The 109712-nt window shown below is 68.7% G+C and carries 111 protein-coding genes, 1 tRNA gene and 1 riboswitch (1 of these 113 running past the window's edge); of the genes, 61 read left to right on the top strand and 51 right to left on the bottom strand.

What is annotated here, in order from left to right:
- Positions 1–674, bottom strand: partial view of a nucleoside recognition domain-containing protein gene (locus O7R11_RS09395; RefSeq protein WP_337997249.1) — the 5' portion only. 604 nt of this gene lie to the left of the window's left edge; 674 of the gene's 1278 nt are visible here — the first part of the coding sequence; its start codon is at positions 672–674; the stop codon falls past the left edge of the window.
- A 243-nt stretch (positions 675–917) separates the two neighbouring features.
- Positions 918–1385 (bottom strand): Holliday junction resolvase RuvX, encoded by a 468-nt coding sequence (gene ruvX / locus O7R11_RS09390; protein ID WP_337997248.1) that lies wholly within the window; start codon positions 1383–1385, stop codon positions 918–920.
- A gap of 111 nt (positions 1386–1496) precedes the next feature.
- Here ruvX and gatC point away from each other — a divergent pair, with 111 nt between their 5' ends.
- From gatC to gatB, 3 genes are read left to right on the top strand one after another with little or no spacing between them, the layout of a single operon-like run.
- Positions 1497–1784, top strand: a complete 288-nt coding sequence (gene gatC / locus O7R11_RS09385; protein ID WP_337997247.1) for an Asp-tRNA(Asn)/Glu-tRNA(Gln) amidotransferase subunit GatC — start codon at positions 1497–1499, stop codon at positions 1782–1784.
- Between the two features lie 6 nt (positions 1785–1790).
- Positions 1791–3281 carry an Asp-tRNA(Asn)/Glu-tRNA(Gln) amidotransferase subunit GatA gene (gene gatA / locus O7R11_RS09380; RefSeq protein WP_337997246.1) on the top strand — a complete coding sequence of 497 codons (1491 nt, stop codon included), beginning with the start codon at positions 1791–1793 and terminating at the stop codon, positions 3279–3281.
- 1 nt (position 3282) lies between these two features.
- On the top strand, positions 3283–4740 hold the full coding sequence (gene gatB / locus O7R11_RS09375) for an Asp-tRNA(Asn)/Glu-tRNA(Gln) amidotransferase subunit GatB (protein ID WP_337997245.1): 1458 nt from the start codon (positions 3283–3285) through the stop codon (positions 4738–4740).
- Between the two features lie 251 nt (positions 4741–4991).
- Here the strand turns inward: gatB and O7R11_RS09370 are convergent, their stop codons facing one another.
- Positions 4992–5480 (bottom strand): hypothetical protein, encoded by a 489-nt coding sequence (locus O7R11_RS09370; RefSeq protein WP_337997244.1) that lies wholly within the window; start codon positions 5478–5480, stop codon positions 4992–4994.
- 187 nt (positions 5481–5667) lie between these two features.
- Positions 5668–5756: riboswitch (glycine riboswitch) on the top strand.
- A gap of 179 nt (positions 5757–5935) precedes the next feature.
- On the opposite strand from O7R11_RS09370, the gene O7R11_RS09365 reads away from it, so the two are divergent.
- Positions 5936–7291, top strand: a complete 1356-nt coding sequence (locus O7R11_RS09365; protein ID WP_337997243.1) for an L-serine ammonia-lyase — start codon at positions 5936–5938, stop codon at positions 7289–7291.
- Here the strand turns inward: O7R11_RS09365 and O7R11_RS09360 are convergent, their stop codons facing one another.
- The 4 genes from O7R11_RS09360 to O7R11_RS09345 form a co-directional block, all read right to left on the bottom strand.
- A complete protein-coding gene (locus tag O7R11_RS09360; RefSeq protein WP_337997242.1) occupies positions 7292–7708 on the bottom strand; it encodes a hypothetical protein in 417 nt (138 codons plus the stop codon). It lies immediately after the preceding gene.
- Positions 7702–8238, bottom strand: coding sequence for a lipocalin family protein (locus tag O7R11_RS09355; RefSeq protein WP_337997241.1), 537 nt, complete (start codon positions 8236–8238; stop codon positions 7702–7704). Before O7R11_RS09355 ends, O7R11_RS09360 begins: the two co-directional genes overlap by 7 nt.
- Positions 8235–8573 carry a DMT family transporter gene (locus O7R11_RS09350; protein ID WP_337997240.1) on the bottom strand — a complete coding sequence of 113 codons (339 nt, stop codon included), beginning with the start codon at positions 8571–8573 and terminating at the stop codon, positions 8235–8237. Before O7R11_RS09350 ends, O7R11_RS09355 begins: the two co-directional genes overlap by 4 nt.
- A gap of 115 nt (positions 8574–8688) precedes the next feature.
- Complete coding sequence (locus O7R11_RS09345) at positions 8689–11385, bottom strand: Rne/Rng family ribonuclease (protein ID WP_420792982.1); 2697 nt, start codon at positions 11383–11385, stop codon at positions 8689–8691.
- Positions 11386–12054: 669 nt separating this feature from the next.
- Here O7R11_RS09345 and O7R11_RS09340 point away from each other — a divergent pair.
- The 3 genes from O7R11_RS09340 to prfB all read left to right on the top strand — a co-directional run bounded on the left by O7R11_RS09340 (position 12055) and on the right by prfB (position 16989).
- Entirely contained in the window at positions 12055–13326 is a 1272-nt protein-coding gene (locus O7R11_RS09340) for an N-acetylmuramoyl-L-alanine amidase (RefSeq protein WP_337997238.1), read from the top strand.
- Between the two features lie 98 nt (positions 13327–13424).
- A complete protein-coding gene (locus tag O7R11_RS09335; RefSeq protein ID WP_337997237.1) occupies positions 13425–15830 on the top strand; it encodes a penicillin-binding protein 1A in 2406 nt (801 codons plus the stop codon).
- 36 nt (positions 15831–15866) lie between these two features.
- Positions 15867–16989, top strand: a protein-coding gene (gene prfB / locus O7R11_RS09330) for a peptide chain release factor 2 (RefSeq protein ID WP_337997236.1) whose coding sequence is annotated in 2 segments (ribosomal slippage) — positions 15867–15935 and positions 15937–16989 — 1122 coding nt in all. Because the reading frame shifts where the segments join, the coding sequence is not laid out codon by codon here.
- A gap of 4 nt (positions 16990–16993) precedes the next feature.
- Here prfB and O7R11_RS09325 read toward each other — a convergent pair.
- A complete protein-coding gene (locus O7R11_RS09325) occupies positions 16994–20128 on the bottom strand; it encodes a YhdP family protein (RefSeq protein WP_337997235.1) in 3135 nt (1044 codons plus the stop codon).
- Between the two features lie 111 nt (positions 20129–20239).
- On the opposite strand from O7R11_RS09325, the gene O7R11_RS09320 reads away from it, so the two are divergent.
- Both O7R11_RS09320 and O7R11_RS09315 read left to right on the top strand, forming a co-directional pair.
- Positions 20240–23203 carry a bifunctional [glutamine synthetase] adenylyltransferase/[glutamine synthetase]-adenylyl-L-tyrosine phosphorylase gene (locus O7R11_RS09320; protein WP_337997234.1) on the top strand — a complete coding sequence of 988 codons (2964 nt, stop codon included), beginning with the start codon at positions 20240–20242 and terminating at the stop codon, positions 23201–23203.
- The gene (locus O7R11_RS09315; RefSeq protein ID WP_337997233.1) at positions 23200–23667 is read left to right on the top strand and encodes a peroxiredoxin; all 468 of its coding nucleotides are present in this window, start codon (positions 23200–23202) and stop codon (positions 23665–23667) included. Before O7R11_RS09320 ends, O7R11_RS09315 begins: the two co-directional genes overlap by 4 nt.
- Before the next feature lie 157 nt (positions 23668–23824).
- Here the strand turns inward: O7R11_RS09315 and tyrS are convergent, their stop codons facing one another.
- Positions 23825–25072, bottom strand: a complete 1248-nt coding sequence (gene tyrS, locus O7R11_RS09310) for a tyrosine--tRNA ligase (RefSeq protein WP_337997232.1) — start codon at positions 25070–25072, stop codon at positions 23825–23827.
- Positions 25073–25150: 78 nt separating this feature from the next.
- Here tyrS and O7R11_RS09305 point away from each other — a divergent pair, with 78 nt between their 5' ends.
- Positions 25151–26248 carry an anhydro-N-acetylmuramic acid kinase gene (locus O7R11_RS09305; protein WP_337997231.1) on the top strand — a complete coding sequence of 366 codons (1098 nt, stop codon included), beginning with the start codon at positions 25151–25153 and terminating at the stop codon, positions 26246–26248.
- Between the two features lie 7 nt (positions 26249–26255).
- Here O7R11_RS09305 and O7R11_RS09300 read toward each other — a convergent pair whose 3' ends face one another.
- Positions 26256–26903, bottom strand: coding sequence for an alpha/beta hydrolase (locus tag O7R11_RS09300; protein ID WP_337997230.1), 648 nt, complete (start codon positions 26901–26903; stop codon positions 26256–26258).
- 193 nt (positions 26904–27096) lie between these two features.
- On the opposite strand from O7R11_RS09300, the gene cysE reads away from it, so the two are divergent.
- From cysE to mnmA, 4 genes are all read left to right on the top strand, one after another.
- Positions 27097–27846 (top strand): serine O-acetyltransferase, encoded by a 750-nt coding sequence (cysE, locus tag O7R11_RS09295; RefSeq protein WP_337997229.1) that lies wholly within the window; start codon positions 27097–27099, stop codon positions 27844–27846.
- Between the two features lie 12 nt (positions 27847–27858).
- Complete coding sequence (locus O7R11_RS09290; protein ID WP_337997228.1) at positions 27859–28320, top strand: Rrf2 family transcriptional regulator; 462 nt, start codon at positions 27859–27861, stop codon at positions 28318–28320.
- A gap of 122 nt (positions 28321–28442) precedes the next feature.
- Positions 28443–28763: a 2Fe-2S iron-sulfur cluster-binding protein gene (locus O7R11_RS09285; protein WP_337997227.1), complete on the top strand. Its 321-nt coding sequence runs from the start codon at positions 28443–28445 to the stop codon at positions 28761–28763.
- 13 nt (positions 28764–28776) lie between these two features.
- Positions 28777–29856, top strand: a complete 1080-nt coding sequence (gene mnmA, locus O7R11_RS09280; protein ID WP_337997333.1) for a tRNA 2-thiouridine(34) synthase MnmA — start codon at positions 28777–28779, stop codon at positions 29854–29856.
- A gap of 161 nt (positions 29857–30017) precedes the next feature.
- Here the strand turns inward: mnmA and msrA are convergent, their stop codons facing one another.
- The 4 genes from msrA to dtd form a co-directional block, all read right to left on the bottom strand.
- Positions 30018–30752, bottom strand: a complete 735-nt coding sequence (gene msrA, locus O7R11_RS09275; protein WP_337997226.1) for a peptide-methionine (S)-S-oxide reductase MsrA — start codon at positions 30750–30752, stop codon at positions 30018–30020.
- An 11-nt stretch (positions 30753–30763) separates the two neighbouring features.
- Positions 30764–32461 carry a cytochrome c biogenesis protein DipZ gene (locus O7R11_RS09270; RefSeq protein WP_337997225.1) on the bottom strand — a complete coding sequence of 566 codons (1698 nt, stop codon included), beginning with the start codon at positions 32459–32461 and terminating at the stop codon, positions 30764–30766.
- Positions 32462–32473: 12 nt separating this feature from the next.
- Positions 32474–32965 carry a peptide-methionine (R)-S-oxide reductase MsrB gene (msrB, locus tag O7R11_RS09265; protein WP_420792981.1) on the bottom strand — a complete coding sequence of 164 codons (492 nt, stop codon included), beginning with the start codon at positions 32963–32965 and terminating at the stop codon, positions 32474–32476.
- Between the two features lie 166 nt (positions 32966–33131).
- The gene (dtd, locus tag O7R11_RS09260) at positions 33132–33581 is read right to left on the bottom strand and encodes a D-aminoacyl-tRNA deacylase (protein ID WP_337997224.1); all 450 of its coding nucleotides are present in this window, start codon (positions 33579–33581) and stop codon (positions 33132–33134) included.
- A 147-nt stretch (positions 33582–33728) separates the two neighbouring features.
- Between dtd and O7R11_RS09255 the strand changes: the two genes are divergently transcribed.
- Together O7R11_RS09255 and bfr are read left to right on the top strand one after the other, a co-directional pair.
- Positions 33729–33805 (top strand) — tRNA-Met (locus tag O7R11_RS09255).
- A gap of 141 nt (positions 33806–33946) precedes the next feature.
- Positions 33947–34435: a bacterioferritin gene (gene bfr, locus O7R11_RS09250; RefSeq protein WP_337997223.1), complete on the top strand. Its 489-nt coding sequence runs from the start codon at positions 33947–33949 to the stop codon at positions 34433–34435.
- Positions 34436–34444: 9 nt separating this feature from the next.
- Here the strand turns inward: bfr and O7R11_RS09245 are convergent, their stop codons facing one another.
- Positions 34445–34675 (bottom strand): (2Fe-2S)-binding protein, encoded by a 231-nt coding sequence (locus tag O7R11_RS09245; RefSeq protein ID WP_337997222.1) that lies wholly within the window; start codon positions 34673–34675, stop codon positions 34445–34447.
- 216 nt (positions 34676–34891) lie between these two features.
- Here O7R11_RS09245 and O7R11_RS09240 point away from each other — a divergent pair, with 216 nt between their 5' ends.
- On the top strand, positions 34892–35485 hold the full coding sequence (locus O7R11_RS09240; protein ID WP_337997221.1) for a biotin transporter BioY: 594 nt from the start codon (positions 34892–34894) through the stop codon (positions 35483–35485).
- On the opposite strand, the gene O7R11_RS09235 is transcribed toward O7R11_RS09240, so the two are convergent.
- Positions 35460–36092, bottom strand: a complete 633-nt coding sequence (locus tag O7R11_RS09235) for a LysE family translocator (protein ID WP_337997220.1) — start codon at positions 36090–36092, stop codon at positions 35460–35462. The two genes, O7R11_RS09240 and O7R11_RS09235, sit on opposite strands and share 26 nt — an antisense overlap.
- A gap of 342 nt (positions 36093–36434) precedes the next feature.
- On the opposite strand from O7R11_RS09235, the gene O7R11_RS09230 reads away from it, so the two are divergent.
- The 10 genes from O7R11_RS09230 to ykgO all read left to right on the top strand — a co-directional run bounded on the left by O7R11_RS09230 (position 36435) and on the right by ykgO (position 46580).
- The gene (locus tag O7R11_RS09230) at positions 36435–37412 is read left to right on the top strand and encodes a TRAP transporter substrate-binding protein (RefSeq protein WP_337997219.1); all 978 of its coding nucleotides are present in this window, start codon (positions 36435–36437) and stop codon (positions 37410–37412) included.
- Positions 37413–37521: 109 nt separating this feature from the next.
- On the top strand, positions 37522–38064 hold the full coding sequence (locus O7R11_RS09225) for a TRAP transporter small permease (RefSeq protein WP_337997218.1): 543 nt from the start codon (positions 37522–37524) through the stop codon (positions 38062–38064).
- A gap of 1 nt (position 38065) precedes the next feature.
- Positions 38066–39364 carry a TRAP transporter large permease gene (locus O7R11_RS09220; protein ID WP_337997217.1) on the top strand — a complete coding sequence of 433 codons (1299 nt, stop codon included), beginning with the start codon at positions 38066–38068 and terminating at the stop codon, positions 39362–39364.
- Between the two features lie 129 nt (positions 39365–39493).
- Positions 39494–41347: a dihydroxy-acid dehydratase gene (ilvD, locus tag O7R11_RS09215; RefSeq protein WP_337997216.1), complete on the top strand. Its 1854-nt coding sequence runs from the start codon at positions 39494–39496 to the stop codon at positions 41345–41347.
- A 99-nt stretch (positions 41348–41446) separates the two neighbouring features.
- Positions 41447–42865 (top strand): hypothetical protein, encoded by a 1419-nt coding sequence (locus O7R11_RS09210; protein ID WP_337997215.1) that lies wholly within the window; start codon positions 41447–41449, stop codon positions 42863–42865.
- Positions 42866–42874: 9 nt separating this feature from the next.
- A complete protein-coding gene (locus O7R11_RS09205) occupies positions 42875–43747 on the top strand; it encodes a dienelactone hydrolase family protein (protein ID WP_337997214.1) in 873 nt (290 codons plus the stop codon).
- Between the two features lie 79 nt (positions 43748–43826).
- Positions 43827–44675 (top strand): 5'-nucleotidase, lipoprotein e(P4) family, encoded by an 849-nt coding sequence (locus O7R11_RS09200; protein WP_337997213.1) that lies wholly within the window; start codon positions 43827–43829, stop codon positions 44673–44675.
- A 7-nt stretch (positions 44676–44682) separates the two neighbouring features.
- Positions 44683–45357, top strand: coding sequence for an ATP-binding protein (locus O7R11_RS09195; protein ID WP_337997212.1), 675 nt, complete (start codon positions 44683–44685; stop codon positions 45355–45357).
- 85 nt (positions 45358–45442) lie between these two features.
- Entirely contained in the window at positions 45443–46387 is a 945-nt protein-coding gene (locus O7R11_RS09190) for a class I SAM-dependent methyltransferase (RefSeq protein WP_337997211.1), read from the top strand.
- Between the two features lie 67 nt (positions 46388–46454).
- Positions 46455–46580 (top strand): type B 50S ribosomal protein L36, encoded by a 126-nt coding sequence (gene ykgO, locus O7R11_RS09185; protein WP_337997210.1) that lies wholly within the window; start codon positions 46455–46457, stop codon positions 46578–46580.
- 66 nt (positions 46581–46646) lie between these two features.
- Here ykgO and pyk read toward each other — a convergent pair whose 3' ends face one another.
- Both pyk and O7R11_RS09175 read right to left on the bottom strand, forming a co-directional pair.
- Positions 46647–48068: a pyruvate kinase gene (pyk, locus tag O7R11_RS09180; protein ID WP_337997209.1), complete on the bottom strand. Its 1422-nt coding sequence runs from the start codon at positions 48066–48068 to the stop codon at positions 46647–46649.
- A 56-nt stretch (positions 48069–48124) separates the two neighbouring features.
- Positions 48125–49201: a response regulator gene (locus O7R11_RS09175; protein ID WP_337997208.1), complete on the bottom strand. Its 1077-nt coding sequence runs from the start codon at positions 49199–49201 to the stop codon at positions 48125–48127.
- Positions 49202–49378: 177 nt separating this feature from the next.
- On the opposite strand from O7R11_RS09175, the gene O7R11_RS09170 reads away from it, so the two are divergent.
- Complete coding sequence (locus tag O7R11_RS09170) at positions 49379–49627, top strand: DUF2312 domain-containing protein (protein WP_337997207.1); 249 nt, start codon at positions 49379–49381, stop codon at positions 49625–49627.
- Between the two features lie 90 nt (positions 49628–49717).
- On the opposite strand, the gene O7R11_RS09165 is transcribed toward O7R11_RS09170, so the two are convergent.
- Positions 49718–51517, bottom strand: coding sequence for an AMP-dependent synthetase/ligase (locus O7R11_RS09165; protein ID WP_337997206.1), 1800 nt, complete (start codon positions 51515–51517; stop codon positions 49718–49720).
- 165 nt (positions 51518–51682) lie between these two features.
- Here O7R11_RS09165 and O7R11_RS09160 point away from each other — a divergent pair, with 165 nt between their 5' ends.
- The 4 genes from O7R11_RS09160 (at position 51683) to O7R11_RS09145 (ending at position 56710) form a co-directional block, all read left to right on the top strand.
- Entirely contained in the window at positions 51683–53476 is a 1794-nt protein-coding gene (locus O7R11_RS09160) for a M3 family oligoendopeptidase (RefSeq protein WP_337997205.1), read from the top strand.
- A gap of 238 nt (positions 53477–53714) precedes the next feature.
- On the top strand, positions 53715–54872 hold the full coding sequence (locus tag O7R11_RS09155) for a Re/Si-specific NAD(P)(+) transhydrogenase subunit alpha (protein WP_337997204.1): 1158 nt from the start codon (positions 53715–53717) through the stop codon (positions 54870–54872).
- A complete protein-coding gene (locus O7R11_RS09150; RefSeq protein WP_337997203.1) occupies positions 54872–55300 on the top strand; it encodes an NAD(P) transhydrogenase subunit alpha part 2 in 429 nt (142 codons plus the stop codon). The genes O7R11_RS09155 and O7R11_RS09150 overlap by 1 nt, the downstream gene beginning before the upstream one ends.
- A gap of 12 nt (positions 55301–55312) precedes the next feature.
- The gene (locus O7R11_RS09145; RefSeq protein WP_337997202.1) at positions 55313–56710 is read left to right on the top strand and encodes an NAD(P)(+) transhydrogenase (Re/Si-specific) subunit beta; all 1398 of its coding nucleotides are present in this window, start codon (positions 55313–55315) and stop codon (positions 56708–56710) included.
- A 264-nt stretch (positions 56711–56974) separates the two neighbouring features.
- Here the strand turns inward: O7R11_RS09145 and rpsU are convergent, their stop codons facing one another.
- The 5 genes from rpsU to O7R11_RS09120 form a co-directional block, all read right to left on the bottom strand.
- Positions 56975–57181: a 30S ribosomal protein S21 gene (gene rpsU, locus O7R11_RS09140; protein WP_337997331.1), complete on the bottom strand. Its 207-nt coding sequence runs from the start codon at positions 57179–57181 to the stop codon at positions 56975–56977.
- Between the two features lie 200 nt (positions 57182–57381).
- A complete protein-coding gene (locus O7R11_RS09135) occupies positions 57382–58050 on the bottom strand; it encodes a DedA family protein (protein ID WP_337997201.1) in 669 nt (222 codons plus the stop codon).
- A gap of 78 nt (positions 58051–58128) precedes the next feature.
- Positions 58129–59232, bottom strand: coding sequence for a 5-(carboxyamino)imidazole ribonucleotide synthase (locus tag O7R11_RS09130; RefSeq protein WP_337997200.1), 1104 nt, complete (start codon positions 59230–59232; stop codon positions 58129–58131).
- Positions 59233–59252: 20 nt separating this feature from the next.
- On the bottom strand, positions 59253–59747 hold the full coding sequence (purE, locus tag O7R11_RS09125; RefSeq protein ID WP_337997199.1) for a 5-(carboxyamino)imidazole ribonucleotide mutase: 495 nt from the start codon (positions 59745–59747) through the stop codon (positions 59253–59255).
- 194 nt (positions 59748–59941) lie between these two features.
- Entirely contained in the window at positions 59942–60145 is a 204-nt protein-coding gene (locus tag O7R11_RS09120) for a YdcH family protein (RefSeq protein ID WP_337997198.1), read from the bottom strand.
- 131 nt (positions 60146–60276) lie between these two features.
- On the opposite strand from O7R11_RS09120, the gene O7R11_RS09115 reads away from it, so the two are divergent.
- Positions 60277–61374, top strand: a complete 1098-nt coding sequence (locus O7R11_RS09115) for an ATP-dependent 6-phosphofructokinase (RefSeq protein ID WP_337997197.1) — start codon at positions 60277–60279, stop codon at positions 61372–61374.
- A 185-nt stretch (positions 61375–61559) separates the two neighbouring features.
- On the opposite strand, the gene O7R11_RS09110 is transcribed toward O7R11_RS09115, so the two are convergent.
- Positions 61560–62138, bottom strand: a complete 579-nt coding sequence (locus O7R11_RS09110) for a UbiX family flavin prenyltransferase (protein ID WP_337997196.1) — start codon at positions 62136–62138, stop codon at positions 61560–61562.
- A gap of 149 nt (positions 62139–62287) precedes the next feature.
- On the opposite strand from O7R11_RS09110, the gene O7R11_RS09105 reads away from it, so the two are divergent.
- A complete protein-coding gene (locus tag O7R11_RS09105; protein ID WP_337997195.1) occupies positions 62288–62455 on the top strand; it encodes a YdcH family protein in 168 nt (55 codons plus the stop codon).
- Between the two features lie 86 nt (positions 62456–62541).
- Here the strand turns inward: O7R11_RS09105 and O7R11_RS09100 are convergent, their stop codons facing one another.
- The 3 genes from O7R11_RS09100 to O7R11_RS09090 form a co-directional block, all read right to left on the bottom strand.
- A complete protein-coding gene (locus tag O7R11_RS09100) occupies positions 62542–63177 on the bottom strand; it encodes a DJ-1/PfpI family protein (protein WP_337997194.1) in 636 nt (211 codons plus the stop codon).
- Positions 63170–63733, bottom strand: a complete 564-nt coding sequence (locus O7R11_RS09095; protein ID WP_337997193.1) for a DUF1013 domain-containing protein — start codon at positions 63731–63733, stop codon at positions 63170–63172. Before O7R11_RS09095 ends, O7R11_RS09100 begins: the two co-directional genes overlap by 8 nt.
- Before the next feature lie 105 nt (positions 63734–63838).
- A complete protein-coding gene (locus tag O7R11_RS09090) occupies positions 63839–64840 on the bottom strand; it encodes an NAD(P)H-quinone oxidoreductase (RefSeq protein WP_337997192.1) in 1002 nt (333 codons plus the stop codon).
- Between the two features lie 134 nt (positions 64841–64974).
- Between O7R11_RS09090 and O7R11_RS09085 the strand changes: the two genes are divergently transcribed.
- The 3 genes from O7R11_RS09085 (at position 64975) to O7R11_RS09075 (ending at position 66339) form a co-directional block, all read left to right on the top strand.
- Complete coding sequence (locus O7R11_RS09085) at positions 64975–65178, top strand: DUF1192 family protein (RefSeq protein WP_337997191.1); 204 nt, start codon at positions 64975–64977, stop codon at positions 65176–65178.
- The gene (locus tag O7R11_RS09080) at positions 65175–65726 is read left to right on the top strand and encodes an acyl-CoA thioesterase (RefSeq protein WP_337997190.1); all 552 of its coding nucleotides are present in this window, start codon (positions 65175–65177) and stop codon (positions 65724–65726) included. The genes O7R11_RS09085 and O7R11_RS09080 overlap by 4 nt, the downstream gene beginning before the upstream one ends.
- Positions 65727–65943: 217 nt before the next feature.
- Positions 65944–66339 carry a YybH family protein gene (locus O7R11_RS09075; RefSeq protein ID WP_337997189.1) on the top strand — a complete coding sequence of 132 codons (396 nt, stop codon included), beginning with the start codon at positions 65944–65946 and terminating at the stop codon, positions 66337–66339.
- A gap of 53 nt (positions 66340–66392) precedes the next feature.
- Here O7R11_RS09075 and O7R11_RS09070 read toward each other — a convergent pair whose 3' ends face one another.
- The 9 genes from O7R11_RS09070 to O7R11_RS09030 all read right to left on the bottom strand — a co-directional run bounded on the left by O7R11_RS09070 (position 66393) and on the right by O7R11_RS09030 (position 75394).
- Positions 66393–66866 carry an Hsp20 family protein gene (locus tag O7R11_RS09070; protein WP_337997188.1) on the bottom strand — a complete coding sequence of 158 codons (474 nt, stop codon included), beginning with the start codon at positions 66864–66866 and terminating at the stop codon, positions 66393–66395.
- 119 nt (positions 66867–66985) lie between these two features.
- Positions 66986–68902: an adenylate/guanylate cyclase domain-containing protein gene (locus O7R11_RS09065; protein ID WP_337997187.1), complete on the bottom strand. Its 1917-nt coding sequence runs from the start codon at positions 68900–68902 to the stop codon at positions 66986–66988.
- A gap of 169 nt (positions 68903–69071) precedes the next feature.
- Positions 69072–69296, bottom strand: coding sequence for a 50S ribosomal protein L31 (rpmE, locus tag O7R11_RS09060; RefSeq protein WP_337997186.1), 225 nt, complete (start codon positions 69294–69296; stop codon positions 69072–69074).
- Between the two features lie 61 nt (positions 69297–69357).
- Positions 69358–70431, bottom strand: coding sequence for a peptidoglycan -binding protein (locus O7R11_RS09055; RefSeq protein ID WP_337997185.1), 1074 nt, complete (start codon positions 70429–70431; stop codon positions 69358–69360).
- Positions 70428–71591, bottom strand: coding sequence for a flagellar motor protein MotA (locus O7R11_RS09050; protein WP_337997184.1), 1164 nt, complete (start codon positions 71589–71591; stop codon positions 70428–70430). Before O7R11_RS09050 ends, O7R11_RS09055 begins: the two co-directional genes overlap by 4 nt.
- 41 nt (positions 71592–71632) lie before the next feature.
- Positions 71633–72829, bottom strand: coding sequence for an OmpA family protein (locus O7R11_RS09045; RefSeq protein WP_337997183.1), 1197 nt, complete (start codon positions 72827–72829; stop codon positions 71633–71635).
- A gap of 102 nt (positions 72830–72931) precedes the next feature.
- Entirely contained in the window at positions 72932–73735 is an 804-nt protein-coding gene (locus O7R11_RS09040; protein WP_337997182.1) for an inositol monophosphatase family protein, read from the bottom strand.
- A 40-nt stretch (positions 73736–73775) separates the two neighbouring features.
- Positions 73776–74342 (bottom strand): elongation factor P, encoded by a 567-nt coding sequence (gene efp, locus O7R11_RS09035; protein ID WP_337997181.1) that lies wholly within the window; start codon positions 74340–74342, stop codon positions 73776–73778.
- Between the two features lie 65 nt (positions 74343–74407).
- A complete protein-coding gene (locus O7R11_RS09030) occupies positions 74408–75394 on the bottom strand; it encodes a KamA family radical SAM protein (RefSeq protein WP_337997180.1) in 987 nt (328 codons plus the stop codon).
- A 242-nt stretch (positions 75395–75636) separates the two neighbouring features.
- On the opposite strand from O7R11_RS09030, the gene epmA reads away from it, so the two are divergent.
- Entirely contained in the window at positions 75637–76683 is a 1047-nt protein-coding gene (gene epmA, locus O7R11_RS09025; RefSeq protein ID WP_337997179.1) for an EF-P lysine aminoacylase EpmA, read from the top strand.
- Between the two features lie 170 nt (positions 76684–76853).
- Here epmA and O7R11_RS09020 read toward each other — a convergent pair whose 3' ends face one another.
- On the bottom strand, positions 76854–77660 hold the full coding sequence (locus tag O7R11_RS09020; protein ID WP_337997178.1) for an AraC family transcriptional regulator: 807 nt from the start codon (positions 77658–77660) through the stop codon (positions 76854–76856).
- A 93-nt stretch (positions 77661–77753) separates the two neighbouring features.
- Between O7R11_RS09020 and O7R11_RS09015 the strand changes: the two genes are divergently transcribed.
- Positions 77754–78728 (top strand): threonine dehydratase, encoded by a 975-nt coding sequence (locus O7R11_RS09015; protein WP_337997177.1) that lies wholly within the window; start codon positions 77754–77756, stop codon positions 78726–78728.
- Here O7R11_RS09015 and O7R11_RS09010 read toward each other — a convergent pair.
- The 4 genes from O7R11_RS09010 to O7R11_RS08995 all read right to left on the bottom strand — a co-directional run bounded on the left by O7R11_RS09010 (position 78725) and on the right by O7R11_RS08995 (position 81697).
- A complete protein-coding gene (locus tag O7R11_RS09010; RefSeq protein WP_337997176.1) occupies positions 78725–79162 on the bottom strand; it encodes a secondary thiamine-phosphate synthase enzyme YjbQ in 438 nt (145 codons plus the stop codon). The genes O7R11_RS09015 and O7R11_RS09010 overlap by 4 nt on opposite strands.
- Positions 79163–79221: 59 nt before the next feature.
- Entirely contained in the window at positions 79222–79965 is a 744-nt protein-coding gene (locus tag O7R11_RS09005; RefSeq protein WP_337997175.1) for a PhoH family protein, read from the bottom strand.
- Positions 79966–80366: 401 nt separating this feature from the next.
- Positions 80367–80579 (bottom strand): cold-shock protein, encoded by a 213-nt coding sequence (locus tag O7R11_RS09000; RefSeq protein ID WP_337997174.1) that lies wholly within the window; start codon positions 80577–80579, stop codon positions 80367–80369.
- A gap of 212 nt (positions 80580–80791) precedes the next feature.
- The gene (locus tag O7R11_RS08995) at positions 80792–81697 is read right to left on the bottom strand and encodes an ArgP/LysG family DNA-binding transcriptional regulator (RefSeq protein ID WP_337997173.1); all 906 of its coding nucleotides are present in this window, start codon (positions 81695–81697) and stop codon (positions 80792–80794) included.
- Between the two features lie 123 nt (positions 81698–81820).
- Between O7R11_RS08995 and O7R11_RS08990 the strand changes: the two genes are divergently transcribed.
- The gene (locus O7R11_RS08990) at positions 81821–82435 is read left to right on the top strand and encodes a LysE/ArgO family amino acid transporter (RefSeq protein ID WP_337997172.1); all 615 of its coding nucleotides are present in this window, start codon (positions 81821–81823) and stop codon (positions 82433–82435) included.
- Here the strand turns inward: O7R11_RS08990 and O7R11_RS08985 are convergent, their stop codons facing one another.
- Together O7R11_RS08985 and O7R11_RS08980 are read right to left on the bottom strand one after the other, a co-directional pair.
- A complete protein-coding gene (locus O7R11_RS08985; RefSeq protein WP_337997171.1) occupies positions 82436–82726 on the bottom strand; it encodes a hypothetical protein in 291 nt (96 codons plus the stop codon).
- A gap of 73 nt (positions 82727–82799) precedes the next feature.
- Positions 82800–84845, bottom strand: a complete 2046-nt coding sequence (locus O7R11_RS08980; protein ID WP_337997170.1) for a methyl-accepting chemotaxis protein — start codon at positions 84843–84845, stop codon at positions 82800–82802.
- Positions 84846–85045: 200 nt separating this feature from the next.
- Here O7R11_RS08980 and O7R11_RS08975 point away from each other — a divergent pair, with 200 nt between their 5' ends.
- Complete coding sequence (locus tag O7R11_RS08975) at positions 85046–85438, top strand: hypothetical protein (protein ID WP_337997169.1); 393 nt, start codon at positions 85046–85048, stop codon at positions 85436–85438.
- 10 nt (positions 85439–85448) lie between these two features.
- Here O7R11_RS08975 and O7R11_RS08970 read toward each other — a convergent pair whose 3' ends face one another.
- Positions 85449–85790 carry a helix-turn-helix transcriptional regulator gene (locus tag O7R11_RS08970; RefSeq protein ID WP_337997168.1) on the bottom strand — a complete coding sequence of 114 codons (342 nt, stop codon included), beginning with the start codon at positions 85788–85790 and terminating at the stop codon, positions 85449–85451.
- Between the two features lie 129 nt (positions 85791–85919).
- Between O7R11_RS08970 and O7R11_RS08965 the strand changes: the two genes are divergently transcribed.
- The 6 genes from O7R11_RS08965 (at position 85920) to O7R11_RS08940 (ending at position 91301) form a co-directional block, all read left to right on the top strand.
- The gene (locus O7R11_RS08965; RefSeq protein WP_337997167.1) at positions 85920–86351 is read left to right on the top strand and encodes a carph-isopro domain-containing protein; all 432 of its coding nucleotides are present in this window, start codon (positions 85920–85922) and stop codon (positions 86349–86351) included.
- A complete protein-coding gene (locus O7R11_RS08960; RefSeq protein ID WP_337997166.1) occupies positions 86348–86995 on the top strand; it encodes a hypothetical protein in 648 nt (215 codons plus the stop codon). The genes O7R11_RS08965 and O7R11_RS08960 overlap by 4 nt, the downstream gene beginning before the upstream one ends.
- A 1-nt stretch (position 86996) precedes the next feature.
- Positions 86997–88631 (top strand): portal protein, encoded by a 1635-nt coding sequence (locus O7R11_RS08955; RefSeq protein ID WP_337997165.1) that lies wholly within the window; start codon positions 86997–86999, stop codon positions 88629–88631.
- Positions 88628–88861: a Bbp19 family protein gene (locus tag O7R11_RS08950; protein ID WP_337997164.1), complete on the top strand. Its 234-nt coding sequence runs from the start codon at positions 88628–88630 to the stop codon at positions 88859–88861. The genes O7R11_RS08955 and O7R11_RS08950 overlap by 4 nt, the downstream gene beginning before the upstream one ends.
- Positions 88862–88907: 46 nt before the next feature.
- On the top strand, positions 88908–89633 hold the full coding sequence (locus O7R11_RS08945) for a hypothetical protein (RefSeq protein ID WP_337997163.1): 726 nt from the start codon (positions 88908–88910) through the stop codon (positions 89631–89633).
- A gap of 429 nt (positions 89634–90062) precedes the next feature.
- Positions 90063–91301, top strand: a complete 1239-nt coding sequence (locus O7R11_RS08940) for a hypothetical protein (protein WP_337997162.1) — start codon at positions 90063–90065, stop codon at positions 91299–91301.
- On the opposite strand, the gene O7R11_RS08935 is transcribed toward O7R11_RS08940, so the two are convergent.
- Entirely contained in the window at positions 91293–92198 is a 906-nt protein-coding gene (locus O7R11_RS08935) for a hypothetical protein (RefSeq protein ID WP_337997161.1), read from the bottom strand. The genes O7R11_RS08940 and O7R11_RS08935 overlap by 9 nt on opposite strands.
- Before the next feature lie 382 nt (positions 92199–92580).
- Between O7R11_RS08935 and O7R11_RS08930 the strand changes: the two genes are divergently transcribed.
- The 11 genes from O7R11_RS08930 (at position 92581) to O7R11_RS08880 (ending at position 102259) form a co-directional block, all read left to right on the top strand.
- Complete coding sequence (locus tag O7R11_RS08930; protein ID WP_337997160.1) at positions 92581–93411, top strand: phage capsid protein; 831 nt, start codon at positions 92581–92583, stop codon at positions 93409–93411.
- 26 nt (positions 93412–93437) lie between these two features.
- Complete coding sequence (locus O7R11_RS08925; RefSeq protein ID WP_337997159.1) at positions 93438–93701, top strand: hypothetical protein; 264 nt, start codon at positions 93438–93440, stop codon at positions 93699–93701.
- A 63-nt stretch (positions 93702–93764) separates the two neighbouring features.
- Positions 93765–94340 carry a phage connector family protein gene (locus tag O7R11_RS08920; protein WP_337997158.1) on the top strand — a complete coding sequence of 192 codons (576 nt, stop codon included), beginning with the start codon at positions 93765–93767 and terminating at the stop codon, positions 94338–94340.
- Complete coding sequence (locus tag O7R11_RS08915) at positions 94337–96058, top strand: phage tail protein (RefSeq protein ID WP_337997157.1); 1722 nt, start codon at positions 94337–94339, stop codon at positions 96056–96058. The genes O7R11_RS08920 and O7R11_RS08915 overlap by 4 nt, the downstream gene beginning before the upstream one ends.
- 22 nt (positions 96059–96080) lie before the next feature.
- On the top strand, positions 96081–96533 hold the full coding sequence (locus tag O7R11_RS08910; RefSeq protein ID WP_337997156.1) for a hypothetical protein: 453 nt from the start codon (positions 96081–96083) through the stop codon (positions 96531–96533).
- Between the two features lie 11 nt (positions 96534–96544).
- On the top strand, positions 96545–97753 hold the full coding sequence (locus O7R11_RS08905; RefSeq protein WP_337997155.1) for a hypothetical protein: 1209 nt from the start codon (positions 96545–96547) through the stop codon (positions 97751–97753).
- 226 nt (positions 97754–97979) lie between these two features.
- Positions 97980–99887: a hypothetical protein gene (locus tag O7R11_RS08900; RefSeq protein ID WP_337997154.1), complete on the top strand. Its 1908-nt coding sequence runs from the start codon at positions 97980–97982 to the stop codon at positions 99885–99887.
- Between the two features lie 49 nt (positions 99888–99936).
- Positions 99937–101265 (top strand): phage baseplate protein, encoded by a 1329-nt coding sequence (locus O7R11_RS08895; RefSeq protein WP_337997153.1) that lies wholly within the window; start codon positions 99937–99939, stop codon positions 101263–101265.
- Positions 101262–101468, top strand: coding sequence for a hypothetical protein (locus O7R11_RS08890; protein WP_337997152.1), 207 nt, complete (start codon positions 101262–101264; stop codon positions 101466–101468). Before O7R11_RS08895 ends, O7R11_RS08890 begins: the two co-directional genes overlap by 4 nt.
- Positions 101459–101863 (top strand): glycoside hydrolase family protein, encoded by a 405-nt coding sequence (locus O7R11_RS08885; protein ID WP_337997330.1) that lies wholly within the window; start codon positions 101459–101461, stop codon positions 101861–101863. The genes O7R11_RS08890 and O7R11_RS08885 overlap by 10 nt, the downstream gene beginning before the upstream one ends.
- Before the next feature lie 3 nt (positions 101864–101866).
- Positions 101867–102259, top strand: a complete 393-nt coding sequence (locus O7R11_RS08880; protein WP_337997151.1) for a 3TM-type holin — start codon at positions 101867–101869, stop codon at positions 102257–102259.
- A gap of 1 nt (position 102260) precedes the next feature.
- Here the strand turns inward: O7R11_RS08880 and O7R11_RS08875 are convergent, their stop codons facing one another.
- The 5 genes from O7R11_RS08875 to O7R11_RS08855 form a co-directional block, all read right to left on the bottom strand.
- On the bottom strand, positions 102261–102692 hold the full coding sequence (locus O7R11_RS08875; protein ID WP_337997150.1) for a hypothetical protein: 432 nt from the start codon (positions 102690–102692) through the stop codon (positions 102261–102263).
- A gap of 158 nt (positions 102693–102850) precedes the next feature.
- A complete protein-coding gene (locus O7R11_RS08870; RefSeq protein WP_337997149.1) occupies positions 102851–103243 on the bottom strand; it encodes a hypothetical protein in 393 nt (130 codons plus the stop codon).
- A gap of 172 nt (positions 103244–103415) precedes the next feature.
- Positions 103416–104822 (bottom strand): type I glutamate--ammonia ligase, encoded by a 1407-nt coding sequence (gene glnA, locus O7R11_RS08865; protein WP_337997148.1) that lies wholly within the window; start codon positions 104820–104822, stop codon positions 103416–103418.
- Positions 104823–104979: 157 nt separating this feature from the next.
- Positions 104980–105318, bottom strand: a complete 339-nt coding sequence (locus tag O7R11_RS08860) for a P-II family nitrogen regulator (RefSeq protein ID WP_337997147.1) — start codon at positions 105316–105318, stop codon at positions 104980–104982.
- A gap of 264 nt (positions 105319–105582) precedes the next feature.
- Positions 105583–105915 (bottom strand): ArsR/SmtB family transcription factor, encoded by a 333-nt coding sequence (locus O7R11_RS08855; protein ID WP_337997146.1) that lies wholly within the window; start codon positions 105913–105915, stop codon positions 105583–105585.
- A 478-nt stretch (positions 105916–106393) separates the two neighbouring features.
- On the opposite strand from O7R11_RS08855, the gene O7R11_RS08850 reads away from it, so the two are divergent.
- The 3 genes from O7R11_RS08850 (at position 106394) to O7R11_RS08840 (ending at position 109649) form a co-directional block, all read left to right on the top strand.
- Positions 106394–107404 (top strand): ABC transporter substrate-binding protein, encoded by a 1011-nt coding sequence (locus O7R11_RS08850; RefSeq protein WP_337997145.1) that lies wholly within the window; start codon positions 106394–106396, stop codon positions 107402–107404.
- Positions 107405–107488: 84 nt separating this feature from the next.
- Positions 107489–108346 carry an ABC transporter permease gene (locus O7R11_RS08845; RefSeq protein WP_337997144.1) on the top strand — a complete coding sequence of 286 codons (858 nt, stop codon included), beginning with the start codon at positions 107489–107491 and terminating at the stop codon, positions 108344–108346.
- A gap of 43 nt (positions 108347–108389) precedes the next feature.
- The gene (locus O7R11_RS08840) at positions 108390–109649 is read left to right on the top strand and encodes a quaternary amine ABC transporter ATP-binding protein (protein WP_337997143.1); all 1260 of its coding nucleotides are present in this window, start codon (positions 108390–108392) and stop codon (positions 109647–109649) included.
- Positions 109650–109712 lie beyond the last annotated feature (63 nt).

Below are 109712 nucleotides of genomic sequence, written 5' to 3'. Positions count from 1 at the left end.
CTCTCCTCGTTTGCCGAGGCTTCGCCCGCTGCGTCGTCCGGCAGGCCGGGCACCGACCGACCGCCCGCGAAGAAGCGGGCGTAAAGCTTTGCACCCAAAATCGCGACGGTGGTGGAGCAGATGGTGGCGAACAGCGTGGTCGGCACGATCCCCGCCGGGTCGGCGGAGCCCGCCGCGGCGCGCAGGGCGATCACCCCGGTGGGCAGCAGGGTGACGGAAGAGGTGTTGATCGCCAGAAACAGCGCCATCGCGTTGGTGGCGGTGCCCTTTTCCGGATTCAGCCGGTCGAGCTGCTGCATCGCGCGGATGCCGAAGGGCGTCGCCGCGTTGCCCAGGCCGAGCGCGTTGGCCGACAAATTCATGATCATCGCGCCCATCGCCGGGTGGTCGGCGGGCACGTCGGGGAACAGGCGCACCATCAGCGGACGCAGGGTCTTGGCCACCACGGCGAGCAGGCCGCCCGCCTCCGCCACCTTCATCAGCCCGAGGAACAGCGCCATCACGCCGATCAGGCCGATCGCCAGAGTCACCGCGCCCGCCGCGCCCTCGATCATGCCGGACCCCAGAACCTCCATCGGCGAGGAGCCGGACGCCATGCCCGCAGGCGCCATCACCTGGCGCACCCCCGCCACCGCGAAGGAAAGAGCGATAATCGTGAAAAAGATGCCGTTCACGGGATGTCTCCCAGGGATTCAGGGCTCATCCGTTTCTAGCAGAAACCGACAGTCCCTGGAAAAACAAAAACTTTCCGGAGGGACTCGGTCCCTCCGCGCCTCCCGTAACTTTGGTTTTTGCGCGAAGCGCCATAAGACCGTGCGTGTGGCCGGTACGGGCTTATCCCGCTTCGCGGAAAACCAGTTATGGGGTCAAGGGGCCTTCCGGCCCCTTGCGGGTCCGGGCAGCGCCCGGCCTGGTTTTTACAACGCCCGCAGCCGGTCGAGCGCGCCCTGGAGGATGAAGGCGGCGGCGGATTTGTCCACCACCTGTTTGCGGCGGGCGCGGGAGAGGTCGGCCTCGCCGATGAGGATGCGTTCCACCGCCACGGTGGAGAGGCGTTCGTCCCAGAAGGCGGTGGGCACGTCCCAGGTTTCGGCGATGCGCGCGGCGAAGGCGCGGGTGAGGCGGACGCGTTCGCCCTCCTGTCCGTCCATTTGCAGGGGCAGGCCGTAGACCACGCCCACCGCCTCGCGCGAGCGGGCGGCGGCGAGCAGGGCGGCGAGGTCCTTTTCCCGCGATTTGCGTTGGATCAGGAGGAGGGGGGAGGCGATGGCGCGGGTGACGTCGGAGGCGGCGACGCCGATGGTCTTTTCCCCCAGGTCGATGCCGAGGACCGCGCCGAAGGCGGGCAGCGCGGCGGCGAAATCCTCGATGCGGGCGCAGATCACGGCAAATTCCTCTCGGTCATGGGCGCACGGGATTGCGCGGGGGCGTTGCGTTTGGTAAGCCAGTGCCGGGCGCATCGTGCGCTCACGACCACCATTGGAGACAGATATCCCATGTCGCTGGACAAGGCCACTGTCAGAAAAATCGGATTTCTGGCGCGATTGGAGATTCCCGAGGAAGACCTGGAGGGTCTCGCCCATGAACTGAACGGCATTCTGGGCTGGGTGGAACAATTGCAACAGGTGAATACCGAGGGTGTCGCGCCCCTGGCTTCGGTCTCCGAGACCAGGCTCTACTGGCGCGACGACGTGGTGACCGACGGCGCCATGCCGGAGAAGGTTCTCGCCAACGCGCCGGATGGCCTGGACGGCTATTTCCTGGTGCCGAAGGTGGTGGAGTAAGCCGAGATGACCGATTTGACTTCCCTGACCCTGGCCGAGGCCCGCGACGGACTGGCCAAGGGCGAATTCACCTCCGTCGAGTTGACCGGGGCGTGCCTCGCCGCGATGGAGGCGAGGAAGGATCTCAACGCCTTCATCGTCACCTGCCCGGAGATCGCGCTGGACCGCGCCGAGGCGTCGGACGCGCGCCGCGCCAAGGGCGAGGCGCTGGGGCCGATGGACGGCGCGCCGGTGGCGATCAAGGACCTGTTCTGCACCGAGGGGGTGCAGACCACCGCCGCCTCGAAGATTTTGCAGGGCTTCAAGCCGCAGTACGAATCCACCGTCTCCGCCAGGCTGAAGGCGGGCGGCGCGGTGATGCTGGGCAAGACCAACCTGGACGAGTTCGCCATGGGCTCGGCCAACATCACCTCCGCCTACGGCAACGTGGTAAGCCCCTGGCAGGCGGAAGACGACGCCGCGCCGCTGGTGCCCGGCGGCTCCTCCGGCGGGTCCGCCGCGGCGGTGGCGGCGCGGATGTGCCTCGCCGCCACCGGCACCGATACCGGCGGCTCGATCCGCCAGCCCGCGGCCTTCACCGGCATCGTCGGGCTGAAGCCCACCTACGGGCGCTGCTCGCGCTGGGGCATCGTCGCCTTCGCCTCGTCGCTCGACCAGGCCGGGCCGATGACCCGCAGCGTGCGCGACGCGGCGATCATGCTCGGCCAGATGGCGGGCTTCGACGCAAAGGACAGCACCTCCGCCAACGTGGCGCTGCCCGATTTCGAAAAGGCGCTCACCGGCGACATCCGGGGCCTCAAGGTCGGCGTGCCGAAGGAGTACCGGCCGATCGGCCTCGCCACCGAGATCGCCGCGCTGTGGGACCAGGGCATCACCTGGCTCAAGGACGCGGGGGCCGAGGTGGTGGAGATTTCCCTGCCGCACACCGACAAGGCGCTGGCCACCTATTACATCATCGCCCCGGCGGAGGCCTCCTCCAACCTCGCGCGGTACGACGGCGTGCGCTACGGCCTGCGGGTGGAGAACGGCGGCAACCTCGACGAGATGTACATGAAGACCCGCGCCGCGGGCTTCGGCAAGGAGGTGAAGCGCCGCATCCTGATCGGCACCTACGTGCTCTCCGCCGGGTACTACGACGCCTATTACCTCAAGGCGCAGAAGGTGCGCGCGCTGATCGCCAACGACTTCCGCGAGGCGTTCAAGCAGGTGGACGTGATCCTCACCCCCACCGCGCCGTCGGACCCCTTCCCCATCGAAGGGGGGGCGAAGGTGGACCCGATCACCATGTACCTCAACGACGTGTTCACCGTGCCCGCGTCTCTGGCCGGTTTGCCCGCGCTGTCGCTGCCGGGCGGGCTGTCGCAGCGGGGGCTGCCGCTCGGCCTGCAGCTGATCGGCCGTCCGTTCGATGAGGAGACCGTGCTGCGCGCCGCGCAGGCGATGGAAGCCGCGGCAGGTTTTACCGCCGTGCCGACACTGCTGCGGGAGGGCAAGTGAGATGAGCAGCTATATCATCGAAGGCGAAACCGGCCCGTGGGAAGTGGTGATCGGCCTGGAGGTGCATGCCCAGGTGATCTCCGCGGCGAAGCTCTTCTCCGGCGCGTCCGCCACCTTCGGCGGCGACCCCAACACCCATGTCGCGTTTCTCGACTGCGGCATGCCCGGCATGCTGCCGGTGATCAACGCGGAATGCGTCCGCCAGGCGGTGAAGACCGGCCTCGGCCTCAATGCGCAGATCAACCGCCGCTCGGTGTTCGACCGTAAGAACTACTTCTATGCCGACCTGCCGCTCGGCTACCAGATCAGCCAGTTCGCCCACCCCATCGTCGGCGAGGGCACGGTCATCCTCGACATGAAGGACGGCACCAGCAGGGAAGTCGGCATCGAGCGCCTGCACCTGGAGATCGACGCGGGCAAGTCGCTGCACGACCAGCACCCCAGCAAGTCGTTCATCGACCTCAACCGCGCGGGCGTGGCGCTGATGGAGATCGTCTCCAAGCCCGACATGCGCAGCCCGGAGGAAGCGGGGGCCTACCTCAAGAAGCTGCGCGCCATTCTGCGCTACCTCGAAACCTGCGACGGCAACATGGAGGAAGGCTCGATGCGGGCCGACGTCAACGTTTCCGTCCGCCACCCCGGCGAGCCGCTGCGCACCCGCTGCGAGATCAAGAACGTCAACTCGGTGCGCTTCGTCATGCAGGCCATCGAGTACGAGGCGGCGCGTCACGTCGAGGTCTATGAGCAGGGCGGCATCATCGAACAGGAGACCCGCCTGTTCGACAGCGCCAAGGGCACGACGCGGCCGATGCGCTCCAAGGAATTCGCCCACGACTACCGCTATTTCCCGGACCCGGACCTGCTGCCGCTGGAGTTCACGCAGGAATTCGTGGACGAGATCAAGGCGGGCCTGCCGGAGCTGCCGGACGCCAAGAAGGCGCGCTTCATCGGCGATTACGGCCTCACCCCCTACGACGCCGGGGTGCTGGTGGCGGAGAAGGAAACCGCCGCCTACTTCGAGGCCGCGGCGGAAGGCCACGACGCGAAGGCGGTGGCGAACTGGGTGATGGGCGACCTCTTCGCCGCGCTCAACCGCACCGGCAAGAGCATCGCCGAAAGCCCGGTTGCGCCGGAGAACATCGGCAGGCTGGTGGACCTGATCAAGGACGGCACGATCTCCGGGCGCATCGCCAAGGACGTGTTCGAGATCATGGTGGAAACCGGCGGCGAACCGGGCAGGATCGTCGAGGAGAAGGGCCTGAAGCAGGTCACCGATACCGGCGCGATCGAAAAGGTGGTGGACGAGGTGATCGCCGCCAACCCGGACAAGGCGGCCGAGGTTAAGGCGGGCAAGGAGAAGCTTCTGGGCTGGTTCGTCGGCCAGGCGATGAAGGCCTCCCAGGGCAAGGCCAACCCCGGCATCCTCAACGAGATGATCCGCAAAAAGCTGCTGGGCTGACCCAGCCGCAGACGGACACACGAAAGGCCGGGGCGAAAGCTCCGGCTTTTTGCTTGGCGGGAAAAACCAGGCCGGGCTCTGCCCAGGCATGCAAGGGGCAGGAGGGCCCCTTGACCCCATGACTTGGTTTTTGTGCGAAGCGCGAGAGAGTCGCACGCGGCGTGGGGGTCGGTTGCCGCTGCGCGGCGAAAAAAGTAGGGGGAGGCGCGGAGGGTCCGCGACCCTCCGCGAAGTTTTGGTTTTTTCGGCAGTTAACGCGTGACGGCGACCGGGGCGGTTTGCAGGACCTGGGTGAACGTCAATGTGCCGGACGAGGCGTCGATCGCGTAGACGGCGGTGCTGACCGGGCAGGTCGCGGCGCGTTGCGCCGGTGCGGCGGATTTGGTGAGGGTCACCTCCTTCAGCTTGGCGTAGGCGGTGGTCAGACCGGCGATCTGGGTGAGGGTTTCGGGAATCTTGGTGTCGGTCTTCTGGCCGATCTGGGTGATCGTGCCGTCCTTGAAGGCGATGTTGAGTTCCGCCGAGCCGTAGCCGGAATTCAGGCTGACCGAGCGCGGACGCGCCGGCATGGACATGACGGTGAGCGTCTGTTTGCAATCCGCCTCGGTGGCGACGACGAGGAAGGGCGCGGTTTCCCAATAGGTGAGGCCGCCCTCGCGCGGCGTCTCGTGGAAACCGTATCCCGCGCATCCCGCCAATCCGCAACACGCCACCACGACCCCTATCGCCTCATGCCGCATCACGGCCTCCATTGTTTCCGGGGAAGGAAATGCAACCTAAGCACATGAGGATGAACTATAGACCCGTTTTTCGGGCAAAACCATGGTGACGGGGGAGTCCCCGGCCTTCCATTCGTTGGCAAAACCAGGCTGAGGCCCTTCTCTCCGCAAAGTTTTTGTCTTCCCGCCGCGGAAAACGTATCCTGGCATGGTCGATACGGGAGAGAGCGGCCATGCGCCGCCGCCGAAGGAGCAACCGCCCCGGAAACTCTCAGGCAAAAGGACCGTATCGCGGCGAACTTCTGGAGAGCGGCATGCGCATTGGCGCGGGTGCCCGCCGAAGGCTTAACGAGCTCAGGCAAACCGACAGAAGGGGCACAGGATCAACCGTCTTTTTTCCGGGGTGTGCCATGACATCAGACACGCGGAGTCCCGGGCGTGCCTCCTCCCGCGGCGTGAATGCGCGCGCCGCGCGGATGGGTGCGCTCAGCGTCACCGACCTTTACACCATCGGCATCGGGCCTTCGAGTTCCCACACCGTGGGGCCGATGCGCGCGGCGCGGGCGTTCGCGCGGGAGGTGGCCGCCCTACCGGGGGCGGCGGTGGTTTCCCTCGGCTGTACGCTGTTCGGCTCGCTTGCGCTCACCGGCAAGGGCCACGGCACCGACGGTGCGGTGATTCTCGGCCTGATGGGCGAAACGCCGGAAGGGGTGGACCCCGATGCGGCGCCGGGGATTCTCGCCCGCGTGGCGGCGGCGGGGCGGCTCTCCCTCTGCGGCGGCGCGGAGGTGGCTTTCGCGCCGGAGCGGGACATCGTGTTCCGCCGCGACGCGTTCCACCCCGGCCATGCCAACACCCTGGCCTTCCGCGCCGAACGCGCGGACGGCGAGGCGGTGGAGCGGGTCTATCACTCCATCGGCGGCGGCGCGGTTCTCGCCGCGGGGGCGCAGCCGCCGGACCATCAGACGGTTCTGCCGCACGTGTTTTCCTCCGCCGCCGAAATGCTGGCGGAGGGGGAGCGCAGCGGTCTTTCCATCGCCGGGCTGATGGCGGCGAACGAGGATTCCTTCCGCCCGCGTGCCGAGACCGAGGCGTTTCTCGATGCGGTGCACCGGGCGATGTCGGCGTGCATCGAGCGCGGTTGCCGCGCCGAGGGGGAACTGCCCGGCGGGTTGCGGGTGCGGCGGCGGGCGAGGCGCATGTTCGAGGCGCTCTCCGGCCTCAATTCCGGCGAGCCGCAGGCGATGTTCGAGTGGGTGAGCCTGTGGGCGCTGGCGGTCAACGAGGAGAACGCGGCGGGCGGCCGCGTCGTCACCGCGCCGACCAACGGCGCGGCGGGCGTTCTCCCCGCGGTGATGCGCTATTACGAGCGCACCGTGCCCGGCGCGGATGCGGCGGGCATCCGCACCTTTCTGCTCACCGCCGCGGCGGTGGGCTTCCTCTACAAGAAGCGCGCCTCCATCTCCGCCGCGGAGATGGGCTGCCAGGGGGAGGTGGGGGTGGCGTGCTCGATGGCCGCCGCCGCCCTGTGCGCGGTGCTCGGCGGCAGCAACGCGCAGATCGAGAACGCGGCGGAGATCGGCATGGAGCACAACCTCGGGCTCACCTGCGACCCGATCGGCGGGCTGGTGCAGATTCCCTGCATCGAGCGCAACACCATGGGCGCGGTGAAGGCGATCAACGCGGCGTATCTGGCGCTGAGCGGCGACGGCACGCACGTCGTCTCCCTCGATGCGGTGATCGAGACGATGCGCCAGACCGGCCGCGACATGCGCAAGAAATACAAGGAGACCGGCCTCGGCGGGCTGGCCGCCAACGTCGTGGAGTGCTGATCAGCGCGGCGGCGGGGCGAACTTGCGGGCGTAGCGGCCGCAGGTGCGGGAATCGCCGTCGCGGCTGGCCGAGGTGATGATGCCCTTGGCGTCGCTGGTGATGCGGATGGTGCAGTGGCGCTCGCGGAACCAGGCGGGCGCGGCGATGCAGTGCGTCGCCGCGATGCCGCCGCCGTAGCGGTCGCCGCAGGAATCGGCCACCGGTGGGGTTTCCCCCACCTCGCCGGTGGTCCAGATGTAGACGTCCCTGCCGTCGAGCTTCTTGAGTGCGTTGGGGAAGCCGAGGATGCGCATCGCGTCCTCGCGGTGGCGGCCTTCCAGCCCCGAGAGGCCCGCATCGAGGCGCGAGAAGTCGGCGCACGCGGCGAGCCCCACGGCGAGGCAGGCGAGGGGAAGAAGGCGGCGCAGGCTCAGCATGGCGGCAGCTCCCGTTCGACCAGGATCAGGCCTTCGGTGGGGAAGCCGCGTTCGCGGGCGCGCGCGATCAGGCGGTCGCGCACGCCTTCGTCGAGCGCCGGGTCGCGGGCGAGAATCCACAGGTAGTCGCGGCTCGGCCCGGCGACCGCGGCCCAGGCGTAGGCCTCCTTGTCCAGTTCGAACACCGTGTAGCCGCCGTAGAACGGGCCGAAGAAGCTGACCGCGAGGTGGGCGGTGGCCGGGTCGGCCATGAACTTGGCGCGGCCCACCGCCTCCCGCCAGGCGCATTTCTGGGGGTCGAAGCCGCGGTTGACCACCTTGATGCTGCCGTCCGGGTTGCGCGAATAGGCGGCGGTGACGGCGATCAGGCCGCGCTCGAAGCGGTGGTCGAGGCGGGCGACCTCGTGCCATGTGCCGAGGTAGCGGTCGGCCTCGAAGCCGGTGACCGGGGCGACGCCTTCCGGGCTGCCGGTGCAGGCGGAGAGCAGCGGGGAGAGGCAGGCGAGGAGGGGGGCGAGCAGGCGCTTCATCCGTGGCCCCCCATGCGGGAAAAGGCGTTGAGGGTGACCACGCCGGAAACGATGAGGGCGATGCCCGCAATGCCGGGCAGGTCCACCGGCTCGCCGTAGAACACGACGCCGAGCAGGGCGATGACCACGATGCCCACCCCGGCCCACACCGCATAGACGAAGCCGACCGGCAGGCTGCGGATGCTCAGCGTCATGAAGTAGACCGCGGCGACGTAGCCCGCGGCGACCAAAAGGCTGGGCAGCGGGCGGGTGAAGCCGTGGGTGAGCTTGAGGCAGGCGGTGCCCGCCACCTCGCAGACGATGGCGAGAGCCAGGTAGAGATGCGCCAGGGTCATGGGAACCTCGAATGCATGCCTTCGTCTAGATCGGACCGCGCCGCCGCCGTTGCAAGGCGCAAACGGAAAGGGCGGCGGATCATCCGCCGCCCTTCGTTCTTTCGCCAAGCCGCGCTCAGCGGCTCCACCAGCCCTTGCGCGGCGGGGAAGCCGGGGTTTCCGGCGCGGCCTCCGCCACCGGCTCCGGCGCGGCCACCGGCGCAACTGCCGGTTCGGGCGCGGCTTCCGGCTCCGGCTCCGGCGCGGCCACCGGCACGGGGGTGGGCTCCGGCTCCGGCGCGGCTTCCGCCACCGCCACAGGGGCGGGTTCCGGTTCGGGCGCGGCGGGCGCTTCCTCCTCGGCCACCGAGATCGGGATCACCGTGGTCTCGCCGGGGGCCGTCTCCGCCGCCTTCGCCTTTTTCGCGGCGGGCTTGCGGGTGCGCTTCGGCTTCGGTTTCTCGGCTTCCGCCTCCGGCGCGGCCTCGGCGGCGGGCGCGGTTTCCTCCGCCTTCGCCTTCTTTGCGGCGGGCTTGCGGGTGCGCTTCGGCTTCGGCTTTTCGGCCTCCGCCTCCGGCGCGGCCTCGGCGGCAGGCGTTTCCGGCGCGGCTTCCGCCTCCACGGCTTCCGGCGCGGCTTCCGCCTCCACGGCTTCCGGCACGGCCGCATCCACGATCAGGGCGACGGTGTCGGTGTCCTCGGCGGCGGCATCGTCGGAGAGGATGTCGTTGACCTCTTCCACCGTCAGGTTCTGCTGGTTGGGCGCGCGGTTGCGGCGGCGGCCCCCGCGGCGGCCGCGGCGGCGCGACTTTTTCAACTGTTCGCCGTTTTCGCCTTCCGGCGCTGCGGGCAGGGGTTCCGCCGCATCCGCCTCGTCGTCGGAGACCGCCACGGTGCCGTTCTCGTTGACCGCGAGGGCGGAGGAGGAGGAGGCCTCGCTTTCGCCGCCTTCGCCCGCCGGGCGCTTGCTGCGGCGCTTGCGGCGGCGGCGCTTCTTCTTCGCGCCGTCCTTCTGCGCGTCATCGGAGGCGGACGGAGCGGCGCCGTCTTCCTCTTCGTCGTCGTCGTCGTCGTCCTCTTCTTCCTCGTCCTCTTCCTCCGGCAACTCGTCGTCGGCTTCCACCGGCTGCGGCTCGGACGGCGCCGGGATCAGCGCGTCGCTCTCCGCCTTGGTCAGCGCGCGCAGGCGGTCCAGCGTCACCTCGCCCAGGATCATCGTCTCGGAACCGTTGACCGTCACCGAGAAGCCGTAGCGCGCTTCGATTTCCGCCAGCGCCGCGCGCTTCTGGTTGAGAATGTAGAGCGCCACGGCGATCGGCACCGTCACCGCGATCTCGGCGGAGCGGCGGCGCACGCCTTCCTCCTCGATGACGCGCAGGATGCGCACCACCTCGGATTCCGTCGAGCGGATCATCCCCGAGCCCTTGCAGTGCGGGCAGACCACGTAGGAGTTTTCGACGAAGCTCGGGCGCAGGCGCTGGCGCGACAGCTCCATCAGGCCGAACGGGCTGATCCGCCCCACCTGGATGCGGGCGCGGTCGGAGCGCAGGGCCTCCTTCAGCCGGCGTTCCACCGCCGCGTTGTTCTTCGAGTCCTCCATGTCGATGTAGTCGATCACCACCAGGCCGGCGAGGTCGCGCAGGCGCAACTGGCGGGCGATCTCGTCCGAGGCTTCGAGGTTGGTCTTGAGCGCGGTTTCCTCGATGTTGCGTTCCCGCGTCGAGCGCCCGGAGTTGACGTCGATGGAGACCAGGGCCTCGGTCGGGTTGATCACGATGTAGCCGCCGGACTTCAGCGTCACCTGGATGTTGTGCAGCGCCTCCAGCTGGCTTTCCACCTGATAGCGGTGGAACAGCGGCATGATGTGGCTGTCCTTGTAGGGCTGCACCTTCTTGGCGTGGGAGGGGGTGAGCGCCTTCATGAAGTCCTTGGCGATGCGGTAGCCCTCGTCGCCTTCCACCAGAACTTCCTCGATGTCGCGGGCGTAGACGTCGCGGATCGCCCGCTTGATCAGCGTCGCTTCCTCATAGACCAGCGCCGGGGCGCGGGATTCCAGGGTCAGGGTGCGGATCGCGCTCCAGGTGCGCAGCAGGTATTCGTAGTCGCGCTTGATCTCCGCCTTGGAGCGCTCCGAACCCGCGGTGCGCACGATCACCGCCATGCCGTCCGGGATGTCGAGGACGCTCATCATGTCCTTGAGGCGGCGGCGGTCGGTGGCCGAGGTGATCTTGCGCGAAACCCCGCCGCCGCGCGGCGTGTTGGGCATCAATACGCAATAGCGCCCGGCGAGCGACAGGTAGGTGGTGAGCGCCGCGCCCTTGTTGCCGCGCTCCTCCTTGACCACCTGCACCAGCAGAATCTGGCGGCGCTTGATGACTTCCTGGATCTTGTACTGGCGATAGGGCCTCTGCCGCTCGCGCGAGGCGGAGGCTTCGTCCGCGTCGTCTCCGCCCAGGTGCTCCACCGTCTGCGCCGCTTCTTCCGCGTCGTCCTCGGTTTCGGCGCCGTCCGGCGCATCGGAGGGCGCGGACTCCGCCTCGTGCAACTCCTCGTGCGGCCGCGATGCCTCTTCGGCGATCAGGCGCTGCCGGTCGGCGACGGGAATCTGGTAGTAGTCGGGGTGAACCTCGCTGAACGCCAGGAAGCCGTGACGGTTCCCGCCGTAATCGACGAAAGCGGCTTGCAGGGAGGGTTCGACCCGGACGACTTTGGCGAGGTAGACGTTTCCTTTTATCTGGTGCTTCGTCGAGGTCTCGACGTCGAATTCCTCAAGCCGCGTTCCATTCATGACGACCACACGCGTCTCTTCCGGATGCGTGGCGTCGATCAACATGCGTTTGACCATTAAGGGGGATGCTCCAAGACTGTACGCCGCCGCAGGCCGCCTTCGGCGGCGCGGCGCGTGTGTATTCGTTTCCAAAGGATATGCCGGTCATGGACAGGCGTTGGGTGTCCGGTCGCGTCGAGGCCAGCGAAAAAGCCGAGTGAATCGGTTGAGGTTTGGCGATCGACATTCTGGTCCCGGCAAATCGGTTCATGCGTTCCATGTGCGCGGCGGAAGCGTCGGAAGCTCCGCGCGGCCGGGGCGAAAACCCCGGATGCGCGCCGTCCGCTTCCGCGGCGGTCCATTCCGTTCCAGAATTTGGCTAACGCCTTGAATTCGTGGCCGGTTCATCGCTTCCGGAAAATCCGGAGCGGCAACCGGGAATGAAACCGCGCCGCGCGGACGGTTGACTTCGCAACCTGCGCCGCGCCGAAAGATAGCCTTGAAACCGTGTCAGGACAATGGCGCAATTGCATTCATAGAATTTCTTTCATGAAAACCCGGTGACTCCAGGCGTGTGGCCGGACCACCACGCAGAGGTAAAAAAAGCCCGCATACTGCAACGAAGGTTGCATCGCGACTCGGCATTTTATAATACTTTAGAAAGCTGGAGAACGACCTCGGGTTAGCTTTTCGGTCTAACTGCTTGTCCCGGCGATGAAAGACATGAAGGAACGTATGCCTCCGCACCGCCGCACCGCCGCACCGCCGCAGGCCGTCCCGCGCGGGCCGCAGGTGTCGCGCCGCGCCTTTGCCCTTGCCGGGCTGGGCGCCGGGGCGTTTTCCCTTCTCGGCGCGCCGCTCGCCCGCGCGCTCGCGCCGATCGCGGTGTCCGGGGTGCGCCTGGGCGGCGGCGCGGAGGCGACGCGCCTCGTCCTCGACCTTGCCGCTTCGCCGTCGCACAGCTCCTTCAACCTCGCCGACCCGTACCGCATCGTCTTCGATTTTCCCGATCTCGACTGGCATGTCGCGGCGGAGCGCATGCCCGCGCCCACCGGCCTGATCCGCGGTCTGCGCGCAGGCCTCTTCCGCCCCGGCACCTTCCGCCTGGTGCTCGACCTTTCCGGCCCCGCCGAGATCGCGCGCACCCTCAGCCTGCCGCCGCAGAGCGGTTACGGCTGGCGCTTCGTCGTCGATCTGCGTCCCACCTCGCGCGACGCCTTCATGACGCGGCTCGGCCGCGACCCCGGCGCGCCGCAGGCGGCCAAGGCCTCCGAACCCGCGGTCAACGGGCGCGAGCGCCGTGCCGGCGGCGCGAAGCCGGTGATCGTGATCGATCCCGGCCACGGCGGCGTCGATCCCGGCGCGATCGGCGTGAACGGCGTCTACGAGAAGCACATCACCCTGGCCATGGCGCGGCAGCTCAAGGCGCGGCTGGAGAAGGGCGGGCGCTATGCCGTGGCGCTCACCCGCGACCGCGACATCTTCATCCCCCTGCGCGAGCGCGTCGCCATCGCGCGCCGCGCGCACGGCGATTTGTTCATCTCCCTGCATGCCGACAGCAACCCCAACCGCAGCACCCGCGGCCTTTCCATCTACACCCTGTCGGAGCGCGCTTCGGACAAGGAGGCGGGACTGCTCGCCGACAAGGAAAACAAGGCGGACATCATCTCCGGCATGGACTTCTCCGAGGAGAGCCCGGAGGTTACCGGCATTCTCATCGACCTGGCGCAGCGCGAATCGATGAACCTCTCCGCACAGTTCGCCGCCCTTTCGGTGGGCGAGCTGCGCCGCCAGGTGCGCACGCTGGACAACACCCACCGCTTCGCCGGGTTCGCGGTGCTCAAGGCCCCCGACATTCCCTCGGTGCTTCTGGAGATGGGCTATCTTTCCAATTCCGAGGAAGTCCGCCTGCTGCAGCAGGCGGGCTACCGCGACCGGCTGGCCGGGTCGATGGCGCACGCCGTGGACCGCTACTTCGACCAGGCGCAGAGCGCGCAGCGGCCGTGAGACCCTCCGGGCGGGGGTGGCGTTTTCCGGGGAAATCGCGTATGTGATGGGGGCGTCCCGCCATCCGGCGGGTTTGCGCTTTTTGGGGAAGTCCAGCCATGATGCGTGTCCTGACCTTCGTGGTCAGTTTTCTGGTCCTCATCGCGCTTGCCGGCGTCGGCGGCGGCGTCTACGTGTTCTGGCACTATGGCCGCGGCCTGCCGGATTTCCGCCAGCTCGCCAACTATTCCCCCGACGTGATGACCCGCATCTACGCGGGCAATGGCCGCCTGGTCACCGAATACGCCATCGAAAAGCGCGTCTTCGTGCCTTACTCGGCAATCCCCAAGGTGGTGGTGGACGCCTTCATCTCCGCCGAGGACCAGCGCTTCTTCGAGCATGCCGGGGTGGACGTGATGGGCGTGGTGCGCGCCGCGCTGACCAACCTCAAGCAGGCGGGCAGCGGCCGCCGCCCGGTGGGCGCCTCGACGATCACCCAGCAGGTGGCGAAGAACTTTCTGCTCTCCAACGAGGTCTCCCTGTCGCGCAAGATCAAGGAGGCGATCCTCGCCCTGCGCATCGAGCAGGCGTTCGGCAAGGACCACATCCTCGAACTCTACCTCAACGAGATCTACCTCGGGCGCGGCGCCTACGGCGTCGCCGCCGCGGCGATGGCCTACTTCGACAAGTCGCTGGACGAGCTCTCGGTGGACGAAGTGGCCTTCCTCGCCGCCCTGCCCAAGGCCCCCAACAACTACAATCCGCAACGCTATCCCGAGGCGGCGATGTCGCGCCGCAACTGGGTGATCGGGCGGATGCGCGAGGACGGCCGCATCACCGCCGCCGAGGCGGTCGCCGCGCTTGCTACGCCGCTTTTCGTCAAGAACCGCGGCGAGACGGAATTCCTCGACCAGGGGAAGTACTTCTCCGAGGACGTGCGGCGCGAACTCGTCGCCCGCTACGGCGAGAAGGCGCTCTACAAGGGCGGCCTCGCGGTGCGCACCACGCTGGAGCCGCACTTCCAGGCGATCGCCACCCGCGTGCTGCGCGACGGCCTGATCGCCTATGACCGCCGCCATGGCTGGCGCGGCCCCCTCGGCCATGTCGAACTGGACCAGAGCTGGGGCATCCGCCTGCGCGATGCGGACCTGCCCAAGGGCCTGCGCGACACCTGGCAGCGCGCGGTGGTTCTCGCGGTATCCGGCCAGGGCGCGACCGTCGGTTTCGTCGGCGGGCGGCGCGGGGCCGTGCCCTTCGAACACATGAAGTGGGCGCGCCGCCACCTGCCGGAGCAGGAGGTGGGCGCCGCGCCGAAAAGCCCCGCCGACGTGGTCAAGCCCGGCGACATCATCGCCGTGGAGCCGACGGACAAGGACGGGGAATACGCGCTCAGGCAGATTCCGGCACAGGACGGCGCGCTGGTGGCGATGGACCCGCACACCGGCCGCGTGCTCGCCATGGTCGGCGGCTTCTCGCATGACCGTTCGGAATTCAACCGCGCCACCCAGGCGATGCGGCAGCCCGGCTCGGCGTTCAAACCGTTCGTCTACCTCACCGCGCTGGAAAACGGCTTCAAGCCCACCGATCTCATCCTCGACGCGCCCTTCGTGCTCGAGGTGCCGGGCCAGGCGAAGTGGAAGCCGCAGAACTACGGCGGCGAATTCTACGGTCCGACGACGCTGCGCATCGGCGTCGAGAAGTCCCGCAACCTGATGACGGTGCGTCTTGCCGAGGCGGTGGGGATGGACAAGGTGGTGGCCACGGCGCGCCGCTTCGGCATCGCCGACCGCATGCTGCCGGTGCTCTCCATGGCGCTCGGCGCGGGCGAGACCACGGTGCTGCAACTCACCACCGCCTACGCCATGCTGGTCAACGGCGGCAAGCGCATCACCCCCACCCTGATCGACCGCATCCAGGACCGCGACGGCAAGACCATCTACCGCCACGACACCCGCGCCTGCGACGGCTGCAACGGCATCTTCTGGACCGGCGGGGCGGCACCCGAACTGCCCGACACCCGGCCGCAGATCGCCGACCCGATCTCCGCCTATCAGGTCGTGCATATTCTCGAGGGCGTGGTGGAGCGCGGCACCGGGCGGCGCATCTCCACCATCGGCAAGCCTCTCGCGGGGAAGACCGGCACCTCCAACGACAGCCTGGATACCTGGTTCGTCGGCTTCTCCCCCGACCTCGCGGTCGGCGTGTTCGTCGGCTTCGACGAGCCGAAGAGCCTGGGCAAGCACGAGACCGGCAGCTCGGTGGCTGCGCCGATCTTCAAGGACTTCATGGAGGAGGCGCTCAAGGACAAGCCGGGCACGCCGTTCCGCATTCCGCCCGGGGTGCGCCTCATCCGGATCAACCACGACACCGGCCTGCGCGCCGAGTCCGGCGACAGGAGCGTGATCTTCGAGGCCTTCCGCCCCGGCGAGACCCCCGGCTCGGCGCGCACCGTCACCGGTTCCGGCGCGCCGGTGGAGGAAGCGCCGGTGGATGCGGGGGTTCCCAAAGCCGGCGGTCTCTATTAAAGTCGCCGCCTTTCTCAAGACGCAACGCGAGGTCAGATGCGCGCCGAAATCGAGTCCGTGGCCCAGGAGATCCAGCAGGCGATGGCCCTGCTGAGGAGGCATCTTTGACTGGGATGAGGCCACCCGCCGCCTCGACGAACTGAACGCCCTTTCCGAGGACCCCAACCTCTGGAACGACGCGGCGCGCGCGCAGTCGCTGATGCGCGAGCGCACCAAGCTGGAGGCCGCGATCTCCGGCTACCGGCGTCTGGAGACGGAGCTTGCCGACAGCCTGGAGCTGATCGAGATGGGCGACGCCGAGGGCGACGCCGAGATCGTCGCCGACGCCGAGGCGGCGCTGGAAGCCCTGCGCGCCGAGGCGCAGCGCCTGAAGCTCGAAACCCTGCTCTCCGGCGAGGCGGACGGCAACGACGCCTATGTGGAAATCCACGCCGGCGCGGGCGGCACCGAGGCGCAGGACTGGGCGCAGATTCTCACCCGCATGTACATGCGCTGGGCGGAACGCCGCGGCTTCAAGGTGGAATACCTGGAAGAGAGCGAAGGCGAAGAGGCAGGCATCAAGTCCGTCACCCTGCGCTTCACCGGGGCCGGGGCCTACGGCTGGATGAAGACGGAAAGCGGCGTGCACCGCCTGGTGCGCATCTCGCCGTTCGATTCCGCGGCGCGGCGGCACACCAGCTTTTCCTCGGTCTGGGTCTACCCGGTGATCGACGACACCATCGACATCGTGGTCGAGGAAAAGGACTGCCGCATCGACACCTACCGCGCCTCCGGCGCGGGCGGCCAGCACATCAACAAGACCGATTCCGCGGTGCGCATCACCCACAACCCCACCGGCATCGTCGTGCAGTGCCAGATGGAGCGTTCGCAGCACCAGAACCGGGCACGCTGCTGGGACATGCTGAAGGCCCGCCTCTACGAGCGCGAGTTGCAGATCCGCGAGGAGAAGGCCAACGCCCTGGAAGCCGCCAAGACCGATATCGGCTGGGGCCACCAGATCCGCTCCTATGTGCTGCAGCCCTACCAGATGGTCAAGGACCTGCGCACCGAGGTGGAAACCTCCGACGTGCAGGGGGTGCTGGACGGCGATCTCGACCGCTTCATGGCCGCCTCCCTCGCCGCCCGCATCGCCGGGGCGGAGGACGGAGCGCAGGCGTAGGCCGCTATTGCTTCGGGGCCGGAGCCGGGGGCGCGGGGGGCGTTTCCGGCTTTTTGCCTTCGGGGTAGAACAGCGAGCGCACGCCGCCCGGCACCAGGGCGGAGAGCGGGTTGACCGAGACGTCCGGCTCGTCCAGGGTGCCCTTGATCGTGTAGTTCATGGCGAACAGGCCGCCGTCCTTGCCGCCGAGGATCGGGCCGATCAGCGGGATGTCGGTGATCAGGCGGTTGAGCACGTTGACCGGGATGATCGTGCCCTTGAGGGCGACGTCGCGGCTGTCGGTGTTGACCGTGCCGTTGGCGGTGATGCCGAAGGAGGAGCCGGCGGCGCGGAAATCGGCGAGCGTGGCGACGCCGTGGTCCAGCGAGAACGGCGCTTCCAGATACCAGAAGCTCACCCCCTTGTTGTTCACCAGGTCGGCGATGCCGGTGAGCGAGGCCACCGAAATCAGCTGCGCCAGCACCGGCGTTTCGACCACGGTGAAGGCGTCGATGTGGCCGCGCCCGGAAATCGGGCCCTTGTCGGGCACCGCCGCCTCCAGGATGAGCTTGCCGCCCTTGATCGAATCGGTGAAGTCGAAGGCGGAGAGCAGCGCGCCCGCATCCTCGGAGACCACCGTGACCCGGCGCGAGGCGGTCTCGCGCCGCACCGCGATGTCGGTCTTCCTGCCGCCGTCCACGGCGCCGGTGATGCCGCCCGTCCACTTGGCGTCGGTGGTGCGGTGCAGGGTGCCCTTCACCCCGTCCATCTGGCCTTCCTCCGACACCCAGACGCGCGCCACATCCAGGTGCACCACCGCGGGCGCGACCGGCCCCTCGGGTTCGTCGTCGTCGTCGTCCACGAAGGCCTTCCAGCCGCCCTCGCCGACCAGGGGTTGCAGGTCGAGGGTGGCGCCGCGGAAGGTGGCGTCCACGCTGTCGTCCGGCGCGAAGGCGAGGCTGCCTTCCAGCACGCTGCGGCCGACGCGGATGTCGCGCAGGGTGACCAGATCGACCCGCCCCTTGGCGTCGGCCTGGGCGCTGCCCGAGGTCTCGAAGGTGTCGCCCGCCTGCACGCGGAACTGCGGCACGTCCACCAGGCGTCCGCGGTCGAAGCGGATCGACGCGGTGCCCGAGGCGCTGCCGCCCTGTAGCTTGCGCCAGCCCATGCCGGGAATTTCCATCGCCGCGCCGGAAAGGTCCATCTGCACGCCCAGGCTCATCCGCCCCTTGGAGTCCACCCCGGCCACCGCGTCGCCCACCACCGGACCGCGCAGGTAGGGCGCGGCGAAGGGGATGAAGTCGAGGCCGAGGGCGGCGCGCCCCGCATCGTCGATGGAGCCGGAAAGGGTGTAGCGGGTGCGCGTGCCGGGGCCGGAGAAGCGCTCCTCCCAGCCCAGGCGCAGCGGCACGCCGTTGACCTTGCCGTCGCCGGAAACCTCCATGCCGTCCAGGTCCACGGCGAGGGAAAGTTCGCCCTCGGTCAGCGAGCGGCCGGGGATGACGTTCTTGATCGCCACGCCGGAAAGCTGCGACTTGGCGGCGACCGCCATGTCCTTGATGCGCAGGTCGAGCAAGAGCGGGAAGCTCATGGTCAGGCGGGTCGCGCCGGTGCCGGAGATCGCCTTGGGGTCCACCGTGCCCATGGACTTCAGCAGGCGCAGCGGCTCGTGGTCGATCAGTTCCAGCGCCTCGCGCGCCGGGCCGGTGATGTCGGCCTCGATGTCGGCGTACTGCATCTCCGCGTCCAGGCCGCTGAAGCGCACATGGCCGCCCGGGGCGACCACCAGATTGCCGAGGTGGCCGCCGTCCGGGTAGACGTCGATCTCCTTGAGGCCGAAGGTGATGCGCCCGCCCGCGCCGACGATCGGCGGCATCGGCCGCAGGAAGTGCACCGAGGCGTCCTTCACGCGCGCCTCGCCGGAGAAGCTCGTCACGTCCAGGGAGGCGAGGTCGCGGCCCTTGATCTCGGCGGCGAAGCGCGCCTCCTCGACGCGGCCGTCCCTGAGATTCTCGATCAGCCAGCTGCGCGGCGGCGGCGCGATGCCGGGCGGCCAATAGCGTTCCAGGGCGTTGAGCGCGGTGTCGGTGAGGTGCGCCGTGGCCGAGATCGCGATTTCGCCGTCGGCCCCCGCCACCGGCCAGGCGGCGGCGCCGGAGGCGGAAACCGCCGCGTCCTCCAGTTCCAGGTGCAGGGTCTCGAGGCCGGCATGCCCGGTGCGGCCGTCGTATTCCCCCTTGAGGCGGAACGCCTTGACCGGAAACGCCATGCCCAGGGGATCGGGCGCCAGCACCACGCCGTTGCCGCCGAGAATCTGGCCGCTCACCTCGGCGCGGGTGAGGTCGGCGAGGCCGATGCGGGTTGCGTCCTTGGGGGTGAGGCGCGCCGAAAGCTGTCCGGAGAGCGGCAGCGCCACGCCCTTGACCGCGGCGAGAGAGGCGAACTCGGCGGCGAACAGGCTCGGCACCACGTCCTGGAAGGTCAGGGTGGCGCGCACTTCCGCGGTGTCCTCGTCGAAGCTGGAAACCACGGCGAAGGCCGATGTCGCGCCGCCGATCAGGGTGGCGAACTCGGCGCGGCCGAGCAGCCCGTGGCGGGTGCGCTCGACGCTCGCGTCGAGGCGCGGGATGCGGTAGTGGCGGCCGTGCGGAATGTCGATCACCGAGGCCTCGGCCTCGACGATGGCGATGAAGTCCATGTGCTCGTCGCCCGGCGCCATCAGGGGCGCCAGCGCCGCGCGCAGGTCGAAGGAAGGGGAGGAGCCCGCCGCGGGCGCTTCCGCCGCCGTGCCGACGCCGATGGTGAGGTCTCCCTGCGCATCGCGGGTGAGCACCAGGCGTGGGCGGTAGACCACCGCCGCGGTGGGCAGAACCGCGCCGCGCGCCAACGCCCTCAGGCGATAGGCGAGGTCCACCACCGGCAGATGCGTCACCGAGCCGGGGGGGCCGGTGACCGCCACCCGGGAAAGCCGGATGACCAGGCGGTGGCGGTCATCGTCCCAGGCGAGGAAGGCGTCCTTGGCGGTCACCGAAACCCCGGTGCGGGATTGGATCTGGCTTTCCAGCAGCGGCAGCACGTGGGCGATGGAGATCGGCCCCTGGCGCACCTGCCACACCAGCACGCCGCCGAGAAGCAGGGGGAACGCCAGGGCGAAGGCCACGGCTCCCAATGCCGCGCGGATCGCGTATGATGTCACTCGACGGAGAATGATCGCCTCGCCAGATGTCCAACCCCCGGGTCAATCCTGTCCGGGACGTGCCGGAAGTTTCCTATGTCTGATTTTGTATTTCCTTCTCAGGCCCGCGTCATCCCGGAAAGTGCTTCCGCCGCGGCCGCGGAGATCGGATTCGAACGTTGGCGTGCGCTGGCGGACTCTTTTGCCGACGCCGCCGCCGCCCGCGCCGCCCTGATGCGCGCCGCCGCCGGGGACGCCGCGGCCGGCCGCCTGCTCGCGGCGCTGTTCGGCGGCAGCCCGTATCTGTCGCACGTTCTGCTCGCCGAGCCGGACGCCGCGCTTGCGGCGCTGCGCACCGGGCCGGAGGCCGCCTTCGCGGCGGAGTGCGCGGCGGTGGAAGCCGCCTGCGCCGGGGAAACCGACCGAACCGACTTGATGCGTGCCCTGCGGATTTTCAAGCGGCGCGCCGCACTGATCATCGCCATGGCCGACGTGGCGGAGGCGCTGCCGCTCACCACCTTGATCGGCATGATCAGCTGCGTCGCGGAAACCGCGCTCAAGCTGATCCTGCGGCACCTTTTGCGGCCGTTGCGCCCCGGCGTGGCGGAGCCGGAGGCCGACGCCGGGTATTTCCTCCTCGCCATGGGCAAGCTCGGCGGGCGGGAGCTCAACTATTCCTCCGACGTGGACCTCATCGCCCTCTACGACGAGGCCAGGGCCGAGGCGGCGGGGATCGCCGATCCGCGCAAGGCGTTCATCCGCCTCACCCGCGACATGGTGGCGATGATGGAGACGCGCACCGCCGAGGGCTACGTCTTCCGCACCGATCTGCGCCTGCGCCCCGACCCCGGCTCGACGCCGGTGGCGATGTCCACCCTGGCGGCGGAAATCTATTACGAGGGCTTCGGCCAGAACTGGGAGCGCGCCGCGATGATCAAGGCGCGCGCGGTGGCGGGCGACCTTGCCGCGGGGGCGGAGTTCCTCAAGATCCTGCGCCCCTACGTCTGGCGCAAGTCGCTGGATTTCAACGCGATCCAGGATATCCACTCGATCAAGCGGCAGATCGCCGCGAAGTCCGGCGGCCGCGATATGACGGTGGCCGGGCACAACGTCAAGCTCGGGCGCGGCGGCATCCGCGAGATCGAGTTCTTCGCCCAGACGCAGCAGTTGATCTGGGGCGGGCGGCAGCCGCAGCTGCGCTCCTCGGTCACCCTGGAAACTCTCGACCGGCTGGTGGAACTCGGCCACGTCGCCGCCGCCGCGGCGGCGGACCTCAAGGAGTCCTATGCCTTCCTGCGCCGTGTCGAGCATCGTTTGCAGATGATCGACGACGCGCAGACCCAGACCCTGCCGAAGGAACCGGACAAGCTCGCCCACCTCGCCACCTTCCTCGGCCATGCCTCGGTCGCGGACTTCTCCGCGGCGCTGCTGGCGCACCTCACCCGCGTCGAGGCGCACTATTCGGCGCTGTTCGCCGATGCGCCGGAGCTTTCCGGCGACGGCGGCAATCTGGTGTTCACCGGCACCGAGGACGACCCGGACACGCTGGCCACCCTGCGCGGCCTCGGTTTCACCCAGCCGGAGGCGGTGGCCGCCAGCGTGCGCGCCTGGCACTTCGGCCGCTACCGCGCCACGCGCTCCACCCGCGCCCGCGAAGTCCTCACCGAACTCGCCCCCGCGCTCCTCACTGCGCTCGGCCGCTCCTCCCGCCCGGACGAGGCGTTCCGCCGGTTCGACGACTTCCTCGCGCAATTGCCCGCCGGGGCGCAGCTCTTCGCCCTGCTCGCCGCGCACCCGCCGCTGCTCGACGCGCTGGCCGAACTCCTCGGCGACGCGCCGAAGCTCGCCGAGGCGCTGAGCCGCAACCCCAGCCTGCTCGACAACCTGATGTCGCCGGAGTTCTTCCAGCCGCCCGCGGCGGTGGCCACCGCCGCCTCGGACCTGGCGCTGCGCTTTTCCCAGGCGGTGGACTACGAGGACGTGCTCAACGTCGCGCGGCGCTTCGCCAAGGACCGCGCCTTCCAGATCGGGGTGCAGACCCTGCGCGGCGTGATCGACGCGGAGGCCGCGGGCGGCCACCTCTCCGACCTCGCCGAGGCGGTGCTGCGCGCCCTCCTGCCCGAGGTGGAGGCGGAGTTCGCCCGCGCCCACGGACGCATCGCGGGCGGTTCGCTCGCGGTGCTGGCGATGGGGCGGCTCGGCTCGCGGGAGATGACGCCGACCTCGGACCTCGACCTCATCCTGATCTACGATGCGCCGTTCGACGCCGCTTCCGACGGCGCGCGCCCCGCCGCCACCCCGGCCTATTACGCGCGGCTGGTGCAGCGCCTGGTCAACGCGCTCACCGCGCCCACCGGCGAGGGCACCCTCTACGAGGTGGACATGCGCCTGCGCCCCAGCGGCAACGCCGGGCCGCTCGCCGCCAGCCTCGAGTCCTTCTCCGCCTATCACGCCGCCTCCGCCTGGACCTGGGAGCGCCAGGCCCTGACCCGCGCCCGCGTGGTGGCCGGAGACGCGGCCCTGGGGGCGCGGGTGGGGGCGATCGTGCGCGCCACCCTCACCGTGCCGCGCGATGCGGACCGCCTGCTCGCCGACGTGGCGGAAATGCGCGCGCGCATGCGCAAGTCGATCTCCGGCGCCGGACCGTGGGAGGCGAAGCAGCGCAAGGGCGGCCTCATCGACATCGACTTCATCGTGCAGTACCTGCAACTGCGCCATGCCGCCGAAATGCCGGAAATCCTCGATGGCGGCCCCGCCGCGGCGCTCGCCCTCGCAGGCAGGCGCGGCCTCATTCCCGCTGCGACGGCCGAGGACCTGCTCGCCGCGCGCCGCTTCTGGAATACCGTGCAGATGATCCTGCGCCTCACCATGGCGGAGACCTTCGGCGAGGACGACCTGCCCTCCGGCCTGCGGGATGTGCTCTGCCGCGCCACCGGGGCGGTTGATTTCTCCGGACTGAAGCAGCAGATGGAAACCATGGCGGAAAAAACCGCCGCCGCGTTCGGCCTCATCGTCGAGGCTCCGGCCGCGGCCCTCCCCGAGACCAAGGAGTCCCCATGATCGACATCGGCGATAAGCTGCCCGACTTCACGCTCGCCACCGACGGCGGCGGGTCGGTTTCCGCTTCCGGCCTCAAGGGCAAGATCGTCGTCCTGTACTTCTACCCCAAGGACGATACCCCCGGTTGCACCAAGGAGGCCTGCGCCTTCCGCGACAACCTGCCGGACTTCTCCAAGCTCGATTGCGTCGTCCTCGGCGTGTCGCGCGACGACGGCGCTTCCCACGACGCTTTCAAGAGCAAGTTCTCGCTTAACTTCCCGCTGCTCTCCGACGCCGACGGCAAGCTCTGCGAAGCCTTCGGCGTGTGGAAGCTGCGCAGCATGTACGGCAAGGAATTCATGGGGGTCGAACGCTCCACCTTCCTCATCGACGGCACCGGCACGGTGCGCAAATCCTGGCGCAAGGTCAATGTGGACGGCCACATCGACGAGGTGCTGAAGGAAGTCCAGGCGCTGAAGGGGTAACACAAGGCCGGGCGCTGCCCGGACCCGCAAGGGGCCGGGAGGCCCCTTGACCCCATAGCCGGTTTTTCGCCGCGTGATCGCCTTATGGCGCTACGCGCAAAAACCAAACGTTAAGGGGAGCGCGAGGGGTCCAAGACCCCTCGCAACGGTTTGGTTTTCACCGCACCTTCACCAGCGCGTGGCGCTTTTTGCCGGCGGAGAGTTTGATCTGGCCGTCCGCGGCCTGGGCGGGGGCGAGCTTCGCCTCGGTATCGGCGAGCGGCGCGTCGTTGAGCTTGACGGCCCCCTGTTTGATCAGGCGGCGCGCCTCGCCCTTGGAGGCGGCGAGGCCGGTGGCGACCATGGCGTCGATCACCGCGTAATCCGAAAGCGCGGCGGCTTCCACCTCCACGGAGGGCAGCGCATCGCCGCTCCGGCCCTGTTCGAAGGTCTTGCGCGCGGTTTCCTCCGCCTCCTGCGCCGCCGCTTCGCCGCGGCAGAGGCGGGTGGCCTCGTTGGCGAGGATCTTTTTCGCGTCGTTGATCTCCGCGCCCCGCAGGGCTTCGAGGCGGCGGATCTCCTCCATCGGCAGGTCGGTGAACAGCTTGAGGAAGCGGCCGACGTCGGCATCCTCGGTGTTGCGCCAGAACTGCCAGTAGTCGTAGGCGGAGAGCCGGTCCTCGTTGAGCCACACCGCGCCCTGGGCGGTCTTGCCCATCTTCGCGCCCGAGGCGGTGGTGATCAGCGGCGCGGTGAGGCCGAAGATCTCCGCGCCGTCTACGCGGCGGGCGAGTTCCACGCCGTTGACGATGTTGCCCCACTGGTCGGAGCCGCCCATCTGCAACCGGCAGCCGTAGGTGCGGTTGATCTCCAGGAAGTCGTAGGCCTGGAGGATCATGTAGTTGAATTCGAGGAAGGAGAGCGGCTGCTCGCGCTCCAGGCGCAGCTTCACCGAGTCGAAGGTGAGCATGCGGTTGATCGAGAAGTGGCGGCCGTAGTCGCGCAGGAAGGCGACGTAGGACAGCCCGTTCAGCCAGTCGTCGTTGTTGATCATGATGGCGTCGGTGGGCCCGTCGCCGAAGCTGAGGAACTTTTCGAAGACGGACCTGATGCCCGCCATGTTGCGCGCGATGTCGGCATCCGTGAGCATCTGCCGCGCCGTATCCTTGCCGGAGGGGTCGCCGATCTTGGTGGTGCCGCCGCCCATCAGGACGATCGGCTTGTGCCCCGCCTGCTGCAACCGGCGCAGCAGCATGATCGGCACCATCGAGCCGACGTGCAGGCTGTCCGCCGTGCAGTCGAAGCCGATATAGGCCGGGACCGGGGTTCCTGCGAAGACCGCGTCCAGACCGTCGAGGTCCGTGCACTGGTGGATATAGCCGCGTTCGGAAATGGCTTGCAGGAAGGCCGATTTGAGGGTGCTCATGATGCTCGACTTGTGTTAGCTCTGAGGTGGAAAAAACGTACCCTTTTAGCGGAAGCGTCCGCAGGGAGCCAGTCTTTGATGATGTCCGCGCCCGTGATCGCACTCGGTCTGATGAGCGGCACCTCTCTCGACGGCATCGACGCCGCGCTGATCTCCACCGACGGCGAGGCGGTGGCCGCCTTCGGGCCGCGCCGCACCGTTCCCTATGCGCCGGAAACCCGGGAGCGGCTGCGCGCCGCCCTCGGCCGGGAGGACCGCGCCGACCCCGCAGTGCGCGCCGTGGAGGCGGAAATCACCGCCCTGCACGCCGCGGCGGTGGCGGCGCTTCTCGCCGAGGCTCCCGCGGAGTGGCGCAAGGTTTCCCTGATCGGTTTCCACGGCCAGACTCTCCTGCACGCGCCGGAGCGCGGCGTGACCGTGCAGATCGGCGACGGCGCGGCGCTGGCGCGGCAAACCGGCATTGCCGTGGCTTCGGACTTCCGCGCCGCCGATGTGGCGGCGGGCGGGCAGGGGGCGCCCCTGGTGCCGGTCTATCACCGCGCGCTGGTGGCGGGCTGGAAGGGCCGCCCGCAAGGCACGGTGGCGGTGCTCAACATCGGCGGCGTCGCCAACCTGACCGCGGTGGCTCCGGACGGCGGGCTGGTCGCCTGCGACACCGGGCCGGGCAACGCCCTGATCGACGACTGGGTGACGGCGCGCGCCGGGCTGCCCTGCGACCTCGACGGACATTTCGCCGCGTGCGGGCGGGTGGATACCCACTGGCTGGACCTGGCGATGGGGCACCCGTTCTTCCGCCAGGCGCCGCCGAAGTCCCTGGACCGCGGCAGCTTCCGCATGCCGATGCCGCGGGATGTCGGGCTCAACGACGGGGCGGCGACGCTGACCGCGTTCACCGCCTGCGCGGTGGCGGCGGCGGCCTTTCTGCTGCCCGAGGCGCCCGACGTCTGGGTCGCCACCGGCGGTGGGCGGCGCAACCCGGCGCTGATGGCGACATTGCGCAGTTCTCTGTCCGCGTCTCTGATCGCGGCGGAAGAGGCGGGATGGGACGGCGATGCGCTGGAGGCGCAGGCCTTCGCCTTTTTGGCGGTGCGCACGGCGCGCGGCCTGCCGCTCAGCTTTCCCGGCACCACCGGCGTGCCCGCGCCGCAGGCGGGCGGGCGCATCGACCGGCCGTGACGCGGCTTCAGCCCTGCTTCGTGAGCCGCCGCGCCAGGTAGCCGGAGACCGCCAGAGTCATGTCGGGCAGGAACGCGCCGAAAAAGTGGTCCGCCTCGGGGATCAGGTGGTAGTCCACCGAGATGTTCTTCTGCGCCGAGAGCTTGTTGACCAGCTTCGCCACCGAGCTTTCCGGCACGATGTCGTCGGCCCCGCCCTGCACGATCAGGCCCGAGGACGGGCACGGCGCGAGGAACGAGAAGTCGAACAGGTTGGCGGGCGGCGCGATGGAGACGAAGCCCTCGATCTCCGGCCGGCGCATCAGAAGCTGCATGCTGATCCACGCGCCGAAGGAGAACCCGGCGATCCAGCAGGAGGCGGCGTTCTGGTTGATCGCCTGCAGCCAGTCGAGCGCGGAGGCGGCGTCGGAAAGTTCGCCCACGCCGTTGTCGAAACTGCCCTGGCTGCGCCCGACTCCGCGGAAGTTGATGCGCAGCACCGAGAACCCGTTGCGGGCGAAGGCGTGATAGGTGTTGTAGACCACCTTGTTGTTCATCGTCCCGCCGTGCCGGGGGTCGGGGTGAAGCACCAGGGCGATCGGGGCGTTAAGCACCTTGGAATGGGTGTAGCGGCCCTCTAGGCGGCCTTCCGGGCCGTTGATGATGACGTCTGGCATGGACTCGTGGTTTCCGCTTTCGCTTGGATGACCCGACCGGCGATGTGCCGCCCCGTTCCGGGCGGTATTTGATCGTCATCGTCGGGTATATGGATATTCGGCCTTGAGGTGACTGGGCTTCCGCGCATACATTTGCCCCTCGGGTATTCGGCGAGAGGGCCGACCCGGGTGGGACGACGAGTGTAGCACAGCTATGGACTCATTTTTCAAGCATCTCAAGGAAGACATCGACAACATCGTCGCCAAGGACCCGGCGGCCCGCAACGGCTGGGAGGTGTTGTTCTGTTATCCGGGGCTGCATGCGGTGCTGGTGCACCGCCTGAGCCACTGGCTGTGGGGCCATGGGCTGAAACTGCCCCCGCGGGTGCTCTCCTACCTCTCGAGCATCCTCACCGGCATCGAGATTCATCCCGGCGCGGCGATCGGCCGGCGCTTCTTCATCGACCACGGCACCGGCGTGGTGATCGGCGAGACCGCCGAGATCGGCGACGACGTGACCCTGTATCATGGTGTGACTTTAGGCGGCATCTCCCTTGATGTTGGGAAAAGACACCCAACTTTGGAACATGGAGTGATCGTCGGCTCGGGCGCGCAGGTTCTCGGGCCTCTGTTGATCGGTGCAGGCGCGCGGATCGGCGCCAATGCGGTGGTGCTGCAGGATGTGCCTGCGGGCGCGACGATGGTGGGCATTCCGGCGAAGATGGCGAAGAGGCAGCGGCCCGAGGCCTGCGAGGAAGAATTCCGTGCCTATGGCGTCATCGACTCCGCGCCGGACCCGGTGGGGCAGGACTTGAAGGGCGTACATCGTCAGATCGAGGATTTGTCTCAACGTATTCGGGAGCTCGAATCCCGTCTCGGCGCGGCGCCGCAGACGGAAAAGCCGAAGGCCAAGCGGTCGGCGAAACCCGCCCGCGGGGGAAAGACCGAAGGCGATGCACGGTAAGGAGCGATTCAGGTGAGGCTGAGTACGAAGGGCCGCTACGCGGTCATGGCGATGGCCGATCTTGCGTCCCAGGGCAGCGGAAGACCCGTGGCCCTGGCCGATATCGCCGCCCGGCAGGAGATTTCGCTCTCCTACCTGGAACAGCTCTTCGGCAAGCTGCGCAAGGGCGCGCTGGTGAAGAGCGTGCGCGGCCCCGGCGGCGGCTATCTGCTGGCGCGTCCGGGTTCCGACATCCGGATTTCCGACATCATCCTCGCCGTGGACGAGCCGATCCAGGCGACGCGCTGCACCCCCGGCACGCCTGCGGGCTGCCACAACAACAAGGGGCGCTGCCTCACCCACGACCTGTGGGAGGAGCTTTCCAACCAGATCTACCTCTACCTCAGCACCGTCACCCTGGACGACGTGGTGGAACGCAAGGTGCTGGGCACCAGCGGCATGTTCCACGGTTCGCAGGGCGCCGCCGCGCAGTAGGACCCCCGCAGTGCGGTTTTTTGCCCGCTTCCCTTGAAAATTTGCTATGAGCAGCCGATTTCCCCGGTTCGCCCGCGGCAGGCGGGCGGGCGTTCGCTATCGGTTTTGAGGAGATTTCCGGCATGTCCAAACTGGTTTTCATCGAGCGTGACGGCACGCGGCGCGAGGTCGAGGCTCCGGATGGCCTCTCGGTGATGGAAGTGGCGCACCTCCACGGCATCGACCTGGAAGGCGCTTGCGAAGGCTCGCTCGCCTGCGCCACCTGCCATGTGATCGTCGATGCGGCGTGGTTCGACAAGCTCAATCCCGCCTCGGAGAACGAGGAGGACATGCTGGACATGGCCTTCGGCGTCACCGCCACGTCGCGGCTGGGCTGCCAGATCCGCATGTGCGAGGAGTTTTCCGGCCTTACCGTCACCCTGCCGCCCAAGGAAGAGGATTGACCCCCGCTTGATCATCGAGGCCTTCCGCGCCGCCACCGCCCATCTCGCCCCCGGCGCCCGCGTTTGCGTGGCGATGTCGGGCGGCGTGGACAGTTCGGTGACCGCGGCGCTGTTGCAGCGCCTGGGCTTCGACGTGGTGGGGGTGACGATGCGCCTCTTCGACCTGCCGCCCGCCGACGCGGCGATCGCCGATGCCGAGCGCGTCGCCGCGATGCTGTCCATCCCCCACCGCGTGCTCGACCACGTGGCCGCCTTCCGCGACGGCGTGATGGCCCCCTTCGCCGGGTCCTACCGCCGCGGCGAGACGCCGCTGCCGTGCGCGGTGTGCAACCGCAAGATCAAGTTCGGCGAGATGGCGGCGGGCGCCGCCGCCTGGGGCGCAGCGGCGCTCGCCACCGGGCATTACGTGCGCCGCGTGGAGGGACCGGCAGGGCCGGAGCTGCGCCGCGCCCGCGACCCGAAGCGGGACCAGAGCTACTTCCTCTTCGCGCTTTCCCGGGAACAGATCGCCGCGGCGGTGTTCCCCTTGGGCGACATCGCCGACAAGGCGGAAACCCGCCGCCTCGCCGCGGAGTTCGGCCTGCCGGTGGCGGCGAAATCCGACAGCCAGGACATCTGCTTCGTCCCCGGCGGCGACTATGCCGCGGTGGTGCGCCGCCTCGACCCCGCCGCCTGCGAACCCGGCGAGATCGTCGATATGCAAGGCCGCGCGCTCGGACGCCACGACGGCATTTCCGCCTTTACCGTCGGGCAGCGCCGCGGCATCGGCATCGCCGCGGCGGAACCGCTCTACGTGATCGCGCTGGATGCGCCCAACCGCCGCGTCGTCGTCGGCCCGGCGGAGGCGCTGCTCGGCTCCTCCTGCCGCCTGCGCGAGGTCAACTGGCTGGGCGAGGGGCCGCTCGACGGCGCGGAGGTGACGGTGAAACTGCGCTCCGCCAGCCGTGCCGTGGCCGCGACTCTCGCCGACCTCGGCGACGGAACCGCCGAGGCGCGCCTCGCCGAACCCTTCTCCGCCATCGCGCCGGGCCAGGCCTGCGTCTTCTACGACGGCGACCGCCTCCTCGGCGGCGGTTGGATCACCCGGCCCTAAAAAATAAAACTTCCCGGAGGGACTCGGTCCCTCCGGACTCCCATTAGTTTTTCCGCCGCGCAGCGGCAATCGACCGTCACGCCGCGTGATGGTCTTAAGGCGCTGCGCGCAAAACGAAAAGTTATGGGGGGTGTGGGGGGACGGAGTCCCCCCACGAAGTTTTAGTTTTTCCCCAGCAGCACCGGCTTGTCGCGGAAGGCGGCGGGGAAGTCGCGGCGCAGGGCGGCGATTTTCGGCTGGTCGTGGAAGACGATATAGGGGTGGCTGGGGTGCAGGGTGGCGAAGTCCTGGTGGTAGGCCTCCGCCGGATAGAACTTCTGCAGCGGGCCGATCTTGGTGGCGATCGGGCGGGAGAACGCCTTGGCCGCATCGATCTGCGCGATGTAGGCGGCGGCGATCTGCTGCTGGCGGCTGTCGTCGGTGAAGATTTCCGAGCGGTACTGCGGTCCGACGTCCGGGCCCTGGCGGTTGACCTGGGTGGGGTCGAGGGCGACGGAGAAGAACACCTGCAACAGTTGGCCGTAGGTGATGACGGCGGGGTCGAACACCACTTCCACCGCCTCGGCGTGCTTGGTGCGCCCGGTGCTGACGGTTTCGTAGTCGGCGGTCTTGGCGTCGCCCCCGGCATAGCCCGAGGTGGCGCGCAGCACCCCCTTGGTGTGCTGGAACACCGCCTGCACGCCCCAGAAGCAGCCCCCGGCGAGGACCGCGGTTTCCGGAGAAGTGGTGCCCGGCGGGTCGAGGGTGGGCGGCGGCAGCGTGCGCCCCTCGGCGGCGGGGGCGGGGTCGGCGAACCCGGTCAGCGCGATGGCGAGGATGCCCGCGCTCTTCCACCACACGGCGCGGCGCAGCGGGCCGGTGCGGTGGAACCTCTTGCGGAAGCCCATGAGTTTCATCGGCTGTCTCCTTATCCGAAGGTGAAGGCGAAGGCCTGAACGCCGGAGTCCAGGAACTCGATGGAGAAGTCGCGGTCGGCGATGCCGCCCGGCTGGCGGATGAGCTGGTAGAGGCGGTTTTCCGTCACCTGACCGAAGCCTTGCGCGTCCGCATCCATGCCCGCGGCGGGGCCCGGGGGCGCGCCGTCCAGCAGCACGCGGAAGCGCACCGGCTTGCCGTCCGCCGCGGGACCGAGCACCAGGTGCAGGTCGCGGGCGTGGAAGCGCAGGGCGATGCGGCCGTTTGCGGCGTTGAGGCGCGCGTCCTCCGCCGCCATCGTCCAGCCGCCCGCGAGCGCCCACTGGTTGAGCGCGAATGTGGACGGCAGGGTGTAGGTTTGCGCCGCGTCGCGGGAGAGGCCCTCGGGCGAGGCGAACCCGGCGACGCGGGCATAGCCGACGTAGGTTTCCGGCGTTTTGACGTCGGCGAAGTCGGCGGGCATGGCGAGGCCGGTGGTTTTCGCCGTGGCGACGCGGCCTTCCAGGCGCGCGCCGTTTTCCTGCAGCAGGTCGCGGATCGCCTGCTCGGTCTTTTCCTCTTCGCCCTCGCCGAAGTGGGTGTAGCGGATGCGCCCGGTGCCATCCAGCAGGTAGTGGGCGGGCCAATACTGGTTGGAGAAGCCGCTCCACATCGCATAGGCGTTGTCCAGCGCCACCGGATAGCGGATGCCGAGGCGGGAGACGGCGGCGGCGACGTTGCCCTCGATCTTTTCGAAGGCGAACTCCGGCGTGTGCACGCCGATCGTCACCAGGCCTTTGCTGCGGTAGGTTTCATCCCAGGCGCGCACGTGAGGGATGGAGCGCAGGCAGTTGATGCAGGAATAGGTCCAGAAGTCGATCAGCACCACCTTGCCCTTAAGGGCTTCGGCGGAGAGCGCCGGACCGTTGAGCCAGGAGGTGGCCCCGGAAAGGGCGACGAGCGGCGTTTGCAGCGGCGCGGCGGCGGTGGCCGCGGCGGGGCGCAGCGCGGGGAAACGGTCGAGGATCGCCTGCTCCAGGCGGTCGGTGCCGCCCGCGGACCAGCGCGCCAGGGTCTCGGTGCCCGCGGCGGAGAGCGCCACCCCCGCCAGCACCAGCACGCCGAGGCCGCGGCGGATCGTCTCGCCGATTTCCAGGCGGCGTTTCACCGCGGCGACCAGACGCCCCCCGGCGAGCAGCGCGACGGCGAGCGAGGTGGCGGAGCCGAGGCCATAGGCCGCGAGCGCAGGGAAGGCGTTGCCGCCGGAAAGCGCCGCGCCGCCGAGCACCAGGCCGAGGATCGGCCCGGCGCAGGGGGCCCAGACGAGGCCGCAGGCGATGCCGGTGAGGAGCGCGCCGCCGGGGGTGCCGCCGCCCGCATCGGCGCGGGCGGAGACGCGCTCGCCGAGGCCGACGAAGGGGCGCATCGCCCACGCGGCGACGCCGGGGAAGGCGAGAGCCGCGCCCATCAGCGCGAGGAAGGCGAGCGCCGCCCAGCGGCCGATCTGGTTGCCCGCCGCGGCCCACGTGCCGCCCACCGCGGCGAGGCTCGCCACCGCGGCGAAGGTGACCGTCAGGCCCGCCAGCAGGGGCAGGCCGTTGCGGCGGAAGTCACCCCCGGCGCGGGCGAAGACGAAGGGCAGCACCGGCAGGATGCAGGGACTGGCGATGGTCAGCGCGCCGCCCAGGTATGCGGCCAGCAGCAACAGCATCGGGGGCCTCTCTTATCCGGCGGCGGGGTGGAAGGTCAGCGCCAGGCCGTTCATGCAATAACGCAGGCCGGTGGGCGGCGGGCCGTCCTCGAACACGTGGCCGAGGTGGCCGCCGCAACGGCGGCAGTGCGCCTCGGTGCGGCGCATGCCGTAGCTGCGGTCCTCCCGCGTGCCGACGGCGTTATCCAGCGGCTTCCAGAAGCTCGGCCAGCCGGTGCCGCTCTCGAACTTGGTCTCGGAGGAGAAGAGCGGCAGGTCGCACCCGGCGCAGGCGAAGGTGCCGGCGCGCTTCTCTTTGTCGAGCGGGCTGGAGAAGGCGTATTCGGTGCCGTGGTCGCGCAGGATTTCGTATTGCTGCGGCGTCAGGCGCTTGCGCCATTCCGCTTCGCTCAGGGTGAGTTCGAAGGGCCCCCCCTGCGCCTGGCTCTTGGGCGTAAAGCGCGCGGCGGCCCAAACCGCCGCGGCGGCGATGCCGAGGGAAAGGGTGGTGCGTCGCGTCATCATGGCGGGGTCCTCCCGTGGCGGTGCGTCCATCACAAATAGTGCGACCGGGAAGCGTTCTAAAGATGGCGGCGGCTATGGTTTCCATAGGCGCGGCCACGCGTCCGAAACCGCGGTGACGGAAAGGAGGACAGCAGGCGAGGCGGATTATTCCCCGGGCGGGAAATTTTCAGCGTGGGTCGCGGGTATCCATGAGGATGGTCACCGGCCCCTGGTTGACCAGGGACACCGCCATGGACGCGCCGAACAGCCCGGTTGCCACCGGGATGCCCTCCGCCGCCAGGGCGTCGCGGAAGAGCAGGTAGAGGCGTTCGCCCTCCGCCGGTTCGGCGGCGAGGGAAAAGCCGGGGCGGTTGCCGTTGCGCCACTGCGCCGCCAGGGTGAACTGGCTGACCACCAACGCGCCGCCGCCCACGTCCTTCAGCGAGAGGTTCATCTTGCCCGCGTCGTCGGTGAACACCCTCAGGTTGGCGACCTTGCGGGCGAGGAAGCGGGCGTCCTCGTCCGTATCGCCGCCCTCGGCGCAGAAGAGCACGAGAAAGCCCTTGCCGACCTCGCCCACGACAGCGCCCTCCACCCGCACCGCCGCCTCGGCAACCCGTTGCACCACCACGCGCATTCGCTTTCTCCCGGCTTTTCTCCGGAGAGCAGAGTAGCCTTCCGCGCGGCGGGGGAAAACGCATTTCGGCACTTGACGCAGGGGCGGTTTCCGAATAAGTAGAGCGCCTCCCGCGCGGGCGCACTCTGCCTTGCCCGCCGGTCCTGTGGCGGAGTAGCTCAGCTGGTTAGAGCAGCGGAATCATAATCCGCGTGTCGGGGGTTCGAGTCCCTCCTCCGCTACCATTTCCCAAGCCCGCCGTTTGGCGGGCTTTTGGTTTTTCCGCAGCCTCCGTTTTTCCGCGTTCCGCGCCGCAGCAAAGACTATTATCATTCTGAACTAGAAAGGGCCGGGGTCGGCGTTCGGAATCATCACAGGAGGCAGGCATGCGTGGAAGCGAGAAGGTGATCGACCGTTTGAACGAGGCGTTGTTCATGGAACTCGGCGCGGTCAACCAGTACTGGCTGCACTACCGGCTGCTCGCCGACATGGGAATAGCCAAGCTGGCGGCGAAGGAGCGGGCGGAATCCCTCGAGGAGATGCAGCATGCCGACAAGCTGATCGACCGCATCATCTTTCTCGAAGGGCACCCCAATCTGCAAACCCTCTCGCCTTTGCGCATCGGCGAGACGGTGCAGGAGATTCTGGAGTGCGACCTCGCCGGGGAGAACGATGCCCGCGCCGCCTACAAGGCCTCGCGCGAGATTTGCCAGGCCGAGGGCGATTACGTCTCGATGGCGCTGTTCGACGATCTGCTCGCCGACGAGGAAGGACACATCGACTTCCTGGAGACGCAGCTCGGCCTGCTCGCCAGGATCGGCGAGGCCAACTACATGCAGCTCAACGCGGAGAGCACCGACAGGGCGGACGGCTGAGGCGGCGGGTCACTCGGCGGGCAGCGCCTGCGGGGCGCTGCGCTCCGCCGTGCGCGCTGCGAGGTGGCGGGCGATCAGCCGGTGGGCGAGGGGATAGCACCCGCCGCAGCCGCCGGATCTGCCGAGCTTCGCATAGACCAGGCTGGGGGTGATGCGCCGCTGCGGCGTTTCCGCCGACAGCGCGTCCACGGCGCGGGCGATGTCGCGGTCGGTGAGGTAGTGGCAGTGGCAGACGATCATCGCGGCGGTCCTGCGGTGGCGGCTTGCGGGCAATCCACATTTCGGGAGGATGGAGCCGGGTTGCAAGGGACTCGCAGAGGCTCTCCGGCGCGGGTGTGCGCTGCCCACTTCTGTCTCGCCGGGCGGCGGTAGGTGTGGTATTTTTAACTTGCGGTTGTTTTTCATGCGGCAGAAATCCCCGGAAGCGTTGAGGGTGCGCCGCAGGCGGGAGGTGCGATGAGCGATTTCGCCGAGCCGGAGGTTCCCCCCATTGCCGAGGTTCCGCCGCTTCTGTGGGCGCGGCGGCAGTCCCTGCCGGTGCAGGGCGGGCTGCTGATCGCCGGGGTGATGGCGCTGGTTTTGTCGTCGCGCGTCGCCATTCCCGTGGGGCCGGTGCCGGTGACCTTGCAGACCCTCGCGGTGTCGCTGGTCGGCGCGCTCTACGGCCGGCGGTTGGGCGGCGCCTGCGTCGTCGCGTGGCTGCTCGCCGGGGCTGCCGGGCTGCCGGTGTTCGCCGGGGCGAGCGCGGGGGTGCAGAAATTCCTGGGGCCGACCGCGGGGTATCTGTTCGCCTTTCCCCTCGCCGCGATGGCCGTGGGGTGGCTGGTGGAGCGGGGATGGGATCGCGGGCGGTTCCTCCGCCTGCTGGCGCTGATGGTGCTTTCCAACGCCATCTGCCTGCTGTTCGGCGCGGCTTGGCTGGGCTCCGCCATAGGGCTGGAAAAGGCGCTGATCAGGGGGGTGGCGCCGTTCCTCGTCGGTGCGGCGCTCAAATCGATCCTGGGGGCGCTGGTGCTGGCGCTGCTCAGCGCTCGATCAGTGCGAGCTTGACGCCCAGGCTGACCAGCACGCCGCCGATGCCGCGGTCGAGCCAGCGCGCGGCGCGGGCATGGCGGCGCAGGCCGCCCGCCAGCCGGTCGCCGAGGAGGATCAAGGGCGGCTCCACCACCACCGCGGTAAAGATCACCAGCACGCCGTGCAGCGCCAGTTGCAGCCACACCGGCCCGGCGCCGGGCACCACGAATTGCGGCAGAAAGGCGAGGAAGAAGATCGCCACCTTGGGGTTGAGGAGATCGGTGAGCACGCCCTGGCGGAAGATCCGCCACGTCCCGGCGGCGTGCGCCTCCTGTTGCGGGGCGAGGCCGCCCGTGCCGAACAGCGCGCGCAGGCCCATCCACACCAGGTAGGCCGCGCCCACCCACTTGATCACCGCGAAGGCGGTGGCCGAGGCGGCGAGGATGGCCGAGAGTCCGAGGGCGGCGAGCATCACGTGGCCGAGCGCGCCCACCCAGATTCCCGTCATCGCGGCAAAGCCGCAGCGCCGCCCGCCGCGTACGGTGTGGGCGACGATCAGGGTGAGGTCCGGCCCCGGCGCGATGCTGAGGGCGAAGGCCGCGGCGAAGAAGGTGGTCCAGTGGGTGAGGTCGTAGGACAGCATGGTTCCTCGCATAACACGCCCGCGGCGGATTGTCCCGGGGTAATCGGCGGCAAAGCGCCGTGCCGGGCATAATGCGTTTTTATAGAAAGCGATAAGTAATCCCGATGAGGTCGCGCCGCGCGCGCGGCGAGTCGCTATTATTTTTCTTACTGGCCTATGAATCTTTTTGCGGTTGACACGTTGCAGAGATAAACATTTTGCGCAGAGTCCGGCGTGAACCCGGCGTTTCGCCATCTACGGTGCCTCTTTCTTCATCAGGGGCTGGCGGTTTGCCGCAGGCTGATTAAAATGTGCACTTCTTTTCGCGGCAGAGTGCGAACGAAAAAACAGGGAGACCACAGCATGCCTTCACTCAAGAAACTGGCGTTGACGGCGGTCGCCGCCTCGCTTCTGGGCGCCGTTCCGGCGCAGGCCGAAACCTGGAACATGCCGACCCCGTATGCGGAGGCCGACTTCCACACCATCAACGTGCGCAAGTTCGCCAAGGATGTGGAAGACGCCACCGGCGGCGAGTTGAAGATCGTGGTGCACAGCGCCGGTTCGCTGGTGAAGCACCCGGAGATCAAGAACGCGGTCCGCAGCAATCAGGTGCCGATCGGCGAGTTCTTCCTCTCCCTGCTGACCAACGAGAACCCGGTGTTCGGCGTGGACTCCCTGCCTTTCCTCGCCACCGACTACGACCAGGCGGAAAAGCTGTGGAAGGCTTCCCGCCCGGTGATCGAGAAGCTGCTCGCCAAGCAGCGGATCAAGATTCTCTATTCCGTCGCGTGGCCGCCGCAGGGCTTCTACACCAAGTTCGACGCCACCACCCCCGGCGACCTCAAGGGCCTGAAGATGCGCGCCTACAACGCGCTGCAGCAGAAGCTCGCCCGCGAGCTCGGCATGGTGCCGACCCAGGTGGAAGTGCCGGACATTCCGCAGGCCTTCGCCACCGGCCAGGTCGCCGCGATGATGACCTCCCCGGCCACCGGCGCGTCTTCCAAGGCGTGGGACTTCGTGAAGTACTACTATGACGTTCAGGCATGGCTGCCGAAGAACGTCATCGCCGTCAACGTCAAGGCGTTCGACGCCCTGCCCGCCAAGGTGCAGGCCGCGGTGCTGAAGGCCGCCGCCACCGCCGAGAAGCGCGGCTGGGACATGAGCAAGGCGGAAACCGTCGCCAAGACCAAGATCCTCAAGGACAACGGCATGGTCGTGCAGAAGCCCTCCGAGGAGCTGAAGGCCGCGTTCAAGGCCGCGGGCAAGGTCATCGTCGCCGATTGGCTGAAGCAGGGCGGCGCCGAAGCCAAGGCGATCCTCGACGCCTACAACAAGATGTAAGACATCCGGTTTTTGGGGGAGCCGGCGCGTCCGGCTCCCCCTTCGTCCGCCGTTCGACGGAGAGGGGGCTCCGCCTGGGTGCTCCCTCCCAGTGTTTCCAAGGATTGTCATGCGCAGGCTGCTCGATCGTTTGTATACCGCAAGCGGCATCGCCGCGGCGGTGTTCCTGATGGCGATCTTCGTCATCGTGTTGTTGCAGGTGGGGGCCAATGCGCTGGACTTCGTGGTCAGCCTGTTCGCCGGCGACGCCGTCGGCCTGGTGGTGCCGTCTTATGCCGACCTCGCCGGGTTCTTCCTCGCCGCGTCGTCCTTCCTGGCGTTGCCCTATGCCCTGCGCCACGGCTCCCACATCCGCGTCACCCTGGTGCTGATGCACCTGCCGAGGCGCGTGCAGGTGGCGATGTCGGTGCTGGTCTGCCTGGTCGGCGCGGTGGTGAGCGCCTATCTCGCCTGGTACGCCCTGGAACTGGTGATGGACAGCTACGCATTCGACGACCAGTCCGCCGGGCTGCTTTCGGTGCCGCTGTGGATTCCGCAGATTCCCATCGTCGTCGGCGCCTGCGTGCTCGCCATCGCCATGGTCGATAGCGCGGTGCGCCTGGTCCTGGACGGCAGAGATACGGCCTGCGAACTCGGCGGAGGGGGCGAGTAAGATGGAAGGTAGCGTCATTCCCGGCCTTATCCTGCTGGGGTTCATGTTCCTGCTGCTCGCTTGCGGCGTGTGGGTCGCGCTCGCGCTCTTGGGCGTCGGGCTTCTCGGCATGTATGCCTTCACCACCTCGCCCGCCGGGCCGCTGCTCGCCACCGCGATCTGGGGGTCCTCCAACCTGTGGTCGCTCGCCTCGCTGCCGATGTTCATCTGGATGGGCGAGATTCTCTTCCGCTCGCGGCTTTCCGACGACATGTTCGAGGGACTGGTGCCGTGGATGACCCACCTGCCCGGGCGGCTTCTGCACGTCAACATCATCGGCTGCGGCATTTTCGCCGCGGTCTCCGGCTCCTCGGCGGCCACCGCGGTGACCATCGGCAAGATGTCGATCCCCGAACTGCTGCGCCGCGGCTATGCCGAGCGCATGGTGCTGGGCACGCTCGCGGGTTCCGCCACCCTCGGCCTGCTGATTCCGCCGTCGATCATCCTCATCGTCTACGGCATCGCCACCGACCAGTCGATCGCGCGGCTGTTCGTCGCGGGCGTGTTGCCCGGCATCATGCTGATGAGCCTGTTCATGGGCTACGTGATCATCCGCGCCTGGCTGCGGCCCGAGGAAATCCCGACGCTCACCGAGACCTACACCTGGCGCGACCGCTTCAACAGCCTGAAGCGCCTGGGCCCGGTGGTCTGCCTGATCGCCGGGGTGATCGGCTCGATCTATTCCGGCATGGCCTCGCCCACCGACGCCGCGGCGGTCGGGGTGTTCCTGTCGCTGTGCCTTTCCCGGTACACCGGCGACCTCAACCGGACCACCTTCATCGACGGCCTGATGAGCGCCACCCGCACCTCGTGCATGATCGCCTTCATCCTCGCCGGGGCCTCGTTCCTCACCATGGCGATGGGCTTCACCGGCATTCCCGCCGGGCTCGCGCGGTGGATCGCCTCCTTCCACCTCTCCACCTATGCCCTGCTGGCCGCGCTGATGGTGTTCTTCATCATCATGGGCTGCTTCCTCGACGGCATCTCGGTGGTGGTGCTCACCACCGCGATCATCCAGCCGATGATCGAGGCCGCGGGCATCGACACCGTGTGGTTCGGCATCTTCATCGTGCTGGTGGTGGAAATGGCGCAGATCACCCCGCCGGTGGGGTTCAACCTCTTCGTGCTACAGGGACTGACCAACCGCGACATCCTCTACATCGCCAAGACCGCCATCCCCTTCTTCCTGCTGATGGTGGTGGCGGTGGGGCTGATCATGGTCTTCCCGGGGATCGTCACCTACCTGCCGAATCACATGTGAGAGGCCTTGCAGCGTTGACGCCTGCGGGGCTTCGGGCGTACATCCCTATTATAAGGGGCGCGGGGGATTCCCCCGCGCCGTGCGGCTTTTTCCGCTCCGCTCCGCTCCGTTCAGACTGAGGACACCGCCATGCCCGCTTATCGTTCTCGTACCTCCACCCACGGCCGCAACATGGCCGGCGCCCGCGGCCTGTGGCGCGCCACCGGCATGAAGGACGGGGATTTCGGCAAGCCGATCATCGCCATCGCCAACTCCTTCACCCAGTTCGTGCCCGGTCACGTGCACCTCAAGGACATGGGGCAGATGGTCGCCCGCGAGATCGAGAAGGCCGGGGGCGTGGCCAAGGAATTCAATACCATCGCCGTTGACGACGGCATCGCCATGGGGCACGGGGGCATGCTCTATTCGCTGCCGTCGCGCGACCTCATCGCGGACTCGGTGGAATACATGTGCAACGCCCACACCGCCGACGCGCTGGTGTGCATCTCCAACTGCGACAAGATCACCCCCGGCATGATGATGGCCTCGCTGCGCCTCAACATCCCGACGATCTTCGTCTCCGGCGGGCCGATGGAGGCGGGCAAGGTGACGATCAAGGGCGAGACCATCGCCGTCGATCTCATCGACGCGATGATCAAGGCCGCGGACAGCTCGCTTACCGACGCGGAGGTGGAGGAATACGAACGCCAGTCCTGCCCGACCTGCGGCTCGTGTTCCGGCATGTTCACCGCCAACTCGATGAACTGCCTGGCCGAGGCGCTGGGCCTTGCGCTGCCGGGCAACGGCACCCTGGTCGCCACCCACGCCGACCGCAAGGAGCTGTTCCTCGCCGCGGGCCGCACCATCGTCGAGATGTGCCGCCGCTGGTACGAGAAGGACGACGCCTCGGTGCTGCCGCGTTCCATCGCCACCTTCGCGGCGTTCGAGAACGCGATGACGCTGGACATCGCCATGGGCGGCTCCACCAACACCGTGCTGCACCTTCTGGCCGCGGCGCAGGAGGGGGAGGTGGACTTCTCCATGGCCGACATCGACCGCCTGTCGCGGCGCGTGCCGTGCCTGTGCAAGGTGGCGCCTAACATCGCCACGGTGCATGTGGAAGACGTGCACCGCGCCGGCGGCATCCTCGGCATCCTGGGCGAGCTGGAGCGCGGCGGGCTGATCAACGCCGACTGCAAGACGGTGCACGCGCCGACCATCGGCGACGCGCTGGCGAAGTGGGACATCAAGCGCACCGGCGACCCGAAGGTGGCGGAGTTCTACCGCGCCGCGCCGGGGGGCATCCGCACCACCCAGGCGTTCGCCCATTCCAAGCGCTTCGACACCCTGGACGACGACCGCGCCAAGGGCGCGGTGCGCGACATCGCCCACGCCTTCTCCAAGGACGGCGGCCTCGCGGTGCTCTACGGCAACCTTGCGGAGGACGGCGGCATCGTCAAGACGGCGGGGGTGGACGCCTCGATACTCACCTTCTCCGGCCCGGCGGTGGTGTGCAACAGCCAGGAAGAGGCGGTGGACAAGATCCTCGGCGGCGTGGTCAAGGCGGGCGACGTGGTGGTGATCCTCTACGAGGGGCCGAAGGGCGGCCCGGGCATGCAGGAGATGCTCTATCCCACCAGCTATCTGAAGAGCAAGGGACTGGGCAAGGCCTGTGCGCTGATCACCGACGGGCGCTTCTCCGGCGGCACCTCCGGGCTTTCCATCGGCCACGTCTCGCCCGAGGCGGCCGAGGGCGGGACGATCGGCCTGGTCAAGGACGGCGACGTCATCGAGATCGACATTCCCAACCGCCGCCTGTCGCTGCGCCTGTCCGATGCCGAGATCGCGGAGCGCCGCAAGGCGGAGGACGCCAAGGGCGAAGACGCCTGGCAGCCGGTGGGCCGCGGGCGCGTCGTCTCCCAGGCTTTGCAGGCCTATGCCGCGATGGCGAGCAACGCCGCCAAGGGCGCGGTGCGCGTCGTGCCGAAAACCAAACGCGGCTGACCGCGCGGCGAGAAAAACCCCGCCTCGGCGGGGTTTTTTCTGCGTTTTTCGGTTAGGCTGCCTACATACGGTTTTACGAAGCAGAGCGAAGTTCCCACCGTGTCGAAATGTTGCGCCTTTTTCCGTGCCGCGATGCTGATCGCGCTGACCGTCCTCGTCATTGCGGCGGAGGCGCGGGGCGAACCCGTGCTCAAGGCCTGGGCCGGGGGGCTCGGCGTGGCCTACCTCGTCTGCGTGGTCAGGGAGGTGCGGTGGTCGCGCCGCGCCTTCGTCGGCATCGGTGCGGCGCTGTCCGTCTTCGCCGTGGCGGCCAAGCCCGGGGGCGCGGCGATGGTGGCCGATGCGCTGGCGGCGGGCGGCTTCGTCATCGCCTTCTTCGTCGCGCTGTCGGCGCTGCGCGCCGCCGCCGCCACCTCCGCCTCGATCCGCCGCTGCGGCGAGTACCTCGCCACCCGCACCCCGGGCAAGCGTTATCTGGCGCTGGCGCTCGGCGGGCACCTCTTCTCCCTGGTGCTCAACTACGGCTCGATCTCGCTGCTCGGCACCCTGGTGGAGCAGGCGGAGACCGAGGCCGACGGGCGGCCGCGCAATGCGGTGAAGGTGCGGCGCATGCTGCTGGCCATCCAGCGCGGCTTCGCCGCCACCCTGTGCTGGTCGCCGCTTTCCTTTTCCATGGCGATCGGTCCTGCGGTGATCGCAGGCAGCAGCTGGGGCGGCGTCGCCGGGTACGGCATCGTCACCGCGCTGCTGGTCATCCTGATGGGCTGGGGCCTCGATTCCGCATTCAAGCCGCCTCGCCCGGTGGGCGCGCCGCCGCCCTCGCTGCCGGTGGGCAGCCTGCGCTCCCTGGTGCCGCTCCTGGCGCTGCTCGCCACCATCGTCGCCGGTGTCGGTGCGCTGATGGCGGTCAGCGGCCTGCGCGTCGTCATCGCGGTGATGGCGATGGTGCCGCTGATCAGCCTCGCCTGGATCGCGGCGCAGACCGCCTGGCCCGAGAATCCGGATAGCCGCGTGCCCTCCGTCTTCGCCGAGTTGGCGCGGCGCGTCCGCGACTACCTGGGCCGCGAACTGGAGGGCTACAAGTCCGAGATGGTGCTGCTCTACATGGCGGGCTTCATCGGCAAGATCGGCGGCGATCTCGCCCATCCCCTGGTCACCACCCACCTGCTGGATCTCTCCGCGGTGCCGGGCTGGGCCTTCCTCGTCGCGTTGGTCTGCGGCCTGCCCGCCCTCGGCATGCTCGGCATGCACCCGATCCTCACCGCCTCGCTGATCGGGCCGCTGCTGCCCGACCCGGCCGCGGTGGGGCTGTCGCCCGACATCATGCTGCTGACCATGGCCTTCGGTTGGGGGCTGACCGCCGTCACCTCGCCGTTCACCGCCACGGTGCTGCTGATCGCCCTGTTCGGGCGGGTTTCCGCGCTCACCGTGGGGCTGCGATGGAACGGGTTGTTTCTCGCCGCCGGGTGTATGCTCGGCGTCGTCTGGTCGCTGTTTCTGGCGACCCTGACCGGATAGGAGGCGGGGATGAAGGGACTGCGGGCCTGGGGCATGGCCCTGGCCCTGCTGGCGCTGCCGGCGGCGGCGCGGGCGGAGATGGAAAAGGTAGGCATTCCGCTGCGCACCGGCGGCGAGATTTCGGGTCTGTTCTCCCTGCCGCAAGGGCAGGGGCCGTTCCCCGGCATCGTGGCGCTGCACGGCTGCGGCGGCCTGCTGACCAAAAAAGGCAAGCTGCACGCCCGCGAGACCGACTGGGCGAAGCGCCTCAACGCCGCGGGCTATGCGGTGCTCTTCCCCGACAGCTTCACCGCGCGCGGCTATGCCTCGGTGTGCTCGCTGCGCGACCGCCCGGTCCTGCCGGAGCGGGAGCGGGTGCGCGACGCCTACGATGCGCTCGCCTGGCTGCAGGCGCGGGCGGAGGTGCAGCCCCGCCGCATCGCCCTGTTCGGCTGGTCGCACGGCGCGATGACCGCCCTCTGGGCGATGGCGAAGGCCAGCCCGGGCCGTCCCGCCGGGCTCACGGACGACTTCATCGGCGCGGTGGCGTTCTATCCCGGCTGCGCCCAGGTCTACCGCGACGAGAAGGACTATGGCGTGATCGCGCCGGTGCTGTTCCAGCTCGGCGCCGCCGACGAGTGGACTCCCGCCGCGCCGTGCGTCAAGCTGGCGGAGGAGGCCGCGGCGCGCCCCGGCCCGCGCATCGCGGTGGACGTCTATGCCGGTTCCCACCACGGTTTCGACAATCCCACCGGCGCGGTGCACGAGGTCGTGGTGAAGAACTCGGTCTACAAGAGCGGGCAGAAGGTGGTGCATGTCGGCCGCAACCCGGAGGCGCGGGAGCGCGCCATCGCCCGCGCCATGGGCTGGCTGGGCGATCTTTTCGCCGGGGCGGTCCGGTGAGCGCGGACTACGGGTTCTATGCCGCCGCTTGCGGCGGGCTCGTGATCGCCGCCGGATCGCCGGATAAGGATGGGTAACGGTGCGCGGGGAACGGAAGATGCGGCGTCTGGCGGGAATGGTGGCGATCTGCGTGGCGCTCGGCGCGGTCCCGGCTCTGGCGGAACCGCAGCGGGTGGCCGAGCACGACACCCTGAACGCGCTCCTGTGGATGCAGTCCTCGGCGGAATACCAGGCCGCGGCGCTTTCCGCCTATGCCATGGCGCGCGCCGCGCTGGACCGCGCCCTCGCCGACCCCGCCTGGACCGCCGCCCTGGAGCAGGACGGCGGCGCGGCGGGCAAGCCGCCCGCGGTGATCCTCGACCTCGACGAGACGGTGTTCGACAACACCCCCTATTACGCTTGGCTGATCGCCTCCGGCGCGCCCGCGAGCGCCCAGACGTTTTCCGACTTCATCGAGGAGAAGGTCTCCCCGCCGGTGCCCGGCGCGGTGGACTACATGAAGTATGCGGCCTCCCGCGGCGTCGCGCTGTTCTTCGTTTCCAACCGCAATGCCGCGCTGAAGGCCACCTCGCTGGAGGCGCTCGCCGCCCTCGGCGTCAAGGTCGGCGAGGAGAACATCCTGCTCAAGCGCGAGCGCCGCGACTGGGCCGTGCAGAAGGGCAGCCGCCGCGCCGTCGTCGCCGAGCGCTACCGCATCGTGCAGATCGTCGGCGACGCGTTGGGCGATTTCGTCGATGACTACGGCGTCACCATCCGCCGGCGCGGCCAGGAAGTGCGCAGCCACGCCGACCGCTGGGGGAGCAAATGGATCATGCTGCCCAACCCGGTCTACGGCAATTGGGAGAACGCCGCCTACGAATACAACGTCAAGCTGGACGAACAGGGACGCCGCGCCGAGAAGCTGCGCGCCCTGGTTCCCTGGAAGTGAGACGGCGATGCCTCCCCGTACCCCCGATATCCCCGCCGCCGCCCGCCGCGACCTGCCCGGCGTGATGCGCCGCGCGGTGCACGACCTCACCCAGCCCGTGCAGGCGCTGCGCATGATGCTGGCGCTGCCCGGCGTGGTGGCCGACGATGCGCGGAACATTCCGGACAAACTGGGGAGCGCGCTCGACGAGCTGGACGCCCGCCTGGCGCAGATGCAGGCCCTGGCGCGCGCCCTCGATCCGGTGGCGGAGACCGAGCCGCCGCGCGCCGTGCCGTTCTCCGATCTCGCCGCCCTGGCGCGGCGGCTGAACCCCGCGCCCTGGCGCGGCGCGGTGCGGGTGCTCAACCCATCCTGTCCGGTGCGGGTGCCGCCGCGCGCCGCCGCCTGGGTGCTTTCCGCCCTGGTGGACAACGCGGCGCGGGCGCGGCCGCGCTCCCGCATCGTCGTGGGGCCGCGCTGCGGCGGCCGCTGGATCGTCGTCGCCGACGATGGCGACGGCATGACCGCGGCGGCCTGCGGCGACCTGGCCGATGTCCTGGCGGGCGGCCCCGGCGCGGGACTCGGCGGCGGCTTGTCTCTGGCGCGCCTGCTGGTCGGCGGGTGGGGCGGCGCCTGGCGGGTTTCCGCCCGCCCCGGCGGCGGCGCGCGAATCGCCTTTTCGACCGCTACCACTGCGTTCTAAGCGGAAAAGAGTTGCGACCCGGGGTAGGGTCGCGGACTATGATCGTCTTGTCATATATCCGCCTTGCGAAACGGGGAGGACGAAGGTGGGGCTGCGGGGATTGCTCACCGGAGCGCGCGCCAAGCAGGGGCGCGGCAATAAGCAGGATGCCGTCCTCGATCCCTTCGAGGGGATCGAGGATGCCGTGCCGCCGCCCGAGGCGCCGCACTACCAACCCGGAACCTGGCCGATCGACCGCCTCGACGTGCTGGAGGCGCTGTGGGGGCGCGGCAATCTCATCCCCGGCAGCCACGATTTCGTCGCCGGGCTGATGAACGTCTGCGCCCTGTCTTCCGCCAAGACCATGCTCGACCTCGGCGCGGGCCTGGGCGGCGCGTCGCGTGCCATGGTCAAGAAGTTCGGCGTCTGGCTGGTCGGCCTCGACCGCGAGGATATTCTGGCGTCGGAGGCGAACCGCCGTTCCCTCAGCCGGAACATGGACAAGAAGGCGGTGTTCTTCGCCTGCGATCCGGAGACCCTGCGCCTCAAGCCCTCCGCCTACGACGCCATCCTCTGCCGCCAGGTGCTGTCCACGGTGCAGGACAAGGAAAATCTGTTCAACCAGTTGGCCGAGGCGCTCAAACCGTCGGCGCACCTGGTGATCTACGACTTCGTGCAGGGCGCGGCCAAGGGCCATGCCGAGGTGCTCAAGACCCTGTGGGCGACCGAAATTCCCAAGATGCAGTTGCAGCGTCCGCAACAGATCGCCAACGCCCTGAAGGAGCGCAATTTTCTCATCCACGTGGCGGAGGATGCGACCGCCGCCTACCGCGAAATGGCGCTGGGCGCGTGGATCGCCTACTGCGACGCGCTGAAACCGGGAACGATGAAGGGCCTTGCCGCGGAAGTCGTGCTCGAGGAATGCCGGCGTTGGGTCAATCGCGTCGCCGCCCTGGACTGCGGCGCGGTCAAGGTCTACCGTTTCCACGCCACCAACTCGTCGGAGAAGAAAAAGGGCAGCGTGGCGACTTTGAGCGATTGGAAGTATTGACAGTCCTCCGCCGCCTCGCGTATGGTGCGCGCCTTATCGCGACGACGTAACCGGGAAGCTGATTATCATGAAGGTTCGCAACTCTTTGAAGTCCGCGAAAGCGCGGGACAAGAACTGCCGCGTGGTGCGTCGCAAGGGGCGTATCTATGTGATCAACAAGACCAACCCGCGCTACAAGGCGCGCCAGGGCTGAAGCCTGGGGCCGGGGTTTCCCGGTGCGGAGCGAAAAGGGCGGTCCTTCGGGCCGCCTTTCGTGTTTTCAGGCCTCTTCGACGAAGGCGATGCGCAGCGAGTTGGTGGTGCCGGGGCGTCCGAACGGCACCCCCGCGGTGACCACCAGGCGCTCCCCCTGCTTGGCGAATCCGTCGCGGATGGCGACGTGGGAGGCGCGCTGCACCGCCTCGGTGAAGCTGGTGATGCCGGGGTCCACCACCGCATGCACCCCCCAGGCCAGGGTCAACCGCCGCGCCACCTGCAGGTTGGGGGTGAGGCAGAGGATCGGCACCAGCGGGCGCTCGCGCGCCGCGCGCAGGGTGGTGGAGCCGGAGAAGGTGAAGGTGGCGATCGCCTCCGCTTTCAGGGTGTGCGCCACCTGGCGCGCCGCGGCGCTGATCGCGTCCGCCGAGGTCGCCTCCGGCGGGCGGTGCGAAGCTTCCATCAACAGCACGTACTGCGGGTCTTTCTCCACCGTGGAGATGATGCGGTCCATCATCTCGACCGCCTGGATCGGATAGGCGCCGGAGGCGGTTTCCGCCGAGAGCATCACCGCGTCGGCGCCGTCGTAGATGGCGGTGGCGACGTCGGAGGCCTCCGCGCGGGTCGGGGCAGGGGCGGTGACCATGCTTTCCAGCATCTGGGTGGCGACGATCACCGGCTTGCCCGCGGCGCGGCAGGCGGAGACGATGCGCTTCTGCGCCACCGGCACGCGCTCCGGCGGGATTTCCACGCCCAGGTCGCCGCGCGCCACCATCACCGCGTCGGAAAGTTCGACGATCGCGTCCAGGTGGTCCAGCGCAGAGGGCTTTTCCAGCTTGGCGACGATGCCCGCGGCGCCGTCCACCAGTTTGCGGATTTCCGAGATGTCGTCCGGCCGCTGCACGAAGGACAGCGCCACCCAGTCCACCCCCATGTCGAGGGCGAAGGCGAGGTCGGCGCGGTCCTTCTTGGTGAGCGGCGAAATGTCGAGCCGCGCGCCCGGCACGTTGACGCCCTTGCGGTCGGAGAGCACGCCGCCGGTGGCCACCTCGGTTTCGGCGAAGTCGCGGGCAACGCGGGTGACGGTGAGGCGGATGCGCCCGTCGTCGAGCAGAAGGTCGGTGCCGGGCTTCAGCGCGGCGAAGATCTCCGGATGCGGCAGGCGCACCCGCTCCGCCCCGCCGGGGGAATCCAGCAGGTCGAGGCGGAAGGTCTGCCCGGCGGCGAGCGCCACCTTGCCTTCGGCGAAGGCGCCGATGCGCAGCTTCGGCCCCTGCAGGTCGGCGAGGATGCCGATCGGCCGCCTGAGCCGCTTGGCGAGGGCGCGGATCGCCTCCAGCCGGGCGCGGTGGTCGTCGTGGGTGCCGTGGCTGAAATTCAGGCGGAAGACATCCGCCCCGGCGCGGAACAGGCTCTCGATCGCCTCCTCGGACGAGGACGACGGGCCGAGGGTGGCGAGAATCTTGGCGTGGCGGAAACGTCTCATGTCCAAACACCTAGGGCGTATCCGGTCCGGTTTAAAGAGGCCGGACGTGACAGATTTCAGATGAAACGGTTGCTCGCGCGCTCGATCGCAACCTTGAGCGATTTCAAGAGCTCGCGGCCGATCTCGCCGCCGTCGCCGGAGATGCGGTCGCGGATCACCGCGCGCATCGCGTCGGTGTGCGCCTTGACCACCGAAAGCGCGCTGTCGTCCTCCGGGCAGCCGGGCAGCGTCGCTTCGTAGAGCGACTTGGCGAACACCGTGATCAGCGGATAGCCGAAGGTGCCGCCCTGACCGCGCAGTTCGTGCGCCACCATGTTCACTTCCTGGAAGTGGTTGCGCCGGTTGTTGGGGCTGATCAGGGCCGCCTCGGTGAGCTTGGACAGCTTGGTGAGGTAGTTCTTCGCCCAGTCGGCGAAGTCCAGCGCCTGGCGCTGCAAGGATTCCTCCGCCTCTTCGAGAAGCGACTGCGGCAGTTCCAGCGGCCCCTTGATGCCCGCGCCGCCCACCTTGTCGCGCAGGGTGTTGGGCAGGCGGAAGTACCACACGTCCGACGGCGCCTTCGGCTTCACCACCTTTTCGGCGGAGTAGACGATGGTGGCGTGCGCGTCGTCGTTGCGGCGGCGGTCGTCGATGCCGCCGGGCGGCGGAATGGAGCGGCGGCGGCGGTCCGGGCCGAAATAGCTGGTGCAGGCGACGAACTGCCGCGGCTGGTCGATCACCTTCATCATCCGATCCATGATCGACTGCGCGGAGAACGGCTTGGCGATGAACTCGGTGACGCCGAGATCGCGCGCCGCCTCGACGTACTCCTTGTCCGCCGCGCCGGAGATCATGATGAACGGCATGAAGCGGTTGCCCGAATCCTTCTGCATGCGCACCCAGCGCAGCAGCAGGAGGCCGTTGATCGGCGACATCAGAAGGTCGCACAGGATGATATCGACGTTCATCAACCCGGCGGAGTGGATCTGGTTCTTGCCCGCGATCTGCAGGAACTCGATCGCCTCCTGGCCGTTGCGCGCCGTCGCCACCCAGCCGAAGCCGAGTTGCTTCAGGAGACTCTCCAAGATGTCGCGGATGTAGAGGTTGTCCTCGACCAGGAGAACCGACAGGCGTTCGAAGGAAATGGAACTCACGGGTAGACCCTGGAAAACTGGGCAGGAAACCCCCCCCGGTCCTGCATCGCCGGTTGTGCATACTATAGGGGACGGTTTGCGGATTGAGAAGTCTTAACGATCCGGGTAATCTGCGGGGCTTCCGGCGGGACCTTCCGGTTCGCCTGGTTTTTCGATGCTTGCGAAGGATGGATATCGATGAGTACCGATGTGGGCGGCGTCGCCGCCGATCAGTTGCAATCCCTGATCATGCGCATCGAGCGCCTGGAAGAGGACAAGGCGAATCTCCTCGCCGATATCCGAGAGGTCTTTGCCGAGGCCAAGTCCCAGGGTTTCGACGTCAAGATCATGCGCCAGGTGCTCCGCCTGCGCAAAATGGAAGAGCACGACATGAAGGAGCAGGAAGAGATCCTGGACTTGTATAAGCGCGCCCTCGGCATGCAATAACCCTCCGCCGCGGTCTTTTGCCCGCCGGGGGCGTCGGCGGACCTTGCGCGTAGTCCCGCTATGCGCGGCGGGCCGCCGCGGTCTTTTCCGTCAGCTGTAGAGCGCTTCGAGGCGGTCGCCGTAGCGTTCCTTGATGACGTGGCGGCGGATCTTCATCGTCGGCGTCATCATGTCGTTGTCCACGGTGAACGCCTCGGCGGAGAGCGCGAACTTGCGGATCTGCTCGACCGGCGACAGCGTGACGTTGACCCGCGTCACCGCGGCGCGCATCGCCTTGATGAAATCCGTATCGTTGACCAGCCAGGCGATGTCGTCCGGCTTGCCGTTCTTCGCCGCGAACTCGGCGGCGAAGGCGGCGGCGGGGACCAAAAGCGCGACGAGGTGGGGGCGGCGGTCGCCCATCACCATCGCCTGGCCGATTTCCGGCGCGAGGGTGAGCAGGCCCTCGACGCGCTGCGGCGAGATGTTGTCGCCGCCGGAGTTGACGATGATGTCCTTCTTGCGGTCGGTGATGACGAGGTGGCCGTCGTCGTCGAGATAGCCGACGTCGCCGGTGTGCAGCCAGCCGTCGGCATCGATGGCGCGCGCGGTTTCCTCCGGCCGGTTCCAGTAGCCCTTCATCACCGAGCTGCCCTTGGCCAGAATCTCGCCGTCCTCGGCGATGCGTACGGCGACGCAGGAGAACACCGGCCCGACGGTGTGGATCTTCGCGCCCGGCACGCGGTTGGCGGAGATCACCGGGGCGCTCTCGGTCTGGCCGTAGCCCTGCAGGATGCGCACCCCGAGCGCGGTGAAGAAGCGCCCGATCGCCGGGTTGAGCGGCGCGCCGCCGGAGATCATGCCCTCCAGCGCGCCGCCGAAGCGCGCGCCGATCTCCTGCCGCACCTGGGAGTCGAGCAGGCGGTCGCGCCGCGCCTCGTGCGGGGTGAGGCCCGCGGGGTCGGTCTGGCGCTTCTCGCCGAGCTTGAGCGCGAGCGCGAACTGGGCGCGCCGCCAGGCGGGCTGCTTCGCCACCGAGGTGAGAATCTTCACCCGCATCATGTCGTAGAGCCGCGGCACCGCGGTCATCAGCATCGGCCGCGCCTCGCGCATGTTCTGGGTGAGCTTGTCCACCCCTTCGGCATAGAAGATCTGCGCGCCGGTGGTGACCGGAAAGCTTTGCCCGCAGGTGTGCTCGTAGGAGTGCGACAGCGGCAGGAACGAGAGGAACCGCGCATCGCTGCCGTTGGCGGGCAGCAGGTTGTTCCAGTGGTCCCAGCAGCTTTTGCAGTTGGCGATGAGGTTTTCGTGGGTGAGCATCACCCCCTTGGGCGTACCGCCGGTGCCGGAGGTGTAGATCATGCAGGCGACGTCGCCGCGGCTGCGCGGCGGCTGCGGCGCGGGCACGCCGGAGGAGAGCAGCGCCTCCCACGAGGAGACCTCGGCCACCGAGTGCTGTTCGCTCTCGAAGGGGGCCATGGTGATCAGCGGCAGGGGCTGGTTTTCGCGGGTGATCGCCTCGGCGACGCGGGCGGCGAGCGCGGCGGAGGAGGCGATCACCACCTTGGGCGTGGAGTCCGCAAGGATGTGGCGATGGTCCGCCACGGTGTTGGTGGTGTAGGTGGGCACGGTGATCGCGCCCGCGGCCATGATGCCGAAGTCGGCGATCAGCCATTCCGGGCGGTTTTCCGACACCAGCATCACGCGGTCGCCGGGGACCACGCCCTTCGCCGTCAGACCGGCGGCGCAGGCGGCCACCTTGTCCGCCACTTCCCGCCAGGTCATCGCGTGGTACTCGCCGCCCGACTTGGCCCACAGGAACGGGTAGTCCGGAGTGCGGGAGGCATGCAGGGCCAGGAACTCGGGCAGCGTCGCCAGAGTGCGGTAGGGCGGCACGAAGAGCTGGGTCATGGCGGTGGAAGTCCCCTGGAAAAGAGGTCGGTGGGGGTGTCTGGAAAGGCGGTCGCGCTCCATATATAGCGGCATAGAGGGTTAAGCGTGAAGCATAATCCCCATAAGTCGATTGTCGTTTTCAAAGGCGCGGAGCCCCGCGCCCCATTCCACGAGAGAGGGTCGATGTCTGCTGCCGTTTCCGCGTCGTTCGCCGGGTTGCCCGGGTGGGATTTGTCCGATTTGTATCCGTCGCCCGATGGCCCCGAACTGGCCCGCGACCTCGACGCCGTGGAGGCGGATGCGGCGGCCTTTTCCAAGGCCTATGCCGGGTGTCTGGCCGATCTCGCCCCCGCCGGGTTCGCCCGCGCGCTTGCCGAGTACGAGCGCCTCAACGAGGTGTTGAGCCGCATCCTCAGCTACGCCCAGTTGCGTCACGCCACTGCGGTGACCGATCCGGAGGTCGCGCGCTTCCAGCAGAACATCGGCGAGCGCGCCACCACGATCAGCCAGAAGGCGCTGTTCTTCACCCTGGAGCTCAACCGCGCCTCCGACGAGCGCATCGCGCTGTGGCAGACCGATTCCTTCACCGCGCGCTATGCGCCGTGGATCGCCCAGGTGCGTGCCTTCCGCGCGCACCAGCTCTCCGACGAAGCGGAGAACCTGCTGCATGAGCGCGAGGTGGTCGGGCGCGCCGCGTGGAACCGCCTCTACGACGAAACCCTCGCGGCGATGCGCTTCCCCTTCGATGGGGCCGAACTGACGATGACCGAGGCGTTCGACAAGCTTTCGGATTCCGACCGTGCGGTGCGCGCCGAGGCGGGCCGCGTGATCGCAGGCGTGCTGCGCGACAATGCCCGCGTCCTCACCCTGGTCACCAACGTGCTCGCCAAGGACAAGCAGATCGACGACGACCGCCGCGGCTATGCCCGGCCGGTGAGTTCCCGCAACCTCGCCAACCAGGTGGAGGACGAGGTGGTGGACGCGCTCGCCGCCGCGGTGCGCGATGCCTACCCCCGCCTGTCGCACCGCTATTACGCGCTCAAGGCGAAGTGGCTGGGGCTGCCCAAGCTCACCCACACCGACCGCAACGCGCCGCTGCCGGGCGACGACGGCAAGCGCTATGCCTGGGGCGAGGCGGTCAAGACGGTGCTTTCCGCCTATGGCGCCTTCTCCCCGGCGCTGGCGGACCTCGCCAGGCCCTTCTTCGACAACCCGTGGATCGACGTGCCGGTGCGGCCGGGCAAGGCCTCCGGCGCGTTCGCCCACCCCACCGTGCCCTCGGCGCACCCCTATCTGATGCTCAACTATCTTGGCCGTTCCCGCGACGTGATGACGCTTGCGCACGAACTCGGCCACGGCGTGCACCAGCGCCTCGCCGCGGCGCAAGGGCACCTCTTGTGCGACACCCCGCTGACGCTGGCCGAAACCGCCTCGGTGTTCGGCGAAATGCTGACCTTCCGCTCGGTGCTGGACGCTACAACCGACCCGAAAGGGCGGCGTATCCTGCTCGCCGGGAAGATCGAGGACATGCTCAACACGGTGGTCCGCCAGACCGCCTTCCACATGTTCGAAAGCCGCGTCCATGCGGAGCGCCGCAGCGGCGAAATCCCGGCGGAACGCCTCGGCGATATCTGGCTCGAGGTGCAGAGCGAAAGCCTCGGCCCGGCGTTCGCCTTCGACGACGACTACCGGGTCTTCTGGTCCTACATTCCGCACTTCATTCACGTGCCGTTCTATGTTTACGCCTATGCCTTTGGCGATTGTTTGGTCAATGCGCTCTATGGCGTATACCGCTCCGGGCATCCCGGCTTCGCCGAGAAATACCTGGAGATGCTGCGCGCGGGCGGCAGCAAGACGCACCGCGAGCTTTTGGCCCCGTTCGGCCTCGACGCATCCGACCCCGGTTTCTGGTCGATCGGCCTCGACGTCGTTGCCGGTCTGATCGACGAACTCGAAGCCCTGGAACCCGAGACCTGAGAAAACAGGCAAAAAAAGCAGGGGTATTCATCGTATCGTCCTTGCACGGCGCGGGGAGTGTTGATACGTAAGAGGGGGCCGAGGCCAGCCCATATGGGTAGGGCCTCGCGCCGCCGACGGATCAACCGAAACTCCGGCCTGCAAGGGCCACATTCTGGGGACCGCCGCGCGCTCGCATATCGTGGCGGCGGAAGATCAAGGCAAGGCAACTGAGGGCGGACGAAGGGAGACATGCCTGATGAAAATCGCAATACCGAAGGAGCGGCGGGCGTTTGAAACGCGCGTTGCGGCTTCGCCGGATACGGTGAAGAAATTCGTCGGCCTGGGCTGCGAAGTCCTGGTCGAAAAGGACGCGGGCCTGGCCGCCAGCTTCACCGACGAGGCGTTTGTCGCTGCGGGCGCTTCCATCGCCAAGACTCCGGCCGCCCTCTATAAGGACGCGGACGTGGTGCTGAAAGTGCAGCGCCCGATGGCCGCCGAAGACGGCGCCGACGAAATCGCCCAGATCAAGAAGGGCACCGCGGTGTTCTCGATGCTTCAGGCGCTGACCAGCAAGGACTATGTCGGCAAGCTGGCCGAGGCGGGAATCGACGCCTTCGCCATGGAGCTGATGCCCCGCATCTCGCGCGCCCAGAGCATGGACGTGCTGTCCTCCCAATCCAACCTCGCAGGCTACAAGGCGGTGATCGACGCGGCGGCGGAATACAACCGCGCGCTGCCGATGATGATGACCGCCGCGGGCACCGTGCCGCCGGCGCGCGTGCTGGTGATGGGCGCGGGCGTGGCCGGGCTGCAGGCGATCGCCACGGCGAAGCGCCTGGGCGCGGTGGTCTACGCCTTCGACGTGCGCGCCGCCGCCAAGGAGCAGGTCGAGTCCCTGGGCGGCAAGTTCGTCATCGTCGATGAAGAGGCGATGAAGAACGCCGAAACCAAGGGCGGCTACGCCAAGGAAATGGGCGACGACTACAAGAAGAAGCAGGCCCAGGCCACCGCCGAGCAGGCGGCCAAGGCCGACATCATCATCTGCACCGCGCTGATTCCCGGCAGGCCCGCTCCGGTGCTGATCACCGAGGAGATGGTCAAGGGAATGAAGCCCGGCTCGGTGATCGTCGATCTCGCCGTCGAGATGGGCGGCAACTGCCCGCTCTCCGAATACGGCAAGATCGTCACCAAGCACGGCGTCATCCTGATGGGCCATGCCAACGTGCCGGGCCGCGTCGCCTCCGACGCCTCGATGCTCTACGCCAAGAACATCTGGAACTTCGTCTCCACGATGATCGACAAGGAAACCAAGGCGCTCAAGCCGAACCTGGAGGACGAGTTGGTCCAGGGCACCCTGGTCTGCCGCGACGGCAAGGTGGTGCACCCGGCTCTCGCCGCGGAAGGAGGTAAGTGATGGCTGTGGAAAATCTCGCGGAACAGGCCGGCCGCATGGCCGAAAAGGCGAACGAACTCGCCGCTGCCGCCCGCGCCCTGGCGGAAAGCTCCGCCGACGCGGTGACCGCCGCGGTGGGCGGCGCCCCGCACGCGGCCGCCACGCCGGGGCCGTTCTGGTACCTGTTCACCATCTTCGTTCTGGCGGTGTTCGTCGGCTACTACGTGGTCTGGCGCGTCACCCCCGCCCTGCACTCGCCGCTGATGGCGGTGACCAACGCGATCTCGTCGGTGATCATCGTCGGCGCGCTGATCGCGGCCGGTCCGGCGCACTTCTCGGCCTCGCAGGTGATGGGCTTCCTCGCGGTGATTCTCGCCTCCGTCAATATCTTCGGCGGCTTCATCGTCACCCAGCGCATGCTCGCCATGTTCAAGAAAAAAACCAAGTAGGGGGGCAGACCGATGCATGCGGAAAGCTTGACCATGCTCGCCTATATCGTCGCGGGCATCTGTTTCATCATGGCGCTGAAGGGGCTGTCTTCGCCCGAGTCGGCGCGCATGGGCAACACCTACGGCATCGCCGGCATGGCGATCGCCATTCTCACCACGCTGGCCTCGCCGGTGGTGGTGAACTACGTCTGGATCATCCTCGGCATCGTCATCGGCGGCGCCGCGGGCGCGGTGATCGCCAAGAAGATCAAGATGACCGCCCTGCCGCAGCTGGTGGCCGCCTTTCATAGCCTGGTCGGCCTGGCTGCGGTGTTCGTCGCCACCGCGGCCTTTCTCGCGCCGGAGTCCTACGGCATCGGCACCGCAGGCCACATCCACACCGGCTCCCTGGTGGAGATGTCGCTCGGCACTGCGGTCGGCGCGATCACCTTTTCCGGTTCGGTCATCGCCTTCGCCAAGTTGCAGGGCCTGATCTCCGGCAAGCCGGTGACCTTCAAGGGCCAGCACCTGCTCAACCTGGCGCTGGGCATCGGCATGGTGGTGCTGATCGTCGCCTTTGCGCTCAGCGAGAGCGCGCCCCTGTTCTTCCTGATGATGGCGCTGTCCTTCGCGCTCGGCTTCCTGTTGATCATCCCGATCGGCGGCGCCGACATGCCGGTGGTCATCTCCATGCTCAACTCGTACTCGGGCTGGGCGGCGGCAGGCATCGGCTTCACCCTGGCCAACAGCCTGCTGATCATTACCGGTGCGCTGGTCGGCGCCTCGGGCGCGATCCTCTCCTACATCATGTGCAAGGGGATGAACCGCTCGTTCTTCAACGTCATCCTCGGCGGCTTCGGCGCCGATTCCTCCGCGGCCGCGGCCGGTGTGGACACCGGCGACCGCACCGTGAAGTCGGGCTCCGCCGACGATGCGGCCTTCATCATGAAGAACGCCTCCAAGGTCATCATCGTGCCGGGCTACGGCATGGCGGTGGCGCAGGCGCAGCACGCCCTGCGCGAGATGGCCGATACCCTGAAGAAGGAAGGCGTCACGGTGAGCTACGCCATCCACCCGGTGGCGGGCCGCATGCCGGGGCACATGAACGTGCTGCTCGCCGAGGCCAACGTGCCCTACGACGAGGTGTTCGAACTCGACTCAATCAATCACGAGTTCTCCACCGCGGACGTGGCCTACGTGATCGGCGCCAACGACGTGACCAACCCGGCGGCGAAAACCGACCCGTCGAGCCCGATCTACGGCATGCCGGTGCTCGACGTGGAAAAGGCCAAGACCGTGCTGTTCGTCAAGCGCTCCATGGCCTCGGGCTACGCGGGCGTCGAGAACCCGCTGTTCTTCGCCGACAACACCATGATGCTGTTCGGCGACGCCAAGAAGATGACCGAGGAAATCGTCCAGGCGCTTGGCTGAGAACAAAAACCTTGTGGAGGGTCTCGGACCCTCCACACCTCCCCCAACTTGGTTTTTTGCGCGCAGCGCCATAAGACCATCACGCGGCGTGGCGGTTGATTGCCGCTGCGCGGCGAAAACAAGGTTATGGGGTCTGGGGTCTGCGACCCCAGCGGGGTCCAGGGGCCGCGCCCCTGGCCTGGTTTTTCCGGTGATCCCCAAAAAATCGAGCCCGACCGGGAGGTCGGGCTGCATGCATTGGTGAGAAGCGGGAAGAAGGCTCGACTAGAAGCCTTCACGCTCCAGGCGCTTGCGCTCCAGCTTGCGGGCGCGGCGCACCGCCTCGGCGGTTTCGCGGGCCTTGCGCTCCGACGGCTTCTCGAAGTTCCGGCGCAGTTTCATCTCGCGGAAAACACCCTCGCGCTGCATCTTCTTCTTGAGCGCCTTGAGGGCCTGATCGACGTTGTTGTCGCGAACGAGAACGTGAACTATCTGACTATCCTCCGTTTGGGGCGGCGCGGCGGATATGGCCGCGGGCCTGCCGTGTCATCACCAATGCATCCCCGGCTCCCGCCGGAAAACTCAACGCGTGCGGACCACTCTCAGGGTCCGGGCGCACTTGGTATCATATCGGGTCGTGGTTGTGAAGTCGTAATTGGCCGCCCGTGCGGTGTCAAGCGCGCTTCTGCGCTTCATTTTTCCGCCATGGCGGCGGCGGCCTTGGCGCGCGCCTCCTGACGGTAGGCCTGCATGCGCCGCAGCCGCTGGATGCGCGGGTCGCGGTTGCCGCGCAGGCGGTTCACCAGAATGCTGACGGCGCTGATGAGCACGACGACGCCGAGGATGATCAGCAGGATCATGCCGTGCAGCTTGCCGATGAAGGTTTCGAGCGTCTTGCCCAGCATGTAGCCGCCGCCCGCGAAGATCGTCGCCCAGGCGAAGGCGGCGATGAAGTTGAGAAAGGCGAACCGCGGGTGGCCGATGCCGTTCATCCCGATGACGAAGGGGCTGACGTTGCGCAGGCCGTAGATGAAGCGGAAGCTGAGGATGAAGCCGGTTTCGTACTTCTTGAGCAGGCGGAACACCGAGCGGGTCTTGCGCTTCAGGCTGGGGCGGGAATAGAGCAGGCGCGAGCCCCAGCGCTTGCCGATGGTGAAGTACACCTGGTCGCCGAAAAAGGTGCCGCCGAGGGCGGTGGCGAACACCAGGGGCAGCGACATCATGCCCTGAGACGCGAACACGCCGGCGAAAATGACGATGGTTTCGCCTTCCAGGAAAGTGCCGATCAGAATTGCCACATATCCCCAGGATTGCAGCAACTCTTCCAGCGACATGTTCAGGGAATTGAGGAGAAAATCCAATGACCTCGGCCTGTCCTGTCGGTTCCTTTGCAGCGTCCTTCGGAGATCGGACGGCGGAACGGCTCGGCAGTTATAGCCCTATTTGCCATCGTTTTTCCAGCGCGGAAACACGCGTGTGACGTGGCCCATCTTACGGCCTTCTCGGGCCTCGGTTTTACCGTAGAGATGCAGCTTCGCCTTGGGGTCGGAAAGGATCGAATCCCAGTTCTCGATGCTGCGTCCGAGGAGGTTTTTCATCTCGGCGTTGGAGTGGCGCTCGGTGGAGCCGAGGCGCAGGTTGCACACCGCGCGGACGAACTGTTCGAACTGGTCGGTGATGCAGGCGTCGATCGTCCAGTGTCCGGAATTGTGGGGGCGCGGCGCCATTTCGTTGACCAGGATGCGGCCGTCGTCGGCGACGAACATCTCGATCGCCAGAAGGCCCTGCAGGTCGAGGCTCACCGCCGCGTGGTGGGCGATGGCGGCGGCGCGCTCCGCCTGCTCCGGGGTGATCTGGGCGGGGATGCGGGTGGTATCGAGAATGTGATCGACGTGGACGTTCTCGGCGATGTCGAAGGTGTTGACCTCGCCGCGCGGCGAGCGCGCGACGATCGCCGAGATTTCGCGCGAGAAGGCGACGTAGCCTTCCAGGATGGCGGGCGCGCCGGCGATGGCGGCCCAGGCGGCGGCGGCCTCTCCGGGGTGGTTGATGCGCGCCTGGCCCTTGCCGTCATAGCCGAGCCGCCGCGTCTTGAGAATGCAGGGCACGCCGAGCGCGGCGATCGCCTCGGTGAGCTGGGGCAGGCCGTCCACCGGCTTCCACGGCGCGGTGGGGGCGCCGATGCCGGAGAAGAAGGCCTTTTCCAGGGCACGGTCCTGGGCGGTTTCCAGCACCTTCCAGGAGGGCCGCACGACGGTGCGCGCGGCAAGGCGTTCGACGCTCGCCGCCGGAATGTTCTCGAACTCGAAGGTGACCACATCCACCGCCGCGGCGAAGGCGTCGAGCGCCGCCGCGTCGTCGTAGGGCGCTTGCGTCACCGCCGCGGCCACGGCGAAGGCGGGGGAGCCCGCCTCGGGGCAGTAGACGTGGCAGCGGTAGCCGAGCCTTGCGGCGGCGAGCGCGGTCATCCGGCCCAACTGGCCGCCGCCGAGAATCCCGATCGTCGATCCCGGCGCGATCGCCGGGGAGGAGGTCTGCGTCATGGTGAAAACCGTCCTGATGCTCAGGGGGCCGGATCGACCGGGACGACCGCGACCGCATCGGTCTGGCGCGCGCGCCAGGCATCGAGCGCCGCGGCGATGGCCGGGTCGGACAGCCCGAGGATGGCGGCGGCGAGAAGCGCCGCGTTGATCGCCCCCGCCTTGCCGATGGCGAGCGTGCCCACCGGCACGCCGCCCGGCATCTGCACGATCGAGAGCAGGCTGTCGAGGCCATGGAGCGCGTGGCTCTGCACCGGCACGCCGAGCACCGGCAGCGAGGTCATCGCCGCGGTCATGCCCGGCAGGTGCGCCGCGCCGCCCGCGCCCGCGATGATCACCTTGAGGCCGCGCTGCCGCGCCCCTTTGGCGTAGTCGGCCATGCGGTCCGGGGTGCGGTGGGCGGAGACGATGCGGCTTTCGCAGGCGACGCCGAGCGCTTCCAGGGTTTCGGCGGCGTGGCGCATGGTCTCCCAGTCGGACTGGCTGCCCATGATGATGCCGACCAGGGGGTGAGTCATGACGCGAGGTTCCCTCAAGAATGAAACCGCCCGCATCTGCGGGCGGTGGGAGTGTAGTGCATATCCCGGCCGGACGAAACTGCTTCCTGCGGGGCGGACCGCACCCAACCCTCTCACCTTGCCGCGCCCGCCGGCGCTGCAAGATGCGTTCCCTCTCCGCGAGGGCCGCCGCCGCCACCCCGAAGCCTTCCCCCTTAGGCGATGATGTCCGGATACATCTGGGCTTCCAGCCGGACGATCTCGTCCTTCAGAACCAGCTTGCGCTTTTTCAGGCGCTGGATCTGCAACTGGTTGGCCACGGTTTCGGCATCCAGACGCGCGATGACATCGTCGAGGTCACGATGCTCCAGTCGCAACGCTTCGAGGTGGCGGCAGATATCTTCTTCCGAAAGGTTCATAATCCCCATATCGGCAATATGTACTAGGATGCTTAGAATAGCAGAATTTCCGGCGCAGGGGTACGCTGCGGAGACCCGGAACCGATGAAAAACGCCGTTTACCGCGGTCAATCGAGCGATGAGGGATACACATGCCGAAGTCAGTCGTTAAGCGTATCGGAGTCTTGACCAGCGGCGGCGATTGCGCCGGGCTGAACGCGGTGATCCGCGCCGTGGTGGCGCGTGCGGTACGCGCCTACGGCATGGAGGTGCTGGGGATTTCCGACGGCAGCCTCGGTTTGATGAGCCGCCCGCTGCAGTACCAGAAACTCGACCTCGAGGTGTTCTCCGGCATGGTGCTGCGCATGGGCGGCACCATGCTAGGCACCACCAACAAGGGCGATCCCTTCGCTTTCCCGATGCCTGACGGCACCATCAAGGACCGCTCCCAGGACTTCGTGGACGGGGTGCATGAACTCGGCCTCGACGCCCTCGTCGTCATCGGCGGAGACGGCAGCCAGGCGATCCTGCGGCGGCTCTGCCGCAAGGGCGACATCCCGATGGTCGGCATCCCCAAGACCATCGACAACGACGTGCCGTTCACCGAATCTGCGGTCGGTTTCAACAGCGCGATCCGCGTCTGCGTCGATGCGCTGGACCACCTGCAACCCACCGCGGCCTCCCACCACCGGGTGATGATCTGCGAGATGATGGGACGCGACGCCGGGCACATCGCGCTCCACTCCGGCATCGCGGGCGGCGCGGACGTGATCCTCCTGCCGGAGATTCCCTATACCCTCGAGGCGGTGGTGGAGAAGCTCAAGCAGGTGCACGACGAGGGCCGCCGCCACGCCCTGGTGGTGGTGGCCGAAGGCGTGAAGATGGAAGACGGCAATTCGGCGACGATGAAGATGTCCGACGGCCAGAGGCGCTATGGCGGTATCGGCCATTACCTCAGCGAGCAGCTCAACAGCCGCATGGAGGTGGAAACCCGCGTCACCGTGCTCGGCCACGTGCAGCGCGGCGGCACCCCCTCGGCGAGCGACCGGGTGATGGCCTCGGCCTTCGGCGTGCACGCCGTCGATCTGGTGGCGCGCGGCCGCTTCAACCGCATGGTGGTGTGGCGCGACCGCGGCGTGATGGACGTGAACATCGACGACGTGGCGGCCATGGGCGCCCGCCAGCTCGACCCGCGCGACCCGCTGGTCCATACCGCGCGCGGGCTCGGCACCTACGTGGGCGACCTGTAAGGGATAAAACCAAAACGTTGCGGAGGGTCGCGGACCCTCCGCGCCTCCCATAACTTTTGGTTTTTGCGCGTAGCGCCATAGAACCATCACGTGGCGTGACGGCTGATGGCCGCTGCGCGGCGGAAAACTTATGGGGGGTGTGGGGGGGCCTGAGGTCCCCCACGAAGTTGTGGTTTTTCCGGTGCCTACGGCGTCGGGCCGACGTCGCGGCCCCAGCGTTTCAGCTTTCCGGTGTCCAGGCCGAAGAGGTCGAGGACGCGGCCGACGCTGTGGTCCACGATGTCTTCGATGGTTTGCGGGCGGTGGTAGAAGGCGGGCACCGGCGGCGCGACGATCGCGCCGATCTCGGTGGCCGTGGCCATGGCGCGCAAATGTCCGAGATGCAGCGGGGTTTCCCGCACCATCAGGACGAGGCGGCGGCGTTCCTTCAGGGTCACGTCGGCGGCGCGGGTGAGCAGGTTGTCGGCGGTGCCCGCGGCGATCGCCGCCACGGTGGCCACCGAGCACGGCGCGACGACCATGCCGAGGGTGGGGAAGGAGCCGCTGGAGATCGGCGCGGCGATGTCTTCCGGGCGGTAGACCGCATCCGCCATCGCCTGCACGTCGCGCACCTTGAGGTCGGTCTCGTGCGCCAGGGTGATCTCGGCGGCGCGGCTCATCACCAGATGGCGGGTGACGCCGAGTTCCTTGAGCGCGGCGAGCATGCGGATGCCGTAGATCGCGCCGGACGCGCCGGAGATGCCGACAATGATCGCGGGAGTCATGGGGCGCGCCTCCGCTGCGTGGAAATGGCGGTTTTCCGCCGCTGTCAATCCCGGAAATTTACATTTCCGGAGTCGTTGATCTGGAGAAACCGGGGGGGAAGTCTTACACTAAATATATCCTTATGGAAGAGCGTACATGGAGGTTGCCCATGAGCACTACCGCGCATATCGAGGCGTTGAAAGAAAAGCACACTGCCCTTGAGGCCGCGATTCACGACGAAGAACTCCGCCCGCATCCGGATGACGATGCGATCAGCAACCTGAAGAAACAGAAATTACTGGTGAAGGACGAAATCCAACGCGCGGTGCGAGACTGAACCCCCGCGCGATATCACGATTTCTCTTTTCTTGATCTTCTGCTTACGGCGCGTCCGATCTCGGGACGCGCCGTTTGATTGTCCGTTCAACCGGTGAGATCGCGCGCGATCAGCATGATCTCGCGCCCCGCCTTCTCCGGCGAGCCGCAGTCGAAGGGCGGCTGCGGGTCGTATTCGATGCGCAGCTGGATCGCCTTGGCCACTTCGTCCCCGGCAAGGCGCGCCGCCAAGAGCAGCGCCATGTCGATGCCGGCGGAGACCCCGGCGGCGGTGAGGATGCGGCCGCGCTCCACGATGCGGGCGTTGACCGGGTTGGCTCCCCATTTCGCCAGCAGGTCCTTCGCCGCCCAGTGGGTGGTGGCGTCCACCCCCTTGAGCAGCCCCGCGCCGCCGAGGATGAGGCTGCCGGTGCATACCGAGGCGACCCACCGCGCGGTGCCCGCGATGGCGCGCACCCAGGCGGTTATGCGGGGGTCGTTCATCATCTCGCGGGCTCCGGGTCCACCCGGCACCACCAGGATGTCGGCGGCCTCCACCTCGGCGATCGCCGCGTCGGCGGAGAGGCGCAGGCGTCCGCCCGCGGCGGCGATTGCGCCGCCCTCGAGGGAGACGATGCGGGTGACCGCGCCCGGCAGGCGGTACAGCACCTCGAACGGACCGACGAAGTCGAGAGGAGTCAGTCCGTCGAAGACCAGAAAGACGATGGAGAGCGGCTTATTCATGAGGCTCCTGCGGAGGTTGCACTTGCGGGATGCCGCTGCGGCTCTGGGCGATCACCACCGCCTTTTCCAGATCCGCCTCGCTGCACAGACCGAGCGTCACCGGGTTGCGCGCCTTGATGTTCGCCGCGTTCCAGTGGGTCTTGTCGCGCACCGCGGTGATCGTCGATTTGGTGGTGCCGATCAGGGAGACGATCTGCGCGTCGGAGAGCTCCGGGTGGTGCTTGAGGAGCCAGGATATGGCGTCGGGACGGTCCTGTCGCTTGGAGACCGGGGTGTAGCGCGCGCCCTTGGCGCGCGACTGCGGCGTCGGGATGTCGGTTTCGCGCGCCTGCAGGCGCGCGGTGGGGTCGGCTTCGCAGCGGGCGAGTTCTTCCCGCGTGAGTTGTCCGGCGACCATCGGATCCTGGCCGACGATGCTGCTTTGCACGTTGCCGTCGGCGATCGCCTGGATCTCCAATTCGTGCATGCCGCAGAACTCGGCGATCTGTCGGAAGGTCAGGGCGGTGTTATCGACCAGCCATACGGCGGTGGCTTTCGGCATCAATGGCAGGGCCATGGCGTTCCTCTTTGTTCTTGTTGGCTACGGTCGCGGCCCCGACCCGCCGCTTTTTCGTGCGGAGCGGCGGCGGGTCCAGGACGGAAAATGTCGCGGCAGGTCCTCTCAGGGAACCAGCATGATTTTACCGATATGCTGAGAAGATTCCATCAGTTGATGCGCCGCAGCCGCATCCTTGAGAGAAAAAGTTTTGTAGATCAGCGGCTTCAATGCACCGGCATCGAGCAGCGGCCAGACCTTGGCGCGCAGGGCCGCGGCGATGCGCGCCTTCTCCTCGGTGGGCTGGGAGCGCAGCACCGAACCGGTGAAGGTGAGGCGCTTGAGCATCAGCGGCATGAAGTTGAATTCCACCTTCGAACCCTGCTGGAAGCCGATGTTGACGTGGCGGCCGCTCGGCGCCATCGCCTTGACGTCGCGGTTGAGGTAGTCGCCGCCCACCACGTCGAGGATGACGTTGACGCCCTTGCCGCCGGTGATTTCGCGCACGACTTCCACGTAGTCCTCTTCGCGGTAGTTGATGCCGCGCTCCGCGCCGAGGGTCTCGCACGCCTGCACCTTTTCCGCGCTGCCCGCGGTGGCGAACACCCGTGCGCCCATCGCCTTGGCCAGCTGGATGGCGGTGGTGCCGATGCCGCCGGTGCCGCCGTGGACGAGGAAGCTCTCCCCGGCCGCCAGCGCGCCGCGCTCGAACACGTTGTGCCAGACGGTGAAGAAGGTCTCCGGGATCGCCGCGGCGGTGAGCGCGTCGAAGCCCTTGGGGAAGGGCAGGCACAGCGCCGCCTTGGCGACGCAGTGGTCGGCATAGCCGCCGCCGGAGAGAAGGGCGCAGACATTGTCGCCCACCTTGGGCGCGGCGACGCCTTCGCCCACCGCCACGACTTCGCCCGCGACTTCGAGGCCGGGGATGTCGGTGGCGCCGGGCGGCGGCGCATAGTTGCCCTGGCGCTGCACGATGTCGGGGCGGTTGACGCCTGCGGCCGCCACACGGATCAGGACCTCGCCCGCGCATGGCGACGGCATCGGCCGCTGCGTCGGGACCAGGCCTTCCGGGCCGCCGAATTCCTTGATCTCGATGCACGTCATGAAGTCAGGCAATTGCGTGGTCATGAAGAATCTCCTGCTGGGCGTCGTGATGCGGAACCGCCATAACGAAAGATGGCGTGGAACTGGCGTGCCGAAACCCCCCTCTGCTACGATGCTGGAAAAATTCGACGGCGTGACGTTCGCATAGGGAATACGACATGGACGACGAGGATGACAAGCCCCGGCTTGAAACCGGAATGCCCGCAGAGTTGGCGGCGCTGTCGGTAGAGGAATTGGAGCGGTGGATCGCCACCTTCGAAAGCGAGATCGCGCGCGCCCGCGCGGCGATCGCGGCGAAGAAGAGCGTGCGCTCCGGCGCCGATGCGCTGTTTTCCTTCAAGCGGGAAGGGGGGAGCGTATGAGCAAGGACCCCGCCGAGCGCGGCGTGCCGCTTGCCGCCGGAAGCTCCGCGCCCGCAGGCGGCGACGGATGGAACGCCGCGGCCTCGCCGTTTTCCGCCGCCGGAGAGCGGCGCGCGGATTACGGTTTCCACACGGTGATTCCGTTGCGCTGGTCGGACTTCGACATGATGGGGCACGTCAACAACGTGCAGTTCATGCGCTTTTTCGAGATCGCGGTGGTGGACTTCTTCCGTGCCCACGACGTGTTCCCGCCATCGAGCACGGTGACCGCCTTCGCCGCGGAAAACATGTGCCGCTTCCTCAAGCCGCTCAACTACCCGCTGCACACAGTGGACTGCGGCATGCGGGTGGAGCGCCTGGGCGGCTCCAGCGCGCGCTTCGGCTTCGCCCTGTTCCGCAAGGAGGAGGAAGCGCCGTCGGCGGTTGGCTATTGGGTGCATGTGTTCATCGACCGCCAGACCCTGCGTACGGCGCCGATGCCGCAACAGTCGCGCGACGTCTTCACGCGGTATGTGAACCCCAGCGCCTGGACGATGTCCGGCGCATGACAGGGTTGCGACAGGCGAGGGGCTCCGGAGACTGGCGCGGAGCCGCCGCCCGTGGCATTCTCTCCGCATGGAACGCGTTCTCGCCATCGTATCGTCGCTCATTATCTCCGGCCATGAGGCGGTGGGGTAAGGCGCGTCCGTTTTTCCATACGACACGACAACCCGCCGCGAGGCGGGTTTTTTCGTCACCCGTCTCCCGGCGCAGAGGAGACCGAGCATGTCATCCCACCCCTTATGCGACGTCATCGCCGCTGCGGACCGCGCCATCTCCGCCGAGGACTTCGACGGTTTGATGGACTTTTATGCCGACGACGCGGCCCTGGTCGTGGCGCCGAGCCTCGTCGCCACGGGCAAGGCGCAGATTCTCAAGGCGTTCATCGGCATTTCGCAGCATTTCGGCCATTGTCTCACGGTGTCGCAGCGGCAGATGGAAGTGGTGGAAGGCGGCGATACCGCGCTCGTCCTCGCGGAGACCGTGCTCGATACCGAGGGTGCGGAAGGGCAGGCGGTGTCCATCCTGCGGCGGGCCACCTACGTATTCCGCAAGACCCCGGAGGGAGACTGGCTCTGTGCCATCGACAATTCCTACGGGACCGGTCTCCTCGGGCGATAGAAAGGCGCAGCCTCGCGGCCGCGCCTCCCCGGTTTTCCGGCGGTGCCGGGGCCTCAGGCGGCCTTGGGGCCGCCGATCGCGGTCTTGCCGCCTTCGGCGGAAATCGCGATCTTGCGCGGCTTCAGCTCTTCCGGCACCTCGCGCTCCAGGTCGATGTGCAGAAGGCCGTTCTCCAGGCTTGCGCCCGTCACCTTGATGTGGGCGGCAAGCTCGAAGCGGCGCTCGAAGGCGCGCGCGGCGATGCCCCGGTGCAGGAAGGTGGTTCCGCCGTCGGCCTCGCCGGTTTCCTCCGCCTTGCGGCCGGTCACCGTGAGCGAGTTGTCCTTCGCCGTGATGTCGAGGTCGTCCTCGGAGAAACCGGCCACCGCCATGGAGATGCGGTAGCGGTCCTCGCCGAAGCGTTCGATGTTGTAGGGCGGGTACGACATCGCGCCTTCGTCGAGGCGGCTGACGGCATCCATCAGGCGGCTGACGTTATCGAACCCGACGGTGAAACGATGCAGGGGGGAAAGGTCGTAGGTGCGCATGGCAATCCTCCATTGAGCGATTCCAGAATGGTGCGGGCGCCCGTGGGCCACCCGCGGCAGCGCCGGTCCCGTTTATCGGCGGCCGGCAGGGATGATATGGGTTGGGGGGTTTTTGCCTGTCAAGCCCCGGCGCGGGGGGACTCTTCCGGCGGCGCGGGTTCTGCGGGCGCGGCCTCTGCGGCGGGGGCTTGCGGCGCTTCCGGCGCTTCCGCCGCCTGCTCGGGCGGCGCTTCCGGCGTTTCCGGCATTTCCGGCATTTCCGCCGGGGCGGCTTCCGGGTCGGGCATGGAGGCCCAGGCGACGTCGAACAGCGTCTGCGGGTCCTGCACGCCGCGCAGGAGCCGCGGCTCCAGCCGCTGCATCGGATAGGTCTTTCCAACCACCAGTTCGCGCACCACGTTGGAGATCAGCACGTGGTCGGGCTCCGCCTCGGAGCAGATGCGCGCCGCGAGCTGCACCGCAGCGCCGAACAGATCGTCGTCCTCGACGATCGGCTCGCCGGCGTTGATGCCGATGCGCAAAAGGAAGGTCTGCTCCGGGTGGTCCGCGTTGTAGGCGCGCACCGCCTTCTGGATCGCCGCGGCGCATTCGATCGCCAGAGACGGCGCGCCGAACGAGGCCATGATGCCGTCGCCGGTGTGCTTCACCTCCAGCCCCTGATAGGCGGCGAGAGCGGCGCGCACGATGACGTTGTGCGCCCGCACGTAGTCCTGCGCCGCGGTGTCGCCGCGGTGCTGCGTCAGCTGCGTGGAGCCCACCATGTCGGTGAACAGGATGGTGAGGATGTTGGTGCCGGAGATGCGGTCCGCCGGGCGGTTCCACGCCGCCATCGCCTCGCGCAGATCGTCGAAGGGCGCGCCCTTGCCGTCGAGGTAGTCGTCGAGCGCCGCCTCGCCGTGCTGGTACATCATGGCGTAGCGCGGGTCGGCGACGTGGGCATCGAGCTTGCGGCAGAAGGCGTTGGCGAGCGACGGCTTGGTGCCCAGCATGCACACCGCCTCGCGGATCATCGCCGTCACCTGCGCCGGGGTGAGGTTGTCGCGGCGGCCGAGCGCGGAGCATACCCCGGCCATGATCAGGTTGAGGCCGAACTTGTTGTAGGCGTCGAGGTGCGGGCAGGCGTCCTTGAGCGCGGTGATCGCGCCGGTGAGGAAGCGCATCATCGTCATCCTCTGGCGCTCGATGCGGGCGGTCTCCTCCACATCCTGCGCGTCGTCTTCCTCCGCTTCCGGCTGCGGTTCCGCTTCCTTCTCCGGTTTCTTCTCCTCCTTTTCCGGCTTCTTCTCCGGCTCCGGCTTCTTTTCCGGTTCCGGTTTCGGCGTCTTCTCGGGCTCCGGCTTCTTTTCCGGCTTGGCCGGCTGCGTCATCAGGCCCGGGTCGTTCTGAAACAGCGCCGGGCCGGAGGCCGGCGTTCCGGCCGCGCCGCCCGGCATCTCGAGGAAGGCGGGCTTGCTCGCCTTGCCGGTGGCCTTGGCCTTGGCCGCGGTCGCGGTGAGCGCCGGGATGTAGCGGCTGACCAGGGGCAGCGCGGAGAGCAGGAAGACCACGATGAAGGCGCCGAAGAGGATGCGCGGCGGCGTCGAGGGGGAGAGGTGCGCCGCCACCATCGGCGCGCGCAGCAGCAGGGAGAGCACCCCGGTGACCCCCGCGGCGATGAGCAGCGCGCTGATCACCATCATGGTGATGCGGGCGACGGTCTTGGCGGTTCCCGCTTCCTCTTCGGCATCGGCGGTCCAGGCGAAGGGGATGTCGGCCCCGCCGCCGCCGCCCGTCCGCGGCCCGCGCGCCTGCGCCAGGCGGCGCTTGTAGGCGGCGAGGTTGGGGCTGATGCGCACCACCGCTTCGTCGGTCTGGTTGCTCTCGGGGTAATAGATCTCGCGGATCAGCTTGGTGGCGTGGCTGAGGTTCTTCTCGATGGCCTTGGCGTCGTCCATCGCGTCGTCCAGCTCGGCGCTGGTGTAGCGGCCATGCAGAATCCAGCCGGAGGATTCCAGGGTATAGAGCTCGTAGGTGGTGATCTTGCTGGCGCCGCTCATCGTCCGCTGGTCCGCATCGCCCGACACCCGGGCGGGACTTTCGCACGCGACACGATGCCCCGCTCGAAACGGTTAAAGACAGTTCCTCACAATCCGTCCGCCGGGACAAGAAAAAACGATGCCGCCCGCGGGGGGCGGCATCGTTTTCAAAATGCGGTCACGAAACGGATCAGGACTTCAGACCGAAGCCCGCGAACCGCTTCTTGAACTTGGCGAGCTGACCGCCGCTTTCGTTCAGGCGATGGACGCCGGTCCACGCCGGGTGGGACTTGGAGTCGATGTCCAGACGCATCACCGCGTCGGGGCCGCCCTTGGTGGAGCGGGTCATGAACTCGGTCCCGTCCGTCATGATGACCTTGAGGTCCTGGTACGCCGGGTGAATGTCTTTTTTCATCGTCTTCGTGCTCCCGAATGAGGGCGTAGTCCGTACCAGAAAGCGGACGGGGTGTCCAGACCTATCGTTGCGTCAGCTTGAATTCGATGCGCCGGTTGCGCCGGAGAGCCGCCTCGGAGCCGCCGGGATCGATCGGCTGGTATTCGCCGAAACCCGCGGCGACCAGGCGGTTGGCGGGAAGGCCCGCATCGATCAGGAAGCGCACCACCGAGATCGCACGCGCGGTCGAAAGCTCCCAGTTGGAGCGGAACTGCGCGGTGGCGATCGGCACCTTGTCGGTATGGCCATCGACGCGGAGGATCCAGTCGATGTCCTTGGGGATTTCTCTGGAAAGTTCGATCAGGGTGGTGGCGAGGCCCGCAAGCTGACGCTTGCCGTCGTCGCCGAGATCGGCGGAACCCTGGGCGAACAGCACTTCGGACTGGAAGACGAAGCGGTCGCCCTGGATGCGCACGTCGGCGCGGGAGCCGAGAATGGCGCGCAGGCGGCCGAAGAATTCCGAACGGTAGCGCGCAAGCTCCGCCACCTTGCTGGCGAGCGCCTGGTTGAGCCGCGCCCCGAGGTTGGCGATCTGGATCTTCTGCTCTTCGGCGAGCTTCTCCGAGGCGTCGAGCGCCGCGTTGAGCCGCGCCATCTCGGTTTTCAGCGCGGCGAGCTGCTGGTTCAACAGCGCGGTCTGGGCGCGCGCCTCTTCGCTCAGGCGGCGCTCCGCAGCGAGCGCGCCGTCCTTTTCGCCGAGCGCCGCGTCCATCTCTTTGATCCGCGCCTCCAGTTCCTCCTTCAGCGCCTGCAGGGCGGCGACGTCGGCGGAAAGGCGCTGGGTTTCCTCGCCGGCCACCACCAGGCTTTCCGCCTTGGCGTTGGCGTTGGCGAGTTCGGTGGAGAGCTGGGTGAGGTTGAGGCGCATCTCGGCGTTGGACTTGCGCTCGATGGAAAGCAACTCGGCCAGTTCGCCGACCTGCCGTTGCAGGCGGTCGAGCGCGGCGTCGCGCCCCGACAGCGCCTGGCCGAGGAAGAACTGCGCCAGAACGAAGATCATCAGGAGGAAGAGGATGACGATCAGAAGCGTCGAAAGGGCGTCCACGAAGCCCGGCCAGATGTCGGGCGGCGCCCGGCGGGCCCGGCGCACGCTCATGACCCGCGCCCGCGCTTGGCGTCGTCGGCGACAGCGGCGATGGTGCGGGCGAGCACCTTGATCTCGCCGCGCATGTCGCGGGACATCTCGGAGCGTCCGCGCGTCATTTCGTCGAGCACCGCGGCGAGGCCGTTCTCGATGGCGCGCGGCAGCGCCTTGAGCGCGCTGCGGGTGTCGGCGTCCAGCCCGCTGTCGGCCTTGGCGAGCGCGTGCACTCCGGCGAGCAGGGAGGACTGGTTCTCCGCGAGTTTCAGCATCACCTGCTGCTGGGTGTGCATGTGTTCGGTCAGCAGGTCGAGGCGCTGCGCCAGTTCGCGGATTTCGCGCATCGTCGCGAGCGAGCTTTCGTCGCCACGGCTGGTCAGGCGCTGCAATTCGGTGAGGCTTTCGGCGGTCTGCTCCAGCAGCGCGCCGATGTAGGCGGGCACCGAGCCGTCGCCGTCGCCCACCGGCCCGGCGCCGGAGGACATCCGGGTCACCCCGGCGAGCCAGTCCTCGATCTGGTTGAAGAAGGAGTTCTGCGCCTGGCCGAGCTGAAGGTCGAGGAAGCCGATCACCAGCGAGCCGGAGAGGCCGAGCAGCGACGAGGAGAACGCCGTGCCCATGCCCGCGAGCGGCGCTTCCAGTCCGTGCTTCAGATCGGCGAAGACGCGGGTGATGTCGCCGCCGGAGATCTGAAGGTTGGAGATCACGTTGCCGATGGTGGCCACCGTCTCCATCAGTCCCCAGAAGGTGCCGAGCAGGCCGAGGAAGATGGTGAGCCCGGTGAAGTAGCGCGAGATGTCGCGGCTCTCCTCCAGGCGGTCGGAGAGGCTGTCGAGGACCGAGCGGGTCGCCAGGGCCGAGAGGGAGAAGCGCTTGCCTTCCGGCCGGTCGGCGAACATCCGCGCCGCGGGGGCGAGGAGGTGCGGCTCCGGCAGGCTCTCCGCGCCGGGCTTCTGCCGGTGGAAGGATTCGGCCCAGCGCAGTTCCGGCGCGAGCGCCAGAACCTGGCGGATGGCGAAGGTGACGCCGACGAAGACGACGCCGCAGATCAGCCCGTTGAGCGCCGGGTTGACCATGAAGGCGCGGTGCAGCACCGGGAAGGTCAGCGCCACGGCGGCGGCCACCGCGGCAAGGAAGAGGATCATCCGGCGAAGATAGCGGCGAGGCGATTGCATCACGGGAATCCCCTAGAGGGCGCGGGTCGGCAGGTCAGCGGTCAGGGATGGCGTTGCAGAACGACATCGACGCGGTCCGGCTTGCCCTCCGGCACCTGGTCGCCGAGGGCGCGCACCTCGATGCGGGTGTTGCGCACGTCCTGGCTCAGCAGGTAGGAGCGCACCGCAAGCGCGCGCGAGAGCGACAGGCGCCGCGCCTTGCTGCGGTTGTCCGCCTGGGCGTAGGCGAGGAGTTGCACGCTGTCGTCCGGGTCTTCGCTCAAGCGCGTCACGATGTCCTTGAGCATGGCGCGGTGCGCCTCGTTGAGGCGGGCGTCTCCGCCATCGAACAGCAGGGCGATGGTGGGCGCGGACGGCGTGGCCGCGGGCTTTGCCGCAGGCGGCGCGGGAATCGGGGCCGGGGCCGGGGGCGCGGCGGCCACCACGGTGGGCGGCGGCAGCGGCGCCGGAGCGGCGGCGGCGGCGGGCGGCGCGGCCGGGGGTTGCGGCGCGGCGGGCGCGGGCATCGCCACCGGCGCGGGCGGCGGGGCGGGCTCCGCAGTCGGCGCGGCGGGCGCGGCGGCCTTGGTTTCTTCCGCCGGGGCGGCGGGGATGATCGGCATCGGCTCGGCGGGCGGCGCGGCAGTGGCTGCCGGTTGCGCCGGAGCGGGTTTTTCGGCCGGAGTCTTCTCGACCGCCGGGGCAGGGGTGAGCGCGGGCTTGGCCGGTTCTTCCACCGGCGCGGCGGGCTTGGCGACCTGCGCCTTCTTGGCCGGCTCGGCGCGGTTGGCGGCGCGCGGCTTGTCGGGCGCGGCGAGCGCCAGCTTCTTGCTGCCGGGGCGGATCAGGCGGATCGGCGCGCCCTCCGGCGGGGTCAGCACGATGCTCTGGCTCAGGGTTTCGGGCACCAGAAGGGCGCGCGCGCCGAAAGCGGCGGCAACGCCGCGCGGCGGCACCAGGGTGACGCGCTCGGACCGGCCGGGCGGGGTGAGCATGATGCGGCGATGCGTGCCGGCGATGTCGGGGATCGGCGGGCCGGGCGGCGCGGAAAGTTCGGAGAAGGAGAAGGCGGATGAGTCGGCTTCGCCGACTGCGGAGGAGTCCACCACCACGTCCGGACCGCCGCTGCCGCCGACGATCACCAGCGCCGAAGCGGTTTGGGGAAGGGCGATTGCCAGCGCCGCCCCGGCGAACCACACCCAAGGCCGTATCGTTCGTGCCGTCACCTTGCCGTCCCCCTCGGTTACGCGGCGCGCCATCCACGCCGCGGCGCGATCTGCCCTACCATACTCAATACCCGAGGCTTTCGTAAAGCCCGAGATCGTCGTACGAAACGCCGGTTACGGAGTGTGACGGAAGGGTTACGCGCCGCGCAGCAGGCGCAGCATCGGCCCTTGCAGCTTGCGGTTGGTGGCGAGCGGGTTGCAGGCCGCGAACGGATCGGCCGAACCGTCGGTGGCGATCACCACGCCGCCCGCTTCCTGCACCAGCAGGATGCCCGCGGCGATGTCCCACGGTTTGAGGCCTTCTTCCCAATAGGCGTCCAGCCGCCCGGCGGCTATCCAGGCGAGATCCAGCGCGGCGGCGCCCATGCGGCGCACCCCGGAGACGTGCTCCATCACCCGCGTAAGCTGCCCGGAAAAGCGCGGATGGTCGCCGCGGCCGCGGTGCGGAACGCCGCAACCGACCAGAGCGTTCTCCATCTGCGCGCGGGCGGAAACGCGCAGCCGGGTTTCCCGCGACGGCGTGAGCAGGAAGGCGCCTGCGCCCTTCTCCGCATAGAACAGCTCGTCGCTGACCGGGTTGTGCACCACTGCGGCGACGATCTGGTTGTCGCGTTGCAGGGCGATGGAGATGGCGAACTGCGGGATGCCGTGCAGGAAGTTGGTGGTGCCGTCGAGCGGGTCGATGATCCAGCGGTGCGCGGTGTCCTCGCCGGGAATCTCGCCGCCTTCCTCCATCAGGAAGCCGAAGCGCGGCCGCGCCTTGGCGAGCTCCTGCTGCAGAATGCGCTCCGCCTTCTGATCGGCGGCGGAGACGAAGTCGCTCGGCCCCTTCACCGACACTTGCAGGTTTTCGACCTCGCCGAAATCGCGGACGAGACCGCGCGCCGCCTTGCGCGACGCGGAGACCATGACGTTGAGAAGCGGAGACAGCGCAGCCATCGGAATTCCTAATTCGCCGGAACGGTCGGGGCGGAGGGCCTCAGCCCTTCGCCCGCTCCACATAGGAGCAGTCGGTGGTGTTGACGACGATGCGGTCGCCCTGGGCGACGAACGGCGGAATCATCACCCGCAGGCCGTTTTCCAGCAGGCCCGGCTTGTACGACGAAGCGGCGGTCTGGCCCTTCATAACGGGTTCGCACTCCGCCACCGCCATGATCACGGTCTGCGGCAGGGTGCAGGAAACCGGCTTGCCCTCGATCGATTCGACTGCCACCTGCATGCCGTCCTGGAGGAAGGCGGCGGGTTCGCCCACCGCATCGCGCACCAGGGTGAACTGCTCGAAGGTTTCGTTGTCCATGAAGGTCAGCATGTCGCCGTCGGCGAAGAGGTACTGGCAGTCGCGTTCCTCGACCATCAGTTTCTCCACCGTGTCCGCGGTGCGCCAGCGCTCGTTGGTCTTGTTGCCGCTTTCCAGGTCGCGCATCTCCACCTGAATGAAGGCGCCGCCCTTGCCGGGCTGGATCAGCTGGATTTTCAAAACGGACCATTGACGACCGTTGTGCTCGAGAACCATGCCCGGGCGGATGGTGTTGGCTTGAATTTTCATGTGCGATCGCTACCGGTTGGGTGAGTGGGCGAAGGGACATATCCCCCGCGGCGGCGCGGACCCTATCACTTTGCGCCGTCCGGGGCAACCGTCGTCGCGGCGGGCGCATCGGCGGGATAGGGGTGCAGCGAGCCGTCGGGCGCGCGCACGTTCCAGCCGCCGTCCGCCGCCGGGGCGACGAAGGCGTCGGTGGCCCATACCTTGCCGTGGCCGCCGGGGATGTCGAGGATGTACGCGGGCAGCGCCAGGCCGGAGAGGCCGCCGCGCAGGCTTTCCATGATCTCCCGCCCGCGGGCCAGCGGCACGCGGAAATGCTCGGTGCCCGCCGCGCGGTCCGGATGGTGCAGGTAGTAGGGCTTCACCCCGAGGGCGACGAGGGCGCGGAAGAGGGCCGACAAGGTTTCCACGCTGTCGTTCACCCCGGCCAGCAGCACCGTCTGCGACACCAGGAAGCACCCGGCCCCGCGCAACGCGGCCAGCGCGGCGCGGGTCTCCGCGGTGAGTTCGTCGGCGTGGTTGACGTGCACCGCCACCCAGCGCGCGGCGCGCCCCGCCGCCAGCGCCGCGGCGGCGCGCCGGGCGCGCGCCGGGTCGTGCACCGGCAGGCGGGTGTGCAGGCGCGCCACCTCCACGCTGGGGATGGCGTCGATGCGGGCCAGCAGGGCGGCAAGCTCCGCCGCGGGCAGGGTGAGCGGGTCGCCGCCGGAAAGGATGACCTCGTGAATCTGCGGCCGCGCCGCCACGTAGTCCAGCGCCGCGGCGATCTCGGCCGCCGTCATCCTGCCTTCGCCGAGGCGGTCGCGGCGGAAGCAGAAGCGGCAGTGCGCGGCGCACGCCATGGTCGGCAGCAGCAGCACGCGGTCCGGATAGCGGTGCACCAGGCCGGGCAGCGGGCTCTTCGCCGCATCGCCGATCGGGTCCGCCAGATCGAAGGGCGAGGCCATAGACTCCTCCGCCGCGGCGACGAATTGCCGCGCCACCGCGGGCGAACGGGCGGCCAGCGCGCGCAGGTGCGGCGTCAGGCTTTCCGGCAGGGCGCGGGGCGTGGACATGTCGCTTCTTTCCATGACAGGGCACAAGGCACGGGATACATAGAGCATGGTGCGGGTGAAAACAAAAACTTTGCGAGGGGTCTCGGACCCCTCGCGCTCCCCCTAACTTTTTTCGCCGCGAAGCGGCTATCGACCGCTACGCCGCGTGATGGCTTTGTCGCGCTTCGCGCAAAAACCAAAAGGTAGGGGAGGCGCGGAGGGTCCGCGACCCTCCGCAAGGCTTTGGTTTTTAAGGAGTTCAGATGGCCGAGAACTGGTGGCATCCCGAGGCGGTGGCAGCGCGGCTGCCGGCTTTGCGCGTGCGTTCGGCGGTGGCGGCGGCGTTGCGGGCGGCGTTCCGCGCGGAGGGTTTCACCGAGGTGGAGACGCCGATCCTTCAGGTCTGCCCCGGCATGGAGCCGCACCTGCGGGTGTTTGCGACCGAGATGGAGGACGCCTTCGGCGAGGGCCGGGCGATGCGCTATCTGCACACCTCGCCGGAATTCGCGATGAAGAAGCTGCTGGCAGCCGGGCTGCCGCGCATCTTCCAGTTCGCGCGGGTGTTCCGCAACGGCGAGACCTCGCCGACGCACCACCCGGAATTCACCATGCTGGAGTGGTACCGCGCGGGCGCGGACTACACTGCGTTGATGGACGATTGCGCCCGCCTGCTGGCCGCCGCGGCGGGGGCGGCGGGGCGGGAGGAGGTGACTTTCCGCGGCGTGGCCTGCCGCCTGGATGCGGAGCCGCAGCGGATTTCCGTGCCCGAGGCGTTTTCCCGCTTCGCCGGGATCGACCTGATGGCGGCCCTCGCCGACCAGGACGCGGCGGAACCGGACCCCGCGCCGCTTGCCGCAGAGGCGCGGCGCATCGGCATTTCGGTGTCGCCCTCCGACCGCTGGGAGGACGTGTTCTTCAAGGTGATGCTGGAGGCGGTGGAGCCGCGCCTCGGCGCGGGCGCGCCGACGGTGCTGTACGACTATCCGGTGTGCCAGGCGGCGCTCTCCCGCCGCAAGCCGGGGGAGCCGCGCCTGGCGGAGCGCTTCGAACTCTATGCGGCGGGGGTGGAGCTGGCCAACGGCTTCTCCGAACTCACCGACGCGGCGGAGCAGGAGAAACGCTTTTTGGCCGATGCGGCGCTGAAGCGGCGCCTCTACGGCACCGAGGTGCCGATCGACCGGGACTTCCTCGACGCCCTCGCCTTCGGCATGCCGGAAAGCGCGGGCATCGCGCTGGGGGTGGACCGGCTGGTCATGCTCTGCGCCGGAGCGGAAAACATCGCCGATGTGCTGTGGGCGCCGGTGGTTTGAAAAACAACAACTTTGCGAGGGGTCTTGGGCCCCTCGCGCACCCCCTTACTAAGGTTTTCGTCGCAAAGCGGCAATCGACCGTCACGCCGAGGGAGGCTTTCTCGCGCTGTGCGCAAAAGAGAAGGGGGTCTGGGGCGCCGCCCCAGGCGGGGCGCGGGGCGGCAGCCCCGCTATGATCCGCGCAATGCCCCCGGCGTGACGCCGAGGATGCGGCGGAAGGCGGCGCTCATGTGGGCGTGGGAGGAGAACCCGGCGGCAAAGGCGACGGTGCTGAGGTCGTCCGCCCCGGCGCGGATGAGGGCGCGGGCGCGGGCGATGCGGCGGGTGAGCACGTAGGCGTGCGGGGTTTCGCCGGTGGCCGCCTTGAAGGCGCGGGAGAAGAAGTCTGCCGAGAGGCCGAGTTCGGCCGCCATCTCCGCCACCGAGGGGCCGGTCTCCAGCCGCGCTTCCACCAGATCCTCGATGCGCTTGAGGCGTTGCGGCGTCATCCAGCCTCCGGCGGCGGCCCCCGCCGTGGCGCGGGGGACGGCGGCATGCGCCGCCAGGGCCGCCGCATGCGCATCGAACAACAGCGGGTCCGGCGGCCCGCCCGCCAGCAGCAGGGCGCGCAGGGTCCAGGCGGCGCGCGCCGCCGCCGCATCCTGGGAACCGCTGAAGCGTTCCGCCGCGCCGTCCGCCGCGCTGGGCAGGATGAGGCGGAGGTATTCGCCGCCCGCGGCGGAGCGGGAAAACACCTCGCACCCGGCGGGCACGAAGGCGAGGCTGCGGGCGCGCACGCGGAAGGGGCGCACCCGGTCGGAGGCGAAGGCATGCTCCCCGGCCTGCGGGTCGAAGGCGAAGCCGACCGCCGCGCGTTCCGTGGTGTAGCGCACCTCGTAGGGCTGACGCGGCAGCAGTTCCGCCTCCCATACGGCGGTGGCGAAGCGGCGGGTCGGCTCGGGCGCAGGACGTTCAGGGCGGTGCGTGGTGGAATCCATGACCTCTGTCCGGTAAAAGCGCGTCGGATTTATGATAGCGGATAGCAAAACGGCGCAACACGTTGCTCCATATCATCGTAATTGGAGGATGTGATGCCTTTGTTCAAGAAGGAGGAGATTGCGGAGGCCGCGCAGTTGGTCTACCGCTTCATGCCGCCGACGCCGCAGTACGTCTGGCCCGGGCTGTGCGAGCGGACCGGCGCGACGGTGTGGGTGAAGCACGAGAATCATACGCCTGCCGGAGCCTTCAAGGTGCGCGGCGGCATTACCTTCATCGATTGGCTGAAGCGGGAGCACCCGGAGGTCGAGGGCATCGTCACCGCGACGCGCGGCAATCACGGCCAGAGCCAGGCGCGCGCCGCCCACGCGGCGGGGCTGCGTGCCAAGATCGTGGTGCCGGAGGGCAACTCGGTGGAGAAGAACGCGGCGATGCGCGGCTTCGGCGGCGAACTGGTGGTCCACGGCGCGGATTTCAACGCGGCGGGAGAAGAGGCGCGGCGGATTGCGGCGGAGGAGGGCCTGTTCCCGGTTCCGGCGTTCCATCCGGCTCTGGTGTGCGGCGTCGCCACCTATGCGCTGGAGCTGTTCACCGCCGCGCCGGACCTCGACGCGGTGTACGTGCCGATCGGCTGCGGCTCCGGCATTTGCGGGCTGATTGCGGCGCGCGACGCGCTGGGCCTCTCGACCGAGATCATCGGCGTGGTCTCCACCGAGGCCCTGGCGGCGAAGCTTTCCTTCGAGGCGGGGAAGCTGATTTCCACCGAGAGCGCGCGCACCTTCGCCGACGGCATCGCGGTGCGGATTCCGGTGGCCGAGGCGTTTGCCGTCTACGGGCCGGGGGCGAGCCGCATCGTCGCGGTCTCCGACGACGAGGTGGCCGAGGCGATGCGCCTTTATTTCAGCGCCACCCACAACGTCGCCGAGGGCGCGGGCGCCGCGCCGCTTGCCGCCCTGCTGCAGGAGGCGGGGGCGATGCGCGGCAGGAAGGTGGGGGTCATCCTCTCCGGAGCCAACGTGGACAGCGCGGATTTCGCGCAGGTGCTGGCAGGGAAAACGCCGCAAGTCTAATACCCCGCGTAGTGCAGCACGACGACGCGGGAATGTGGAATGCGGCGATGCTCGAACAGGTAGACCTCCTGCCAGGTGCCGAGCATCATCGCGCCGCTCGCCACCGGCACGCCGAGCGAGACGTCGGTCAGCGCGGTGCGGATGTGCGCGGGCATGTCGTCCGGGCCTTCCTGCATGTGGCGGAACCAGGGGGTGTCCTCCGGCGCGACGCGGTCGAAGAACTCCATGATGTCGCGCAGCACGTCGGGGTCGGCGTTTTCCTGGATGGTCAGCGAGGCGGAGGTGTGGCGGCAGAATACCGTCACCTGGCCGAGGCGGGCGTCGATCTCGCGCAGCCAGCGGTCGATGCTGCCCGACATCGGGTAGAGCCCGAGGCCGCGGGTGTCGAGGGTGAGGGTGGTCTGCGCGTGGCGTGGAATCGGGATTTCGGACATGGCGGGGCCTTTTCTCGCGCCGGCTTCCCGCGCATGCGCGCGGGAAGCCGGTCCCCCGATTATAGGTAGGGAATCATGCTGGCGACCAGGGGGTGCCGCACCACATCGGCCTCGGTCAACTTGATCTGTGCGATGCCGTCCACCGGCTCCAGCCGGTGCGCGATATCGGTGAGGCCGGACATCCCGGGCAGCAGGTCGGACTGGTCGGGGTCGCCGGTGATCACCATGGTGGAGTGCCAGCCGAGCCGGGTGAGCAGCATCTTGATCTGGCCATAGGTGCAGTTCTGCGCCTCGTCGATGACGATGAAGGCGTTGTTCAGGGTGCGCCCGCGCATGAACGCCACCGGCGCGATCTCGATCGAGCCGTCGGCGAGCAGGGCCTTGAGCTTGCGCGCGCCGAGCCGGTCGTTCAGCGCGTCGTAGAGGGGGCGCAGATAGGGCAGCAGCTTGTCCTCCATGCCGCCGGGCAGGTAGCCCAGGTTTTCGCCCGCCTCCACCGCCGGGCGGGAGAGCAGGATGCGGGCGATGCTTCCGTCCTCGAAGGCCTCGCAGGCGGCGGCGATGGCGAGGTAGGTCTTGCCGGTGCCGGCGGGGCCGAGCGCCATGGTGATGGGGTGGGTCTCCATCGCTTCCATGAGAAGGCGCTGGTTCTCGTTGTAGGGGCGGACATGGCGGCGGAAGCTCTGATCGCGGCTTTCTTCAAGCGGGCTCCAGCAGGATTCCGGAGGGGACAGGGGTTGCACGTTGTCGAAGGAGTGCATCGCGGACGGGCTGATCTTGCGGCTGCGTTGCGGTTTACCCATGTGCTGCGGTCCTTTGCGCGGGGATACGAACAAAAAACCCCCCGCACGGGGCGGGAGGCGCGAACGACAGACCAGGATGGCCGGACAGGGCGGATGCGGCGGGCGGAACGCGGCGGCCGGCCGCGGGTGCGCGAGGCGTTATGGAGTTCCCGAAACGGGCAGGCCGCATAGGCGGGTCCCCTTTCCAAACATCAACCCTTGAGAGTCACCGTACACGAGTTGCCGTCCCTGCGCATCAAAATAATGCGACATAAAACGGCAACACATACTATATGTAGAGAAAATAGGCAAAATGCCTCGCGCAAAGGCAGCAATCAAAACGCATCCGGACAAAAAGAAACGGGGGGCGAAGAGCCCCCCGTTCCTTGCAGCCGGTGATCGACCGGCACGTGATGGATGGTTCACTCGTCCATGAGGGCGAGGTTTTCCGCCGCTTCGCGTCCGCCGCGGCCGGCCACCAGCTCGTAGGACAAACGCTGTCCATCGTTCAGGCTGCGCAGTCCGGCGCGCTCGACCGCCGAGATGTGCACGAACGCATCCTTTCCACCCTCATCCGGCTGGATGAAGCCGTAGCCTTTGGTGGTGTTGAACCATTTCACGGTTCCAGTCGCCATCGTTGTCGTACCTTCTATCGCCGTGAGGGCCGTCCCATGCCTGGGAGGCAGGCCACCCACGTTTCGTGGATAATCGTCCCAGCCGGAGCCGGCGCGCAGCTCGCCTTGGCCCGCCGCCGCCGGTCACTAAGGGACCCTTGCATAAAATGTGTGACACGTTCCCAGAGGACGAACAAGAGGAATTCTATTCATCTTCGGGGTTTTTACTCACCTCACAGACTACGCGCAGTCGCCGGTTGCAGCGCCTCGCGCGCGGCGTTGAGAATTTCCGCCGCCACCGCATCGAGGATGCGCGGACCGCGCTCGCGCCGGTGCAGAATCAGGCGCCGCGACAGCCCCTGCGGGCAGATGCGCACCAGGGCGCCGTCGGTGACGAGGGCGCGCACCTGCGGCTCGGCGCACAGCGCATAGGCGATGCCCTGGCGCGCCGCGACGACGAACCCTTCGGAGGAGGGCAGAACGTGGCAGGGAAAGTCGCCGGGGCCGAGGCCGAAGTGCTTTTCCAGATAGAGGTGGTGCAACTCGTCATGGCGGCCGTAGATCACCGCAGGCGCCGCCTTCAGCGCCGCGGCGGTGACGCCCGCGGGGAAGAAGCGGGCGACGAACTCCGGCGTGGCGACCGGGTAATAGGCGAGCGCGCCGAGGCGGTAGGATTTCAACCCCTGCACGTCGTCGGCGCGGGTGCCGATGCAGGCGAGCACGTGGCCGGATTTGAGGATGTCGAGAGTGCGCGTCTCGTCATCGACGATGAGGTCCACCAGCAGGTTGTGGCGGCGGAACAACAGCGCCGGAATGTCGGAGAACCAGGTGGCGAGGCTGTCGGCGTTGAGCGCCAGGCGCACCCGCTCGAACGGCAGGGGCGCGGCGTCGCCGGTATCGACGCGGAGGTCGCGCTCCATCAGCCGGGCGTTGAGGATGTATTGGAACGCCCGGTCGCCCGCGGCGGTGGCGACCACCGGCTTGCTGCGCACCAGAAGCGGCTCGCCGAATTGTGATTCGAGGCGCTTGATGCGCTGCGACACCGCCGACTGGGTGAGGCCCAGGTTGCCGGCGGCGCGTTCGAAACTGCCGAGGCGGATGACCGCGGCAAGGGCTTCCAGGCAGCGGGAGTCGAGCATGGCGAACCATAATTTCAATTCATGTCGGATAAGAATTATACGCTCAATTAATGCGGATGGCGAGCGCATGATGCCTTCCGAAGCGGCAATCGAGCCGCCGCAGTATGCTTGGGAGCACGTGTCATGTTCGGGTTTTCCGCCTATCTCGCGGGGCTGATGCTGGGGGGCAGCCTGATCGTCGCCATCGGCGCGCAGAACGCCTTCGTTCTCGGCCAGGGGCTGCGCCGCAGCTTCCCCGCGACCACGGCGGCGGTGTGTTCGCTGTGCGACGTGCTGCTGATCGGCGGCGGCGTCGCAGGCGCGGGCGTGGCGGTGGCGATGCACCCGATGCTGGCGCGCGGCCTCACCCTCGCCGGTGCGGCGTTCATGCTGGTCTACGGCGCGCTGGCGGCGCGCCGCGCCATCCTCGGCGACGGCCAGGGCCTGGGCGGCGGGCGCTTTTCCGGCGGGCGGCGCGCCGTGGTCGGCGGGGCCCTGGCGGTGAGCCTGCTCAACCCGCATGCCTACATGGATGCGCTGCTGCTGATCGGCGGCGTCGCGGCGCAGATGCCCGCGGCGAGCCGTCCGGCCTTCGCGCTGGGGGCGATGAGCGCCAGCATCGTCTGGTTCTTCGGCCTCGGTCTCGGCGCTTCGGCGATGGCCGGCGCACTGGCGCGGCCCGCCACCTGGCGGGTGATCAACGCCGCCACCGCCATCGTCATGGCGGCGCTGGCGGTGCGCCTGCTGCACGGGCTGTGATTACTGCGCCGTCTTCTGCGACTTGATGTTGGAAAGCGTCTTGTCGGTCTTCGACAGCTTGCCGCTGCCGAGCTTGCGGGTCTTCAGCGTGCCCTTGTCGTCGAATACGATCCCCGCCTCGCGGTTCTTCTTGGAGATCGTCTGCTTCGGCGTCACCGGCACGCTGGACTTCGCCTTGGTGGTGGAGAAGGGGATCGGCTGCGGCGCGCTGCCCGCAAGCGCGGGCGCGGCGGCGAGGGCAAGACAGAGCGCGGACAGACATGCCGTCCGCAGCCGGGATGCACGGGACATCGCATCATCTCCATCGGCGGATCGCGGGAAGGCCAGTCTATGCCGCGGCCGGTGAGCAAACCGTTAACGCGCCCTACAATGCGTTGATCGTGCCGATGAAGCCGTCGAGTTCCGCCTCCAGGCGGTTCGACTGGGCGGTGAGCTCCGCCACCGTGGCGACCACGCCGCCCGCGCTTGCGCTGGCATCGGCGATGGCGCGGCTCATGTGGCCGAGGCGTTCGGAGACCGCATCGGTGCCCTGCGCCGCCGCGGCCACGTGGCTGCGGATGTCGGAACTGGCGGCGGTCTGCACCCGCACCGCCTCGGTGAGGTTGCGGGCCAGGGTCTCGATGTCGGCCACGTCGGCGCAGATGCCGGAGATTCCCTCCACCGTGGTGACGATGTCGGATTGAATCGTCTTCACCCGGCCGTCGATGTCGGCGGTGGCCTGGCGCGTCTGCTGCGCCAGCTGCTTCACCTCGTCGGCGACCACGGCGAAGCCCTTGCCCGCCATGCCCGCGCGCGCCGCCTCGATGGTGGCGTTCAAGGCGAGCAGGTTGGTCCGGTCGGCGATCTCGGCGATCAGTTCCACCACCTTGCCGATGTCCTGCGCGGCCTGGGAGAGCGCCTGCACCTGCCCGGTGATGGCGGTCGCCCCCTCGATCGCGCGGCGGATCGAGGCGCCGGATTCCACCAGCCGCCGGTCCACCGATTCCACCGCCTGCAGCAGGTCCTCGCTGGAGGAGACGACGCGGGTCATGCTGTCGGCGGCCAGCGCGATGGTGCGCGCCATATCCTCGCCCTGGCCGCGCGTCGTGGCGCTGTCGCGGGAGAGGCCCTGCGCGTCGGCGGCGATGCGCTCGGCGCTGCCTTGCACCGCCTGGGCGACCTTGCGCACCGTGTTCTCGAAGGAATCGGCCATGCGCTTCAGGGTGTCGCGGCGGTCGCGTTCCGCCGCCTCGCGGTTGGCCAGGTCCTGGGCGCGGATGCGTTCCACCTCGTGGGCGGTCTGCTTGAACACCGCGATGGAGCGGGCCATCGCGCCGATCTCGTCGCGGCGGTTGAGGCCGGGGATGCGCACCGAGCGGTCGCCGGCGGCAAGCGCGTTCATCGCGTTGCGGATGTCGGCGATGGGGCGGTGGATGGACCGCGCGATGGCGATGGCGAGGAAGCCGAACAGCGCGATGCCGATGCCGCCCGCGACGGCGAGCGCGCGGGCGGTGCGGGCGCGCACCGCGCGGCCCTTGGCCTGCGCCGCGGCGAGGTTGCCGCCGGTGGCGGCGAGCAGGTCCTGCGCTTCGCGGCGGGTCTCGCCGAAGGCGGCGGCGAGCGCCGCATCGGCCTCCGCCCGCTGGTTCACCGCATCCACGTAGGCGCGCATGGCGGAGCCGTAGTCCTTGAGTGCGGCGGAAAGCTTCTTGCGGGTGTCCGCGCCGAAGGGGCCGCCGTAGATGGCGAAATCCATCTCGTTGACGATCTTGCGCAGCTTGCCCGCGTCCTCGGCGCTGGCGGTGACCAGGAAGGATTGCTCGAAGCGGCGCAGCTCGGTCATCTTGGCGGAGATCGCGGCGACGTTGGGCCACATCACCAGTTCCGCCTCGATCTCGTGGCTTGCCGCGGTCATCCGGCCGCGCAGGCCGTCGCCCGCGCCGAGGCCGATCTGCGCGCGCGCCGCGCCCGCCGCGTCGAAGGTGGCGGACAGCCGGGAAATCCGTGCCGCCAGGGTTTCGGCCCGTGCCGCCTGCGCATGGCGCGCGGCCTCGGCGGCGGCGGCGGAGAAGGCGGTCCCAGCCGCCTCGGGATCGCGGGAAAAACCGATGTCGGCCACTTCCATGCGCGCCATCATCAGCTCCAGGGAGCGGATCTCGTCGCCCACCACGCGCAGGGAGTCCGCCTCCGCCTCGGTGGCGCGGATGGAGCGCTCGCCGAGCGTCTGCACCACCGCCGCACCGCCCAGCATGAGCAGGCTGAGCACCACCAGGGCATAGATGCGCCGCCCGATTCGCAGGTTGGCGAGCAGGCGGCTGATCAGGCCGTGGCTGCGCGCCGGGGCGATGCGGCTCTCCCGCTCCAGGGCTTCCTGCGCCTCGGGCGTGAGCACTTCGCCGGGCATCAGGGTGGGTGCGAAATCGGCGGTCATGGCGTTCGGGAGTCTCCCCAGTGGTCTCGGGCGCTGCATCGTGGCAGCATTCAGGAGCGCCCGCCGAGGGGCGGTCAACCGCGTCATGAATATTTCAACAAACGGCGCGGTGGAAAAACTCGGCCCATACGGGAAAGCCAAGAGGTATGGACAACCGGGGGGAGGGGGTTATCCTGGTACGGCTAAGGGGAGGACGCATCATGGCGGAGCCATCCGATCCGATCTGGGAACGCGCGCTGACGTTGCTCGAGCGTGCCCCCACCTGGCATGAGTTGCGCCGCGCCCTGGAGGCCGAAGGCCTGGTGGACCGCCTCGGCGGGGCGGGGATGCAGGCCCTGCTCGCCGAGTGGCATGCCTGCGCCGCCGCCGCCCTCAACGACGTGGAACTGCGCATCGAATTGGGCTTCTGGGCCGAGGGCGGCACCTATGCCGAGCACCTGCGGGGGTTCCAGGCGATTCCCCCGGCGGTGCTGGTGGCGCAGGCGCGCGTCCGCGGCTGGTTCGTGCGGCAGGGGACTTCCGGCAAGGCGATCGTCAACCCGCCCGGCGCGCGGCCGCTGGTCATCGGGGCCGGCGTGGACGGCGGGGAATAGGGACGGGGGGTCAGAACGCGCTGATGGCGCGCAGCCAGCGCCGGCGCTCCGCCTCGGGCATGGCGCGGAAGGCGGAAAGCCACGCCGCCTCGTCGGCGTCGAGCGCGGCGGCGGACGCGGGGCCGCCCTCCGCCGGGCGCAGGTGCGGCGGCGGCGGGGCGCAGAGCAGCAGCACCGTCATCGGGTCCATTTCGAGGAAGCGCGCAAGCGGCAGCAGTTCCGCCACGTGCACGTCGCGGCGGCCGCGCAGGATTTCGGAAATCCGCGTCGGCGGCAGCCCCAGGGCCTGCGCCAGTTCAGTTTTCTTTTTGCCCAGCTCGGCCAGGCGTTCGGCGATCCAGGTCTGTTCCATGGTCCCATCATACCCGTTTCGGCGCTCCACGCATAGACGATTATCGTCATTTTTTGCTGGACAAGTATTGCCGATTATCGTAATATCCACTCCATCGCACAAACCGCAGAAACCGGGAAGGGGGGCGTGATGGCGCAAAACGGCGAGATTGTGGACTGCCTGGTCAAGGCGTTCGGTGGGCTTTCCGCGATGGCTCGGGCGTTGGGGCATGCGCACGCCAGCACGGTGCAGGGCTGGGCGGCGCGGCAGTCGATTCCGCGCTGGAGATTTTACGAAATACGTAATTCTAAGCCCTGCCGCCGCGACCCCCGCATCGCCCTGCTGCTCGACCGGCTGGAGGCGGAGCCCGCCGCCGCGCGCCCCGAGGGGCCGCACGACCCGGTGGGCTGCCGCTACATCGCGGGCGATCCGAAGTGGGAGTGGGCCTATTGCAACAAGCCGTTACGCCCCGGCTCTTCCTATTGCGCGGAGCATCATGCGCTCTGCTGCCTGCCCCCCGGGGACCCCGCCGCCCTGGCGGAGGTGGAGGCGGCGGCGCGTGGCGAAGAGGCTGCGCGATGAACTTTCCCCGCACCGCGCCCGCGCAGACCGCGCCGGACTGGACCGTCGCGTTCTGCGACCCTCCGCCGCTGCCGCCCGGCGCGCCCTGGCGCAACCGCCTGCTGCACCGGCTGCTCACCGTGCTGCTCAGGCCGGGGTTCCGCCACTGCTATGCGCTGCGGCCGTTGCATCTGGCCGAGGGGTGGCTGCTGTTCAATCCGCACAGCGCCTGCACCGACATTCTCGAATTGCGCGGGCAGGGCTTCGCCGCCCACCTCGCCGCCGAGGCCGCGGCCGGGCGCTGCCGCCTGGTGCGGGCCGCGGCGCGGCGGCCCGAGGCTTGGGCGCCGCGCTTTTCCGCCACCTGCGTGTCCGCGGTGGCGCACCTGATCGGCGCGCCGTCCCGCCCGTGGACCACGCCTTTCGCCCTTTATCGTCGCTTGAAACAGGAGGAAACCGCGATGGGTTCGATCTTTTCCACGCCGAGCGTGGACACCTCGGCAGCCGACCGGCAGGCCGAGCTTGCCCGGCAGGAGGCCGCGGAAACCAAGGCCAAGACCGAGGCGAAGCTGCGTGCCCTGCGCGCCGGGCAGTCCGGGCGGTCGCTGCTGTCCTATTCCGGGACCGGCGAGCAGGGGGTGAAGACCACCCTGGGGGCGGGCTGACATGGCGAAGACCGAAGACCGTCATGCCGATCCGCTGCTGCGGCGCTTCGCCCGCGCCGAGGCGAAACGCCGGATGTGGGATTCCATCCTGAGCGAGACCTACCGCCTCGCGCTGCCCAACCAGGACGACCCGGAGGCCAACGCCCGCGGCGGCAAGCGCGATACGGAAATCTTCGACGGCACCGCGATCCGCGCGGTGAAGTGGAAGCGCGCCAAGCTGCACGGCGACCTGTTCCCGCCGTTCCGCCACTGGACCCACTTCCTGCCCGAGGGGCTGGACGCCGACGACCTGGACGCCGCCGCGGCGCACGCCTGGGCGGGCTTCGTCGAGAGCGCGGAGCGCAAGTTCCACAAGGCGATCGACCGTTCCAACTTCCACCTCGAAGCGCCGCTGGCGCTCGGCGACGCGCTGATCTCCACCGGCGCGCTGCTGGTCCAGGAGGGCACCCCCGACGACCCGTTGCGCTTCGAGGCGGTGCCGGTCTCCCAGGTGATTCCGGAGGAAAGCCCCGACGGGGTGATCCGCACGGTGTTCCGCGCCTTCGACGTGCCGGGCCGCGATCTCGCGGCGCGCTGGCCGGACGCGAAACTGCCCGCGGAAGTGAGCGAGCGCATCGACGCCGACCCGGACGGCGCGCTGCGCGTCGTCGAGGCGACGGTGTGGGACCCGGAGGAGCAGCGCTACGACTATGCGGTGATCCTCGCCGACGGCGAGCGCCGCATCGTCGAGCGCGATTACCGCACCTCGCCGTGGGTGGTGTTCCGCATCGACAAGGCGACCGGCGAGACCATGGGGCGCGGCCCGGTGCTGGATGCGCGCGCCGACATCGCCACCGCCAACAAGACCAAGGAGCTGATCCTCAAGAACGCCTCGATCGCGGTCACCGGCATCTGGCAGGCGGAGGACGACGGCGTGCTCAACCCCGCCAACATCAAGCTGGTGCCCGGCGCGATCATTCCCAAGGCGGCGGGTTCCGAGGGCCTCAAGCCCCTGGAAGCGCCGGGCAAGTTCGACGTCTCGCAGCTTCTGCTCAAGGACCTGCAGGACGGCATCGAGGCGGCGATCAAGGGCCCCGCCCTGCCGCCGGTGGAGGCGGGCAGCCGCACCGCCTACGAGATCGGCGAACGCCGCTCCGACCAGATGGCGGTGGACGTGCCGATGAGCCTGCGCCTGCTCTCGGAACTCGACTATCCGCTGGTGATGCGCTGCCTCGCCATCCTTACCGGCCCGGCGATGGCGGGCGGGCCGTACTACATCGAACCGCCGCTCCTCGGCGAGCGGCGGGTGCGTCCGGTGCCGGTGTCGCCCCTGGTGCGCTATCAGGACATCGCCGAGGCACAGGCACGCAACCAGGCGCTGTTGCTGGCGATGCAGGTGGACGCGGAGACCACGCTCGCCCTGGTGGACCGCGCGCGCTACATCCGCGACTTCCTGGAGGCGCACGGCTTCAAGCCGACCCACCTGCGCCCGCCGGAGGAGGAGGCGCAGCCTGCCGCGGCCGCGGTGGAGGAAGGGGCGCTCGCGCCGCTCTTCCGTCTCCTCGCCGGGGCGGGGGAGTCGCCGCAGGGCGGCGACGCGGCGCGGCTCTCCGCGCTCGCCGTCCGCCTCGCCGGGAGCGGGGAGGCGGCGTCATGAGCCTCCCCGCCGCCCTCATGCCGCTCGCGCCGGAGGAGGCGGGGCCGGTGTTCGCCCGCCTGTTCGCCGCCGCCGACGGCGGCCGCGCGCTCGCCTATCTGCGGGCGATGACGCTCGACCGCGCGGTCGGCGCCCACGTCAGCAGCGAGCAGCTCTGGCACCTGGAGGGCCAGCGCTACCTCGCCCGTCACATCCTCAAGCTGGTGGAGCGCGGCGCCGCGCCGTCGTGACGGCGAGGCCCCGGCTCTCCCCTTCCGATCACAGGAGAACAACGTCATGACGATGTCCGAAAGCCTGTTGCCCGGCGATGCCGCCGATGCCCCGCGCAGCGTGCGCTACAAGGGGGAGGAAGTGGCGGTGCCCGAAGCCTTCTGGGATGCCGAGGCGGGCCGCCCCAACCTCGGCGCGCTGGTGAAGTCCCATGCCGATCTGCGGCGCAAGCTCTCCGAGGGGCGGCCGCAGCCGCCGGAGAGTTATGCCCTTTCCCTGCCGGAGGAACTCGCCTCCCGCATCTCCCCCGACGAGAACGACCCGCTGGCGCGCCGCGCCATGGACTGGGCGAAGAAGCAGGGTCTGGGGCAGGAGGCGTTCTCCGAACTTGCCGTCCTCTACTACGGCCACCTGGCGGACGGCGCTCTCGACCGCGACTCGGAGATGGAGCGCCTCGCCGAGGCGCTCGGCCCGCGCGCCGGGGCGGAGCTTGCCGGGCTGTCGCGCTGGGTCGGGGATATCCTCGGCGAGAGCATGGGCAAGTCCCCCGAGGTCGCCCAGGCGCTCGATCGCCTCACCGCCACGGCGGACGGCGTGCTGCTGCTCAAGGCGATCCGGGACAAGTTGGGGGAGGCCGGGCTGCCGAGTTCGCGCGGCGGCGCTGCGCCGCGCCTGGATGCCGCCGCCCTGCGCGCGCTGCAATCCTCCGATGCTTATCTCGCGGGCGATCCGGCGGCGCGGCGCACCGTGGCCGAGGGCTGGGCGCGGCTGTTTCCGGAGGATCGGGAGTGAATCCGGCGCAACGCGGGGTCTATTTGCCGCTCTCGGGATGGAACGCCAAGTTGTCTTGCCATGTTCTTGGCATACTCTTGATGTTTTCTTCGTTATTACCGCCAAACTACTGACACAATTGCACAGTAGAGCAGCGACGGGGCCGCCTCTGCGGCCTCATCGATTGCCGAGTGCGTCCGTTTGGGGCCTGCCCCGCGCGGCACGCTTCGACACTGTCCGGCCGCGGAGCCCCACCCCGGAGTCCCAACCCAGCGTTAGGTCACAACCCCGGGGACCGCGGCCGGACAGCTCTTTCCCAGCCCGTTGAAATCTTCCGTTCTCCCTGCCTCCGGCGCGAAAGGCGTTGATTCCGCCGTGCGGACGGGTGAAAGTCGCGGTCTTCGGAGCGCGCCGGGGTCTGGCGCGCCGTGCAGTTTCAAGGGGGTCCGCATGGCGGAACTGATTCCGTCCTTCGCGCGCAAGCGGGAAGTCGCCAACCACGCCGTCTACACCGAGGCGCTTGCCGCCATCGGCAAATTCGTCCAGGCGCTGCCGGAGGAAGGGCGCGAGCGCTTCTTCTGCCTCGTCGCCGACGTGGCGCGCAGCCTCGCCTGGGCAGCCGGGCGGCGCGACTGGGTCTCCCTGCTGGAGCGGATGACCCGCGACGGCCAGGAGGAATACGCCGTCGTGGTCCGCAAGATGGGCCTCGCCGAATCCCTCGAAACCGCGCTGTGGGCGGCGATGCGGGCGCACCCGCAGCCGCTGTTCCGCCATGCGCTCGGCCTGGTGGCGGTGCGGATTCACCTCGGCATCGCCTGGGCCGACCGCAAGGTGCTGCAGGTGCGCGACGCCGCGGGCGCGATGATCCTCGACGCCTTCGACGCGGCGGAGATCTCCCCCACCCAGGCCGCCGACCTCCAGGACGAGGACTTCCGCGTCGGCGGCGCGGCGGAGGAGGCGCAGATCTTCTCGATCCTGCGCGAGACCGCGTTTTCCCGCGGCATGAGCGGCGACGGGCCGTTTTCCGAACCCGGCGCCTGCAACGCGGCGCTGCGCGACGCCTTCGGCCTCGATTTCCTGCCCGGCGCGAAGGTGGACAGCCCCTGCTTCGACATGGTCCTGCGCAACGTCAACGAGACCGGCGTCAAGGGCGCCTACGCCGCCGCGGCCAAGGTGTTCTCCGCGGAGGACGCGGAGGGTGCGCTCGCCCGCCTCGGATTTTCCCTGGCCGACGTCAAGGCGCACGTTTCGGTGCCCGAGACCCTGGCCATCGCCGCCGATCTGTGGGGCTGCCGCCTGGAAGCCCGCACCGCGCCCGAACTCGGCGCGGCGCGGGCGGCGGAGTTGCGCCGCCGCTGCCATGCGGCGTTCGCCTATGGCCGCGCCGCCACGCCCGCCTTCCTGCTGCTGGCGATGCTGGCGGAGGGCCGCTGGCTCGTCCTGGCCGGGGAAGGAGCGGATGGTCCCGCCAAGGCGATCTCCCGGATGCTGGAGGAAGGCGGCAGCTGGCCCTCCATCGTGCCGCCCGAGGGAGTCTCGGTGCGCGCCGCCGACCGCGAGGCGGAGCCCAAGGTCGCCGAACTCATGGAGCGCAACCGCTGGAACGGGCGGCAGTTCAAATGGTACTGGGTGGCGGTGGTCCTGGCGGTGATGGTCTACGGCTGGGCGGTCAGCGTCGGCCTACTCTAGGCTCAGATCCTCCAACCCCTTCAGCACCCCCGGCACGGCATGGGTGAACGCCGTGCCGTAGGGGGTGATCCACGCGCCGGTCCAGGTGATCCAGCCCTCCGGCGGCTCCACCTGCGGCACCGGCGCGGTGCGCGGGTCGGGCAGCGCCGCGGCGATGCCGGTGAGCGCCTTCCACAATTCTTCCTGGGCGATGGAGCCGGGCCGTGGCCACAGGCGGCGCAGGGCCGCCGCGTCCTCCGCCGCGGCGGCGAGCGCGGCGCGCGGATTGCCGCCGCCGCGCACCGCGGAGCGCAGCGCCAGTGCGGTGTCCCACTCGAAGCGCGTCAGCATGCCGATGACGTAGAGCGCCCCCGCCGCCTCGCCGCCGGGGGTCACCGCTTGCGCCAGGGCGCGCCAGATGTCGTAGCGCGCCAGGGGTTCCTGCAGCCACAGGTCCGCCTCGCGCGGATCGCCGGGCAGGGGGGCCTTCTCCTCCAGGCGCTGCAATTGCTCCAGCCGCGCCTGCATGAAGCGCCAGCGCGCGTCCACCGTCTTGACGTAGACGCCGAGCGCCGCGTCCAGCGCCGCGACCGGGGCCTTTTCCGCGGCGCAGGTGGCCCGGTCGGCCTCGCTGCCGAGGCGGGTGGCGTGGCTTTCCAGCCGGGTCTTGAGTTCGGCGAGGCCGTCCTGCGCGCGGGCGAGCTGGCTCCGCCGCTCGGCGTCGCCGCGCGCCCGTGCCGTCTGGCCGACAAGGTGGCTTGCCGAGATCTCGATGCGGTAGAGCCCGACGGCAAGCGCCATGCGGTCGCGCAACAGGGTGCGGCAGGCCGCATCCGCCGCGGCGGCGGGGCCGGGCAGGGCCGCGGCAAGCAGCAGCGGCAGCGCCAGGCGGGCGAAAACGGCGGCGGCGAAACGCATCGGCGGGCTCCTTTTCTGCTCTCGGGCAGCCTCGTCCGCCTGCACCATCCTGTCAACAGGTGCGGCGCAGAGGTTTACATAATACGTATAAGTCATTGATTTAAATAAATAATTATTGACAGGACGGGGGCTTTGCGAGATACTGCACGCATCTTCCGGCGTGCGGCCCATCGCGCAAGTCCGACCCGCCGCCCGGTTTTTCTTCGGCTCGCCGTTTGCCTCGCGCAGGCGGCATCCGCGCTTCGCGCCGTCCGGCATATCACTGGCACAGACCCGGACGTATCGGCCTTCACCGCTCCGCAGATTTTGCGGGGCCTCCGAGGGCGATGCGTCGGTTTGCGCGCGCCCCTCGGGTTTCGGCAACGGAAACGAGGGCTTCTTCATGAGCGTTTCGATTACCCAGGCCTTCATCAAGCAGTACGAGGCCGACGTCCATGTCGCCTATCAGCGCATGGGCGCGAAGCTGCGCAACACGGTGCGGGTGAAGACCAGCACCACCGGCGCGACCACGGTGTTCCAGAAGGTCGGCACCGGCGTCGCCGCCACCAAGACCCGTCACGGCATGGTGCCGGTGATGAACCTGGAGCACACCCAGGTGGAATGCACCCTCGCCGACTACTATGCCGGCGACTGGGTGGACAAGCTGGACGAGGTCAAGACCAACGTCGATGAGCGCAAGACCCTGATCGACGCGGGGGCCTATGCGCTGGGGCGCAAGACCGACGAGATGATCCTCGCCGCCGCGGGCGCCGCCGCCCTCGGCGTCGGCGACTACTCCACCGGCCTGACCAAGGCCCTGCTGCTCTCCGCCTTCGAGAGCCTAAACGGCTCCGACGTGCCCGACGACGGCCAGCGCTTCGGCATCGTCGGTCCGCACCAGTGGAACGAGCTGCTCAACATCGACGAGTTCGCCAGCTCCGACTTCGCCGCCGACGCCTTTCCGTGGCTCAAGGGCACGGAAAGCCGCAAGTGGCTGGGCATCGTCTGGATGATGCACACCGGCCTGCCGCTCGCGGACGGCAACCGCGACTGCTTCCTCTGGCACAAGACCGCGATCGGCCACGCCATCGGCGCGGAGGTCACCTCCGACATCACCTGGCACGGCGACCGCGCCGCCTTCTTCGTCAACAACATGATGAGCCAGGGCGCGGCGCTCATCGACGGCGCGGGGGTGATCAAGATCAAGGTGGACGACACCGCCGAGATCGCCTGACCCCGCAACCGAGAAGGAACCTCATCATGGCTTTCGATCCCAACAAGCTGGAACTCCTCGCGGGCGGCGGCGCGGTGCTGTCGCTGTGGGGCTATGCCTCCGCCGCCGATGCCGCGGCGGCCATCGACGCGGCGGGCTACTTCGACGATGCCGCGGGCGTGCTCAAGGTCGGCGACTGGATTCTCGTCAACGCCGCCGACGGGCGCGGCATCGCGGTGGTCGCCTCCAATGCGGGCGGCTCCGTGGATGTCGCCGACATTCTCGCCGTCGGCGCCGCCGACACCCGCTGATCCCATCGGTCCGGCGGAACGGGGTTTGCCGTTCCGCCGTGGTCCCGCAACGGAGGAACCGAGATGGCCTTGACCGGACTTCAGATGTGCGCCCGCGCGCTCATCGCCATCGGCTGCGAGCCGATCACCAGTTTCGACGACGGCACCGCCGAGGCGGAGGTGGCGGGCATGCTCTACGGCGGGGTGCGCGACGCAATGATCTCCGCCTATCCGTGGAGCTTCGCCACCGCGCAGCGCGCGCTGGCCGAGGTGGCGTCCACGCCGGTCGCCGACTTCGCCCACGCCTACCAGTTGCCCGACGACTTTCTGCGCGCGCTGTCGCTGGGGGCCGCAGGCTCCGCCTCCGGCCGCGGCGTGGCCTACCGCATCCACGAGCGGCGCATCCACACCGATGCCGCGGGCGTGGTGCTGACCTACATCTTCCGTCCCGACAGCCGCACCTTCCCGCCGTTCTTCGACCAGGCGCTGATCGTCCGCCTCGCCGCCGAGTTCTGCCTGCCGCTCACCGAGAACACCGCGCGCAGCGAGTTGCAGGCCAAGCTGGCGCAGGCGGAGTTCGGCCGCGCCAAGTCGATCGACGCGCAGCAGCAGACCCCCAACCGCTTCGAGGATTTCTCGCTTCTGGAGGCACGGCGATGACGGCGCGCGGCTTCTCGGTGCAGACCAATTTTTCCGCCGGGATGCTCGACCCGCATCTCGCGGCGCGGGTGGATGTCTCCGCCTATGCCCAGGGCGGGGCGGACCTCACCAACGTGCTCGGCCTGCCGCACGGCGGCGTCGCCCTGCGCGGCGGGCTCGCCCGTTTCGCCGAGGTGACGGAGGGCGGCGCGGCGGCGCGCCTGGCGAAGTTCGAGTTCTCCACCGAGCAGGTCTACCTGATGGTGGTGCGGCCCCTCGCCATCGACGTCTACCTGCCGGACGGCACGCTCTGCGCCACCGTGGCGACCGCCTATGCGGAGGCGGAGATCGCCGCCCTTGCCTGGGTGCAGAGCCTCGACACCCTGATCCTGGTGCACCCGGAGCACGCGCCCGCCAAGCTGATGCGCGAAGGCTCCCACACGTCGTGGGCGCTCTCCGACATCGCGCTTGCCAATATTCCGCAGCACGATTTCGGCAGCGGCGACGAGGATGTCTGGTCCGCCGCGCGCGGCTGGCCGCGTTCGGTGTTCCTCCACCAGGGGCGGCTCTATTTCGGCGGTTCGAAGTCGCGGCCGCAGACGGTCTGGGGCAGCACCGCCAATTCCTTCTTCGACTTCGCCACCTCCGACGACGCGCTCGACGACGAGGCGGTGGAACTCACCTTCGACAACGACCGCGTCTGCGCGGTGCAGCAGCTCTATGCGCTCAACGACTTCTTCGCCTTCACCAGCGGCGGCCTGTTCGCGCGCACCGAAGGCGACGTGATCACGCCGCAGAGCTTCTTCATGCGCCGCTCCTCCGAGGTGCCCGCCTCGGCGGTGCGCCCGGCGGAGTTGGACGGCTCGGTGATGTTCGTCAAGAACCCGGAGAGCGGCCATTCCTCGGTCTACGAGATCGTCTTCGACTACGAGTCCCAGAGCTACCGCGCCGAGGACGTGGCGCTGCTCTCCGGGCACCTGATGCGCGGCCCCCTCGACATGGCGGCGCGCCTGGGCAACGAGAGCGACAGCGCCAACCACCTCTACGTGGTCAACGGCGGCGATGGAACCGTCGCGGTGCTCAACAGCCGCAAGACCCAGAAGATGACCGGCTGGACCCTGCTCGTCACCGCGGGCGCGGTGCTGCGCGTCGCAGTGGCGGGCGGCGTGCCGTACTTCCTGGTGCGGCGCGAGGTCGCAGGCGCGGAACGTTATTTCATCGAGGCGCTGGAGGCGTCGCGGCGGCTCGATTGCAGCGTGCTGCTGACCGCCGAAGAGCCGACGGAAAGCTGGGGCGGCCTTTCCGCCCTGGAGGGCGCGACGGTGGACCTGATCGGCGACGGCGCGCCTCTCGGCAGCGCGGCGGTGCAGGGCGGCGCGGTCGCCGCGCCCTATCCGGTTTCCGCGCTGGAGGCGGGCTTCGCCTTCGACTGGGCGGTGGAGACCATGCCGGTGACCACCGGCGAGGCGGCGGGCGGCGGGCGGCACCGTATCACCCAGGCGGCGATCCGCCTCTACCGCTCCGCCGGGCTCACCGTCAACGGCCGCCGCCTCAGCGACCGGCGCATCGGCGAAACGCTGCTCGACGCCGCTCTCGCGCCGGTCTCCGGCGTGCGCATCGTGCGCCTGCTCGGCTGGCGGGGCGGCCGCACCGGCAGCGGCGGGGCCACGGTGCGCATCACCGGCACCTCGCGCCTGCCCGCGGCGGTTCTCTCGGTGTGCTCGGAAGTCGCGCAGTAACCACGGAACAAGGAGAACGGACATGGGCATGGTACCGCTGTTGATCGGCGGCGCGGTGGGCGCCGGCGGAACGGCCTTGCTCGGGACGGGCACGCAGAGCGGCATGGCCGCGCAGCAGCTCTCCCTGCAGAAATCCCGCGATGCGCTGGCGCTGGCGGAGCAGGAACGCGCCCGCGAGAAAGAGCTGGAAAACACCCTGTCGCGGCAGAACGCCTGGTTCGCCGCCTCGGGCGCCGACGCCGCCTCCGGCTCGGCGCTCTCCGTCGCCAATGCGGCGGTCTCCGACGCGGAGCACGACCTGGCGATGATCGCCTCCGGCGCAGCGCTGACCGGAGAAGCCCGCGCCCTGCAGGAGCGCGCGCTGGGCGCGAGCAGCACCAGCGGCATCCTGCAGCAGTCGCTGCTGAAGTCCGGGGCGGGGCAGGCGCAGTCGCTGGTGACTTCGGGCCTGAGCCTTTTGTCGCCGTGGAAATGAGGGAGGCGGGGATGACCGGAACCAAGGATATCGACCGCGCCTTCGCGGCGCTGCCGCGCCTGCTGCCGGAAGCGGCGGAACCGCCGCGCCGCGCCCTGGTGGCGGAAGCGGCGATCCGCCTCGACGAAGCGGCGGAGACGGTGCGCCGCGTGATCGCCGATGCGGCGGCGCGGCACGCGGGCGATCCCGCGGCGGCGGCGGATGCGGCGATGCGGGACTATCGGCAACTGGCGCGGTTTTGGCCGCCGGAGCGCAAGCGCGTGCTCGACGGCTATTTCCAGGATCTGCTGGCGCGCACGCGGCGGCAGGCGGAGGCGGCGCTGGAAGACGCGGCGGTGCGTGCGCGGCCGCGCCGCCTGCTGACGCGCCTAGCGGCGGCGGCGGCGGAGGCCTTGGCCACGGCGCGCCGTGGCGACGCCGCGGCGGTGGATGCGGCGTTGCGGCGGGTGTTGCTGCTGCGCGATCTCGCCTGCCGCCTGGGCGCTTTGGATGCCGTCGGCGCGGCTTCTCTCACCGCCGGGTTCGCCGCCGATCTGGCGGAGGCGCAGGTGCGCGGCGAGATCCGCCGTCTTGCCGCCGCCGACCCGCTCGCCGCTTTGGCGCATGCCCTGGCGTTCGCGCCGGAGCTGCCGGAGGCGGAGGCCGCGTTCCTGCGCCGCGCCGCCCTGGCGGAGGCGGAGGATGCCCTGCACGCCGCCGAACGCGGCCGCCTGACGGAAGAAGGATCGGCGGGGATGTGGCGGCGCGCCGCGCAAGGCGGCGAGGCGTTGCGCCTGCTTGCCGCCTATGCGGCGGGCGGTGCGGTTCCGGCCGGGGAGAACCTGCCGGAGCTGGCGGAAACCCTGGCGGAAGCCGCGGCCCGCCGCGGCATGGCCTGGGACGACGCGGACGCCTTGCGCGATCTGTGGGACGGGGTGCATCGCGCCGATCCGTTGGCGGCTGCGGCGGCGGTGGCGGCGGAGGCCGCGGCGGGGCGCATCGGCTGGACCGCGGCATGCCGCCTGCTGGCCGCCGCGGGGGAGGAGATTCTACAGCCGCTGGCGGTGCGGACCGCCGCATGGACGGAGAGCCTGGGCGCGGCGGCGGAAACGGACTTTGCGTTGCCGCCCTGCCTCGCGCATGCGGAGGCAGTGGGCGCGGCGATGTTGCAGGCATGGAAGAATAACGACAGAGAACCTCTGGAAGATCGTCAGGTCAAGAAAACGGAACAGGGTAGGTAGAAGTGGAGTCCGTGCCGGCATGCATACACGCAAAGATAAAATGGAAGATATATTTATCAATTATTAAATGAAAAATTGGTTGTTTTACCAACGCTACAACTTCGGATCGATATGGACTTGCGAAAATAGGTTGTATGTGTGTCGAATAGCACGTAATGCTAGATAAAATTTCCGGATAACACTCCAAAGGCGAGTATGCGCGCCGGAGACAGGAAAAGAGGTGAGGATGATGGTGGCCAGTGAGGATCGGCGTCTGTGGCGCGATTGCGGCCTCGACGGCGTGCGCGGCGTCGAGGATCTGGACGAGGCCGTGGAGGCGGCGCTCGGCGGTTGCGCCGTGGCGGCGGCGGACGCGCCGGAGCGCCTGGCCGCGCTGTTCGGCCTCAGCGCTGCGGCGCTCGAACGGCGGACCGGGGTTCCGGTCGCGCCCGAGGTGGCGGCGGCGCGCCATGGGCTGATCGCCGCGGCGTTGGCGCAATGCCGCGCCGCGGCGGAAGCGCCGCAGGAGGGCGCGGGCCTGCGCCATGCCCTGGCAGTGTGTGCCGCATTGCAGCACGAGACCCTGGGCGAGACGCAGGCGAGCGAGGCGGCGCTGGCGCGCCGGGAGGCGGCGGAGCCCGCGCCGGAGCTGCCGGCGCGGGCGTTGCGCCGGGCATTGCCGTGCGGCGAGCGCATCGCCCTGGCGGCGGTGCGTGCGCTGGCCGCCGCGGAGACCGCGGCGGACCTGGACCTCCGTCTCGCCTGTGCGGACCTGCCCTTGCCGGATGCCCTGCCGCTGCCCGCGGCGGATGCGGCGGATGCGGCGGCGGCCACCGCGCGGGCGGTGCTGGGGGCGCTTATCGACATCCTGGCGCTGGCCGACCGCGGCGGCGAGACCGTTCCCCCCGCCACGGCGGACCGCGGCTGCGTTGCGGCCGCGGCGCGCGCCCTGGCGGCCCGCGGGGCCTTTCCGTTCGCCGCCGGGGCGGCGGCGCAGCGTCTCGCGGCGCAAGGCGGGGCGTTGCACGACGGGGTGCTTGCGGGGGCTGCCGACGCGGCGGGGCGGGCGGCCTGGCGCGCGCTCGCCGCGCGGCCGGAATTCCGCGTCGCCGCGCCCCTGGTGCTCGCCCCGGCGCACATCGCCTGGCGTATCGGCGGCGCGCTGGAAACCGGGCGTCTCGCCGCGCCGGTGCGCTCCGCCCTGCGGCGTGGCGGCGCGGCGCGGGCCGAGGCGGTGCGCGGCCTGCGTGCCGCCTCGGCGGTGCTGGCGGCGCTCGCCTGCCTTGCCGACGCGGGGCTGATCACCGGGCGGCTGCCCGAGGATCCCGCGGCGCGCGCCGCCTTCGCCGCCGACGGCCGCAGCGCCGACAGCATCGGGCGCGGGCAGGCCGCGCGGCGTTTCGACCGCGGCACCGCCTTCGGCGCGCTGCTCGGCCTCGCCGCCGATACCGCGACCCTGCTCGCCTATCGCCGCGGCGTTACGCCCGCGGTTTCGGGAACGGTGCCGCTGGATTGGCTGCTCGCGCCGCCCGCCGACGACGCGCCGCTCGACCTGGCGGCGGCGGCGGCGATCTGCGCCCTGCCGCTGCTCGACCGGCGGGTGGTGCGCGGTCTCGGCGGCGTGGTGCGCGCTCTGGTTCTGCCGCAGGGGGAGGCGGCTCTGCCCGGGACTTTGCCGGGGCCGCTCGCCGCGCCCTTGCCGGAGGCCTGGACCCGCCTGTTCGGACGTCTGTGGGCGGAGACCGCCGGGCTTTCCGCCGCGGCGGGGCCGCGCGTCAACCTGTGGGGCGAGCCGGTGGGCCGCCCGGACGGCGGCTTTTCCGCCTGGCGCAGCCCGGCGCACGATGCGGCGGGCGGGCTTTCCGCCTGTGGGCGGCTGCTGCGCGATCTCGGGCAGCCGGTGGCGATGCCGCCGCGCGGCGCGGCGCAGGGGGAGGCCGCCTACCGGCGGCACGCGGCGGCGGCGGGTGCAGCCTTCCGTTCCGAAGTGGAGGCCATCCTGGAGGGCGGGCACGCCCTTTCCCCGGCGTTCGCGGCAGGGGGCGACCCCGAGTTGCAGCGCCTGATCCTGCGCCGCCTCGCGGCGCAGGCCGCCGACGCGGCGCGCCGCACGCTGCCCCCGGCGGCGGGGGAAGGACTGTTGCGTCTGGCTTGATCCGTTTTCACCAGAAAGGCGCATCTGCGCCGCACGAGGACCGCACGACATGACCGAACACATCACCATCGGCGACATCCGCCCGCGCATCCAGTACACCGCCGACGGCGCGGTGACCGACTTCACCTTTCCGTTCCCGGTCTTCGCGGACGGCGACCTTCTGGTCTACCTGGGCGACACCCTGCAAACCTCGGGCTACACGGTTTCCGGCGCCGGGGAGAGTGCGGGCGGCACGGCGGTCTTTGCCGCCGCGCCCGCCGCCGGAACCGTCGTCACCCTGACGCGCATGGTTCCCGAGGAGCGCACCACCGACTTCCAGGAGGGCGGGGCCTTCCGCGCCACGGTGATCAACGAGGAGCTGGACCGTATCGTCTGCATGGTGCAGCAACTGCGGGAGGACATCTCCAGGTCCGTGGTGCGCCCCGTCGCCTCCACCTCCACGGCCTCCCTCGCGCTGCCGGACCCGGCGGCGGGCAAGGCGCTGAAATGGAACGCGGCGGGCGACGCCTTGGCCAACAGCGCCTACGACCCGGATGCGGCACAGGCCGAAGCATCCGTCGCCCGCGATGCGGCGCTGGCCGCGCGCTCCGCCGCCGAGGCGGCGCGCGACACGGCGTCCGTCAGCGCCGCCTCCGCGGCGGAGGCGGCGGCGGGACAGGTTTCCACCCTGCTCGCCGGGTACGTCGCCGACGCGATGGACGCGGCGGTTCTGGCGGAGGAGGCGCGCGATGCCACGCTCGATGCCTTCGACAGCTTCGACGACCGTTATCTCGGGGCCAAGGATGCGGACCCGTCGGCGGACAACGACGGCGACACGCTGACCGCGGGAGCGCTCTATTTCAATTCCGCCGCGGGGGCGATGCGGCTGTGGACCGGCAGCGCCTGGGTCGCTGCCTACGTGCAGGGCGGCGACTTCATCGAGAAGGACCGCGCCTGGCCGATCGGTTCCATCTACGTCAATGCGGCCAATGCGACCAGTCCGGCGGTGCTGCTGGGGTTCGGCACCTGGGAGGCGATCGGCCAGGGGCGCGTTCTGATCGGCGTCGGCACCGGCAGCGATGGCACGGCCAGCAGGACGGTGGCAGCCGGGGAAACCGGGGGCGAATACGCTCATGCGCTGACCGAGGCCGAGAACGGGCCGCACGCGCACGCGGGAACGGCGGCGAGCGCGGGCGCGCATAGCCATACCCTCCCGATTTATGCCGGTGGCGAAGGGAGTACGGGCACTACCGTTTACGGCAGCAGTTCCAGCCCGTTCAGCACCTCTTCCGCGGGGGCGCACACCCACGCCCTGACCATCGAGACCTCCGGCTCCGGCGCCGCGCACAACAACGCCCAGCCCTACCTCGGCGTCTACATGTGGGTGAGGACGGCATGAGCAAGGAGAACCTGACCGATATCGGCATCGGCGGCGGCGCGCTCACCGTGCCGCTGTGGGTGCATCAGTTGGAGGCGTGGGCGCAGGCCTTCGTGCTGATCGGCGGCGCGGTGCTGCTGGCGCTGCGCCTGCTGCTGGCGCTCAAGGCGCTGCGTGCGCGCCGCGATGAAGACGAGGAGGGCGGGCCGTGGACATGCATTTGATGAAGCGGGAACTGGTGCGGGACGAGGGCCTGCGGCTTGCGCCCTACCGCTGCACCGCGGGGCGGCTCACCATCGGCGTCGGACGCAACCTCGACGACATGGGAATCACCGCGGAGGAGGCGGACTATCTGCTGGAAAACGATATCGGCCGCGCCATGGCCGATCTCGACCGTGCGCTGCCGTGGTGGCGCGGCCTCTCCGAGGCGCGGCAGCGGGCGCTCGCCAACATGTGCTTCAACCTCGGCGTCGCGCGCCTGATGCGCTTCGAGGGGATGCTTGCGGACCTGGAGGCCGGGGACAACGAGGGCGCGGCGCGCGAGGCGATGGACAGCGCCTGGGCGCGCCAGGTGGGGCCGCGCGCGCGCCGCATCGCCGCGATGCTGGCGGAGGGCTAGACCATGGCCTTCGGCATCGACGATGCGATCGCGGCGGGATTGAAGATCATCGACAAGTTCGTGCCCGACCCGGCGGCGAAAACGCAAGCGGAAGCGGATTTGCGCGCCTCCCTGATGGCGTGGGACCAGGGTCAGGCGGCGACCAACACCGCGGAGGCGCAAAGCGGCAACTGGTTCGTCGCCGGGTGGCGGCCGTGGATCGGCTGGGTGTGCGGGCTGGCGCTCGGCGTGCAGTTCGTCGTCGGGCCGCTTGCGGTGTGGGCCTTCGACATGGCCGGGCACCCGATCCAGGCGCCGCCCGCGCTCGACGACATGCTGTGGGAGCTGATGTTCGGCATGCTCGGCCTCGGCGGCCTGCGCACCTTCGAGAAGATCAAGGGGGTGGCGCGGAAGTAGCTCAGGCGGCCGTGGCGGTGGGCGTGGACGCGGCCGAAGCGGCGGATGCCGCCGCCGTGGCGGTGGGCGTCTCCGTGGTGGAGGAGGGGGTCTGCCCCGCCTGCCATTCGAGGTAGGAGACCTTGCCGTCGCGGTTGGTGTCCAGCGGGTCGAAATAGAAACTGTGCTGCGCCGCGCCGGTGGAGGAAAAAGCGGACGATTCCTGCGCGGAGAGCAGGGTGTTGGCGGTTTCGGGGGCGAAGCGGCTGCCCAGGCCGTCGCTCCAGGACTGCCCGTCGCCGGACTCATCGGCGAGCCGGTGGGAGGGTTGCGCCTGCGCGGTCTGCGCGGCGTTTTCGGCGCGCGTGGAAGTTTCGGTGCGCAGCCAGGAGGCCGTCTGCACCAGCAGATCGGTGGAGGAGTATGCGACGCTCGATGCGGCGTTTATGGGCATAACGAACGCCTCCACCGCTCCGGCCTATCCGGGAGTTCGGAGCGAACAGGAAAAGGCTCTCGCTTTCCGGTGGGCGTTGCCGCCGCTGCTCAGCGGCGGCCGCCCGTGCTGCCCGCCAGGGAGACCGTGTTCACGGCGTCGGTCCCGGATGCCGCCGCCTAGGCGGTCGCCTCGTCGCGGTTCAGCCACTCGACGAAGGATACCATACCATCGCCGTTGGTGTCCAATCGGTTGTTTTTGTCCTCGTCAGACGACTCCCGGGTGTTTTCCGGCGCGGTTTCGGCGGCGGCGGCGGCTCCGGTCCGCGGCGGGGCGGGCAGGCTTTCCTGCGCGTCGAGCACGGTGAGCGCGCTCTCCGGCGAGAAGCGGTCGCCGAAGTTCATGTAGGGATTGGCGGAGTCCCGGCGAGAGGCCGTGGCGGAGGCGGTCCGGGCGGAGGGTTGGCCCGGCTGCTCCCGGTCCTTGGGATCGCCGCTGATTTCCGCGGCGGGTTTGACCTCCAGCGAGGAGGCCGAAAGCGAAGTGTCATCAAACGCGACGCCTGGGATCATGATTCTCTCCTCAGGTTGGCACCGCATGCGGTGCCGCGCTCTGCGCGAAGGGCCCCCGTTCGAGAGGCCGCTGTACATGATACGGAGGAGAGGCAGGATTACTGGCGCAGCGGCAATGAAAAAAGGGACCGGCATCCGCCGGTCCCTCGATGATCTGTCCTGTCCGCAAGACTTAGGCGGAGTAGTACATCTCGAATTCCACCGGGTGCGGGGTGTGCTCGAAGTGGAACACCTCTTCCCAACGCAGCGCGATGTAGCCTTCGATCATATCCTGGGTGAACACGTCGCCCTTCTTCAGGAAGTCGCAGTCGGCTTCCAGGGAGAGCAGCGCCTCGCGCAGCGAGCCGCACACCGTCGGGATGCCCTTCAGCTCTTCCGGCGGCAGGTCGTAGAGGTCCTTGTCCATCGGATCGCCGGGGTGGATCTTGTTCTGGATGCCGTCCAGGCCCGCCATCATCATCGCGGTGAAGGCGAGGTAGGGGTTGGCGGTGGCATCCGGGAAGCGGATCTCGATGCGCTTGCCCTTCGGGCTGGTGGCGAACGGGATGCGGCAGGAGGCGGAGCGGTTGCGCGCCGAGTAGGCGAGCAGCACCGGGGCCTCGAAGCCCGGGATCAGGCGCTTGTAGGAGTTGGTGGTCGGGTTGGTGAACGCGTTCAGCGCCTTGGCGTGCTTCATGATGCCGCCGATGTAGTAGAGCGCCATCTCGGAGAGATCGGCATAGCCCGAACCGGCGAACAGCGGCTTGCCGTCTTTCCACAGCGACTGGTGGCAGTGCATGCCCGAGCCGTTGTCGCCGATGATCGGCTTCGGCATGAAGGTCGCGGTCTTGCCGTAGGAGTGCGCCACCATGTGCACGACGTACTTGTAGATCTGCATCTGGTCGGCGGCGGCGAGCAGCTTGTCGAACTTGCAGCCGAGTTCGTGCTGGGCGGTCGCCACCTCGTGGTGGTGCTTCTCGACCGGCAGGCCCATCTCGCCCATCACGGTGAGCATTTCGGCGCGCATGTCGGAGCCCGAGTCCACCGGCGGAACCGGGAAATAGCCGCCCTTGACGCGCGGACGGTGGCCGGTGTTGCCTTCCTCGTACACCTTGCCGGTGTTGTAGGCGCCTTCCATCGAATCGACTTCATAGCCGATCTTGTTCATCTTCACGTCGAAGCGCACGTCGTCGAAGACGAAGAACTCGGCTTCCGGACCGAAGAAGCAGGTGTCGGCGAGGCCGGTGGAGGCGAGGTAGGCGAGGCCCTTCTTCGCCACGCCGCGCGGGTCGCGGCCGTAGGGCAGGCCCGAGGCCGGCTCCAGCACGTCGCAGACCAGGATCAACTGCGGCTGCGCCGAAAACGGATCCATGACCGCGGTGGAGAGATCGGGCATCAGGTTCATGTCGGATTCGTTGATCGACTTCCAACCGGCGATGGAGGAGCCATCGAACATGATGCCTTCGGTCAGCATGTCTTCGTCCACGGTGGAGACATGCTGCGCGGTGTGCTGCCACTTGCCGCGGGGATCGGTGAAGCGGAAATCGACGTACTGAACGTCGTTTTCCTGAATCATCTTGAGGACGTTTTCAACGGACATGGTGCTTCCCTCGTGAAGTGCCGTTTACGCGATAAAAAGTTTCTGCGGCTGCCGCTCCCTGCCTGCGCGTGCCTTGGCGGGTGCGGAGCCGCCGCTTGTCTTTCCAAGGCCCGAAACGGATCGCGCGCCGGTGCCGCGCGCGGGGGATCGGCGACTCCTATATGGCTTCGGCGCCGGTTTCGCCAGTCCTAATTCGGATCGCCTCCTCCACCGAGGAGACGAAAATCTTGCCGTCGCCGATGCGGCCGGTCTGCGCGGCGGATTGGATGGCCTCTACCGCGCGCTCCACCTGGCCGTCCTCGACCACCAGCTCGACCTTCACTTTCGGCAGGAAATCGACGACGTACTCGGCGCCGCGGTAAAGCTCGGTGTGTCCCTTCTGGCGGCCGAAGCCTTTGGCTTCGATCACCGTCATGCCCTGCAGGCCGATGTCGTGCAGGGCTTCCTTCACTTCGTCGAGCTTGAAGGGCTTGATGATGGCTTCGATCTTCTTCATGGAGATCCGGTACTCCGGTTCGAGTGCTCCGGGTGGAGGGCGTTACGGGGTCCACGCCGGGGTCGGCGGCGTGCCGCGAACGGCCTTCCGCGCCCCCTTGGCGGGCCTGACTGACGGAGCACACAGTTTGCACGAGTCATGCCAATCCGGCGATTCCGGCAGGCCCCTCGTTCGCGCGGGTTTCGGGGCGCCGGGGGACGGGGACGGCATGGGCGAGTGGCTAATGATTTAGCATACTGCCGAAAGTTTGGTCAAAGCCGCTGATCAGATGTTGGGCAGTTCGCACTGTGCGCCCGGCAGGACCGTCATCTCTTCGAGGAAAACCGCAAGTTCGTGCAGGCGCTCCGCCTCCAGTGTGTTGCGGATTTCCCGCCCGTGGCGGGTTTGCCGCACCAGTCCGGAGCACACCAGGATGCCGAGATGGTGGTTGAGGGTCGAGGCAGGCATGCCGAGCAGCGCCTGCAATTCGCCGACGTTGAGTCCGCGCGCCGCCGCGGCGATGTGGCGGAAGGCGATAAGACGCATCGGGTTGCCCAGCGCGGCGAGCGCCGCGGCCGCCGTGGAGCCGGTGAAGGGGGTGGGGAAGGTGTCGCGCATCGGGGTCCTTTCTCGAAGGGCGATTGATCTATCGTGTCCCGTCGGGATGTTCAAGCCTTCTTCGTTCGGGGGGCGGTCCGTTCATGAAAAATTCCGTCATACAGAATTCAGGGGTGGTCATGAAAGTCGAAGCATCGTATCTTTGCCGGGCAATATGGCATTGATGCATTGCACTCTGGCATCGTCCCTGTCTCCGCTCAGTGCAATCCGACAGGGAAGTCGAGGGTGAATCCGTCGAGTTTTGTTTTGCGGATTCAAATACTGGTAAGTCTGTCGAGGTAATTCTCGTTTGATGCTGGGCTTATGAGTCCAGATGTCTCGTTATGGCTTTGCCGGCTTACCGCCTCGCGTCGGGTTCGTGCCAGCGAACCCGGTGCCTCTCGATGCTCCGCCGCCGGAGCCGCGCAGCGTTTCCGCCCCATCGGGCGGCGGCGTGGATTCGGATGAGGACGACAGACACCATCGAAGGAGACCACCGATGAATTTTCGCACGATTCTTTCCGCCACGGCCTTGGGGAGCGCCTGTCTGCTGCCGCTGCCCGCCCTTGCGGCGCCGGCCTGCGAGCTCGGACGCCCCGTGGTCTTCGGCGGGCTGGACTGGGATTCCAACGCCTTCCACGACGCCGTGGCGCGCTTCATCCTGGAAAAAGGTTACGGCTGCAAGACCGAAGAGATCCCCGGCAGCACCATTCCGCTGCTGAACGGCATGGCGCGCGGCGACATCGACATCACCATGGAGATGTGGGTGGACAACGTGCGCGACGCCTGGGACCCGCTGGAGAAGGCGGGCAAGGTGCAACTGGTGGGGATCAACTTCCCCGATGCGGTGCAGGGCTGGTTCGTGCCGCGCTATCTGGTGGAAGGGCCGGACGCCAAGGCCAAGGGTCTGAAGTCGGTGTCCGACCTGCCGAAGTACAAGGCGGTGTTCAAGGATCCGGAAGAGCCGGACAAGGGCCGCTTCTACAACGGCATCGCGGGCTGGGGCGCCGAGGTGGTGAGCACCAAGAAGCTCGCGGCCTACAAGCTGGAAAAGGACTTCACCAACTTCCGCCCCGGCACCGGCGCGGCGCTCGCCTCCGCCATCGCCTCGGCCTATGCCCGCAAGAAGCCGATCCTCTACTACTATTGGGGGCCGACCTGGGTGATGGGCAAGTATGACGGCGTGATGTTGCAGGAGCCGGCCTACGACAAGGCGACCTGGGACAAGATGATGGCCGAGAAGAACCCCACCGTGGCCACCGCCTTCCCGCTGATGAAGGTCTATACCGCGGTCAATTCCGGCTTCGCCAAGAAGGCCCCGAACATCATGGCGTTCCTCGCCAAGTACCGCACCAGCAACGCCCTGGTCTCCAAGGCGCTGGCGCTGATGCAGGACAGGAAGGGCTCCACCGCGGCGGACGCCGCCAAGGAGTTCCTCAAGACCGAGGCCAAGGTTTGGGCCGCCTGGGTTCCCGCCGACGTGGCGGCCCGGGTGAAAGCCGCGTTGTAAGAAGTTTAAGGGCATCCGCACCGCGCGCCGCGCCTCCGCTGAGGCTGCGGCGCGTGGGCGTGCCCGCCGCAGGGGACTGAACGCATGGATGTGTTTTTCAATATCGGCCCTCCCGTCGCCGCCGCGGTGAACGACGCCATCGACTGGATGGTGATCACCTATGGCGACGCCTTCGAAAGTTTTTCCAACGGCGTGCTCACCGTGCTGGTGGCGCTGGAGCATGCCCTGCGCGCCATGCCGCCGTGGCTTTTGATCGGCGCCATCGGCGTCATCGCCTTCCTCGCCTCGCGGCGCTGGGTGTTGAGCCTCGGCCTTTCCGCCGCGACTTATGGCATCGGTTGCCTGGGGGTGTGGGGGCAGGCGATGCAGACCATCGCGATCATGAGCGTCGCGGTGGGGATTTCGGTGATGCTCGGGCTGCCGATCGGCATTGCGATGTCGCGTTCGCCGCGGCTGCGTGCGGTGCTTCTGCCGTTTCTCGACCTGATGCAGACGATCCCGAGCTTCGTCTACCTGATTCCCGCGGCGATGCTGTTCGGCCTCGGCAAGGTGCCGGCGATCCTCGCCACGGTGATCTACGCCATGCCGCCCCTGGTGCGCCTGACCGACCTCGGCATCCGCCTGGTCGATGCCGAGGTGCTGGAGGCGGCCCGCGCCTTCGGCGCGACGCGCTGGCAGATGCTGCGCGGCGTGCAGTTGCCTCTGGCGCTCCCCAACATCATGCAGGGGATCAACCAGACCCTGATGATGGCGTTGGCCATGGTGGTGATCGCCTCGATGATCGGCGCGCGCGGCCTGGGCGAGGCGGTGCTCCTCGGCCTGCAACGCAACGACAGCGGCCAGGGCGCCATCGGCGGCATCGCCATCGTCGCGCTCGCCATCGTCTTCGACCGCATCACCCAGGCCCTGGGCATGCGGTTGCAACGGCACCGCGCGCGCTGAGACGCGCGGCAGCAAGAAAAACAAGGAAAGAGGACCGCCGCACATGGCGCTGATCGAAGTCAGAAACGTTTCCAAAATCTTCGGGCCCCGCCCGAAGAGCGTTCTGCCGCTGCTCGAGGCGGGGCGCAGCAAGACCGAAATTCTTGCCGAGACCGGCCACGGCGTCGGCCTGCGCAACATCAACCTCGATATCGAGGCGGGGCAGATCTTCGTGGTGATGGGGCTTTCCGGCTCCGGCAAGTCCACCCTGATCCGCCACCTCAACCGCCTGATCGACCCCACGGCGGGGGAGATTCTCTACGAGGGCGAGGACATCCTCGGCTACGACAAGAACCAGTTGATCGCCTTCCGCCGCAAGAAGATGAGCATGGTGTTCCAGCGCTTCGGCCTGATGCCGCACTGGACGGTGCTGGAGAACGTCGCCTTCGGCCTCAAGGTGCAGGGGGTGGCGCGCGCAATGCGCCGCGAGCGCGCCGCCGAGTGGCTGGATGCGGTGGGCCTGGCGGGCTATGAGGACAGCTATCCGGAGGAGCTTTCCGGCGGCATGCAGCAGCGCGTCGGCCTGGCCCGCGCGCTGTGCACCGATGCCGAGGTGCTGCTGATGGACGAGGCGTTCAGCGCGCTCGACCCGCTGATCCGCTCCGAGATGCAGGACCAGCTCACCGCCCTGCAGGCGCGCCTGCACAAGACCATCGTGTTCATCACCCACGACCTCGACGAGGCGCTGCGCCTCGGCGACATGATCGCCATCCTCAAGGACGGCGAACTGGTGCAGGCCGGGCCGCCCGCGGAAATTCTGCTGCGCCCCGCCGACGCCTACGTCGAATCCTTCGTGCGCGACGTCAACCGGGTGCGCGTGCTCACCGCCGATACGGTGATGAAGCCGCCGCGCCTGCGCATCACCACCGAGAACATGGACGAGGCGCTGCGCCAGATGCGCGCCAGCCCGCACGACTTCGCCTACGTGAAGGTGAGGGACGGCGATGAGGAGCGCTATGGCGTGGTGACGCAGGCGGCGCTGGAGGAGGCGCGGCGGTCGCGCGCGAGCCTGCGCGACATCATGTGCGAGTTGCCGTCGATTCCGCTTTCCGCGCCGGTGGAGGATATTCTGGCGGTGGCGTTGCAGGCGGATTTTCCGGTGCCGGTGATCAACGACGCGGGCGAGATCAAGGGCGTGGTGACCAAGAAGGCGGTGATCGGGGTGATCTCCGACCAGGCGGAGGCGCGCGCCGCGCGCGCCGAGGAAGCGCTGTCGCCGGAGGAAGAGACGCCTCCGGAGGAAGAGCCGCCGCCGCAGGCTTAAAAAAGGCCCCGCCGCTGGGCAGAGACGGCGGGGCCATACGGACGTGGGGGGGGGGGGGGGGGG

The organism is Oleispirillum naphthae (genome assembly GCA_027864655.1).
Lineage (GTDB): Bacteria > Pseudomonadota > Alphaproteobacteria > Rhodospirillales > Rhodospirillaceae > Oleispirillum > Oleispirillum naphthae.
Note: the sequence above shows the minus strand (reverse complement) of the source record. Positions and strands in the feature narration are given on the sequence as shown.

Bases quoted from the DNA above. Each gene is read 5' to 3' on its own strand.
- gatC (WP_337997247.1), top strand. From the start codon at position 1,497: ATGTCGCTGGACAAGGCCACTGTCAGAAAAATCGGATTTCTGGCGCGA.
- gatA (WP_337997246.1), top strand. From the start codon at position 1,791: ATGACCGATTTGACTTCCCTGACCCTGGCCGAGGCCCGCGACGGACTG.
- gatB (WP_337997245.1), top strand. From the start codon at position 3,283: ATGAGCAGCTATATCATCGAAGGCGAAACCGGCCCGTGGGAAGTGGTG.
- O7R11_RS09370 (WP_337997244.1), bottom strand. From the start codon at position 5,480: ATGCGGCATGAGGCGATAGGGGTCGTGGTGGCGTGTTGCGGATTGGCG.
- O7R11_RS09365 (WP_337997243.1), top strand. From the start codon at position 5,936: ATGGGTGCGCTCAGCGTCACCGACCTTTACACCATCGGCATCGGGCCT.
- O7R11_RS09360 (WP_337997242.1), bottom strand. From the start codon at position 7,708: ATGCTGAGCCTGCGCCGCCTTCTTCCCCTCGCCTGCCTCGCCGTGGGG.
- O7R11_RS09355 (WP_337997241.1), bottom strand. From the start codon at position 8,238: ATGAAGCGCCTGCTCGCCCCCCTCCTCGCCTGCCTCTCCCCGCTGCTC.
- O7R11_RS09350 (WP_337997240.1), bottom strand. From the start codon at position 8,573: ATGACCCTGGCGCATCTCTACCTGGCTCTCGCCATCGTCTGCGAGGTG.
- O7R11_RS09345 (WP_420792982.1), bottom strand. From the start codon at position 11,385: ATGTTGATCGACGCCACGCATCCGGAAGAGACGCGTGTGGTCGTCATG.
- O7R11_RS09340 (WP_337997238.1), top strand. From the start codon at position 12,055: ATGCCTCCGCACCGCCGCACCGCCGCACCGCCGCAGGCCGTCCCGCGC.
- O7R11_RS09335 (WP_337997237.1), top strand. From the start codon at position 13,425: ATGATGCGTGTCCTGACCTTCGTGGTCAGTTTTCTGGTCCTCATCGCG.
- O7R11_RS09320 (WP_337997234.1), top strand. From the start codon at position 20,240: ATGTCTGATTTTGTATTTCCTTCTCAGGCCCGCGTCATCCCGGAAAGT.
- O7R11_RS09315 (WP_337997233.1), top strand. From the start codon at position 23,200: ATGATCGACATCGGCGATAAGCTGCCCGACTTCACGCTCGCCACCGAC.
- tyrS (WP_337997232.1), bottom strand. From the start codon at position 25,072: ATGAGCACCCTCAAATCGGCCTTCCTGCAAGCCATTTCCGAACGCGGC.
- O7R11_RS09305 (WP_337997231.1), top strand. From the start codon at position 25,151: ATGATGTCCGCGCCCGTGATCGCACTCGGTCTGATGAGCGGCACCTCT.
- O7R11_RS09300 (WP_337997230.1), bottom strand. From the start codon at position 26,903: ATGCCAGACGTCATCATCAACGGCCCGGAAGGCCGCCTAGAGGGCCGC.
- cysE (WP_337997229.1), top strand. From the start codon at position 27,097: ATGGACTCATTTTTCAAGCATCTCAAGGAAGACATCGACAACATCGTC.
- O7R11_RS09285 (WP_337997227.1), top strand. From the start codon at position 28,443: ATGTCCAAACTGGTTTTCATCGAGCGTGACGGCACGCGGCGCGAGGTC.
- msrA (WP_337997226.1), bottom strand. From the start codon at position 30,752: ATGAAACTCATGGGCTTCCGCAAGAGGTTCCACCGCACCGGCCCGCTG.
- O7R11_RS09270 (WP_337997225.1), bottom strand. From the start codon at position 32,461: ATGCTGTTGCTGCTGGCCGCATACCTGGGCGGCGCGCTGACCATCGCC.
- msrB (WP_420792981.1), bottom strand. From the start codon at position 32,965: ATGATGACGCGACGCACCACCCTTTCCCTCGGCATCGCCGCCGCGGCG.
- dtd (WP_337997224.1), bottom strand. From the start codon at position 33,581: ATGCGCGTGGTGGTGCAACGGGTTGCCGAGGCGGCGGTGCGGGTGGAG.
- bfr (WP_337997223.1), top strand. From the start codon at position 33,947: ATGCGTGGAAGCGAGAAGGTGATCGACCGTTTGAACGAGGCGTTGTTC.
- O7R11_RS09245 (WP_337997222.1), bottom strand. From the start codon at position 34,675: ATGATCGTCTGCCACTGCCACTACCTCACCGACCGCGACATCGCCCGC.
- O7R11_RS09240 (WP_337997221.1), top strand. From the start codon at position 34,892: ATGAGCGATTTCGCCGAGCCGGAGGTTCCCCCCATTGCCGAGGTTCCG.
- O7R11_RS09235 (WP_337997220.1), bottom strand. From the start codon at position 36,092: ATGCTGTCCTACGACCTCACCCACTGGACCACCTTCTTCGCCGCGGCC.
- O7R11_RS09230 (WP_337997219.1), top strand. From the start codon at position 36,435: ATGCCTTCACTCAAGAAACTGGCGTTGACGGCGGTCGCCGCCTCGCTT.
- O7R11_RS09225 (WP_337997218.1), top strand. From the start codon at position 37,522: ATGCGCAGGCTGCTCGATCGTTTGTATACCGCAAGCGGCATCGCCGCG.
- O7R11_RS09220 (WP_337997217.1), top strand. From the start codon at position 38,066: ATGGAAGGTAGCGTCATTCCCGGCCTTATCCTGCTGGGGTTCATGTTC.
- ilvD (WP_337997216.1), top strand. From the start codon at position 39,494: ATGCCCGCTTATCGTTCTCGTACCTCCACCCACGGCCGCAACATGGCC.
- O7R11_RS09205 (WP_337997214.1), top strand. From the start codon at position 42,875: ATGAAGGGACTGCGGGCCTGGGGCATGGCCCTGGCCCTGCTGGCGCTG.
- O7R11_RS09195 (WP_337997212.1), top strand. From the start codon at position 44,683: ATGCCTCCCCGTACCCCCGATATCCCCGCCGCCGCCCGCCGCGACCTG.
- ykgO (WP_337997210.1), top strand. From the start codon at position 46,455: ATGAAGGTTCGCAACTCTTTGAAGTCCGCGAAAGCGCGGGACAAGAAC.
- pyk (WP_337997209.1), bottom strand. From the start codon at position 48,068: ATGAGACGTTTCCGCCACGCCAAGATTCTCGCCACCCTCGGCCCGTCG.
- O7R11_RS09170 (WP_337997207.1), top strand. From the start codon at position 49,379: ATGAGTACCGATGTGGGCGGCGTCGCCGCCGATCAGTTGCAATCCCTG.
- O7R11_RS09165 (WP_337997206.1), bottom strand. From the start codon at position 51,517: ATGACCCAGCTCTTCGTGCCGCCCTACCGCACTCTGGCGACGCTGCCC.
- O7R11_RS09160 (WP_337997205.1), top strand. From the start codon at position 51,683: ATGTCTGCTGCCGTTTCCGCGTCGTTCGCCGGGTTGCCCGGGTGGGAT.
- O7R11_RS09155 (WP_337997204.1), top strand. From the start codon at position 53,715: ATGAAAATCGCAATACCGAAGGAGCGGCGGGCGTTTGAAACGCGCGTT.
- O7R11_RS09150 (WP_337997203.1), top strand. From the start codon at position 54,872: ATGGCTGTGGAAAATCTCGCGGAACAGGCCGGCCGCATGGCCGAAAAG.
- O7R11_RS09145 (WP_337997202.1), top strand. From the start codon at position 55,313: ATGCATGCGGAAAGCTTGACCATGCTCGCCTATATCGTCGCGGGCATC.
- O7R11_RS09130 (WP_337997200.1), bottom strand. From the start codon at position 59,232: ATGACGCAGACCTCCTCCCCGGCGATCGCGCCGGGATCGACGATCGGG.
- purE (WP_337997199.1), bottom strand. From the start codon at position 59,747: ATGACTCACCCCCTGGTCGGCATCATCATGGGCAGCCAGTCCGACTGG.
- O7R11_RS09120 (WP_337997198.1), bottom strand. From the start codon at position 60,145: ATGAACCTTTCGGAAGAAGATATCTGCCGCCACCTCGAAGCGTTGCGA.
- O7R11_RS09115 (WP_337997197.1), top strand. From the start codon at position 60,277: ATGCCGAAGTCAGTCGTTAAGCGTATCGGAGTCTTGACCAGCGGCGGC.
- O7R11_RS09110 (WP_337997196.1), bottom strand. From the start codon at position 62,138: ATGACTCCCGCGATCATTGTCGGCATCTCCGGCGCGTCCGGCGCGATC.
- O7R11_RS09105 (WP_337997195.1), top strand. From the start codon at position 62,288: ATGAGCACTACCGCGCATATCGAGGCGTTGAAAGAAAAGCACACTGCC.
- O7R11_RS09100 (WP_337997194.1), bottom strand. From the start codon at position 63,177: ATGAATAAGCCGCTCTCCATCGTCTTTCTGGTCTTCGACGGACTGACT.
- O7R11_RS09095 (WP_337997193.1), bottom strand. From the start codon at position 63,733: ATGGCCCTGCCATTGATGCCGAAAGCCACCGCCGTATGGCTGGTCGAT.
- O7R11_RS09090 (WP_337997192.1), bottom strand. From the start codon at position 64,840: ATGACCACGCAATTGCCTGACTTCATGACGTGCATCGAGATCAAGGAA.
- O7R11_RS09085 (WP_337997191.1), top strand. From the start codon at position 64,975: ATGGACGACGAGGATGACAAGCCCCGGCTTGAAACCGGAATGCCCGCA.
- O7R11_RS09080 (WP_337997190.1), top strand. From the start codon at position 65,175: ATGAGCAAGGACCCCGCCGAGCGCGGCGTGCCGCTTGCCGCCGGAAGC.
- O7R11_RS09075 (WP_337997189.1), top strand. From the start codon at position 65,944: ATGTCATCCCACCCCTTATGCGACGTCATCGCCGCTGCGGACCGCGCC.
- O7R11_RS09070 (WP_337997188.1), bottom strand. From the start codon at position 66,866: ATGCGCACCTACGACCTTTCCCCCCTGCATCGTTTCACCGTCGGGTTC.
- O7R11_RS09065 (WP_337997187.1), bottom strand. From the start codon at position 68,902: ATGAGCGGCGCCAGCAAGATCACCACCTACGAGCTCTATACCCTGGAA.
- rpmE (WP_337997186.1), bottom strand. From the start codon at position 69,296: ATGAAAAAAGACATTCACCCGGCGTACCAGGACCTCAAGGTCATCATG.
- O7R11_RS09055 (WP_337997185.1), bottom strand. From the start codon at position 70,431: ATGAGCGTGCGCCGGGCCCGCCGGGCGCCGCCCGACATCTGGCCGGGC.
- O7R11_RS09050 (WP_337997184.1), bottom strand. From the start codon at position 71,591: ATGCAATCGCCTCGCCGCTATCTTCGCCGGATGATCCTCTTCCTTGCC.
- O7R11_RS09045 (WP_337997183.1), bottom strand. From the start codon at position 72,829: ATGGCGCGCCGCGTAACCGAGGGGGACGGCAAGGTGACGGCACGAACG.
- O7R11_RS09040 (WP_337997182.1), bottom strand. From the start codon at position 73,735: ATGGCTGCGCTGTCTCCGCTTCTCAACGTCATGGTCTCCGCGTCGCGC.
- efp (WP_337997181.1), bottom strand. From the start codon at position 74,342: ATGAAAATTCAAGCCAACACCATCCGCCCGGGCATGGTTCTCGAGCAC.
- O7R11_RS09030 (WP_337997180.1), bottom strand. From the start codon at position 75,394: ATGTCCACGCCCCGCGCCCTGCCGGAAAGCCTGACGCCGCACCTGCGC.
- epmA (WP_337997179.1), top strand. From the start codon at position 75,637: ATGGCCGAGAACTGGTGGCATCCCGAGGCGGTGGCAGCGCGGCTGCCG.
- O7R11_RS09020 (WP_337997178.1), bottom strand. From the start codon at position 77,660: ATGGATTCCACCACGCACCGCCCTGAACGTCCTGCGCCCGAGCCGACC.
- O7R11_RS09015 (WP_337997177.1), top strand. From the start codon at position 77,754: ATGCCTTTGTTCAAGAAGGAGGAGATTGCGGAGGCCGCGCAGTTGGTC.
- O7R11_RS09010 (WP_337997176.1), bottom strand. From the start codon at position 79,162: ATGTCCGAAATCCCGATTCCACGCCACGCGCAGACCACCCTCACCCTC.
- O7R11_RS09005 (WP_337997175.1), bottom strand. From the start codon at position 79,965: ATGGGTAAACCGCAACGCAGCCGCAAGATCAGCCCGTCCGCGATGCAC.
- O7R11_RS09000 (WP_337997174.1), bottom strand. From the start codon at position 80,579: ATGGCGACTGGAACCGTGAAATGGTTCAACACCACCAAAGGCTACGGC.
- O7R11_RS08995 (WP_337997173.1), bottom strand. From the start codon at position 81,697: ATGCTCGACTCCCGCTGCCTGGAAGCCCTTGCCGCGGTCATCCGCCTC.
- O7R11_RS08990 (WP_337997172.1), top strand. From the start codon at position 81,821: ATGTTCGGGTTTTCCGCCTATCTCGCGGGGCTGATGCTGGGGGGCAGC.
- O7R11_RS08985 (WP_337997171.1), bottom strand. From the start codon at position 82,726: ATGTCCCGTGCATCCCGGCTGCGGACGGCATGTCTGTCCGCGCTCTGT.
- O7R11_RS08980 (WP_337997170.1), bottom strand. From the start codon at position 84,845: ATGACCGCCGATTTCGCACCCACCCTGATGCCCGGCGAAGTGCTCACG.
- O7R11_RS08975 (WP_337997169.1), top strand. From the start codon at position 85,046: ATGGCGGAGCCATCCGATCCGATCTGGGAACGCGCGCTGACGTTGCTC.
- O7R11_RS08970 (WP_337997168.1), bottom strand. From the start codon at position 85,790: ATGGAACAGACCTGGATCGCCGAACGCCTGGCCGAGCTGGGCAAAAAG.
- O7R11_RS08965 (WP_337997167.1), top strand. From the start codon at position 85,920: ATGGCGCAAAACGGCGAGATTGTGGACTGCCTGGTCAAGGCGTTCGGT.
- O7R11_RS08960 (WP_337997166.1), top strand. From the start codon at position 86,348: ATGAACTTTCCCCGCACCGCGCCCGCGCAGACCGCGCCGGACTGGACC.
- O7R11_RS08955 (WP_337997165.1), top strand. From the start codon at position 86,997: ATGGCGAAGACCGAAGACCGTCATGCCGATCCGCTGCTGCGGCGCTTC.
- O7R11_RS08950 (WP_337997164.1), top strand. From the start codon at position 88,628: ATGAGCCTCCCCGCCGCCCTCATGCCGCTCGCGCCGGAGGAGGCGGGG.
- O7R11_RS08945 (WP_337997163.1), top strand. From the start codon at position 88,908: ATGACGATGTCCGAAAGCCTGTTGCCCGGCGATGCCGCCGATGCCCCG.
- O7R11_RS08940 (WP_337997162.1), top strand. From the start codon at position 90,063: ATGGCGGAACTGATTCCGTCCTTCGCGCGCAAGCGGGAAGTCGCCAAC.
- O7R11_RS08935 (WP_337997161.1), bottom strand. From the start codon at position 92,198: ATGCGTTTCGCCGCCGCCGTTTTCGCCCGCCTGGCGCTGCCGCTGCTG.
- O7R11_RS08930 (WP_337997160.1), top strand. From the start codon at position 92,581: ATGAGCGTTTCGATTACCCAGGCCTTCATCAAGCAGTACGAGGCCGAC.
- O7R11_RS08925 (WP_337997159.1), top strand. From the start codon at position 93,438: ATGGCTTTCGATCCCAACAAGCTGGAACTCCTCGCGGGCGGCGGCGCG.
- O7R11_RS08920 (WP_337997158.1), top strand. From the start codon at position 93,765: ATGGCCTTGACCGGACTTCAGATGTGCGCCCGCGCGCTCATCGCCATC.
- O7R11_RS08915 (WP_337997157.1), top strand. From the start codon at position 94,337: ATGACGGCGCGCGGCTTCTCGGTGCAGACCAATTTTTCCGCCGGGATG.
- O7R11_RS08910 (WP_337997156.1), top strand. From the start codon at position 96,081: ATGGGCATGGTACCGCTGTTGATCGGCGGCGCGGTGGGCGCCGGCGGA.
- O7R11_RS08905 (WP_337997155.1), top strand. From the start codon at position 96,545: ATGACCGGAACCAAGGATATCGACCGCGCCTTCGCGGCGCTGCCGCGC.
- O7R11_RS08900 (WP_337997154.1), top strand. From the start codon at position 97,980: ATGATGGTGGCCAGTGAGGATCGGCGTCTGTGGCGCGATTGCGGCCTC.
- O7R11_RS08895 (WP_337997153.1), top strand. From the start codon at position 99,937: ATGACCGAACACATCACCATCGGCGACATCCGCCCGCGCATCCAGTAC.
- O7R11_RS08890 (WP_337997152.1), top strand. From the start codon at position 101,262: ATGAGCAAGGAGAACCTGACCGATATCGGCATCGGCGGCGGCGCGCTC.
- O7R11_RS08885 (WP_337997330.1), top strand. From the start codon at position 101,459: ATGCATTTGATGAAGCGGGAACTGGTGCGGGACGAGGGCCTGCGGCTT.
- O7R11_RS08880 (WP_337997151.1), top strand. From the start codon at position 101,867: ATGGCCTTCGGCATCGACGATGCGATCGCGGCGGGATTGAAGATCATC.
- O7R11_RS08875 (WP_337997150.1), bottom strand. From the start codon at position 102,692: ATGCCCATAAACGCCGCATCGAGCGTCGCATACTCCTCCACCGATCTG.
- O7R11_RS08870 (WP_337997149.1), bottom strand. From the start codon at position 103,243: ATGATCCCAGGCGTCGCGTTTGATGACACTTCGCTTTCGGCCTCCTCG.
- glnA (WP_337997148.1), bottom strand. From the start codon at position 104,822: ATGTCCGTTGAAAACGTCCTCAAGATGATTCAGGAAAACGACGTTCAG.
- O7R11_RS08860 (WP_337997147.1), bottom strand. From the start codon at position 105,318: ATGAAGAAGATCGAAGCCATCATCAAGCCCTTCAAGCTCGACGAAGTG.
- O7R11_RS08855 (WP_337997146.1), bottom strand. From the start codon at position 105,915: ATGCGCGACACCTTCCCCACCCCCTTCACCGGCTCCACGGCGGCCGCG.
- O7R11_RS08850 (WP_337997145.1), top strand. From the start codon at position 106,394: ATGAATTTTCGCACGATTCTTTCCGCCACGGCCTTGGGGAGCGCCTGT.
- O7R11_RS08845 (WP_337997144.1), top strand. From the start codon at position 107,489: ATGGATGTGTTTTTCAATATCGGCCCTCCCGTCGCCGCCGCGGTGAAC.
- O7R11_RS08840 (WP_337997143.1), top strand. From the start codon at position 108,390: ATGGCGCTGATCGAAGTCAGAAACGTTTCCAAAATCTTCGGGCCCCGC.